The following is a 111,953-nucleotide window of genomic DNA, read 5'->3' as shown; positions in this document are numbered from 1 at the left end:
GAAGCCCATCTCGTGGGTGACGACCATCATCGTCATGCCCTCCTGGGCAAGGCTGATCATGACGTCGAGCACCTCCTGGACCATCTCGGGGTCCAGCGCCGAGGTCGGCTCGTCGAACAGGATCATCTTGGGGTCCATGGCCAGGGCGCGGGCGATGGCCACGCGCTGCTGCTGGCCTCCGGAGAGCTGCGCGGGGTATTTCGACGCCTGCGCGCCGATGCCCACCCGCTCCAGCAGTTCCATGCCCCGCCGCTCGGCGTCGGCCTTGGCGATGCCGCGGACCTTGATCGGCCCGAGCGTGACGTTCTCCAGGATCGTCTTGTGGGCGAACAGGTTGAAGGACTGGAACACCATCCCGACCTCGGACCTGAGCTTGGCCAGAGCCTTGCCCTCGACGGCGAGCGGCTGGGAGTCGAAGGTGATCGTCCCCTGGTCGATCGCCTCCAGCCGGTTGATCGTCCGGCAGAGGGTCGACTTGCCGCCCCCCGAGGGGCCGATGACGACGAGGACCTCGCCACGGGAGATCGTCAGGTTGATGTCCCGAAGGACGTGCAGGCTGCCGAAGTGCTTGTTGACGCCTTCGAGCACCACCAGAGGAGTCTTGTCCCCGTTCTCCGTCATGGTGGATAACGTAATTCTGTAAAGGGCACCCCGTGCTAACCCTGCGGTACCGATCAGATCACGGCCTACCTACCTCCCGGCCATCAACACGGAGTGACCCGACCGTCACCCCGGGTCCGACGGGTTCCGGGCCGTACTCGAAGGTCCGGCGGAGCGCCTACCCTTGTCTTGAGATGACTGCCACCGTGGAGAGCGCCCGCACGTACGAGGTCCGTACCTATGGGTGCCAGATGAACGTGCACGACTCCGAGCGCCTGTCAGGCCTGCTGGAAGACGCCGGATACGTTCCGGCCGCCCAGGGGGAGACGGCCGACGTGGTCGTGTTCAACACCTGTGCCGTACGGGAGAACGCCGACAACAAGCTTTACGGCAATCTCGGGCACCTGCGCCCCTCGAAGATCGGCAATCCCGGCATGCAGATCGCCGTGGGCGGCTGCCTTGCGCAGAAGGACCAGGGAGAGATCGTCCGCAGGGCGCCCTGGGTGGACGTGGTGTTCGGCACCCACAACATCGGCTCGCTGCCGGTGCTGCTCGAGCGTGCCCGCGTCCAGCAGGAGGCCCAGGTCGAGATCAAGGAATCCCTGGAGACCTTCCCGAGCACGTTGCCGACCAAGCGTGAGTCCGCCTACGCCGCCTGGGTGTCGGTCTCCGTGGGCTGCAACAACACCTGCACGTTCTGTATCGTGCCCGCCCTGCGCGGCAAGGAGAAGGACCGTCGCCCCGGCGACGTGCTCAACGAGGTCCGCACCCTGGTCGACCAGGGCGTGCTGGAGATCACCCTCCTCGGCCAGAACGTCAACACCTACGGTGTGGAGTTCGGAGACAGGTTCGCCTTCGGCAAGCTGCTGCGGGCCTGCGGTGAGATCGAGGGGCTGGAGCGGGTCCGCTTCACCAGCCCGCACCCGGCGGCGTTCACCGACGACGTCATCGCGGCCATGGCCGAGACGCCCAATGTGATGCACCAGCTCCACATGCCGCTGCAGTCGGGCTCCGACCGGATCCTCAAGGCGATGCGCCGCTCCTACCGGGCCGAGCGCTACCTCGGCATCATCGAGCGGGTCCGCGCCGCCATGCCCGACGCGGCCATCTCCACGGACATCATCGTGGGCTTCCCCGGCGAGACCGAGGAGGACTTCCAGGGCACCCTCGACGTGGTGCGCGAGTCGCGGTTCGCCAACGCCTTCACCTTCCAGTACTCCATCAGGCCGGGCACCCCTGCCGCCACCATGGACCAGCAGATCCCCAAGGAGATCGTGCAGGAGCGCTACGAGCGACTCGTCGCCCTGCAGACCGAGATCTCCTGGGCGGAGAACAAGGAGCAGGTCGGCCGGACCCTCGACGTGCTGGTGGCCGAGGGCGAGGGCCGCAAGGACGAGGCGACCAGGCGCATGTCGGGGCGGGCCCCCGACAACCGCCTGGTGCACTTCACCCCGGGGGCGGAGGTCCCGCGCCCCGGCGACGTGGTGAGCGCCGAGGTCACCTACGCGGCGCCGCACCACCTGGTGGCCGACGGCCCCGCCCTGAGGCTCCGCCGTACCCGCGCGGGCGATGCCTGGGAGGCCCGCCAGGGCGCCCCGGCGGGCTCCGGCTCCGGTGTCATGCTCGGCATGCCCTCGATCGGCCGCCCGGCTCCGCTCCCGGACACCTCGGGCTGCTCCGTCTCCTGAGGTCCCGTCTCCTGAGGTCCCGCGCGAGGCTTCGGGTACGCCTCCGCTGAGATTTTTCCGGGTGGTTCCTCCCCGGGACGCCCCTTTCGAGGTGGCGGTCCCGGGGGTCGTACGCTCATGATCGAATAGTTGGAATCCCCTGCGGGAGCGGGGATTGCGGCGCCGTCACCTTCCCTGCCAGGACATATGCCGACGACGACGCCACGTGTCCTTTAAGAGACGATATTTCGTGATTCATTTGTGATTGGTGTGCGAGCATTTCCCCGCTGTGGCTACTGTGGTTCGGCACCCTTCGGAAACCGAGGAGGTTTCCCCCCCGAGAACCGCAGGGAGTTTTCCCCATGCCTGTCCCTCACTCTCCGGGCAATCCCGGAGAAACAGAGATCCTCGCCGGTCCCACCGGTGAGCCCGGCAAGCCACGCAGGTCACAGCGGAGGAGCGGCCCGGCCATAGCCGTCTTCTCCGTCCTCGCCGCCGCCATCCTGGGCGGAGGCGCCGTCTTCGCCTTCGTGAACGGCGACCAGAACGACCCTGGAGCGCCGCCGCCAAAGGCGCCGGAGAGTGCCCAGGAGGCCGCTCAGAACCCCGAGCCTGACCAGAACGCGCCGCAGGAGGAGAAGCAGAAGCCAGAGAAGGAGTCGGGCACCGCCTCCGGCGGCGATGACACCTCCACCGGAGACGCGGATACCGACGCGGGCGCGGGCGCGGGCACGGGCGCCGACCGGCCGAGCCGGAGCGAGTCGGGAGCCGATCCGGCCGCGGGGAAACCCGCGGCGGACAAGCCGTCCCCGCAACAGAGCGGTCCCCGGAAACCACAGGAGGTTCCGGACGACCCCCGCGCCGACGGCGCCACCGGCTACGTACACCCCCAGGGGCCGAGCGGCGGCTGACAGCCTTACCTCCTGCTCCTGAACGGCTTTCAGTCATGAGCGGGACGCCGGGGCGCGCCGAGAGAGTCACCGTGCCCCGGCGCTCTTTCCCGGGGGCGGCTCCCCGGGAGGACTCGGTTAGTCTGGCCGGGTGCTTGTCGCCGCGGCCGTGTGCCCGCATCCTCCGCTGCTGCTCCCCGAACTGGCCGGAGCGGCGGCTGTGGAACTCGACGATCTCCGGGCGGCCTGCGCGGCCGCGCTCGGCGCGTTGCGCGATGCCGACGCTGACGCGATCGTGGTGGTCGGTGGCGCGGACCGGACCGCCACGTACGGCGCGGACGCCGCGGGAGGCCTCGCTCCCTGGGGCGTCGACGTGCGAAGCGGCGAGGGGGAGCCCGTCCTGCCGCTGTCGCTGTCGGTCGGCCGCTGGCTCCTCGACCGGGAGCACCTGACCGCCTCGGCATTCCACGCGATCTCCTTCGACGCGCCCCCGGCGGAGTGCGCGGCCCTGGGCGAGCGGCTGGCGGCCACGGCCGATCGCGTGGCGATGCTCGTCATGGCCGACGGCTCGGCCTGCCTCACCGAGAAGTCCCCCGGTTATCTGGACTCGCGCGCCGAGCCGTACAACAGGGCGATCGCCCTGGCGCTGGCCCGCGCCGAGATCCCGCCGCTCGACCCCGGGGAGGCCGCCGAACTGTGGGTCGCCGGCCGTGCGGCCCTGCAGGTCCTGGGCGGCTGCGGCGGCACCCTGCGCGGAGAACTCCTCTATGACGACGCGCCCTACGGCGTCGGCTACTTCGCCGCCCGCTGGACGGAACGGACGGCCCCGCCGAGGGACTGACGCGTGAGATGGCAACGAACAGGTAGGCCGCAGTGGTCACGGCGACGGATGGGCGCCGTGCCCGAGGTGACGGGAGTACGAGGTCGATGGCGGGAACCGTGGCGTTCGGAAGTGTCGCGACGCAGCTGGGGGACATGGCCGTCGCGGTGACCGAGGAGGGTGTGGCGAGCGTGGGCTGGGGCGACCCGGTGGCGTTCAGGGCCCGTGCGCTTGAGCGGCTGAGGCTGGACGAGGTGGACGATCCCGGCAGGACGGCCGGGGTGGTCGCCGAGTTGGGCGACTACTACGCGGGCAGGCTGAAGGTCTTCGGCGTGCCGGTGGACTGGCGGTTGACCTCGCCGGTGCAGCGCAGGGTGCTCGGCACGCTGTACGAAACGGTGCCGTATGGCAAGGCGGTGACCTACGGAGAGCTGGCGGCCCGGAGCGGGACCGGCGTTCCGGCGCGGGCCATCGGGTCGATCATGGGAGCCAACCCGATCCCTGTCATCGTGCCGTGCCACCGGGTGGTCGCCGGAAACGGCCTCGGCGGGTTCAGCGGGGGCGAAGGCGTGGAGTCGAAGCGATGGCTGCTGACCCTGGAGGGCTATCTGCAGCCGACGCTCGATTGGGACTGACCGGGATCGGGATCCGCTCCGTCGTGCGGCCGGTGTCTAAGGGCCGTAGCGCGGAGGTGTGTCGGGCCGGCCGGTCTGACCGGGGTCGGGCGCGGCACCGCTCTGGTCGGCGCCCGGTGTGGTGCCCGGCTGATTGTCGATCTTGTCGGCCATCTCCCTGGCCTTCTGCGCGGCGCTGCTGATCTGCTGGTCGTGCTTCCCTCCGGTCTTCTCCCTGGCGATCTGCTCCGCCTTGTCGATGCCCTTCTTGACGAGCTCCTCGGTCTTGGCATCGCCGCCCAGCATGTTCTTGACCTTGTCGAAGATGGACATGATGTGTCCCCCAATCCCGATGCGCCGGATGCATCGCCTCTCCCCCATACCCAGCGAGTTGGCAGAATTACCTCCGTGCCTCAACTACCCGTCATAGCCGTCGTCGGCCCGACCGCCGCCGGAAAGTCCGATCTGGCCGTGGATCTCGCCCTCGAACTGGGGGGCGAGGTGATAAACACCGACTCGATGCAGCTTTACCAAGGTATGGACATCGGGACGGCGAAACTCTCCATGGGGGAGCGGCGGGGGGTTCCCCACCACCTGCTGGACGTCTGGGACGTGACCAGAACCGCCAGCGTGGCCGAGTACCAGTCGCTGGTCCGGCCGCTGATCGACAACCTGCGTGCCAAGGAGGTGGTGCCGATCCTGGTGGGCGGGTCCGGGCTGTACGTGCGGGCCGCCCTGGACGACCTGGAGTTCCCCGGTACCGACCCGCGGGTCCGTGCCCTGCTGGAGGCCGAGCTCGACCTGCACGGCCCCGCCCCGCTGTACGAGCGGCTCCGCGAGCGCGACCCCAAGGCGGCCGAGACGATCCTGCCGAGCAACGGCCGCAGGATCGTCCGCGCACTGGAGGTCATCGAGATCTCCGGGCGGCCGTTCTCGGCCACGATGCCGTCGTACGACGCCGTCTACGACAGCGTTCAGCTGGGGGTGGAGGTGCCGAGGGCGGTGCTGGACGCCCGGGTCGAGGCGCGGGTCGAGCGCATGTGGCGGGCCGGGCTGGTGGACGAGGTCAGGGAACTCGCCGCGCATGGGCTCGCCGGAGGCCGCACGGCCAGTCGCGCCCTCGGGTACGCGCAGGTGCTGCGCTTCCTCGGCGGTGAGTGCACCGAGGAGGAGGCGAAGGAGGAGACGGTACGGGCGACGCGCAGGTTCGTCCGCCGCCAGGAGTCGTGGTTCCGCCGCGACCCCCGGGTGATCTGGCTCCCCCAGCAGGAACCCGATCTGCTGGGACGGGCGCTCGCCGCGATCCGCGGCTGACCGCGCCGAACCGGCCTGACCCGCCGGCCGGCGATCCGGTGGTTCCCGGGCCGACGCGCCGCGGGATGGGCCGTTCCCCGAGGCGATGGGGCGGACGCGGGCCTGGATAGAGTTGGGGCATGCGATTCGCGAAGGGGCACGGCACCGAGAACGACTTCGTCATCCTTCCAGACCCGGACGGTGAGCTGGAGTTGCCCGCGACACTCGTGGCGGCGGTGTGCGACCGGCGCGCCGGGATCGGCGCGGACGGCGTGCTGCGGGTGACGCGGACGAAGCTCAGCCCGGAGGTGTCCGGCCAGGCCGGCGAGGCCGAGTGGTTCATGGACTACCGCAATGCCGACGGCGGCATCGCCGAGATGTGCGGCAACGGGGTGCGGGTCTTCGCCCGTTACCTGGTCGACGAGGGGCTCGCCGCGCCCGGGGAGTTCGGCGTCGCGACACGCGGGGGGGTCAGGCGCGTACGGCTGGCGGAGACGGGTGACGTGACCGTCGACATGGGCCCGCCCCGGGTGCTGGGGTCGAGCCGCGCGATCGTCGCGGGCCACGAGTACGAAGGCGTCCACGTCGACATGGGAAACCCCCACCTGGCCTGCGTCATCGGCGACCCGGTGGCCCAGCTCGACCTGAGCCACCAGCCCGCGTTCGACCCCGAGGTGTTCCCCTCCGGAGTCAACATCGAGTTGCTCAATCCGGTGGGTCCGCGCCGGGTCGTCATGCGGGTCTTCGAGCGCGGGTCCGGTGAGACGCGCTCCTGCGGCACCGGCGCGGTCGCCTCGGCCGTGGCAGCCGCGCGACTGGCCGGGGAGACCACTGGCACCTGGGCGGTCGAGGTGCTCGGCGGCACCGTCACCGTCACCCTGGACGAGCGGACCAGCTATCTGGCGGGGCCCGCCGTCCTGGTCGCGTCCGGTGAGATCACGCTCTGACCCGCGCGGCACCGTCGCGGATGCGCCGGACCCGGCGAGGTCACCCCGAACGGGACGAGCGGGTCTTTCGCCACCCGTGCGGCACCGTCGCGGGTACGCCGGGGCCGGTGCGGTCACGCGCCAAGCCGTGCGGGTGGGAGCCGTGACGCCGTCCCTCCGGACCCTGCGGGATCGCCAAGTCGTTTGGGGCATGCTTCCCGACCTGGCAGACTGACGTCTCATGGACGTGGACATCTGGGCCTGGGTGGGCGACACCCAGCGGCAACTGCACGAAGCAGGTAACACCGGTCTGGCTATGGCGATCGGAGATGTGCCCGCGCAGGCGCTGGAAGGCCGATACGCGCAGCTCGACGTGCTCGCGCCCGCGATCGCGCAGCAGGCGGAGAACCTGCAGATGCCCTGGCTGGAGTTCTACGCCCGCTACTGGCATCTGATCGGCCGTATCGGCGACCGCGCGCAGGGGGCGGTCGCGATCGCCGACGCCGAGGCGCTGGTCGAGTTCACCAGGCGCGAGGACGTCCGCGAATGCCCGGCCGCACCCGGTGCGGTCGTGGCGCTGGCCCTCGCCCAGGCGAACGCCGACGGCCCCGGTTACGCCGCCGAGCGGCTGGCCGCGCTCTCGGCACTGGAGGTCGAGCCCGACTCGCTGGCCTTCGCCTCCGTCGCCGAGCACTATGTCGCGGCGCTCCTCGACGCGGGGCGCGTGGAGGAGGCCGTCTCCCACGCCGAGACCGCGGTGGCGGCGCTGGGCGGCGCGGGCCGCGAGGCGAGCTGGGAGCTGGGGGCGGCCTCGGCCCGCGCGCTGTTCGCCGCGGGCCGCACCGAGGACGCGCTCACCGCGCTCGACGCCGCGGCCGATTTCAAGCCGGACGACCCGGTGGCCAAGGAATATCGCGAGGGAGTGCTCCGTGCGCTCGTGCTCGCGACCCTCGACCGCGTGCAGGAGTCCGTCGACGCCCTGCCCGATCTCGACGTGGTCGGCGAGCACCCCCGAGCCTGGGTCGAGTGGTCGTACGCCATTCGCGCGCTCGCCGGATCGGCGCAGATCACCAACACCTGGCAGCTGGGCCGGGTGCTCAAGCAGTGGATCGACTACTTCGCGATGATGGGCGGCTACCGCGCCCGGGTCGAGCTGGCGCTCGTCGCCGGGCAACTGGCGGTCGCCCGTCAGGGAATCTGGCAGGCGCGTCTCCTGGCCGACCTGGCGGAGTCGGCGGCGGGAGAGCTCAGGAACTCAGGTGACGTCGCCGAGCGGATCGCCGCACTGCGCGCCGCCATCGACGAGGCCACCGCGCTTCCTGCCCCGGTCACCGAGGACGAGCTGGTCGGCTCCTTCGACGCCGCCGACGGCTTCAACGCCGACCCGGAGCGCTGGGTGGGCTGGCTGGCCCCGCTGTCCGGCCGCGACGTGGAGGCCACCCGGCGCCACACCACCACGCTGGGCTTCCTCGGCTACCCGGCGAAGGGCGCCGACATCTACTGGACCCTGCTGGTCGAGTCCGGCGACATCGAGAACGCCGACCCGCAGGACTCCGCCTACCTCAGCAGCCTGCTGATCGAGGCCCGTCAGGACGAGCGTCTGGAGCAGATGGCCGAGCGGCTGCCCGCCGCGCAGCGCCACATGGCCCTGGGGCGCCTGCACACCGCGCGGGAGCGCTGGGAGCAGGCGGCGGCCGAGGGAGAGGCGGCGGTCGCCGCCGGCGGCGGTATCGACGCGGCCAGGCTGTGGTCGGCCGCGGTGCAGCAGCTCGGCGACAACGCCAAGGGGGCGGGCATCCTGCGCGATCTCCTCGACTCCGAGGAGATCGAGCATCAGGACCTGTGGAGGATGGTCGTCATGGCGACGGCCGCCGAGGACTGGGAGACCGTCCGTCTGGGCGCCGCCAGGATCGGGATTCCGCTGCAGTCGAGCGAGGGACCGATCGAGGAGGAGATGGGCCTGGTGCGCATCATCCTCCCCGCCCCCGACGGCAGCCAGCGTCAGGTCCTGAGCGTGCGCACGGGCCCCGCGACGGCGCGCCTGGCCATTCCCCAGCCTCCCGGCATGGAGTACAACGCCGGTGACCTGGTCGTCTTCGAGCCGCAGTTGCTGGAGCCGATTCCGGAGGACGCCGAGGAGCAGGAGAAGTTCGTCCCGCCCTTCGCCGCGGTGAGCATGCTCCGCCCCGGTGGTTACACCAGCTGGTTCTTCGACGGTGCCGCGCCCAGCCAGGCCGACTGGACGGAGTTCAACGAGGTCATGGCCGAGCGCGGCTGGCCGATGTGGGTCTACAGCGACGACAACTACACCGTGACCCACCCGACCACGGGTGAGCCGCTGCCCGGCGTGTTCGGCTGGATCGCGGTCCCGCCGGACATCAGCCCGGTCGAGGTCGACGCGCTCCTGGACGACGCCACCGAGCGCTGGGTGCACCCGCTAGCCTGGCTCGATCTGGCCAAGGCCGTCGATGTCGAGGTGGAGCGGCACGAGCGGATCACCAAGGAGTACGGCCTGTAGGGCGGGTCGCCACGGGCCGCGCCCGAAGCCCGCGGCGCCGCTCGGAGCCCTTGAGCCCGGAACACCGCACCGCCCGTGAGGAAGCCCCTCACGGGCGGTGCTTTTCTTGGTCATTAGAATCTAGTTCGGCATGCGGGTTGGAGTGGGGAGGATCAGATGCTGGACCGATTCCGGCTGGACGGCAAGGTCGCGATCGTCACCGGGGCGTCCTCGGGGCTCGGCGTCGCGTTCGCCAGGGGCCTGGCCGAGGCGGGTGCGGACATCGTGATCGGCGCTCGCAGGAAGGACCGTCTTGAGGAGACCCGCGCCCTGGTCGAGGAGACCGGCAGGCGATGCGTGGCCCTCGTCACCGACGTGGCCAAGCCCGAGGACTGCCAGGCCCTGGCCGAAGCCGCGGTCGGCGAACTGGGTGCGGTGGACATCCTGATCAACAATGCGGGGACGGGCACCGCGGTCCCGGCGCTGAGGGAGACGCCCGAGCAGTTCCGGCAGGTGGTGGAGGTCAACCTGTACGGCACCTACTGGATGGCGCAGGCCTGCGCCAGGGTCATGAAGCCCGGCTCCTCGATCGTCAATATCGGCAGCATCCTGGGCGAGACGACCGCCGGGCTGCCGCAGGCCGCTTACAGTGCTTCCAAGGCGGGGGTCGTCGGTCTCACCCGTGACCTCGCCCAGCAGTGGACGGGACGTCGCGGCATCCGGGTCAACTGCGTCGAGCCGGGTTTCTTCGCCTCGGAGATGACCGATCAGTACGCGGAGGGCTACCTGGCCTGGCAGCTTGAGCACCGGGTGCTGATGAAGCGCTCCGGAGATCCGGCCGAACTCGTCGCGGCGGCGATCTTTCTCGCCTCGGACGCCGCCTCGTACGTCACCGGTGCGGTGATCCCGGTCGACGGCGGGATCCTGATCACCTGACCTGGGCGGTCGCGGAGACCTTCTCCCCGAGGCCCGGACGGGCGGGCACGCGGGGAGAAGAAAGGGGTGGCGGGGTCAGTAGCGCCAGTCGACGGCGTCGACGCTGTCGTTGGTCTCGGGTGGCTCTTCGAAGGAGTGGCCGGGATACAGCGTGCGCTCCTCGCCCTCGTAGTCGATCAGCAGGACGTAGTAGCCGGTGTTGTTGATCCATGACGAGACGTTGTTCGCGGCGGTGGAGGAGCCGCCCACGCCGCCCGGCATCGGCACGTTGTTCAGATCGGTCGGGTAACCCGCGGGGATGCTGTATCCCGGTCCGTTGAAGCCGTAGTCGCGGTAGAGACAGAGGCTGTTGAAGGGGCAGCTCGCGTTCTCCGCGAGCTGGACCACCCTCGGCGGCAGGTCGGCGGCCTGCTGAGCGGCTGCCGCGGTGGAGCCGTTGGAGGCCAGGAGCAGGGCGGCCGCGGTGGTGAACAGTCCTGTCGCGGTCCGTGCGAGGTGGGGATGACGCGATGAGATCTTACCCATGCGAATCCTCTTCGTGGTTGTTTGCTCACCCATTGTGAGCGCTCTTGGCCATTAGAGCATCGTTACTTTAGGTAGTCGATAGTCGCGTTGAGTAAAAATCCCGAGGCGTGCTTCCGGGAGGACGGTGTTCGCAATGCATTTGTGCAGGTCAGATGTGAGACATGATTAAGGTGCGGATTGACACACCGAAAAGCCTCCCGACCTCCCACAGACTGCTTGAGGCTTTTAGGATTGAAGGAGGTATCTGGAATAATTTGCCGCTTCAGAGGTAGTGAACGCGCGGGAGAGGTGGCATAGTGCGGGCTGCGCTGGCACGAGGGATGGTCATCGCGACGATCGCGTTCACGGTGGTGGGCTGCGGTCCGATTCCGGGCGATCTGGGCGACGGTACGAAGTCCTCCGGCGGCGGGCAGTCCGCGTCCGAGGCACTTCAGGATTTGAAGAAGCTTGAGGTCAAGGGCCGCGCCCCGATGACCGGCTTTGACCGTGACGAATTCGGACCCGCGTGGTCGGACGTCGACAAGAACGGCTGCGACACCCGCAACGACATTCTCATCCGCGACCTGAAGGATGAGACTTTCAAGGCGGGCGGCAAGGACTGCATTGTGCAGTCCGGCGTTCTCGACGACCCCTACAGCGGTAAGACCATCAAGTTCGAGCGTGGGACACGGACCAGTTCGGCGGTGCAGATCGACCACGTGGTCGCGCTCGCCGATGCCTGGCAGAAGGGTGCCCAGGGGTGGACCAAGACCAAGCGCAAGGAGCTGGCCAACGACCCGCTGAACCTGCTGGCCGTCGACGGGCCGTTGAACAGTCAGAAGGGCGCCGGTGACGCGGCGACCTGGCTGCCGCCGCGTCAGGCCTACCGGTGCCCCTACGTCGAGCGCCAGATCAAGGTGAAGGTCAAGTACGGCCTGTGGGTGACGCCCGCGGAGAAGGACGCCATGCAGGCCGTACTCAAGGCCTGCTGATCAGTCGTCGTACTCGCGCTTCAACTTGATGATCTTTCCTGTCCTCGCCGACACGTAGACGTCGTACTCCCAGGCGCCCTTGCGCAGCTCGATCTTCCAGGCGCGCTGTCCGTGCTCCCACTCGCGCTCGACCTTGGTCACCCGCGCGCCGGGGACGCGCTTCTTGGCGATCTGTACGGCCTTGCGGGAGGAGATGTCCGCCGCGGTCGTGTCGGCGGCGGCGGTGGCGGTGATCGCCGTGCTGTCCGTCTGGTGCGCGGCGAGGGCGACGCCGCCCCCAGCGGTCAGCAGGGCGGCGGTCGCGAGGGTTCCGACGGTGATTCTGGTGATTCGCTTCATGGGTCAAGATTCGCGGAGATTCTGATAGGGGCATGCTAAGAGATCGTTAAGCGAGGGAAGCCGGTTTTGGATCTCACCTCTGGGCGGGCCGGACCGGACTTCCCGGCTGTCAGGGCAGTGTCACCCGAACTGTCACCCGAACACGGCCCGTCATCCGGCCGGACGCCCGTGCAGGACCCGGCGCTCGTTCACGACGAGCCCCGGGAAAGGAGGAACGCCGCCGCGGCAACCCGCTGAGCCGCTCCGGCGGAGGCCGAGGACCCTCAGGACGTGACGGCGGGCAGGAACAGGACCACGCCCGCCCCACCCGCGGCAGAGGTCCGCAGGGACAGCGAGCCGCCCGCCGACTCGGCGGTGCGGCGGGCGATGTCGAGGCCGAGGCCGGTCGATCCGGCTCCGCTCTCACCGCGCTGCAGCGGGTCGGAGGTGGCGAAGCCGGAGCCGGCGTCGGCGATGGTCAGCAGCGCGCCGCCCTCGGCCGGCTCCAACCGTACGGAGAACGAGACCCCCTCGGGCGTGTGCGCGAACACGTTGCCGAGCAGCGCGTCCACGCAGGCGGCCAGCTCGTCCGCGGGGATGGCGACCGGCAACGGGCCGGGAGCCAGATCGAGGGTGAAGTGCCGTGCCTGATCCTCGGCGAGCACCGACCAGAACGCGACCCGGGCCGCGGTCACCGCCGCCGCGTCGCACTCGGCCCGGTCCCGCACCCGCCGTCTGGCCTCGTTGATCACCGAGGTGACGGCGCGTTCCAGGGCGTCCACCCGGGCCTCGACCCTGGCCGACTCCTCCGGGTCGGTCAGGGACTCGGCCTCCAGCCTCAGCCCGGTCAGCGGGGTGCGCAGCCGGTGTGACAGGTCGGCGGCGCTCTCCCGCTCCTCCGCCAGCAGGCCGGTGATGCGCTCGGCCAGGTGGTTGAGGGCGAGGCCGACCGCGTGCACCTCGACGGGGCCGTCGGGCACGGTTCTGGCGGACAGGTCGCCCGCGGCGAGCCGGTGCGAGACCCCCGCCAGCGCGGTGATCGGCCTGATCACCGCTCTGGCCAGCCGGTCGCCGACCAGTACGCCCAGCCCGACCAGGGCCAGGCCGAGCGCCGCCAGCCCGGCCCAGACCTGGGGCACCCCCCTGGTCAGCCGGTCGTCGTCCAGGAACACCCGGACCACCGCGGTGCCCCCGGGCGCCCCCTGGACCGAGACGAGGATCTCCCTTCCGCCGGGGACGGCGGCGGTGACACTGCGACCGAGGAAGGCCAGTTCCACGGCGGTGGAGCGTGGGGCCGGGGCACCGATCAGCCGGCCGTCGGAGAGGAAGACGGTGACCGGGTGCGATGTCTGTTCCGTGGTGAGCCGCAGGGTCTCGGCGTCCACGGCGCCGACCGCGACGGCCACCGACTCGGCCTCGCTCTCGGCCTCGCTGACCGCCCCGCTCACCGCCACCGTGCGGACCAGGAGCGCCAGCGGAACCATCAGTGCGATCAGTACCAGGGAGGTGGTCGCCGCGACCAGCAGGGTCAGCCAGCGCCTCATGCCGGGGCGGCCAGTCGCACGCCGACGCCCCGGACGGTCTGCAGGTAGCGGGGCTCCTGGGAGGTCTCGCCCAGCTTGCGGCGGAGCCACGACAGGTGGACGTCCACGGTCTTGTCGGCGCCGCCGTAGGGGATCTGCCAGACGTGGGTGAGCAGCTCCCGCTTGGTGACCACCTCGCCGGGGCGGGCGGCCAGGTAGTGGAGCAGGTCGAACTCCCTGGGACTCAGATCCAGCGGCGTCCCGTCCAGGGTCGCCTCCCGGGTACGCGGGTCGATCCGCAGGCCCCCGACGGTGACCGAGCTGTCGGCGCGGTTCTCGCCGGCCACCCGCCGGAGCACCGCCCGGATCCGGGCGTCGAGCTGGGTCGCGCTGAACGGCTTGACCACGTAGTCGTCGGCGCCCGCGTCCAGCAACCTGACCATCTCCGCGTCCCCGTCCCGCGCGGTCGCCACGATCACCGGGACCCGGCTCACCGCCCGGAGCATCCGAAGGAGGTCCAGCCCGTCCATGTCGGGCAGGCCGAGATCGAGTACCACCAGGTCGGGGCGTTCCTCAACGGCCAGCCGGAGGCCGTCGAGAGCGGTGGGAGCGGACGACACGGCGTGACCGCGGTCGCGCAGGCCCCGGGTGAGGGAGGTGCGGATCGCGGCGTCGTCCTCGATGAGCAGTACGTTCGACATTTGCCGCCACGTTAGCCTCCTTCCGCACCAGGTCAAAAGCGGGTTATCGGCCCCTTAACCTTGCCTTATCGTTTCAGGTGGCACAGTGAACGCATGCGCAAGCGTCTTCCCCTGGTCGTAGCCGGATGGCTGGTCACCGGACTCCTCGCGACCGGAGTGGGGGTGGCGGTGATCGACCGCGTCAGCGAGCCGCTGACGACCGCCGGGCTGCGGCCTCTCTCCGCGGCCGAGGTCGACGAGGCTCTCGTCCTCGCCTCGTCGCTCCCCGGCGCTCCCTCCACCACTCCGACGGCGGTCGGCGGGGCCGGGAACACCCCGAGCCCCGCCCCGACGGCTCCCGCCACACCCGTCGCGGACACCGGCAAGAGCCGGGTGATCGCCACGACGGGCGGGAGGGTCATCGCCCGATGTGAGAACGGCCTGGTCACGCTCCGATCCTGGAGCCCGGCCCAGGGTTTCCAGGTCGACGACGTCGAGCGCGGACCCGACGGCCGGGCCCGTGTCGAGTTCGAGTCGGAGGAGACCGAGGTCAAGGTCGAGGTCCACTGCTCGGCCGACGGACTGCCCGTCCACCGCGTCCACACCTGATCGACCGAGTCGCAGAGCCTCCCGCCTCGCGAAGAGTCCTGCCTCCACCGGGTGTCGAGTCGCCGGTGGATCCGGCAGCGGTCGCCTCCCGCCATACCCGCTCGTGGGGACGAGCGGCTCACACCGTGCCGTCCGCCCGGGTGGGCGTGGCCGGGCCCAGTTCGGCGCCGAAGTCGCGCGCGATCCTGCGCATCCCCTCGGTGAGGTCCCGCCGATCGAGCGCGGAGATCCGCTCGGCGGGCCCGGAGACCGACAGCGCGGCGACGGTCCGCGCCCCGTCGTGTACGCCCACCGCCAGGCAGTGCACGCCGATCTCCTCCTCGCCCAGGTCCATCGCGTACCCGTGCTCGCGTACCCGCTCAAGCTCGGTGAGCATCCCCTGCAGGTCGGTGATCGTGTTGGCGGTCCGCCGGGGCATGCCGGTGCGCTTGACCAGCGACGCCACCTCGGTGTCCGGACGGTCGGCCATCAGCACCTTTCCCACCGCCGTGCTGTGCGGCAGCACCCGCTTGCCGACCTCGGCGAACATCCGCAGCCGCCGCGGCGAGAGCGCCTGGGCGACGTAGACCACGAAGTCCCCCTCCAGCACCGCCAGATTGGCCGTCTCGCCCCACAACTCGACCATCTTCGTCAGGTGGGGCTGCGCCCATACGCCGACCATGCGCTCGGCCACCCCGCCGAGCCGTACCAGCGCGCCGCCCAGGGCGTAGCGGCGGTCGGACTCCTGGCGCACGTAGCCCCGCGCGAGCAGGGTGCGCAGCAGCCGGTGGATCGTCCCGTAGGGCAGGCCGGTGCTGGCCGCGATCTCGGAGAGCCCCGCCTCCCCGCCCTGCTCGGCCAGCGCCTCCAGCACGTCCAGTGCCCGGTCGACCGACTGCACAGCGCTCATGTGACCTCCTCGCCGGGCGACCCCGGATTTCTCCCTGCCCGGTGGCCGCCGGACGGCTCGTTCACGGCACCTCCGTGAGCCCGCGCAGCGAGGCGTCGAGGACCTGGGCGGTGTGCGCCACGGGGATGGGCGCCTCCCCCCGGCGGCGGATCGCCGAGGCGATCTGCATGGTGCAGCCGGGGTTGGCCGAGACCAGCAGGTCGGCGCCGGTGGCCAGCACCCGCTCCGCCTTACGGTCACCGAGATCCCTGGCGGCCTGGGGCTGGAACAGGTTATAGGTTCCTGCGGAGCCGCAGCAGATCGCCGACTCGGCGATCTCCCTCAGCACCAGGCCGGGCACGCCTTCCAGGAGCCTGCGAGGCTCGGACCTTATCCCCTGCGCGTGGGCCAGGTGGCAGGCGTCGTGGTAGGCCACGGTGAGCGGCAACGGGTGCCGTTCGGCCACAGGTCCGAGCGCGACGAGATACTCGGCCAGGTCGACGACTCTGATCGCCCGTGCCCTGTCGGCCCACTCGCCTCCCTCGGCTTCGAGGATCTCGGCGTAGTCCTTCATCGTCGATCCGCAGCCGGCGGCGTTGACCACGATCGTGTCGACGCCCGCCCGCTCGAAGGTGGAGATCGTCCGTTTCGCGAACCGCAGGGCCTGCCTCTCCTGGCCCGAGTGCAGTGACAACGCCCCGCAGCAGCCCTGCGACGGCGGGATCACCACGTCGCAGCCCTCCATCGCGAGCACCCGGGCCGTGGCCGCGTTCACCTGCGGGAAGAACTCGCCCTGCACGCAACCGGTGAGCATCCCGACCGTCGCCCTGCGCGGCCCCCGCGCCGGGAGCATGCGCGGCAACCCCTCCCTGGCGGTGGCCGGGGGAGCGAGATCGGCCATCGCGGCCAGGGACGGGTTGATCCGCTCCAGCCTCGGGGCGATAGCGCGGCGCAATCCGGCACTGAGCCGCAGCGGCAGCCGCATCGCCCGTAGTCGCCGGGGGTAGGGGAACAGCTGGAAGACCAGCGCCCGCAGCGCCCGGTCGTCAGGCTTGCGTACGTGCACCTGCTCCACCTCGGCGCGGGTCTGCTCGATCAGGCGGTCGTATCTCACCCCGGACGGGCAGGCGGACACGCACGCCATGCAGCCCAGGCACGCGTCGAAGTGCCCGGCCATCTCAGGGGTCAGCGGTGTGCCCTCGACGTGCTGTTTCATCAGGTGGATCCGGCCGCGCGGGGAGTCCATCTCCTCGCCCCACAGCACGTATGTGGGGCATGAGGGCAGGCAGAAGCCGCAGTGCACACAGTCATCGATCAGCTTCGGGTCCATGTCAGATCCCTCCTGCGAACCGGCCGGGAGACATCCTCCGGTCGGGGTCGAACCGTTCCTTGATCCGCCGCATCAGCGGCAGCGCGCCCGACGGGCCCCAGCGATCCACCCGGCGGGCGATCTCGGGAGGCGCGGTGAGCACGGTCAGTCCGCCGCCGAGCTCGCGGAGGTCGTCGCGCAGGCCCGTCACGAAGCCGGCGAAGGCCGCCTCGCCGACGTCCGCGGGCAGGGCGACCCGCAGGACCGCCGAGGCCACCGAGCCGCGTACCCGCGCGGGCAGCCCGCGCGCGGCGACCGCCCGCAGTGCCAGGTGCGCGGCGGCGGGCGGTACCCGCAACTCCAGCAGTACGTCCGCACCGGGCGGTACCGCCCACCAGGCGGGCGCCTCCGCGGTGATCAGCGCGCTCCCGTACCCGTCCATGAGCCGGCGCAGGGTCTCCGCCCGAGAGCCGGCCGCCACCCCCTCGACGAGCGCGGACAGGGTGGGCGCGCCCAGCGGATCCGGCCGGTCCAGCTCGATCGCGCTCGGCTCGGCCAGAGCGGCCGCGAGTTCGGTGACCAGCGCGGCCGTTCCGTGGCCGGCTCCGGCCTGGGAGACCCGCTCCACGGTGATCCAGCGGCGGTCGGCCGGGATCGGGTGGAGGCGGAAGACGGCCTCGGTGATGACGCCGAGCGTGCCGTACGAACCGGTGAAGAGCTTGCCCAGGTCGTAGCCCGCGACGTTCTTGACGACGTTGCCGCCCGAGGAGGCGATCGTGCCGTCGGCCAGTACGACCGTGATGCCGATCAGCAGGTCGCGGGCGGTACCGTAGCGGAACCTGCGGGGGCCGGCGACCGCGGTGGCGAGCATGCCGCCGACCGTGCCGGTGCGCGGGACGCCGTCCAGGGCCAGTTCCTGCCCGAACCGCGAGAGCGTGGAGTCGAGGACGTCGAGGGCAAGCCCGGCACTGACCCGCGCCACGAGGTCGCCGGCGGAGTGCTCGACCGTCGATCCGTTGCCGAGGAGCAGGCGGCGGGTGTCGATCAGCAGGTCACACCGCTCGGGGGGATCTCCCCAGCCGAGCTTCGTGCCGCCTCCCGCCGGGACCACGGCCAGGTCGTGCGCGGCCGAGACACGCATCAGTGCGGCGACCTCGTCGGTGCTCTCGGGCAGGGCCACCCAGCGGGGGAGGACCCCACCCACTGTCCTGTCGGGGGTCGCCGGGTGGACCGTCACACCCGTCTCGTGCAGTGCCTCCATCAGAAGTGCTCCGCCTGTCCGGACTCGACCAGCGGGTGTACACCCTTGCGGACCCCGGGGACCTCGCCGCACAGCCGCGGGGTCGGGAAGATCTTGCCCGGGTTCGACAGGCCGCGGGGGTCGAAGGCGCAGCGCACCAACTGCATGGTGTCGAGGTCGTCGTCGGAAAACATTTTTGGCATATATCGGGATTTGTCCACTCCGACGCCGTGCTCACCGGTGATGGAACCGCCGTGCTCGATGCACAGGTCGAGGATCCTTCCCGAGACGATCTCCGCCCGCTCGCCCGCGCCCGGCTCCGCGTCGTCGAACAGCACCAGCGGGTGCAGGTTGCCGTCACCGGCGTGGAAGACGTTCGCGACCCTGATCCCGTACTCGCGGGAGAGCCCGTCGATCCTCGCCAGTACCTCGGGCAGCGCGGTCCGCGGCACGACGCCGTCCTGGACGATGTAGGCGGGGCTGATCCGGCCCACCGCGGCGAACGCCGACTTGCGGCCCCGCCAGATGGCCGCCCGCTCCACCGGGTCGTCGGCGACCCGTATCTCGAACGCGCCGTTCTCCCGGCAGATCCGCGTCACCTCACCGAACTGGTGCGCGACCTCCTCGGCCGGGCCGTCCAACTCCACGATGAGCACCGCGCCGGCTCCCTCGGGGTAGGCGCACGCCACGGCCGCCTCGGCCGCCTCGACGGCCAGGGCGTCCATCATCTCGATCGCGGCCGGTACGATGCCGCCGCCGATGATCGCCGAGACCGCCCGCCCGCCCCGTTCGATGTCCTCGAACGCCGCCAGCAGCGTCGTCACGGTCTCCGGAAGCCGGCTCAGCCGTACGACGACCTTGGTCGCGATGCCGAGCGTGCCCTCCGAGCCGACGAACGTGCCCAGCAGGTCGTAGCCGGAATCGACGTCGGCGAGTTCGACGATGTCACCGTCGGGGGTGACGATCTCCAGGCCGACCACGTGGTTGACCGTGAAGCCGTACTTCAGGCAGTGCGCGCCGCCCGAGTTCTCCGCCACGTTGCCGCCGATCGTGCAGACCTGCTGGCTGGAGGGGTCGGGGGCGTAGTAGTAGCCCAGGTCGCGGACGGCCTCGGTGATCGCCAGATTGGTGACCCCCGGCTCCACGGTCGCCCGCCGGTTCGGCACGTCGACGGAGAGGATTCGCCGCATCTTCGAGGTCACCACCAGCACCCCGTCGGTCCTCGGCAGAGCCCCGCCGGACAGGCCCGTCCCGGCGCCCCTGGCCACGAACGGCAGGCCGTACTCGTTGCAGATCCGTACCACGGCCGCGATCTGCTCGGCGCTCTCCGGAAGCACCACGACGCCGGGAGTGGCTCGGTGGTGGGTCAGCCCGTCACACTCGTAGGTGCGCAGCCGCACGGGGTCGGTGATCACCGACCCGGGGCCGAGGAGTTCCTCGAACCTGCGGGCCGGCTCGTCCAGCGTCTTCGCCGACATCGTTCCTCCTGCGATGTGACCGAGGGCCCGGCGACGACAGGGACGCCGTCGCTGCCGCCCACCGGCCCACATCGGCCGATTAACGACATAACCCTCATCTTGCATTCTCGCTCAGTGCGGGGGCACCGGCGTTCCTACCGTGTCTGGGGCCCTCGTCCAGCAGGCCGGCGAACTCCCGATGGGCGGACCGGCAGTCGGGGACCGGCGAGATTCGGGCGGGGCCTGGCGGGGAGCGGCGGATGCGGAGATGGAGCCGGCCTTTGATCATCGTGATCAGGACGCCCCTGGCCCACCCCTCGTCCGCGGTCTTGCGCGCGTAGAACTCCCTCGTCGCCCGGCTGTCCAGCATGTCCAGCAGGACGATGTGGTGGCCCCACGGGATCGGCCGCCCGGTCTGCGGGACGGAGTCCGGCCAGGCCGCCGCGAATGCCCTCATGTAGAGGAGGTTGGTCCGCGAGTAGCCCATGGCCTCGGGGAACGCGCCGCGCAGGTCGACCGAGAGCCGGGGCACCGCCTTCCTGCCCCAGTCGTCGTCCGTCTGCCGTTCGAGGATGTGGCGGCCGATCCGCCAGTACTGCCGGATCAGCTCGGCGTCGGTGGTGAGCAGGGCCACCCGCCCCCGGCTGCCGGTGATCTCGCGCTTGACGGCGTCGAGCAGCGACCCGTAGTCGCCCCGACCGGCCTCCCCGCCGTTCCTGTCATCACTCATGCACGCAAAGTATCCACTCGGCTCGGCCTCCGCATCCGCCGCCGGTGACCGCCTGGAGTGAGGAATCCTCGTCAAGGGATGAGGATTCCTCACCGTCGGGCCGGTCATGTCATGGCATACGCGCATAGGCAGGGAGAGTAAGGAACTCCGCGAAGTCGTCGTCCAGGGCGACCTCCTTGAACAGCGCGGTCGCCTGGTCGTAAAGGGCCTCGTCGTATCCGGGCTCTTCCCTGATCTTGGCGAGCTCCTCGTCGATGATCTGCTCGACCAGTTCCCTGGTCACCACGGCGCCGGTGTCGGCGAGCTTGATGTCGTTGTGGATCCACTGCCAGATCTGGGAGCGGGAGATCTCGGCGGTCGCCGCGTCCTCCATCAGGTTGTGGATCGCGACCGCGCCCAGCCCGCCCATCCAGGCGGCCAGGTAGCGCAGTGCCACGTCCACGTTGTTGCGCAGCCCCGCCTCGGTGATGTCGCCGGGAGTCCTGGCGACCGCGAGCAGGTCGGCGGCGGAGACGGAGACGTCCTCGCGCAGGCGGTCGAGCTGGTTCGGCCGCGACCCGAGGACGGAGTCGAAGACGTCGCGGCAGATCGGCACCAGGTCGGGGTGGGCGACCCACGAACCGTCGAAGCCGTCGCCGGACTCGCGGGTCTTGTCGGCGGTGACCTTCTCCAGAGCGATCTTGTTGACCTCGGGATCGCGGCGGGAGGGGATGAACGCGGCCATCCCGCCGATGGCGTGGGCCCCGCGCCGGTGGCAGGTGCTGACCAGGAGTTCGGTGTAGGCGCGCATGAACGGGGCGGTCATCGTCACCGCGTTCCGCTCCGGCAGCAGGAACTCGCGGCCGCGGGTGCGGAACTTCTTGATCACGCTGAAGAGGTAGTCCCAGCGGCCCGCGTTGAGGCCGGCGGAGTGGTCGCGGAGCTCGTAGAGGATCTCCTCCATCTCGAACGCGGCCGGGTAGGTCTCGATGAGCACCGTCGCCCGGATCGTGCCCTGGGCGATGTCGAGCAGTTCCTGGGCCCTGACGAAGACGTCGTTCCAGAGGCGGGCCTCCAGATGTGACTCCATCTTCGGCAGGTAGAAGTACGGGCCCTTGCCCTTGGCGATCTGCCGCTGAGCCGAGTGGAAGAAGTAGAGCCCGAAGTCGACGAGGGAGGCGGAGAACGGCGCCCCGTCGAGGGTGAGGTGCTTCTCGTCCAGGTGCCATCCTCGGGGGCGGACCACGATGGTGGCCAGCTCGGAGTCGGGCTTGAGGGCGTAGCTCTTCTCCCCGGCGGAGAAGTCGATGGTCCGGTCCAGCGCGTCGCGGAGGTTGAGCTGGCCGTTGACGGTGTTTTCCCAGGTGGGGGCGTTGGCGTCTTCGAAGTCGGCCAGCCAGACCTTGGCGCCGGAGTTCAGTGCGTTGATCGTCATCTTCCGGTCGACCGGACCGGTGATCTCCACGCGGCGGTCCTCCAGGCCGGGCGCGGGCGGGGCGACGTGCCACTCGGACTCGCGCACGTGCCTGGTCTCGGGCAGGAAGTCGAGGGTGCCGCCCGCCGACAGCTCCGCCTGCCGGTCCTGGCGGGCCTGGAGCAGCTCCAGACGCCGGTCGTTGAACTCGCGCTGGAGGGTGGCCACGAAGGCCAGTGCCTCCGGCGTGAGGATCTCGTCAAAGCGGTCCTGGCTGGGGCCGCTGATCTCAACACCGTCCATGAGCCCTCTTTCCGTATCGTGGAAAACTGTTTCTGAATTGTGGAATAGACGCTACTTGACGGCCGGTTCTCGGTCAAAGGCAGGGTCCCCCTCAGGGCTCGCTCGGGGAATTCCCCGATGATCTGGGGGATGTACTGGGGGACAGTTGCATCAGCGCCTCCCGGTAGAGGGAGAGGACGGACACGTCGCGAATGGGAAGCGGAGACTTCTCGGAAAGTCGAGGATTGAGCGCATGAAGAGGAACGCGATCGTCGCCGGCGGGTTGTTGGGGGCGGTTTTCATGCTCTCGGGATGCGAGTTCGCTCTGGACTTCCGTGACCGGCAGCAGGATGTCGTCTCCTACGACGTCACCGGCAGGGTGACGGCCCTGGACGTCGCCACGGGCTCGGGCGACATCGTGGTCACCGAGTCGGACCGGCAGGCCGTCCACGTGACCGAGACCATCCACTGGCGTGGCGGCGACAGGCCCGTCACCGAGCACCCGGTGGACGGCGGCACGCTCGCTCTGCGGCACCGCTGCGACGGGATGAGCTGCTCGGTCGACTACAAGGTCGAGATCCCGCCCGGTCTGACGGCCAAGCTCGACACCGGTTCCGGCACCGTCACGCTGCGTGGGCTGACCGGGGGAGTGCACGCCGAGAGCGGCTCCGGCGACATCGAGGCGGGAAACCTGGGTTCCAAGCAGTTCACCGCGGACACCGGCTCCGGCGAGGTCGAGGCGAGGTTCACGGTCATGCCGGACAAGGTGGAGATCAAGGCCGGTTCCGGCGACGTGGCCGCCTACCTTCCCAAGGGCGGCTACGACGTGACCACCGAGACCGGCTCCGGTGACGAGACCGTGGAGGTGGTCAGGGACCCCTCGGCGCCGCACAAGATCACGCTGAGGACCGGATCCGGCGACGCCCGGGTCCTGCTCTCCTGAACCCGGCATCGACCGGCACCGCGCCGGTCGGCGGACGGAGCGGTGATAACCAGGTGATGACGGAGCGGTTCCCATGGCACCATCGAGGGGAAGAGACCCGGGGTGTTCGGGCGTTCACTCATATGAGAAGAACGTATACGGACCCACCATCTGAATGGAGCGACGACATAGACACTCGTGAGCCGCTGGACATCGATCGATTCGACGACATGCTCGACACCGGCGAGATGGACCTGGCCGAGCGCCAGGCACTGCGCCGGGTGGCGGGCCTCTCCACGGAGCTGGAAGACGTCACCGAGGTCGAATACCGCCAGCTGCGACTTGAGCGGGTCGTCCTGGTCGGTGTTTGGACCTCCGGTACGGCGATCGACGCCGAAAACTCCCTCCTGGAGCTCAAGCTCCTCGCCGAGACCGCGGGTTCACAGGTGCTGGAGGGGCTGATCCAGCGCCGTCAGAAGCCCGACACGGCGACCTACATCGGTTCGGGCAAGGCGCAGGAGCTTGCCGACATCGTCTCCGCCACCGGTGCCGACACCGTGGTGTGCGACGGTGAGCTGAGCCCCGGCCAGCTTCGCCAGCTTGAGGAGACGGTCAAGGTCAAGGTCATCGACCGGACCATGCTGATCCTCGACATCTTCGCCCAGCACGCCAAGAGCCGCGAGGGCAAGGCTCAGGTCGAGCTCGCGCAGCTCAACTACCTCCTGCCGCGCCTGCGTGGCTGGGGTGGCAACCTGTCCCGCCAGGTCGGCGGGCGCGCCGCGGGCGGCGTCGGCATGGGCGGTCGCGGTCCCGGTGAGACCAAGATCGAGCTGGACCGCCGCCGGATCCGCGAGCGGATGGCCAAGCTGCGCCGCCAGATCGGCGGGATGACCACCGCCCGCGAGACCAAGCGGGCCCGACGCCTGCAGCGCGAGGTCCCCGCCGTGGCCATCGCCGGATACACCAACGCGGGCAAGTCCTCGCTGCTGAACCGGCTGACCGGCGCCGGAGTGCTGGTGGAGGACGCCCTGTTCGCCACGCTCGACCCGACGGTCCGCAGGGCGCACACGCCCGACGGCCGCCTGTTCACGCTGGCCGACACGGTCGGGTTCGTCCGGCACCTGCCGCACCAGCTCGTCGAGGCGTTCCGCTCCACGCTTGAGGAGGTCGGCGATGCCGATCTGATCCTGCACGTGGTCGACGGCTCGCACCCTGACCCCGAGTCGCAACTGGCCGCGGTACGTGAGGTGTTCGCCGATATCGAGGGCGTCCGCGACATCCCGGAGATCGTGGTCATCAACAAGGCCGACGCCGCCGACCCGGTGGTGCTGGCCCAGCTGACCGCGCGGGAGAAGCACACGGTCGTGGTCTCGGCCCGCACGGGCGCCGGGATCGACGAGCTGAAGGCCGTGATCGAACGGGAACTGCCCCGGTTCGACCAGGAGGTCAGGCTTCTCGTGCCGTACGAGCGCGGGGACCTGATCTCCAGGGCGCACGGAGAGGGTGAGGTTCTCGGCATCGAGCACACCGAGGACGGCACGGTGCTGCACGCCAGGGTTCTACCCGGCCTCTTCGCCGAGCTGGAGAAGACCGCCAAGCCGGTCGAGACCGTCTGATCGATTCCTTCGCCGTACCGTCCTCCTGAGGGCGGTACGGCGGCGCCTTCCCTCAGCGCTCGCGGCGGAACATGACCAGCGCCACGTCGTCCTCTCTGGCGCCGAACCTCTCGATCAGCCGGTCGCAGAAGGCCTCCAGCTCCTCCTCCACGTCCTCGGCCAGGTGCCGTACGACCTCCAGGCTCTCGTCGAGCAGCTTGTCGCGGTCCTCGATGAGTCCGTCGGTGAACATCAGCACCGAGCTTCCCTCCGGCACGTTCACCCGGTCGACCCGGTAGCTCTCCTCGGCCACGCCCAGCAGGAGATTGCCCAGCTGGTGGTAGCGGGCCTGGCCGTCGGAGATGAGAAGGGGCGGGATGTGTCCCGCGTTGGCGACCTCCATCTCCCCGGTCGCCGGGTCGAGCAGGAGCAGGCAGACGGTGGCGGTCATACCGGGGTGGTAACGCCGCAGCACATCGTTGAGCAGGGCCATCGACGTGCTGAGGTCCGAGGTGCCGATGACGGAGGCGCGCAGTGCGTGGCGCAGCTCCGCCATGACGGTGGCGGCCAGCAGCGAGTGTCCCTGGACGTCGCCGATGGCGATGAGCACCCGGTGGCCCAGCCGCAGGACCTCGTAGAAGTCGCCGCCGACCTCGATGTTGTCGACCGCCGGCTGGTATCGCCAGCTGATCGTGAGCTCGGGGACCTCGGGGATCCGCGTCGGCAGCAGGCTGCGCTGCAGGGTGAGGGCGATCGCGTGCTCCTCGGCGTACGCCCGGAGTGCGTCCAGGGCGAGGGCGAGGGCCTGGCCGAGCTGGCGCAGCACGTTGGACTCGTCGGCGTCGAGCGGCGGGACCCCGTCCACCCCGAGGTAGACGGGGGGCCTGCCCAGCTTGGTGCGGCAGACCACGGCTGAGACATCGCCACTGATCTTCGTGTCGGGCACCAGGGCCGTCCACTCGGCGAGGGGGATCGTGAAAGCCTGAGTCCCCGCGGCATTGCCCAGGGACATCGCACTCAGCCTGGTCAGCGTTTCCTGAGTCGCGGCCTTGGCGACGGCGGCATTCTCCGGAGGTATGGCGGTGAATCTGCGGACCCGGCCGTCGGGAGGCAGCGCGAGCGTGCCCGCCTGCCGTTCCAGAATTCGGGAGGCCCCCTCGACGGCCGTGCTGAGGAGCTCGTCGAAGGTCTCGGCGGAGTTCATCGAGAGCGTGACCTTGGTGAGAGCGGCCAGCCGCCGGGCCATCAGTTCGGCGCGCTGCCGGGCGCGGTAGTAGCGCAGCGTGGCCTCGACCGTCGCGGCGAACTCGTCGGGCTCGACCGGTTCGGCCAGGTAGGCATCGGCTCCGCGTTCGAGCCCATGGGCACGGTCGGCCGGGGTGATCGCCGCTCCGGAGATCTGGATGACCGGTATCGAGGATGTCGCCGCGTCGGCCTTGATCTGCTCGCAGACCTCGTAGCCGCTGATGTCGGGCAGTCGTACGTCGAGGACGACCAGGTCCGGCTGCAGCTCCCTGACCTTGGTGAGCGCCTCCAGGCCGCCGGTGGCCTGCACGACCTGGTGTCCCGAGCGGCGCAGCCAGCTCGACAGGATGTACAGCTTGGTCGGGGTGTCGTCCACGACCAGTACCGTCGCTCCGCTGCTACCCATGGGCGTGTCCCAGAGCGCTTTCGATCGCCTCCAGCAGGAGGTCACGGCGGAGCCCCTGCTTGGAGATCACCATGTGTGCTCCCTCCGGGGCCTGCCGCGACGTGGCGACGGTCACGATGATCACCGGTATCCCACGCAGCCGCTCGTCGTCGGACATCCGCAACATCAGCGCGGTGCCGTCGAGACGGGGCATCAGCAGGTCCACCAGTGCGAGGTCGGGCGGGTTCTTCGCCATCATCTCCAGCGCACCCAGCCCGTCGGAGGCCTCGTCGATGTGCGCGGCGAAACCGGTGAGCATCCGCCGTACCATGGCGCGGAACTCCACGTCGTCGTCCACGACGAGCAACCGGCCGACCATCGGGGCCTCGTCGTTCCGGTAGGGCAGCCTCAGGGTGGCCGTGGTTCCGGATCCCACCGTGCTGGCCAGCTGCAGTCCGCCCCCCAGGGCCTCGGCCAGCCTGCGGGCGTACGGCAGGCCGAGCCCGGTGCCCTTGGTCCGTGCCTGGATCCTCCCCGGCACCTGGAAGAACTCCTCGAAGACGCGTTCCAGGTGCTCCTCGGGCACGCCTATCCCCGTGTCGGTCACGGTGAAGACCAGGTCGTGGGTGGCGGCGTCGATGCTCACCTCCAGCCTGACCTCGCCCCGCTCGGTGAACTTCAGCCCGTTGGAGAGCAGGTTTCGCAGGATCCTGGTGAGCATCACCTCGTCCACCATCATCTCCAGCGGTGTCTGCGGGATATCCACCGTGAGCGTCACCTCGTCGTTGCCGCTGGTGGGGTGGAGCGTCAGGCGCAGCCGTTCCGCCAGCGCCACCAGGTCGACCATGGAGGGCTGGGGGTCGAGCCGACCGGCCTCGGCCTTCGCCATGTCGAGTAGCTCGCTCACCAGCGCCAGAAGCGTCTTCGCCGAGGAGCCGATGAGGTTCACCTGGTGGAGCTGCTCGGCGGCCAGGGGTTCCCCGCCGGGACCCACCAGGAGACGGACCAGGCCGATGATCGAGTTGAGCGGGGTGCGCAGCTCGTGGCTGACCGTGGCCCAGAACCTGTTCTTCGCGTCGCTCGCCGCCCGGAGCTGCGCGGACTTCTCGTCCAGCTCGGCGTAGAGCGCCACGACGCCGCGGTTGGTCTCCTCCAGTTCCTCGGAGAGCTGGTTGTAGAGCGCCAGCACTCCCTGGTTGGTCTCCTGCAACTCGGTGTTGAGCTGCAGGACCTCCTCCAGGGTCTCGGCGAGCTCGCGGTTCTGCAGGCGCAGCTCGTCGAGGGCGGTGGTGGGCGTCGAGGTGGCGAGTACGGCGCGTATCGCCTCTGCCGAGCGTCTCGGCTTGTGGCCCTGCGGGAGCCGTTTGACCATGCTTATTCTTCCCTCGGCGGGATCGACCTCGATAAGGTCGACGAGACGCCCCGCCAGCGTCACGCCGTCCGACGGGCTGAAACCGGTCTTCGCCGAGAAGTCAACGGTGATGAGCAGGGCGTCTCGCTCCAGCCGGAAGGTGACAAAGGTCTCGATCTCGGCCTCGATGAGCTCCCTGCCGATCTCGCTCAGCGCGGTGGCCACCCGGATCTGGTCCTGGGTTTCCAGCCCGACGCTCTCCGCCACCTCGCGGCCGATCCTGCGCATGGCGAAGACGTCCTGGTCACCCTGGACGCCGACCCTGATCAGCTCGTTCCCGGTCATACGCCCGGCCTGATGGCGACCACGCAGGCGTCGTCCCTGCGGGTACCGGCCTCACGCAGCAACGTGCCGGCGACGACGGAGGGGAGGCGCGTGACGAGCCCGGGGTAGGAGGTGATGTCCCAGCGCTCGGACAGCCCGTCGGAGTGGAGCAGGACGACACTGTGCCGGGGCACGGTGTACTCGTACTGGCGCAGGGTCCTGGCCTTGTGGCCGGCGATGCCCGGCACCGAGATCATCCCCTGACGGCTGTCGCTGTGGGCGATCCACGCGGAGATGTTACCGAGGCCGGCGAAGCTCACCGTGCCCGCGGCACCGTCGACACGGGCCACGGCGACAGCGCCGCCCCTGGTGTGGCTCAGGCCGGCGTGGATGCGCTCCAGGACGGTGACCGGTGCGAGGTCCGCGTGCCGCAGGAACAGGCGTACCGCCTCCTGGGAGGCATGGGCGGCGGCGGGGCCGTGGCCGAGGCCGTCGCAGAGCATCACGGTCCTCGCGGTACCGGTCTCGGTGACCACGAAGGCGTCGCCGCAGACGGTTTCCTCGCCGATCGGGCGCGTCAGGCCGCTCACCTGGGACGGAGGCAGCGGGGCGTCCTGGGCGACGAAGTACATGCCGAGCACCGTTCCCCGGCCGGGCATGGAGTGAACCTCGTATCCGCTGGCCATCCGGGCGATGCCCCCCAGCCCGATGCCGAGCGTGCCCGCCGTGGAGTAGCCGTCGCGCAGGGCGCGGGAGACGTCGTGCATCCCTGGCCCCCGGTCGATCGCGAGAATCTCGATCGCCGAGTCCAGTTCGGGATGCGGCCGGATCAGCATGACCCCCTCGATCGCATGCTTCACCAGGTTCGACGCGGCCTCGCTCACCGCCACGGCGACCCGTCCGGTGTCCTCCTCGCTGAATCCCCGGATCTCGGCGAGTGCCACGGCGGTACGGCGGAGCGCACCGATCGCGCTGGCGTCCTCGGCGCGAACCCAGACGTCGTGCTGCGAGCGGATCAGCGCGCCCATTTCGTCACCGTGATCAGTGTGCCCTCACCGGGAGTCGACTCCAGGGCGAATTCGTCGACCAGACGGCGGGAGCCGCTGAGGCCGAGGCCGAGGCCGTTGCCGGTGGTCCACCCGTCGGTCAGCGCCTGCTCGATGTCCGGGATGCCGGGCCCGTTGTCGCTGAAGGTCATTCGTAGCCCCTGCCGTACCCCGTTGTGCACGACCTCGACCCGCACCTGTCCTCCTCCCGCGTAGACCAGGGCGTTGCGGGCTAGCTCGCTGGCCGCGGTCACCACCTTGGTCTGGTCGACCAGGGACAGGCCCACGTTCACGGCCACGGTCCTGACGCGCTGGCGGACCAGCACGACGTCGCCGTTGACGTTGATGGGCAACTCCTCTGCGGTCGTCACCAGGTGGCCGTAGGGGTCTGGTTTTCGATCTGGTTCAGCAGGGCGACACCCTTCTCGAGATTGAGCGCTGTGCGCACGCCACCGAGGGAGAGGCCGAGTTCGACGAGGGTGATCGCCACCGCCGGGCGCATGCCGACGACGATCGTCTCGGCGTCGAGCATGCGGGAGATCGCCGCGATGGTGGCCAGCATCCGGCCGATGAAGGAGTCGACGATCTCCACGGCGGTGATGTCGATGATCACCCCTCGTGCGCCGGTCGCGACCACCCTCTCGGAGAGGTCCTCCTGGAGGGCGAGCACGCTCATGTCCTGCAGGTCGATCTGGATGGAGACGATCAGGATGTCGCCGAGTTTGAGGATTGGCACGCGTTCCATCAGGCCTCCACCGTCCGTACGGCGATGCGGGACTCCCCGCCCTTGACGACCCTGACGCCGCTCGCCCGCAACGTGTGGGCCAGCGCGTCGGCGAGCGTGGCCTTGGTCACGATGTCGCCGAACTCGATGCCGAGGGTGACGATGGTGTGGGCGATCTGCGGGCGGATGCCGGAGATCACGCACTCGGCGCCCATCAGCCGGGCCGCCACCACGGTCTTGAGCAGGTGCTGCGCGACCTCGGTGTCCACGGCCGGCACCCCGGTGATGTCGATGACCGCGTGCTCGGAGCCGGTGTCGACGAGCGTCTGCAGTAGCTTCTCCATGACGACCTGGGTCCTGGCCGAGTCGAGCGTGCCGACCAGCGGCACCGCGACGATGCCGTCCCAGAGCTTGACCACCGGGGTGGACAGCTCCAGCAACTGCTCCGCCTGGTCGATAATGATCTTCTCCCTGGCCGTCGCGTAGCTCTCCACGGTGAAGAGCCCGAGGTCGTCGATTACCCGGGAGAACCAGATGAAACCTCGCAGGGCATCGGGGGAGCCGTCCTCCTCGACGGTCTCGTAGAGCGCCTCCTTCAGGCCGAACACCACGACCGCGGTCTCGGTCGGGGTGAACCCCTGGCGGGCGCGGTCGCGGGAGAGTTCAGCGAGGAGGCCGCGCAGGTCGCTGAGGTCGCCGGAGCTGCCGAACGACTGACGCAGCGACTGGTAGAGCTCGCGCAGCTGGTCGGCCAGCCCTCCGCGATCCACCTGGTTGCTGGTGGAGGAGACGGCGATCTCAAGCCAGCGCTTGAGGACACGGCCTTCGTGCTCCTGAAGAAGTTCTTCGATGCGACGCCGGCCGGCGTCCGTGTGGACGGACAAGACAACTCCTACATGTGTGACCTGGGGACAACTCGCAGGAAAGGCTACCCGGAGTGTCTTGCCCATGGCCTTTTCCGGACTTGGTGGGTGGCTTGCGGCCAGGAGCCGGGATGTCGAGCCGTCGCCCCCGGGCGCCCCCCTCAGAGGGACGCGACGGCCTGCCGTCAGGGTGGAGGCGGTCAAGGACCATGACCCGATCCTCCCGATTACCAGCCTAGGTTGATCGCGAATCGCGTTTCAATGATGGGGCTTGCGCTGGACGGCTCTCTGAGGTGCACTGTGGCCGGGAAAACGTACAAAAGCCGCGAAAGCCGCAGTGGTCGGCCGGGGTTTAGATTGCTACCATAAGGCAAATCTAGCGAGATGTTATGACGCAAGTTGCTCTGGTGACTACTGTTACGGACGATGAAGAAGTAGTCTGAGCTGTGGAAAGGTGTTCAACGTCACGCGTGACCGCCGAGTCGGCGGGCGAGGTGCGGTCGCGGCGAGGCGGCGTTCTTCCCAATTAGCCTGTACAGCGGGCCGACTTGTGAAATAACGTAACTGAACTGAAATCGCCCGATCATGATCTTGGCGATACTGTCGCCGCACAACAGATACGCGGATGAGAGCAGGAGACCCCCGATGCCGTCCGGAGTCACAGCGGGCTTGAAGGGCACGGTGCCCGGCAGTGTCAGGGGCGACTCGTCCCGTCCGGGTGTGGTCCTCCTCCAAGCGTCTTCCCCTGAACACAAGGCGGTGATGCGATGACGGTCCGCCTTCTGACCAACATCGGCCGGCTCTGGACCGGAAACGATGTGTTCAGCAACGCGGCGATCCTTGTTCACAACGACAGGATCGCCTGGGTCGGCCGAGCCGCGGATCTGCCGCAGAGCGTGCCCGGCGTCGTCGACGACATCGTCGACGTCGACCACGTGGAGAACCTGGGCGGCGCGCTGGTCACCCCAGGTCTGATCGACGCGCACACCCATCCGGTCTACGCGGGCAACCGCTACGCCGAGATGGCGATGCGCTCCGGTGGTTCCACCCCCTCCGCGATCACCGCGGCGGGCGGCGGCATCGGTTCCACCGTGACGGTCACCCGGGGCACCGATCCCTGGACGCTCTGCAACGGTGTCCGTGAGCGACTCCGAGAGTGGCTGCTCAGCGGCACCACCACCATCGAGGCCAAAACCGGCTACCACCTCACCCGCGACGGCGAACTCGCCGACGTGCGGCTCCTGCGCGAGCTGGAGAAGGAGCCGATGATGCCGCGGGTGCACGTGACCTTCATGGCCGCGCACGTCGTCCCGCCCGAATACTTCGGCCGCCAGCGCGACTACGTCGAGGCCGTGGGCTCCTGGTGCGCCGACGCGGCGGCGGCGGGGGCAGACAGCGTCGACGTCTACTGCGACGAGGGGCACTTCACCGCGGAGGAGGCCCGCTGGGTCCTGGCCTCCGGGCGCAACGTCGGTCTGCAGCCCCGCGTGCACGCCGGCGCGTACACCCGCCGGGGCGCCGTCCAGCTCGCCGCCGAACTCGGCTGCGCCTCCGCCGACCTGCTCCACCACACCACCGACGAGGACATCGCGATCCTGGCCCGTTACGGAGTCCCCGCCGTGGTCTGCCCGGGAACCGCCCTTCAGCGTGGCAGCCTGCCTCCCGTCCGCCGGATGCTCGCCCAGGGGGTCACCGTGGCCCTCGGCAGCGATCACAACCCGGGCCACTGCGGCATCACCTCGATGTCACTGGTCATCAGCCTCGCGGTGGCGGCCTTCGGCATGAGCGTCGGCGACGCCCTTCGCGCCGCCACCCTCGGCGGTGCCACGGTCCTCGGGGCTTCCGACCGTGGTGTTCTCGCCCCGGGCCGCCTGGCCGACATCGTCCAGTGGGACGCCGACCACGAGGGCGCCTTCGCCTGGGCCTTCGGCCTCAAGCCTCGCCGGGTCTGGCGTGGAGGCACCCCCGTCCAGTAGGTCCGATGTCCGTGCCTTTGGCCTTCTTCGTCTGATCTTCTCCGAGTAACCTCTGGACATGTCGCCATCGGTCGCCGTCGTCACCGACTCCACCGCCTACCTTCCGCGAGAGCAGGTCTCCCGCCTGGGGATCATCGTGGTACCGCTCCAGGTGGTCCTGGGAGGCAGGTCGCTCGACGACATGGCTCGACTCGACGACGCGGGCATGGACGACGTGTTCGGGGGGCGGGCTCCGGTGACGACCTCCAGGCCCGCCCCGCGGCGTTTCGCGGACGCCTACGACCAGGCGGCGGCCCGGGGCGCGACCGGCATCGTCTCCATCCATCTGTCGGCGGAGATGTCCGGCACGGTCGAGGCCGCCCGCGCGGGAGCCGAGGATTCACCGGTTCCGGTCGACGTCATCGACAGCAGGTCCATCGCCATGGGCCTGGGATTCCCCGTCCTCACCGCCGCGGGTGCCGCCGCGGCGGGCGCGACCCGGACGGAGGTGGCGGATGCCGCCCGCAGCCGCGCGGAGTCGACCCGCAGCTTCTTCTATGTCGACACGCTGGAGTACCTGCGCAAGGGAGGCCGGATCGGTGCGGCGGCGACCCTCCTCGGCTCGGCATTGATGATCAAACCGATCCTGCACATCCGTGACGGCGCGATCGTCCCCCTGGAGAAGGTCCGTACGGCGAGCCGGGCCATCGCCCGTCTTGAGGATCTCGCGGTCGAGGCCGCGGGCACCGCCCCGGTGGAGGTCGCCGTCCAGCATCTCGGCGCCGGGGCCCGTGCCGAGGCACTGGCGGCGCGCCTGCCCCGGCGCATCCCCGCACTCGTCGAGGTCACAGTCGTCGAGGTCGGTTCGGTCATCGGCGCCCACGTCGGCCCCGGGATGCTCGGTATCACCGTCTCCTTCCCGTCCTCCTGACCCCTGCGGGCGGGGCGCCGTCCACAACCCGGCCGTACGGTCGGCCGGATATCCACAGAACGGTGTTCGGTGAGGATGTTCCCGGTGTCGCCCCCGTAGCGTCCTGCGGGTGCGGACCACAGGCCAGAACATCGAGCGGCTCCGAGCCGAGTCGCGGCTGCGGATCCTGACAGGGCGCGGATCACCGACCGCCGTGCCCCTCCCCCGCAGGTCGGCCGACCTGCTTGCCCTGCCGCTGCCCTACGGTCGGTTCTCGCCGTTCCGGCCGGTAGGCCCTGCCGATTCGGGAGATCCGCTCTCTCACGGGGAGGCCGAGGCCGGTCTGCCCTGTTCGGTGGGGGATGCGTGGTCCGGTGGGCAGGGCCGGCCGCAGGATGTCGCCTCCCTCGACGGTCCCGCCGCGCGTATGCGTTCCATGCCGCCTCCCCCGGCCTTCGAGGCACTGCGCAGGGTCGTGGCCGCACAGGGACAGACTCTCGGTCCGGGCAGGCCGGGGCTGCGCCTCCTGCTGCTCGTCGCCCTGACGGCCGCCGTCGCCGGCGGCGTGTATGCCTGGAGGTCCCAGCCCGAGCCCGAGCCGCTGGCCCCACCGGCACCGATCTCCGGGGCTCCGCTGTCGGAGCCTGTCAATGCCGCACGGGCCCGGCCCGGGCCGGCCACCGAGCTGACAGTTCACGTGACCGGCAAGGTCCGTCGCCCCGGGGTGATCACGTTGCCCGGAGGTTCCCGGGTCGCCGACGCGGTCCAGGCGGCCGGGGGCGTTCGCGGGGCGGCCGCCACGGGTTCTCTCAACCTCGCGCGCAAGCTCGTCGACGGCGAGCAGATCGTCGTCGGCTCGACCGGCACCGCCGTCGCGACGGCACCCGCCCCGGTGGATCCGGCGGACCCGGCCACCGCCGTCGTCGACCTCAACACGGCCACGGCCGAGCAGCTTGAGCGGCTACCGGGCGTGGGCGAGGTGCTCGCCCGGCGCATCATCGAGTACCGCGCCGCCCATGGCGGCTTCCGCGCCGTTGAGCAGCTCCGAGACGTGAGCGGCATAGGTGACCGTAAGTACGCCGAGATGCGCGACAGGGTCCGGGTGTGATCCGCCGGTCGGGGAGGGCGGTCGCGATGCGAGCCGGCCCGGTCGTCGGGGTCGAGTGCGCCGGGGACACCGAGGGCCCTGATGGTTCCGGTGCTCCCGGGAAGGCCGGTGGTTTCGGGAGTCCCGGAAAGGGGTGGGGCGCGCATGCCGCGCATCTGCTCCTGCCCGCGGCGGCATCGTGGGTGACCGCTCTCGTCCTGCTGGGCTGTCCGGCGGCGACGGGTGCCGTGGTGGCCGCTCTCACGGCCGCCGCTGCCCTGGCCGTGGCTGTTCTGGTCCGGGCGGGGAGGACGGCGGGCTGGCGTAACGCGGTGATCGCGGTTCTGGGGTGCGCGGCCGCGGTGGCCGGGTCGGTGGCCTTCCGGGTGCACGCGGCCGGTACGGGACCGGTCGCCGAGCTGGCCGGAAGGCACGCCTCGGCGGTGGCGGAAGCGGTGGTGACCGACGACCCCCGGGAGGTGGCCCGGCGTGGCGGGCTGTTCCGACGGGAGAGCTTCGTGGTGCCCGCCCGGGTCGAGGCGGTCGGGACGGGAGCGGACAGGGTGACGCTGCGGGCTCCGGTGCTGCTTTTCGTCTCCGGCGCGGAGTGGCGCTCGCTGCTGCCCAGCCAGCGGGTCGAGGTCAGCGGGCGCTTCGGCCCGGCGGACCCCGGTGAGCTGCTCGCGGCGGTGGTGCTGGTCAGAGGGGCGCCGCGAGTCCTGAGCGGACCCTCCTGGGAGCAACGCGCGGCCGGAGTGCTCAGATCGGGGCTGAGGAAGGCGGCCGAGGTGTTGCCGCCGGCGCAGCGCGGGCTGCTGCCCGGCCTGGTGGTCGGTGACGTGACCCGGATGGACGACCAGGTCAGAGCCGACTTCAAGGCGGCCGGCCTCAGCCACCTGCTCGCCGTCTCCGGTGCGAACCTCGCCGTCGTGGCCGGTGCGGCGGTCGCGATGGCCAGGATGGCCGGTTTGCCGCTCGCAGCGCGGGCGGTGCTGGCGATCTCGGCCATGGTCGCCTTCTCGGTCGTCGCCCGGCCCTCGCCCAGCGTGCTCAGGGCTCTCCTGATGGGCGGGGTCGCCGCCGTGGCACTCGGTACGGGCCGCTCGCGCGACGGCGTCGCTGCTCTGTCGGCGACGGTTCTGGGGCTGATCTTCTTTGTCCCCGACCTCGCCCGCTCCTACGGCTTCGCCCTGTCGGTCTTCGCCACCGCGGGCATCCTGGTCCTCGCACCGCGCTGGCGCGATCGGCTCTCGACCCGAATGCCCCGATGGGCGGCGGAGGCGATCGCCGTGGCCGCCGCGGCCCAGGCCGCCGTCACCCCGGTCCTGGTCCTGATGTCCGGGCAGCTCGCACCGGTGGCGATCCCGGCCAACCTGCTCGCGGGCCCGGCTGTGGCTCCGGCCACCCTGCTCGGCTTCGTGGTGGCGCTGGTCGCCCCCCTGCACATGGGGCTCGCTCAGCTGCTGGTCCGGCCGGCGGGTCTGGCCACCGGATGGATCATCGAGGTGGCCGGGCACACCGCTGGGCTCCCGTTGGGCGTGCTCCCGTGGCCGGGCGGTGTCACCGGGCTGCTCCTGCTGGCCGCTGCCGTCCCGCTCGCCGTGCTGGTGCTGCGGCACCGGGGAATGCGCCTGATCGCCCTGGCGGCCGTCGCCGGCCTGGTTCTCGCCGTGACGGTGGCCGCGCCGATCGTGACTCGCCGGCCGCCTCGCGGATGGTTGCTGGTGGCCTGCGATGTCGGCCAGGGAGACGCGTTGCTGGTCGCGGCAGGGCCCGGGCGAGCCGTGGTGGTGGACACGGGGCCCGATCCCGTCCGGGTGGACCGCTGCCTGCGTTCCATGGGAATCGGGGAGGTGCCGCTGGTCATCCTCACCCATCCGCACCTCGACCATGTGGGAGGGCTCGACGGCGTCTTCCGCGGGCGTGTGGTGGGAGCGGTGCTGGTGACCCCGCGCGGCACCGGAGACGATGCCGCGGAGCACGAGGGGGCGAGGCTGAGCGAGGATCTCGCCCGCCGCCATGTGGTCGAGTGGGCGGCGAGTCCGGGGGCGAGCTGGCGGTTCGGGCCCTCCGAGCTGACGGTCGTCGGCCCGGTGGCCGAGGTGTCCCTGGCCGGCGCGGGGAAGGGAGCGGCCGTCAACAACGCCAGCGTCGTGGTGCATGTTCGCTGGGCCGCGGGGTCGGCTCTGCTCAGCGGTGACATCGAGACCGAGGCCCAGGCGGAGCTGCTCCGCAGGGGCCTGCCGCCCGCCGAGATCCTCAAGGTTCCGCATCACGGATCCGGCAGGTACGACCCGGCCTTCTTCGCCGCCGTCGGTGCTCGTGCCGCCCTCATCAGTGTGGGGGCGGACAACGACTACGGTCATCCCGCCCCGTCGACCCTGGCCACGCTGTACCGGCTCGGTGTGCGCGTCCACCGGACGGACCTGTCGGGGGACCTCGCCGTGGTGGACAGTGGGGGAGCCCTGTCCGTCATCCCCCAGAGGAGCGCTCCGGCCGGAGGGGCTCCGGTACGGGACTAGGACGTGACCTTGGCCGGGCGGCGGAACTCGGTGTCCACGTCGGCGGCGTAGACCGACCGGCTGCAGCGCGCGCAGCGGTACATGATCGGGCCCTCGTCGAGGGATGTTCCGCAGCGCGGGCAGGCGTGGCGGCGAATGATGGAGTTCGTCATGGTTTTCACCTCCTGTGATGTTCCCAGGGTGCTTCAGCGCACCTGCATTCCAATTGCGAACGACTTGCCGATGCCCCTCCCGCCGCTGGGACGTGGCATGCTGCTCGGCATGGCGGCAACCGATCCGGCACCCGTGATCCTGATACTCGGCGACGAGGAACTGCTGGCCGACCGCGCGGTGAGCGAGGTGACCTCGGCGGCCAGGGCAGCCGATCCGACCGTCGAGGTGCACGATCTCCCCGGCGCGAAGATGGAGCTCGGGGAGCTCACCCGTATGACGTCGCCCTCGCTGTTCGGCGACAGGTCCGTGGTGGTCGTCCGCTCGGCCCAGGACCTCGGCAAGGACGTCATCGCCGAAGTCGTCTCCTACGCGGCTCACCCGGCCGAGGAGACCGTGCTGATCCTCGTCCATCCGGGGGGCGTCAAGGGGAAGGCACTGGTCGACGGGGTCAAGAAAGCCGGGGCACAGGTGGTATCGGTCACCAAGGTGACCAAACCGGCCGAGCGGCTGGCGTTCGTCAAGACGGAGCTGAAACGGGCCGGGCGCACCATCGGGGCGGACGCCGCCGCCGCGCTCCTCGACGCCGTGGGTAACGACCTGCGCGAGCTCGCCGCCGCCTGCAGCCAGCTCGCCTTCGACACCCCCGGCAAGGCGATCGACGAGGCCGCCGTGGCGCGCTACCACCGGGGCAGGGCCGAGGTCAGCGGGTTCACCGTGGCCGACTCGGCAGTCGAGGGGCGCCTGGGCGAAGCCCTGGAACAACTGCGCTGGGCCCTGGCGACCGGTACGGCACCGGTCCTGCTGGTGAGCGCGCTCGCCGGGGGCCTGCGCTCGCTGGCGAAGGTGGGCGGTGCTCCCCGAAACCTGAGGGGCGGTCAACTCGCCGGCCAGCTCGGCATGCCGCCCTGGAAGATCGAACGGGTCCAGCGGCAGCTGAACGGCTGGGGACCTGAAGGGCTCGCCCGCGCGATCCAGGCCGTCGCCACCGCCGACGCTCAGGTGAAGGGTGGCGGCGCCGACCCCGCGTACGCGCTGGAGCACATGGTCCAGACCGTGGTCGCCAGCCGCACCGGGCGCTAGCCCGTACTCCGCTGACCTGCAATGATGCGGCAGGTTCGGAAAACGGGGCCGGTCGGTGTCACACCGCCCCGGCCCCGCGGTCGCCCGCAGAGGTGCGCGGCCGGCGAAAACCTCGGTGCGCCAGGCAGCACGGGCGGGTGAAACGCAAGAACGCCGCACCCCGTGAGGGGGCGGCGTCCGCGAAACCTGAAACTACTTGGTGGCCGTCGACAGGGCGGCGGCGCGCTGGGCGATCGCCGACTTGCGGTTGGCGGCCTGGTTCTTGTGGATGACGCCCTTGCTGGCAGCCTTGTCCAGCTGACGGGCGGCGGCGCGCTGGAGCACAGCGGCCTGCGCGACGTCACCCTGGTCGGCGGCCTCACGGAACTTGCGGATGGCCGTCTTCAGGGAAGACTTGACAGCCTTGTTGCGCAGCCGGGCCTTCTCGTTCTGCCGGTTGCGCTTGATCTGGGACTTGATGTTCGCCACGAAGAAGCCTCGGTGAATGTCGTTGGATGGGGCGCGCGGGCAGAGAGGGCGCGCCACACGCAGTTGACTAGGCTACCAACTGCCGAGGTCGTCACTCAAATCGACAGGCCGGGCAGAGGGATGCCTGATCAGTTTAGCGTGTGATTTTGATCGCTCGGACCGTGATCCTCACGGCTTGAACCAGAACCTGTCGTACTCGGCCCAGTCCTCCTTGGTGGCGGCGAAGTCGACGTAGATCGCCAGCCCGAACCGCTCACGGGGTTTGCCGTACGAGGTCAGCGCCAGCCGGGCGCCCCTGGCCGCCTTCTCGACGCTCTCGGCCTCGTCGGCCCAGGAGACGTTGTGGTCGTGATAGGCCGGGGCGCCGATCAGCACCGTCTTCTCCTCGGGGACGAGTTCCAGCGCCAGCGTGCTCTGCCGCACGACGTAGCCGCCGTATACGGAGGGGAAGGGGAGATACGAGTCGTAGGTCATGATCGCTACCTGGTCGGTAAGGTTCGCCACCTGGCGGAAGTAGTCGGGCGACCAGTACTTGTCGTGGCCGAGGACGGCGCGTACGGCCGGGCGGGTGAGCGGGAACGGTTCGATCTGCGGGGTCGAGGTGGAGAGCAGACCGTCGCCCACGATCACGCGGGTCCGGGTCAGCAGGTCGAGGAACTCGGTGTCGCCGTCGCCGATCGGCTCGAAGTTGTAGTGCACGCCGTCGAAGCCGAGCGCCATGATCGCGCGCACGCCGTCCAGCACACGCCGCCTGGAGGCCGCGTCGTCGAGGTCCAGGGTGCCGTCGACCTTCTGGCCGAGCCAGGCCGAGATCCTGACCTTCGGCAACTCCTCGCGCCACCACTTCAGAAGATCGACGGCCTTGGGATATCTCTCGATGGGCAATGTCCCGTCGCGGTCGAACGGTCCCGAGTGGAGATAGACGTCCTTGATACCGGTCTTGCGGAGCCTGGCGGCGAGCGCCCGCACGTCGTCGTGGGTCTTCCTGCCGTCCACCCATGCGTGGCCGAGCCACAGGGCGTCGTGGCCGGTCGTCTTCGCCCACGGGGCGGGTGTCCCGGTAAACTGCAGGGTGAGGGTGGCCACGGCCAACCCTGGAAGGGCAAGGAGCAGGGCCGCCACCACAGCGAGAAAACGCAGGCCGAGTCGTGCTCTGGTCCGGGCAATCACCCGGACATGTCACCATGGAAGGCGGCTGGCATGCCAGTCGTGTGATCGTCATCAATCTGTTGAAACGGACCCCGGTGCGCATTCAGCCTGGCCAGACCGACCCCGCGGTGCTTCGCAACTTCTGCATCATCGCGCATATCGACCATGGCAAGTCGACGCTAGCCGACCGCATGCTGCAGATCACCGGAGTGGTCGACGACCGTTCCATGCGCGCTCAGTATCTCGATCGGATGGACATCGAGCGCGAGCGCGGTATCACGATCAAGTCGCAGGCGGTCAGGCTGCCGTGGCAGGTCGGCGAGACCGACTACGTCCTCAACATGATCGACACTCCCGGGCACGTCGACTTCACCTATGAGGTCTCCCGGTCGCTCCAGGCGTGTGAGGGTGCGATCCTGCTGGTCGACGCCGCACAGGGTATCGAGGCGCAGACTTTGGCCAACCTCTACCTGGCCATGAACAACGACATGACGATCATCCCGGTGCTCAACAAGATCGACCTGCCCGCCGCCCAGCCGGAGAAGTACGCCGCGGAGATCGCCCACCTCATCGGCTGTGACCCGGAGGACGTGCTGAGGGTCTCCGGCAAGACCGGTGTGGGCGTTCGCGAGCTCCTGGACCACGTGGTCGAGAACATCCCGGCCCCGGTCGGCAACGCCGACGCGCCCGCCCGCGCGCTGATCTTCGACTCGGTCTACGACACCTACCGGGGCGTGATCACGTACGTCCGGGTCATGGACGGGCACCTGGGCAAGCGTGAGCGCATCCTGATGATGTCCACCGGCGCGGCCCACGAGACGCTGGAGATCGGCGTCATCTCGCCCGAGCCGAAGATCGCCGACCAGGGGCTGGGCGTCGGTGAGGTGGGCTATCTGATCACCGGTGTGAAGGACGTCCGCCAGTCGCGGGTCGGTGACACGGTGACCTCCGTGTCGAGGTCGGCCACCGAGGCGCTCAGCGGATACCAGCACCCCAAGCCCATGGTCTTCTCGGGCCTGTACCCCATCGATGGTGACGACTACCCCGAGCTCCGTGAGGCGCTGGACAAGCTCCAGCTCAACGACGCGGCCCTGGCCTACGAGCCGGAGACCTCCGCCGCCCTGGGCTTCGGCTTCCGCTGCGGCTTCCTCGGCCTGCTCCACATGGAGATCGTCCGCGAGCGGCTGGAGCGCGAGTTCAACCTCTCGCTCATCTCCACCGCCCCCAACGTGGTCTATCGAGTGATCATGGAGGACGGTAAGGAGGTCGTCGTCACCAACCCCTCGGAGTTCCCCACCGGCAAGGTGGACAAGGTCTTCGAGCCGATGGTGAAGTCGACGGTGCTCGTCCCGTCTGAGTTCATCGGCGCCATCATGGAGCTCTGCCAGAACCGCCGGGGCAACCTGCAGGGCATGGACTACCTGTCCGAGGACCGCGTCGAGATCCGCTACACGATGCCGCTCGGCGAGATCATCTTCGACTTCTTCGACCAGCTCAAGTCCCGTACGCGCGGCTACGCCTCGCTGGACTACGAGCCCTCGGGCGAGCAGGAGTCCGACCTGGTCAAGGTCGACATCCTGCTCCAGGGTGAGGCCGTGGACGCCTTCAGCGCCATCGTTCACCGGGAGAAGTCCTACGCCTACGGCGTCGAGATGGCCAAGAAACTGCGCGAGCTCATCCCCAGGCAGCAGTTCGAGGTGCCGATCCAGGCGGCCATCGGCGCCCGGGTCATCGCCCGGGAGAACATCCGTGCCATCCGCAAGGACGTCCTCGCCAAGTGCTACGGCGGTGACATCTCCCGTAAGCGCAAGCTGCTGGAGAAGCAGAAGGAGGGCAAGAAGCGGATGAAGATGGTCGGCCGCGTCGAGGTGCCCCAGGAGGCGTTCGTCGCCGCGCTGTCCACCGAGTCCGCCGCGGACAAGTCCAAGAAGTAAAGGGCGTCGAGGGCCCGGCCGGGCTTGGCGGCGGGAAGGAAGAATCGGTGGATATCGGTTCGCCTTCCGATTGAGGGCTCCGATACCGTCCGGTCATGCACATTGCCTCGGTGAACGTGGGTCGCGCCGTCGATGCGGAGTGGGCAGGTCGTCTCAAGCGCACCGCGATATACAAGACCCCCGTGGACGGCCGGGTCACGGCCTCGGAGCGCGGCCTGGCCGGAGACGAGAGGGCCGACCTGGAGCACCACGGCTCTTCCGATCAGGCGATCTACGCCTACGCGCGGGAGGACTACGACTGGTGGCAGGCCGAGCTGGGCCGGGAGCTGCGCGACGGCGTGTTCGGGGAGAACCTCACGACGGCGGAACTCGACGTCAACGGGGCCAAGATCGGGGAGCGCTGGCGGATGGGCACGGTGCTGGCCGAGGTGACCGGCCCGAGGGTGCCGTGCTCGGTGTTCCGCGGCTGGATCGGGGAGCGGGGCTGGCTCAAGAGCTTCACCCGGGTCGGGCGGGTCGGCGCCTACCTGCGGGTGGTCGAGCCGGGCGAGCTGGGCCGGGGCGACGCCGTCGAGATCGTCTCGCGCCCCGAAGGCAGCGTCACGGTCACCGAGTCCTTCCGTGCCTACCACGGCGACAGAGACCTGCTGCGCCGCCTGCTCGCCCACCCGGGTCACCCTGAGAAATGGGACAGGGTCGCTGAGCGGGTGCTGGGCCGCGAGCGCGGTCAGGCGTCCGGGGACGAACGTGCGGGCGGGGCCGCCGGTGAACCAGGTCCTGCGGCCCCGCCGGTATGAGAGGGTCGCTCAGCGCAGGACCCGGTAGAGCGCCGAGGTGAGCGCCGCCGAGGTGTCGTCCTGGTCGATGGACCACATCATCGAGCCGCCGAGGCCCTTCAGGCGAATGTAGGCCGCCTTCTGGGCCAGCGAGGCCGGGTCGTCGTAGGACCAGAACTCGTTGCCGTCGTAGAGCCACACGGTTCCGGTCAGCAGGTCGCGGTAGCGCTTGCCCGGCTTGTTCACCAGGATCTTGTAGTCCTCGCTTCCGGCGGCGAAGGTGCCCGGCGCGGGGCCGGTGGCGGTGCCGTACAGGCCGTTCCTGCCGCCGGTGACGCCGGTCCAGCCCTGACCGTACGCGGGCACGCCCACCACGATCTTCTTGGCCGGGGCGCCACGCGTCAGGTAGTCGCGGACCGTCTGGTCCACGCTGTACTTCACCGGGTTGGGGTCGCGCCGGTCGTTGAACAGGTTGCCGTTGTGGCCGGTGACGTTCTCCCAGGGGCCGTGCAGGTCATAGCCCTGGATCGTGGCGAAGGTGAGCTGCTTGAAGACGTCGCGGACCTCGAAGCCCGCGTCGATCTTCGCGGCGGCGGCGGGCAGGAAGGCGGTCAGCTCGGTGCGCCGGTCGAACTCGTTCATCTGGCGGCGCAGTTCGGTGACGAACAGGGTGAAGTTCCGCTTGTCCTCGGGGCGGATGACGTTGCCCTCGTTGCCGGAGGAGCCCGGCCACTCCCAGTCGAGGTCGATGCCGTCGAACACGCCCGCTCCGGTGCCGGGAGCGGTGCCGGGCAGGTTGCCCCTGAGCCACAGGTCGATGCAGGAGGAGGCCAGCCTGGCGCGTCCGGAGGGGGTCAGCACCGCGTCGGAGAAGTACTTCGAGCCGGTCCAGCCGCCGAGGGAGATCAGCGTCTTGAGGCCGGGGTGCTTGGCCTTGAGCTTCTTCAGCTGGTTCAGGTTGCCGTTCAGCGCCTGGCCCTCGGCGTCGCCGGCGCCGTCCACGCTCTGCTCGGCGGCCACCGGGCGTTGCCAGTCGGCCCAGGGGTCGGCGGAGTAGCAGTCGCCCTCGGCGTTGACGAAGCCGAAGGCGTAGTTGATGTGGGTCAGCTTGGCGGCGGCGCCGCTGCTCTCCATGTCCTTGACGTGGTAGTCGCGGCCGTAGACGCCCCACTGGATGAAGTAGGCGACCCGCTTGAAGCGGTCATCGTTCCCTGAGGGGGTCTGGGCCTGGGCCGGGGCCGGTAAGGCCACCGCCGCGAGACCTGCGGCGAGGGCTGCCGCGATCATGTTCCGGAGGAGTCTCTGCACGGGCTTCTCCACTGCTCGGAATAGTAACTTATAGGAAACTTTCCTTTAAGTTTTCCCGGATCGTAGACCTGTGCGATCTGTCCGTCAACGGCCCGCGGTGGACGGGCGGCGTTCCACGGCCGGGGCGACGTCCCGGGCATCGCGCGGGGAGCGGCAGACTTGGGGCGTGCCATCCACACTTCCCGACGGGGATCCCGTACCCGCCTCGGGCGAACTCCCCGAGAGCGCGCTCGCCGGACTCGGCGAGCGGCCCTTCGGCTTCTACGTTCACGTGCCCTTCTGCGTGACCCGGTGCGGTTACTGCGACTTCAACACCTACACGGCCTCGGAACTCGGTCCCGGCGCCGCGCAGCGGGACTACGCGGACACCGCCGTCGACGAGGTGCGGCGGGCACGGGTCAATCTCGGCGCCGCACGTCTCCCGGTCGAGACCGTGTTCTTCGGCGGGGGCACCCCGACCCTGCTGCCGGCCGGAGACCTGGTACGGATCCTGGGGGCGATCGAGGAGGAGTTCGGGCTCGCTCCCGGCGCCGAGGTGACCACCGAGGCCAACCCCGAGTCGGTGGACCCCGCCTACCTGGCGGAGCTTCGCGAGGGTGGGTTCAACCGGATGAGCTTCGGGATGCAGAGCGCCCGCGAGCACGTGCTCGCGGTGCTGGACCGTCGCCACACCCCCGGACGTCCGGCGCGGGCCGTACGGGAGGCGAGGCAGGCGGGGTTCGAGCATGTCAACCTTGACCTGATCTACAGCACGCCAGGGGAGAGCGACGACGACTGGCGTGCTTCGCTGGCCGCGGCGATCGAGGCGGGGCCCGACCATGTCTCCGCGTACTCGCTGATCGTCGAGGACGGGACGAAGCTGGCCGCCAGGATCAGGCGGGGCGAGCTCCCGATGCCCGACGACGACGTGGCCGCCGACCGTTACCTGATCGCCGACGCCATGCTGGCCGAGGCGGGGTTCGAGTGGTACGAGGTGTCCAACTGGGCGACCTCCGAGGCCGGGCGATGCCGGCACAACCTGCTCTACTGGACCGGCGGAGACTGGTGGGGCGTCGGTCCCGGGGCGCACAGCCACGTCGGTGGCACCCGCTGGTGGAACGTCAAGCACCCCGCCGCCTACGCCCGGCGACTGGCCGAGGGCACCTCGCCGGCCCAGGCGCGAGAGGTGCTGGGGGCCGAGGACAGGGCGGTGGAGCGGTTGATGCTGGAGCTGCGGCTCGCCCAGGGTTTCCCGCTCGGGGAGCTCGACCGCCCCCGGGTGGTCGCCCGCGCGCTGGCCGACGGCCTGCTGGAGACGGAACCGTTCAAGGCGGGCCGGGTGGTGCTCACCCTGCGCGGCCGCCTGCTGGCCGACGCCCTGGTCCGCGACCTCACCTGAGTTCCGGCCCGGGTCAGCTGACGAAGCGGATGCTCATCGGATAGCGGTGGTTCTCCCCCCGGTTGGCCGCCACCGCGGCGATGACCATCATGATCATCGACCCGATCCAGAGGATGAACATCAGTACGAAGCCGATGAGCACGAACGCCAGGACCATGCAGACGAAATAGGCGATCATCACCGTGAGCTGGAAGTTGAGGGCCTCGGCGGCCTGGTCCCGCACGTAGGGTGACTCGTCCTTCTTGGCGAGGTAGAGCACCAGCGGGCCGACGAAGCTGGTCAGCAGGCCCAGCAGGTGGGCGAGCATCGCCATGGTGGTGTCGTCACTGCCGGGCCGCGGGCCGTAGGTCCCCGGCGGCGCCTGGTAGCCGTAACCCGCCGGCCGGCCGTACCCGCCGTACTGGGCGTATCCATTCTGGTAGCCGTAACCGCTCGGGTCGTACGGGGGAGAGGGGTAGCCCTGGCCCGGTTGTCCGTAGCCATGGCCCGGCGGCGGAGCGCTCTGGCCGGGCATGGTGGGTCCGGGCGTGGTGTGTCCGGGCACCATGTGGCCCGGCGTCGTGTGGCTGGGCGGAGGATCGCCGATGCGCTCCGTCCGGTCCTCGCGCGGTGAATCCCCAAGGTTCTCGCTCATGGCCCCTCCTGATGGGTTGACGGCCTAGTCATCCTCGCCGGGAACCGTGACGAAGTCGATCAGCTCTTCGACCGGACCGAGCAGTTCGGGCTCCAGATCGGCATATGTCGTAACCGATCCGAGGATGCGGCGCCACGCGTCGCCGGGTTCCGTCTTCCAGCCCAGCGCGGCGATGACGCCCTCCTTCCAGGGCACGCCGCGCGGCACCGACGGCCAGGAGGAGATCTTGAGCGTGTGCGGCTTGACCGCCTGCCAGACGTCCACGAACGGGTGCCCGGCGATCAGCACGTACTGAGAGGAGATCCGCGCGGCGATCCGACTCTCCTTGGAACCGGGGACCAGGTGGTCGACGAGCACACCCAGGCGGCGGCCGGGGCCCGGGCCGAACTCCTCGACGATGGCGGGCAGGTGATCGACCCCCTCCAGATACTCCACGACCACACCCTCGACCCTCAGATCGTGGCCCCAGACCTTCTCCACGAGCGCGGCGTCGTGCACGCCCTCCACGTATATCCGGCTCTCCCTGGCCACCTGGGCCCGCAGGCCCTCCACCGCGATGGAGCCCGACGCGCTCCGCCTGGGGCCACGTGGCGCGGCGGCCGGGCGCACAAGCGTCACCGTCCTGCCCTCCAGGAGGAACGCGGCAGGCTCCAGCGGGAAGACCCGCCGGCGGCCGAAGCGGTCCTCCAGGGTGACGGCCTCCTTGTCGCAGGCCACCACGGCACCGCAGAAGCCGCCGTCGGCGTCCTCGACGACCAGGTCGAGCTCGGCGGGAACCTGGGGAATCCCCCCTCTACGGGGGCGCCGCCAGTCTCCCGCCAGCACGTCACGCTCGTACATCACCGACCGCCCACCGTCTCTCGCAAGGGATCACGTGGGACGCTAGCAAACGCCACGGTCACCTGCCGTAGGGGCCCGGCGCTCCCCACTGCCCCGCCGAGGCGGCGGCCCTGCGCTTGCGGGCGTTGCCCCGCTTCACCAACACGACGATCGTCACGATGATGGCCAGCAGGATCCCGATGCCGGGCACCGCGAACAGTGCGATCACCCCGCCGACCAGTGATCCGGCGGCGAGTTCCCGGCCCACGCCGAACGTGGTGCCCTCCACCGGGTCGGCGGTGCAGGTGACCTGGTAGTCGCCTGCCTGCTCCACGCCGATCTGCAGGCCCATCTCCCAGACGACGCCGTCGGAGCCCGACACGGTCTGCTGGACGAGCGGCTTCTGCAGGCTGGGCGTGCCGGTGCCGCCGGTCAGCGTGCACTCGAAATTGGTGGGTCCACTGGTTGAGACATAGATGGCCGGCTTGTCGGCCGGGTCGAGCGTGACCGTCGTGTTTTCGCCGGGGGCGAACGTCTTCGTCGGTGCCGCGCTGGTGACCGCGCCCAGCACGCCACCGGCGAAGCCGCCGATACCGACGATGATGCTGACCAGGGCGAGCAGCCATACCCCGACGATCCATCCGATACCGGGCTTGATCTTCCCGGCGGGGGGCGGGCCCTGCGGGGCGCCGTAGCCGGGAGGTGCGTAACCGTAGGAGGGGCCGTTCTGCTGGGGCTGCTGACCATACGGCTGCTGGGGGGAGCCGTAACCGGGGCCGCGGGAGGCGTCGCCCGGAAAAGAACCAAAATCGTTGGACATGTACGAATTGTGGCGTGAACCGGTTGAAACGCGATAGCAGTTGACTTGCCAATGGCTTGGCGTCATCATCCGCACCTCTTGCTTATCGCGCCTTCCGCACGGGGGCCGTACACTTGGCACTCGGGAACACAGAGTGCCAGACCTCGTGTTTCCCATCTGAACGCAGGCAGGGAGGTGACCACGTTGGTCGACGACCGGAAGCTCGCCGTGCTTCGCGCCATCGTCGAGGACTACGTGTCCACCAACGAGCCGGTGGGTTCGAAGGCTCTCGCGGATCGGCACAGTCTGGGGGTGTCCCCGGCGACGATCCGTAACGACATGGCGGTGCTGGAGGAGCAGGGCTACATCGCCCAGCCCCACACCAGCGCCGGCCGGGTGCCCACTGACAAGGGCTACCGGCTCTTCGTCGACCGGCTCTCGCAGGTGAAACCCCTGTCGAGCGCGGAGCGCAAGGCCATCGAGAGCTTTCTCGCGGGTGCGGTGGACATCGACGACGTCGTCATGAGGACGGTGCGACTGCTTGCCCAACTCACCCGGCAGGTCGCCGTGGTGCAGTACCCGACACTGACCAACTCGACGGTCCGGCACGTCGAGCTGGTGCCGCTGAGCGAGCGCCGGCTGATGTTCGTGCTCATCACCAACACCGGCCGGGTGGAGCAGCGCGTGGTCGAGTTGCCCGACGTCGTGGACGAGCAGCGGGTGGCCCATCTGCGAGCGATGCTCAACACCTCCCTCGACGGGTGCGGGCTCACCAGCGTTCCCGACAAGGTCGCCGACCTGCCGGAGCGGCTGCCCGCCGAGGATCGGCCGCTCGCGGCCACGATCCTGTCTGTGCTGCTGGAGTCTCTGGTGGACAGGCACGATGAAAAGATCGTTTTTGCCGGGGCCGCCAACCTCGCGGGAGCCGACTTCACAGTCGGGCTCCGCGATGTGCTGGAGGCGCTGGAAGAGCAGGTCGTGCTCATGCGACTGCTCGGTGAGACCTCCGACCTGTCGGCGCTGACCGTGCGGATCGGCTCGGAGAACCCCTACACCGGACTCCAGGGCACGTCGATCGTCGCCGCCGGATACGGTTCTGGGGACAAGCAACTGGCCCGGCTAGGTGTGCTGGGCCCAACGCGGATGGACTATCCGGTCACGATGGGCGCGGTGCGCGCGGTGGCACGCTACGTCAGCCAGATCCTGGCTGCATCATAAGAGGTCAACGAAAAGTGGCTAAGAGCGACTACTACGGCACCCTCGGGGTGCGCCGTGACGCCAGTGCGGAAGAGATCAAGAAGGCGTACCGACGTCTGGCGCGCGAACTGCATCCTGACGTCAACCCCGACCCCGAGACTCAGGAGCGCTTCAAGGAGATCACACAGGCCTACGAGGTCCTGTCCGACTCCAGCAAGCGGCAGATGTACGACATGGGGGCCGATCCGTTCGCCTCGGGCGGTGCGGGGGCCGGTGGCTTCGGTGCCGGCTTCCCGTTCAGCGACATCATGGACGCCTTCTTCGGCGCGGCCGGTGGCGGCGGCGGCCGTGGCCCCCGCTCGCGTGCCCGTCGCGGACGCAACGCCACCATCCGGGTCGAGCTCGACCTGCGCGAGTCGGGCTTCGGCACGACCCGCGAGCTGGTCGTCGACACCGCGGTGGTCTGCGAGGTCTGCACGGGGTCGGGCGCCGCCGCAGGCACCCACCCCGACACCTGTGACATGTGTCATGGTCGAGGCGAGGTCTCCCAGGTCACCCGCTCCTTCCTCGGTCAGGTCATGACCTCACGGCCCTGTCCGCAGTGCGGCGGCTTCGGGTCGATCATCCGCAACCCCTGCCAGGAGTGCTCCGGCGACGGCCGGGTCCGCACCCGGCGGACCATCAAGGTCCGCATTCCGGCCGGGGTGGAGGACGGTACCCACATCCAGCTCGCCGGAGAGGGCGAGATCGGCCCAGGCGGCGGCCCGCCCGGTGACCTGTTCCTGGAGATCGTCGAGCGTCCCCACGAGATCTTCGAGCGGCGCGGCGACGACCTGCACTGCACGGTGCAGATCCCGATGACCGCGGCCGCGCTCGGCACCATCCTGACCATGGAGACGCTCGACGGAGCCGAGGAGCTGGACATCCGTCCCGGTACGCAGTCGGGGCAGACGATCCCGCTCTACGGCCGCGGTGTGCAGCGCCTGAACGAGACCGGCCGTGGCGACCTGCTGATCCACGTGAACGTGGAGACCCCCTCCCGTCTCGATGCGACACAGGAGGAACTGCTGAAGGAGCTCGCCAAGCTCCGCGGCGAGGAGCGCCCGCCGGGCAAGTTCGCCCCCGGGCAGCAGAGTTTCTTCTCCCGGCTGCGGGACGCCTTCAATGGCCGCTGACCCGGACCGCCTTCGCGCACCTCGCGGCGGCAAGGTCCGTTCCGGGGTGGGTCGCCCCGATGCGGCCCGCCCCGACGGCTCATGACCGTTCCGGTCTTCCTGGCCGAACCCGCCGATCTGGCCAGGCCGGAGTTCGTCTTCGGCGGCCCCGAAGGGCGCCACGCGGCGGCCGTACGGCGACTGCGGGCCGGGGAGCGGCTTGACCTGACGGACGGGGCGGGCTCCGTCGCCGAGTGCGTGGTGATCGAGGCGGGCAGGGATTCGCTCCGGATCCAGGTACTGCGCCGTCACGAGATACCCGTGCCGTCCCCGCGTCTGGTCGTGGTCCAGGGGTTGCCCAAGGGCGACCGGGGCGAGCTGGCCGTGGAGATGATGACCGAGGCGGGGGTGGACGTGATCGTCCCCTGGGCCGCGGCCAGGTGTGTCACCCAGTGGAAGGGCGAGCGCGCGGCCAAGGCGCTGGCCCGCTGGCGCTCCACGGCGCGTGAGGCGAGCAAGCAGTCACGCCGCTTTCGCCTGCCCGAGGTGACCGAGCTCGCGTCCACCGCCGCGGTCGCCGCCCTGCTGTCGGCGGCGGCGCTCGGCGTCGTGCTGCACGAGGAGGCCGCCTCCCCGCTGTCCGGCCTGCCGCTCCCCGCGGGCGGCGACATCGTGGTGGTGGTCGGCCCGGAGGGCGGGGTGTCGCAGGAGGAGATCGCCGTCTTCCGCGAGGCCAAGGCGGTGCCGGCGCTGCTCGGGCCGACGGTGCTGCGCACCTCGACGGCCGGGGTCGTCGCGGCGGCGGTGCTCCAGACACGCAGCGGTCGCTGGTGATCCCCGGCCGGCGGCCCTGAGCCCGACGCCCTTCCCAGCGGGATCCGGGCTCCCTCCTCCGCCCAGGGAGAGGCCGTCCGGCCGATCCTCGGCACGCCGGGATCCGCCGGACAGGAGGGCCTAGCTGCTGACCGGAGTCGGCGCGGGGATGCTCGCCTCCGTCGGCATCGGGGGCGACGCGTCATCCGACGGTCCGCACTCATCGGCCGAGCACGGGCTCTCCGAGGGAGCCGACGGTCTCGTCTTCGTCGGTGTGGGGGTCGCCTCGGCCTCCTCGCACTGCTTGGAGATCCCGCTGGGGTCGACCGGTGGGTCGTCGAGGGGGGTGGGGCAGGTGGGCGTCGGCGTCGGCTTGGGCGTCGTCGTCGGGGTCGCCCTGGAGGTCGGCCGCGTGCTGGGCGTGGTGCTCCTGGACGGCGTGGGCGTCGGCGGGAGCGTGGGGTTGCCCGCCTCCGACCTGCCGACGGTGGGGAGCTGGGCGGGGCCGGACGACGGCTGGGGCGGAGCCGGGGGCCTTGAGGTGGCTGATCCGTCCGGAGGGGGAGTGGACTCGGTGAAGTTGACCGTGCCGGTGCTCACCTGGGGGATCACCCGTTCGCGGAACTGGGGGACCACCATGACGATGGTCGCCGCGACGAGGAGCGCACCGGCGACGGAGGCCCCGGTCCGCCACCACGTCAGCCAGCGGAACCCACGTCGTTCGATGCGGGCGCGAATTATCTCCAGGCCGTCAGGGGAGGGAACGACCGAGTTCGCCTCCGCGCTGAGCGCACGGCGGAGCAGCTCGCCGTACTCATCCGGGGAGTCGGTCATGACAGTTGCTCCAGTGAGGTTCGTAGGGCGGCCATGCCGCGAGCGGTGTGGCTCTTGACCGCGCCTTTGCTGATGCCCATCGCGTGGGCGATCTGCGCCTCGGACAGGTCTCCGTAGTAGCGCAGGACCAGGGCCTCCCGCTGGCGCGTGGGCAGCCGGCGGAGCGCCTCGATGACGGCGGAGCGCTCGAACTCGCCGATCGCCCCGTTCTCGGCGCTCGGCGCGTCGGGCATGCCCTTGGGCGCGTACTTCTCGACGACCGCCCGATGCCGGAGCACCGAGCGTGATCGGTTCACGACCGACTGTCGCAGGTAGGCCAGTGCCTTGTCGGTGTCGCGCAGGCGGCGCCAGGCGCCATGGATGGCGACGAACGCGTCCTGCACGACCTCCTCCGCGGTCGCCATGTCGCGAACGAGCAGTACGGCGAGACGGACAAGAGACCGATAGTGCGCGCTGTAGAGCGCGGTAACGGCCACGTCGGCATCCCAGCCGACAGGCGCCGCCCCGAGCGATCTGTCTGCCACGAGGGTCTCGGTGGTCACATCAGTGGGACGCTCGGCCTTCCCAGAGGGTTTACGCTCTTCCGGTTCATTAAGGGGCATGACCCAGTCGTGTCCTCGCCAGGCGGCCATATGGTGCTGTGCGCAAAGGCTGTCTTGGTTGAAGTTTTGCACAACCACCATATCCGGGCGGATCTTTGTTTGCTGGCGGGAACCATCACCGATTCACAACGTCCTCGGCGGTAAGGTGCCTGCATGGTGAGCGAAGCCGACTGCCTGTTCTGCAAGATCGTGGCCGGGGAGATTCCCGCGGAGATCGTCTATGAGACCGATCGCACGCTGGCCTTCCGCGACGTCAACCCCCAGGCGCCGACCCATGTGCTGGTGGTCCCCAGGGAGCACCATCGGGACGCCGCGGCGCTGGCGGCCGCCGACCAGGGGCTGGCCGACGACGTGCTCAAGACCGCGCACGCGGTCGCCAGCCAGGAGGGAGTCGCGGAATCGGGCTACCGGCTGGTGTTCAACACCGGACCCGAGGCCGGTCAGACCGTCTTCCACGTGCACGGACACGTGATCGGGGGGCGCGGTCTGAAGTGGCCGCCCGGCTGAAAACCGGCAAGCGCGATCGTGGCGATCACGGATACCATGGCGTTGAAGTTCCGCGCCTATATCTGGAGGCGAACAGGCCGTAAGGCCAGCTCATGTCCGAGACAAACGATTCCAGCAGAACATCGCCGAGGTCCAGGGGTTCCAGCCGGACTCAGGCGAAGGTAGTGATTCCGGACGATCAGTCGATGGTCAGCCTGCTGGGCTCGCGCGATGAGCTGCTGCGCGTCATCGAGGGCGCCTTTCGCGCCGACATCCACGTCCGGGGCAACGAGATCACCGTCACCGGCAGCCCGGAGGAGAGCAGCACCGTGGTGCGGCTCTTCGAGGAGATGTCCGAACTCGCCCGCGGAGGCGCACAGCTCACGGTCGACGCGGTCGAGCGCAGTATCGCCATGTTGCGGATGACCTCCGATCGTCCCGCCGAGGTGCTCTCGCTGGACATCATCTCCTCGCGGGGCCGGACCATCCGCCCGAAGACCGTGAACCAGAAGCGGTACGTCGACGCGATCGACAAGTTCACCGTCGTCTTCGGCATCGGCCCGGCCGGCACGGGCAAGACCTACCTCGCGATGGCGAAGGCAGTGAAGGCCCTCCAGGAGAAGAAGGTCAACCGGATCATCCTCACCCGTCCCGCGGTCGAGGCGGGTGAGCGGCTGGGCTTCCTGCCGGGAACGCTTTACGAGAAGATCGATCCTTACCTGCGCCCGCTCTACGACGCGCTGCACGACATGCTCGATCCCGAGTCGATCCCCCGGCTGATGGCCGCGGGCACGATCGAGGTGGCCCCCCTCGCCTACATGCGGGGCCGTACGCTCAACGACGCCTACATCATCCTGGACGAGGCGCAGAACACCTCGCCGGAGCAGATGAAGATGTTCCTGACGCGGCTGGGGTTCAACTCGAAGATCGTCGTCACCGGCGATGTCACCCAGGTCGACCTGCCGAACGGCACGCAGAGCGGTCTACGGGTCGTCCAGGACATCCTCGAAGGCATCTCTGACATCCACTTCAGCCGTCTGACCAGCGCCGACGTGGTGCGTCACAAGCTGGTGGGCGACATCGTGGACGCGTACGGGCGCTATGACGAGACGCAGCGCCAGAGCGCGCCGCAGCAGATCAAGGGCATGGTCAAGCAGCGTCCCCGGGAGAGGACATGAGCGCGGGACGATTCCGGCGCGGGGGTCGGAGCGGGTCGCGTGGCACGTGGCAGACAGGGGGGGACCTGTGAGCGTCGAGGTCAACAACGAGTCCGGTGTCGAGATCGACGAGGGGCTCATCGTCTCGCTGGCCGGGCATGTGCTGGAGCGGATGGGCATCAACCCGCTCGCCGAGCTGTCGATCCTGGTCGTCGACGAGGAGACCATGTCGGCTCTGCACGAACGGTGGATGGGGGAGCCGGGCCCCACGGACGTGCTCGCCTTCCCGATGGACGAGCTGCGGCCTGGGCCGGGTGCGGGGGCGCGGCAGGAGGGTGACTCGCCCACCGATCCGGCGCTCCTCGGTGACGTGGTGCTCTGCCCGCAGGTGGCCGCCAAGCAGGGGGCCGAGGCAGGGCACGGCACCGAGGCCGAGCTGGAGTTGCTGTGCACGCACGGCATCCTCCACCTGCTCGGCTACGACCACGCCGAGCCCGAGGAGCACAAGGAGATGTTCGGCCTTCAGGGCGAGCTTCTGGAGTCGTGGCAGGAGGTGCGCCCCCAGCGGTGAACCTCGCCAACGGGTGGTTGTTCTCCGCTGTCGTCCTCGTCGTGGTCGGCGGGTTGATCGCCAGCGCGGAGACGGCTCTGACTCGCATCTCAAGGGTTCGCGCGGAGGAGTTCGTCCGTGACGGCCGCCGGGGCGCGGTGCGTCTGCAGGCCATCGTCGCCGACCCGCCGCGTTACCTGAACCTCCTGCTCCTGCTCCGGCTGAGCTGCGAGCTGATCGCCACGGTGATCGGCACGCTGCTCTTCATCGACTGGCTCGGTGACCAGGGCTGGGCCTACGCGGCGGCGGCGGCGGTCATGATCGTCATCAGCTACGTGATCGTCGGGGTCTCCCCGCGCACGCTGGGCCGTCAGCACGCCGAGCCGATCGCGCTCGCCAGCGCTCCCGTGGTGTACGGCCTGACCCGGATCTTCGGCCCCCTGCCCAAGCTGCTCATCCTGCTTGGCAACGCGGTGACGCCGGGCAAGGGTTTTCGCGAGGGGCCCTTCACCTCCGAGGCCGAGCTGCGGGATCTGGTCGATCTGGCCGAGGAGCGCCGGGTCATCGAGCCCGACGAGCGGGAGATGATCCATTCGGTCTTCGAGCTCGGCGACACCCTGGTCCGAGAGGTCATGGTGCCCCGCACCGACATGGTGTTCATCGAGCGCGGCAAGACGCTGAGCCAGGCCATGTCCCTCGCGCTGCGCAGCGGTTTCTCCCGGATTCCCGTGGTCGGCGAGAACGAGGACGACGTCATCGGCATCGCCTACCTCAAGGACATCGCGCGCCGGGTGCAGGACACCGGTGACGACGGGCGCGCCGAGCCGGTGGAGTCCATCATGCGCCCGGCCACCTACGTGCCGGAGAGCAAGCCGATCGACCAGCTGCTGCGCGAGATGCAGGCCCGCCAGATCCACCAGGCCATCGTCATCGACGAGTACGGTGGCACGGCCGGTCTGGTCACCATCGAGGACATCCTGGAGGAGATCGTCGGTGAGATCACCGACGAGTACGACCAGGAGGTCCCCAGGGTGGAGCCGCTTGAGGGCGGTGCGGTGCGAGTGACCGCCAGGCTCCCGGTGGACGATCTGGAAGATCTGTTCGGCATCGAGCTGGAGGTCGACGACGTCGAGACCGTCGGAGGGCTGCTGGCGCACGCGCTTGGCCGGGTGCCGATCGCCGGTTCCCAGGCGGTGGTGGAGGGTCTTAGCCTGACGGCCGAGAGCCTGGCCGGGCGTCGCAACCGGATCGGCACGGTCCTCGTCACCAGGATCGCCCCCGCGGAGCCCGACTCGGTCTCGGCCTCCCCCGACCAGTGACGGGCCGGGGCGGTGGATTCGCCCCAAGTCGTCCGCAAGTGCTCTGCAAGCGGCACGGGTGATGCTTCTCGTACGGCACCTGGTCGCGCGGGAGCCGGTGGGAGATCTTCGCGCCCGGAGGGGTTCGCGGCGCGAGGGGCGGCCCACGGGGGAGAAGAGTTCACGCGGGGCTTCGTGGCTGTCCTGCGTCACTCGCTTAGGGGTGTTCTCGACCATGAAATACGGTTGAGGGCACCCTTAGGCGTTTCTTAATGATTGCCGCTTTTGCCGACGGGGAAGAAAGCGAGTCGGCGAGGAAGAGACGCCTCGCACATGACATCGGGGGGATGCTCATGACGCGGGGGATGAATATTGTCGTTTTTGCGGTGTTATGTGGATTTATCGCGGGCGGCGTAGCCGGATGCGGCGGTGGAGCGGGAGCCGGCGACGCAATGGACGGCGCCGCGGAGCTGCACCGGCTGCGGGGAGTGCTCGACGAGGCGCGAGCGCTGCCCGACGGGTTCTCGGCTCGTCCGCGTGACGGCTGGCGCGCCCCGTTCCAGCCGGTGAACGAGGACTGCCGGCTCGTTCTCGACACCGCTGGGGGCAGGCCGCCGCAGCGGGCACTGGGGGCGCGGGCGGCCGTGACCTACCAGGGTGACGGGGTCGGGGAGCTGGCCGGGTTCGGGCTGGCCTCCTACCGCGGTGACGACGCCGAGCTTCACTTCAACGAGCTCACGGAGGCGCTGAGCGGTTGTCCGGTCGCACGTGCCCAGGTGGCGGGCCGTGGCACCGCTCTTCGGGTCTCCCCCCTGAACCTGGCAGGGGTCGGTGACGAGGTGCAGGCCAGGCGGCTGAACGGCAGGCTGAACGGATATCCGTACGAGATGCACCTGGTGTTCGCCCTCAGTGGCCACACCCTGATCTCACTGGTACACGCCGGTGTCAGGGATGTCGACGTCGAGCGCACCCGGGAGCTCGCCCGTCTGCTGGTCCACGAGGTCGCCGCCTGAGCGAGGCGGCGCCCGGGTCGTTTTGGTGCCGGAGCCGCACCGGTGTCGTCCTTGGCACCGGAAGCTGAATACCCTTGTGCTGTGAGTGACGCGACCCTCGATCCCGAGGACAAGAAGATCATCGTGCTGGCCCGTTCCGCCCGTGCACGCAACGGAGCCGCCGAGGGCGCGGCCGTACGGGACGAGACGGGCCGGACCTACTCGGCGACCAATGTGGCGTTGCCGTCGCTGACCCTGTCGGCGATCCAGGTCGCCGTGGCGATGGCGGTGTCCGGTGGAGCGGAGTCGCTGGAGGCGGCCGCGCTGGTCACCGCGGGTGCCGGGCCCTCCGACGACGACCGGCGGACGGTCCGCGATCTGGGGGCCGAGACCCTGCTGGTGGCCGGTCCTGACGGGACACCGCGTCAGAGCTGAGTCCGGCATCGGCGACAATGGTTGACGTGAGTTCCTCAGCTGCTGATTTCCATGCCGGTTTCGCCTGCTTCGTCGGCCGGCCCAACGTCGGCAAGTCCACGCTGATGAACGCGTTGGTCGGCACGAAGGTGGCGATCACCTCGTCCAAGCCCCAGACGACCCGCCGGGCCATCCGTGGCATCGTGCACCGCCCCGATTCCCAGCTCATCATCGTCGACACGCCGGGCCTGCACCGGCCCCGCACGCTCCTGGGTGAGCGGCTGGACAGCCTGGTGCTCTCCACCCTCACCGAGGTCGACGTGATCGGTTTCTGCGTGCCCGCCAACGAGCCCATCGGCAAGGGTGACCGGTTCATCGCCGAGAAGCTCGCGGGCGTCAAGAAGACCCCGGTGGTCGCCGTGGTGACCAAGTGCGACCTGGCGACCCGCGAGCAGATCGCCGCGCAGCTGCTCGCGGTCTCCCAGCTCACCGAGTTCGATGACATCGTGCCGGTCTCCGCGCAGTCGGGTGAGCAGCTCGACGTGCTGGCCGACGTGCTGGTCCAGCGCCTGCCCCAGAGTCCGCCGCTGTACGAGGGCGGACAGCTCACCGACGAGCCCGAGCAGGTGCTGGTCGGCGAGCTGATCCGGGAGGCGGCCCTTGAGGGGGTACGCGACGAGCTGCCGCACTCGATCGCGGTGGTCGTCGACGAGATGCTGCCCAGACAGGGGCGTGACGACCTTCTCGACATCTACGCGCACATGTTCGTCGAGCGTCCGTCCCAGAAGGCCATCGTGATCGGGCATAAGGGCTCCCGGCTGAAGGACGTCGGCAGCCGCGCCCGCCAGCAGATCGAGGCGCTTCTCGGCACCCGGGTCTATCTCGACCTGCGCATCAGCGTCGCCAAGGACTGGCAGCGCGACCCCAAGCAGCTCCGCCGTCTGGGTTTCTACGACTGAGGGGTCCCGGCGGGGGCGCGGCCGGTCTCCAGGGACCGTGGCCGCGCTTCTCAGCGGCGGCCGGTGCCGGCCTCCTCTCCGTGCCCGAGCCGTCGTCGCAGCTCGACGGCGTCCCGGCCGAGCGCGGAGACCAGGGTGGCCGGCCCGGCCAGGGGCAGGACGGCCCAGCCCTGGCCGACCACCGCCTCCGGTGCCCGGCCGGTGACCAGGACGCTGCCCACGCAACGGGCGTCGCCGTAGACGGCGGGACTGCCGTCGATCTCCGCGTCACCCACCACGAACTCCTGCCGGAGCAGCGGGACCCCGCCGAGAACGGCGTCGAAGCGTGAGTGGCAGCGTCCGGGGCGTTCGCCGTACCGACCGAAGACGATCTCCTCGCGCCAGTGCACCCGCGCGTCCTCGGCCAGGTCGAGCCGGACGACCATGCGGTGCAGGCAGCCCGCCGCGAGCACCGTCGGTTCCGGCGCGAAGCTGAGCGAGGCGCCCGCGCCGACCCGGGCCGTGATCGTCATCAGTGATTCGGCCCCGGCTGGGCCGGGCAGCACCAGAGTGCTCGCGACCGACCGCACCTCCAGCTCGGTTCCCGGCGCCACCTCGATGTCGAGGGCCAGATCGTCACCGCCCAGCGGACCCGCCGCGGTGGACACCAGGTGCACCCGGCCGGGCGCGGTCGCCCGCAGCGTGAGCGGTGGGCCGGAACGCATCGTGGCGAGGACGGTCCGGCCGGCCGCGTCCCGCCGGGTGGCGATCGCCGCCCGCGCCCTCATGGCCCGCCGTCCTGCCCGCTCCGGCCGTGGTGCGGACTCCGCCGGCGCCGGAGTGGGCAGGACGGGGGCGGGGACCGGGTCGGTGAGGGGCATGGTCAGGTGTGGGAGTGCTCGTGGGCCCAGGACTCGACGAGGCCGGTGACCCATTCGGAGACCGCGTACGCTCGTGGATCCTCTCTGATCGAGGTGAAAAGCACGGGTTTGCCGTCTCGTACGGCCGCCGCATCATGTGACATGACCGTGAGGTCCGCGCCGACCATCGGGGCCAGATCGGTCTTGTTGATCACGAGCAGGTCGGCCGTCGTCACGCCGGGTCCGCCCTTGCGGGGGACCTTGTCGCCGCCGGACACGTCCAGCACGAAGATCTGCCGATCGGCCAGGCCCCTGCTGAAGGTGGCGGTGAGGTTGTCCCCGCCGCTCTCCACGATCACCAGGTCGAGCGGGCCGAACCGCTCCTCCAGGGTCTCCACCGCATCGAGGTTGGCCGCGATGTCGTCCCGGATGGCGGTGTGCGGGCAGCACCCGGTCTGCACGGCGACGATCCGCTCCGGGTCGAGCACGCCCGCCCTGCGCAGGAAGTCGGCGTCCTCGGTGGTGTAGATGTCGTTGGTGACCACGCCCAGGTGCATGAACGGACCGAGCGTCCGGCACAGCGCCGCGGTCAGCGCGGTCTTGCCGCTGCCGACGGGGCCCCCGATGCCCAGGCGTAATGCCCGGCCGCCAGGGTCGGCCGGGTGGTGGTGGTCGTCGTGGTTGGCGCCCATGTGGGTCACCGTCCTTCCAGGTGGTCGTCAGGACACAAAAAGCCGCATGTCTGCACGAATATGGTGTTCGGCGAGCAGATCGAGCGCGGGGGAGGCGTGCGCGGGCAGCGCCTCCCAGCCGGTGGGGACGGTGGCTGCGACCTTCTCCATGGCCGGGGCGAGATCGGCGAGCACTCGGTGGACGGCGACGGGGTCGAGGCCGAGCAGCCGTACCGCCGCCGTGGCGGGTCCGGTGACGGAGGTGTAGGCCGCCGCGAGGGCGGCCTCGGCGGGGGAGCATCCCGCCACGGCCGCCACCGCGCCGAGCGCGAGGGGGTGGTGGGCGCCCTGGGACAGGGCCCCGGCCAGCGTGTCGAGCACCGGGGAGGGCCAGATCCTCCGCGAGGTCCGCAGCAACAGCCTGCCCTGGGTGCGGCTCGCCTCCCGCTGGGCGGGCGAGGAGATCCTGGCGTCCGCCTCCGCGTCCAGTCGCGTCCACTCCGAGACGTCGGCCGCGGCGGGGGGAGACACGCCGAGACGGCAGGCCGCGGCGGCGAGGGCGGCCGTCACCAGGCCCGCGGTGGCCAGCCGGCCCCGCAGGAAGGCGGCGAGGCCGGCGAGGTCGCGGATCGCGCCGATCCTGACCGCCTCCTCGGCGCCACCGGAGTGACCGTGCCCCCCCGCGGGCAGCCGGGAATCGGCCAGTAACAGCAGCGCGGCGTTCATCCGGGGCACCCTTCGGCCGGTCAGGAGATCAGAACAGGAAGTAGCGCTGGGTCATGGGCAGGGTCTCGGCGGGGGCGGGTTCGATCAGGTCGCCGTCGACGCTGACCGCGAAGGTGTCGGGGTCGACGTCGATCCTGGGCATGGCGTCGTTCAGCGGCATGCTCTCCTTGCCCCTGCGGCGGACGTCGGCCACCGGCAGCAGGCGCCTGCGGACGGCCAGCCGGTCGGCGAGACCGTCCTCGATCGCCAGCGGGGCGACGAAGTGGACGGACGTGGCGGCGGCGGTGACCGGGGCGGCGCCGAACATCGGGCGTGGCATGACCGGCTGCGGGGTCGGGATGGAGGCGTTCGCGTCGCCCATCTGGGCGTATGCGATGACACCGCCCTTGACGACCAGGTTCGGTTTGACCCCGAAGAAGGCCGGGTCCCACAGGACCAGGTCGGCCAGCTTGCCGGTCTCCACCGAGCCGACCTCGCCGTCCAGGCCGTGGGCCACGGCCGGGCAGATCGTGTACTTGGCGACGTAGCGCCGGGCCCGGAGGTTGTCGGCGGGGCCGTCACCCGGCAGAGCCCCCCGACGGCGCTTCATCACGTGCGCGGTCTGCCAGGTCCGGATGATCGTCTCGCCCACCCGGCCCATCGCCTGCGAGTCCGAGCCGATCATCGAGATCGCGCCCATGTCGTGCAGGATGTCCTCGGCCGCCATGGTGGACGGCCGGATCCGGGACTCGGCGAACGCCAGGTCCTCGGGGATGGACGGGTTGAGGTGGTGGCAGACCATCAGCATGTCGAGGTGCTCGTCGAGCGTGTTGACGGTGTGCGGGCGGGTCGGGTTGGTCGAGGACGGCAGGATGTTGCCGTAGGAGGCGACCCGGATGATGTCGGGTGCGTGCCCGCCGCCGGCTCCCTCGGTGTGGTAGGCGTGGATCATCCGGTCGCCGATCGCGGCCAGCGTCGACTCCACGAACCCGGCCTCGTTGAGGGTGTCGGTGTGGATCGTGACCTGGGTGCCGGTGGCATCGGCCACCGACAGGCAGGCGTCGATGGCGGCCGGGGTGGTGCCCCAGTCCTCGTGCAGCTTGAAGCCGGAGGCCCCGGCGCGGAGTTGTTCCAGCAGCCCCTCGCGGCTGACCGTGTTTCCCTTGCCGAGCAGCGCGACGTTGATCGGGTAGGAGTCGAGAGACTCCAGCATCCGGGCGAGGTACCAGGTGCCGGTGACGGTGGTGGCCTTGGTGCCCTCGGCGGGGCCGGTGCCGCCGCCCACGATGGTCGTCACCCCGGCGGCGAGGGCCTCGTCGAGGATCTGCGGGCAGATCAGGTGGACATGGGAGTCGATCGCCCCGGCGGTCAGGATCTTCCCGTTGCCCGCGAGGATCTCGGTCGAGGGGCCGATCACCAGGTCCGGATGGACACCGTCCATGGTGTCGGGGTTTCCGGCCTTGCCGATCGCCACGATGCGGCCGTCCCTGACCCCGATGTCCGCCTTGACCACGCCCCAGTGGTCGAGGATCACCGCGCCGGTGATCACCAGGTCGGGTGCCCCCTCGGCCCTGGTGGTCCTGGCCTGGCCCATCGACTCCCTGATGACCTTGCCGCCGCCGAAGACCGCCTCGTCGCCCGCTCCGGCGGGGCCCGTCGACAGGTCCTCGGTGACCTCGATGAGCAGGTCGGTGTCCGCCAGCCTGATCCGATCACCGACGGTGGGGCCGTAGAGCGCGGCGTAGCGGGATCGTTCAATGAACACCGGGACTCCCATCGAGAGGTCCGGCCCATTCGGGACGGAGACCGGGTACGATCCGCAGCCCGCCGATCGGCACGAGGGTCACGTCGCGCTCCACACCGGGCTCGAACCGCACCGCGGTACCCGCGGGGACGTCGAGCCGGGTGCCCCAGGCCGCCTGGCGGTCGAACTCCAGGCCGGGGTTGCACGCGGAGAAGTGGTAGTGCGAGCCGACTTGGATCGGCCGGTCCGCGGTGTTGACGACGCGGACGGTGACGCGCTCGCGGCCCGGGTTGAGCGGGATGGGCGTGTCGCCGTACAGGATCTCGCCGGGTGTCATCGGCGCTCACCGCTCCTTGGGGTCACGGGATCGGCTGGTGGACGGTGACGAGCTTGGTGCCGTCGGGGAAGGTGGCCTCGATCTGTACGGACGTCAGCATCTCGGGCACCCCCTCCATGACGTCGTCGCGGGAGAGCACCTTGCGCCCCGCCTCCATCAGTTCGGCGACGGTCCGCCCGTCCCTGGCCCCCTCCATCAGGAAGGACGCGATGATCGCGGTGGCCTCGGGGTGGTTGAGCCGGAGGCCACGTGATCTGCGGTCGCGGGCGAGACCGGCGGCGACGTGGATGAGCAGGCGTTCCTGCTCGTGTGGTGTGAGCCGCATTCCCGGACCATAGGAACCGGCGGTTTCGGTGACGTTGCACGTCGATGTCATGCCGGTTTCCAGAGGACGCGAGCTGCGCGAAAGAGGAAGAACCATCCATCGGCGCCGCCTTCCTCGCGAGGCTGCCGAGGCGTCCTGAAGTTAATGTCACGAAATTTGTTGATTTATAGGGACAAATGTCCGGGGGTTATTCGCGGCGCCGCATCCTGTCACGGCGGTGATATGCCGGTAAGCCGCAATTAACAACCGCGAACTAGGCGGGAAACCTCACTCAGTCACCTTGGCGGCAGATAGATCGGTGCGGGGGCCGTACCGGCAAGGAGGAAAGTCATTGAGGAAGACAGCATGGTGCTCAGTGGTGGCCGTCGCGGCGCTGGCCGCGACGCTGACCGCCTGCGGCGGTGAAGCCCCTGCGAACAAGGACGCGGCCGCCGCGAGCGGCGGTGACGGAGACATCAAGGTCGGCATCCTGCATTCGCTGAGCGGCACCATGGCCATCAGTGAGGTGACCGTCAGGGACGCCGAACTGCTTGCCATCGAGGAGATCAACGCCGCCGGGGGAGTGCTCGGCAAGAAGCTGGTCCCGGTGGTGGAGGACGGCGCGTCCGACTGGCCCACCTTCGCGGAGAAGGCCACCAAGCTCATCCGCCAGGACAAGGTCGCCACCACCTTCGGCGGGTGGACCTCCGCCAGCCGCAAGGCGATGCTGCCGGTCTTCGAGCGGAGCAAGGCCCTGCTGTGGTATCCGGTGCAGTACGAGGGCCTGGAGAGCTCGCCGTACATCTTCTACACCGGCGCCACCACCAACCAGCAGATCATCCCCGGCCTTGACTACCTGAAGGAACAGGGCAAGAAGAAGATCTTCCTGGTCGGCAGCGACTATGTCTTCCCCCGGACCGCCAACAAGATCATCAAGGCGTACGCGGCGGCGAACGACATGGAGATCCTCGGTGAGGAGTACACCCCGCTCGGCCACACCGAGTACAGCACGCTGACCAACAAGGTCCTCCAGGCCAAGCCGGACGCCGTCTTCAACACCCTCAACGGAGACAGCAACGTCGCCTTCTTCAAGCAGCTCAACAGCGCCGGGGTCACCGCGGAGAAGATGCCCGTGCTGTCGGTGAGCGTCGCCGAGGAGGAGGTCAAGGGCATCGGCGTCGACAACATCGCCGGCCACCCCGTCGCCTGGAACTACTACCAGACCACCGAGAACGCGGCCAACGAGAAGTTCGTCGCCGCGTTCAAGGCCAAGTACGGCGCGGACAAGGTGACCTCCGACCCGATGGAGGCCGGATACAACGCCGTCTACCTCTGGGCCGAGGCGGTCAAGAAGGCCGGCAGCGTCGAGGTCGAGGCGGTCAGGAAGGCGGCGGGCGGCATCGCGCTGGACCGTCCCGAGGGCCTCGTCACCATCGACGGTGAGAGCCAGCACATGTACAAGACGGCCAGGATCGGGGTGATCCAGCCCGACGGTCTCATCAAGGAGGTCTGGAACTCCGGTGAGCCGATCAAGCCCGACCCCTACCTCAAGGGCTACCCCTGGGCGAGTGGCCTGGCCACCGGCTGACCCCTCTCAAGACCGGCTCCGGGCCGGGCCGTGACCAGATCACGGAAAGTACCGTGGCGCGCCCACGACGCGGCGCGGCCCTGCTCCGGAGCCACACACTCGTAGGAAGGGGACCTTCGGTGGAGGCCTTTCTCAACCAGCTCCCGATCGGCCTGTCCATCGGCGCCGTGCTGCTCCTCATCGCCCTCGGGCTGACGTTCACGTTCGGTCAGATGGGCGTGATCAACATGGCCCACGGCGAGTTCATCATGGCCGGGGCGTACACCGCCTACCTGCTCCAGGACCTCACCGGCCGGATGGCGGTGATCGTGGCCCTGCCCGTCGCCTTCCTGGTCGCCGGGCTGATGGGGCTCATCCTGGAACGGGCCGCGATCCGGCACTTCTACGGCCGTCCGCTCGACACCCTGCTGCTCACCTGGGGCGTCAGCCTCGTGCTCCAGCAACTCGCCCGGGACCTGTTCGGGGCGCCCAACGTGCAGGTCCAGGCACCCACCTGGCTACAGGGCGGCATCGCGTCCCTGCCGTACAACCGGCTGTTCATCTTCGGCCTGGCCGTCGCCACGGTCATCGGCATCTGGGCCTACATGAACCGCACCGGCGCCGGCCGCCGGATGCAGGCCGTGATGCAGAACCGGCAGCTGGCCGCGGTCAGCGGCATCAACACCGCCCGGGTGGACCAGCGGACCTTCTTCATCGGCTCGGGGCTGGCCGGGGTCGCCGGGGTGGCGCTCACCCTCATCGGCCCCGTCGGCCCGGCGCTGGGCACCTACTACATCGTCGACGCCTTCCTGGTGGTCGTCGCCGGAGGGCTCGGCCAGCTGCGCGGCGCCGTCATCGCCGCCGCCGGCCTCGGCCTGCTCAACTCCTACGCCGAGTTCTGGAGCGACGCCAGCCTGGCGAAGGTCATCGTGTTCGCCGCGATCATCGCCTTCCTCCAGTTCCGTCCGCAGGGCCTGTTCGTACTCCGATCGAGGGCGCTCACTTGAATCTCACCCGCCTCAAGGGGCCGGGGCTCTTCGCGGCGGTGGCCGTGCTCGCCCTGGTCGTCGCACCGCTGGTGCTGGAACCGTTCCGCCTCGGCCTGCTGGCCAAGTACCTCTGCTTCGCCATCGTCGCCCTGGGCATCGGCCTGGCCTGGGGGCAGGGCGGCATGCTCGTCCTCGGCCAGGGCGTGTTCTTCGGGCTCGGCGGCTATGCGATGGGCATGCACCTGAAGCTGGTGGACGCCCAGGGAGACCTGCCCGACTTCATGATCTGGAGCGGGGTCGAGCAGCTGCCCGCGCTCTGGAAACCGTTCGCCAACCCGGTGTTCGCACTGGCCATGGTGGTACTCGGGCCGATGCTGATCGCCGCCGTGCTGGGCCTGCTGGTGTTCCGCCAGCGGGTGCGCGGCGCGTACTTCGCGATTCTCACCCAGGCGCTCGCCGCCGCGTTCGTCATCCTGCTCGTCGGCCGGCAGGGCCTGACCGGCGGCACCAACGGTCTGACCAACTTCTTCGACCTGTTCGGCCAGGACCTGGCCGCGGACTCCACCCAGCGCGGGCTCTACTTCGTGGTCGCGATCGTCACCGGGCTGCTCTACCTCGGTGCCCGCCAGCTGGTGGGCAGCCGCTTCGGGCGGCTGCTCGTCGCGATCAGGGACGGCGAGGACCGCGTCAGGTTCCTCGGCTACGACCCGGCCAGGGTGAAGACCGTCGTCTTCGCGATCTCAGCGGGCATGGCCGGGCTGGCGGGCGCCCTGTTCGTGCCGGTGGTCGGCATCATCTCGCCCGCGCTGCTGGGGGTGGTCCCCTCGCTCGAACTCGTCGTCGCGGTCGCGGTGGGCGGCAGGTTCGCCCTCGCCGGGGCCATCCTCGGCGCGGTCGTCATGGGGTACGCCAAGACCTCCTTCAGCGAGCAGTTCGCCGACGGCTGGCTCTACCTGCAGGGCGAGCTGTTCATCCTGGTGATGACCCTGGCCCCCAAGGGGATCCTCGGCCTGGCGGCGTCGGCCCGCGACGCCCTGGCCCGGCGGCCGAGACGCCCCACGGCCCCAAAACCCCCGCCCACGGACGACGCCTCCGGCAGGAGAGTCATGGAGGAGGTCGGATGAGCCCGATCATCGAGATACGCGGGCTGTCGGTGGTCTTCGACGGCTTCCGCGCCATCGACGGCATCGACCTGACCGTCGAGGAGGGGGAACTGCGCTTTCTGATCGGCCCCAACGGTGCGGGAAAGACCACGCTCGTCGACGTCATCACCGGCCTCACCCGTCCCACCACCGGCGAGGTCGTCTTCGACGGCCGCAGCCTGGCCGGCCTGCGCGAGCACAGCATCGTCAGGCTCGGCGTCGGGCGCACCTTCCAGACCTCGGTGGTCTTCGAGGAGCTCACGGTGCTGGAGAACCTCGACCTGGCGGCCTCCTTCCGGCGCCCGCTCTGGTCGCTGACCCGGCGCAGGCGCGGGATCTCCGAGGCCGTCGCCGACGCACTGGAGACCACGGGTCTGCGGGAGCTGGCCGACCGGCCCGCGGGGGTGCTCTCCCATGGGCAGCGGCAGTGGCTGGAGATCGGCATGCTGCTCACCCAGAGCCCCAAGCTGCTCCTGCTGGACGAGCCGGTGGCCGGGATGTCGAAGGACGAGCGGGAACGGACCGGCGAGCTGCTGACATCCGTGGCCGACGACCACACGGTGATCGTGATCGAACATGACATGGAGTTCCTGCGCAGGTACGCCTCGCAGGTCACCGTCCTGCACGAGGGCAAGGTGCTGATCGAGGGCTCGGTGGACCAGGTCCGCGACGACCCGCGCGTGCAGGAGGTCTATCTCGGAAGGAAACGCGGCGATGCTGTCAGTACAGGATCTTGACGCCGGGTACGGCAGGGCCCGGGTGCTGTTCGGGGTCTCCCTGCGGGTGGAGCCAGGGCAACTGGTGTGCGTGATGGGCCGCAACGGGGTGGGCAAGACCACCCTGCTCAACACCGTGATGGGCATGCTGCCCGCCACCGCGGGTTCGGTCACCTTCGAGGGCAGGGACGTGACGCGCCTGCCGCCGCACGAGCGGGTACGGCTCGGCATGGCGTACGTCCCCCAGGGGCACGAGACCTTCCCTCAGCTCAGCGTGCTGGGCAACCTTCAGGTCACACTGGAGGCCTCCGGCGGCCCGGCCGAGGCGCTGGAGGAGGCGCTGGAGACCTTCCCCCGCCTGAAGCCGCTGCTCAAGCGGCGTGCCGGATTCCTGTCCGGCGGACAGCAGCAGCAGCTCGCGATCGCCCGCGCGCTCGTCACCCGGCCCAGGCTGCTCATCCTGGACGAGCCCACCGAGGGCATCCAGCCCTCGATCATCATCGAGATCGAGGAGGCGATCGAGCGGCTGCACGCCTCCGGCCTGTCGCTCCTGCTGGTCGAACAGTATCTGGACCTGGCGCTCCGCCTCGCCGACCGTTTTCTCATCCTCGACGCCGGGCACGTCGCTCATTCGGGGGCGGTGGAGGAATTGCGCGGGGAGGAAATTCACCGCCTTCTTGCCGTGTGAACCGCACTATTTCATATCAAGAAGATCATATTTGATCTCTTCTTGATGAAGAACCTCCCGCTGCGGGCGATGGCGACATAACCTACCCAGCAAAAAGGGAGTCCGGGGGTGTCATGGCGGAGGAACCTGCGGACGGGGGGACGCGAGCGGAGGGGACACCGGACCCTTCCGGGAATCACGGTCACTCCGACCGCCAGCCCGGCCGCGAGGTCGGCAGGCCGGCCGACGACGGGCGCGAGGGGCGACCCGGTGGCGAGACCGGCGGATCGCCCGGTGACGATCGTGACCGGTGGTCCGACGACCGGCATGACCGTGAGCGGCGCTTCGACGGCCGACACGAGCGTGGCCGGTGGGACGACGACAGATACGGTCATGAGCGCCGGTTCGACGAGCGGTACGAGCATGACCGGTGGGACGACGACAGGTACGGCCGTGACCCGCGGCCCGAGGATGTGCGGTCCTTCGAGGACGCGTACCCCGGGGCGCGGATCGATCTGCCGGGGACGCCCGCCAGGCGTGGGTTCCGCCGCTTCCGGCTGACGGCCTGGATCGCGCTGGTCGTCGCCGCGGTCGTGGTCGGGGTGTCCATCGCATGGGTGAACGGGCCGCTCACCGAGGCCGAGCTGCGGGAGAAGGCGGGACTCCTCAGCAAGGACAGGCTCCGGATCGGCGTGAAGGACGACACCCCGGGTATCGCCCTGAGGTCAAAGGACGGGAGCGGCTTCGAGGGCTTCGACATCGACATCGCCTACATGATCGCGGCGGATCTGGGCTTCCGGCGCGACCAGGTCGAGTTCATGTCCATCGAGACCGAGGACAGGGCGCGCATGCAGGCCCGGAACGGGAACGGGGAATTCGTCAGGGTCGACCTCGTGGTGGCGACCTTCAGCGTGACGTCCGACCGCAAGGCGGACCCCTCCGTCGGCTTCTCCACGCCCTACCTCTTCACCGAGCAGTCGGTGGTGACCAGATCCGACTACCAGGACGAACACGTCGCCTCCCTGGGGCAGCTTGAGGGCAGGAAGGTCTGCTCGCTCGGGACCTCGACCTCCCTGGTCGAGTTGAGCAAGGCGATAAAGGGCAACCCCATCGCCGAGGGCCTGATCAGCAAATGCGTGGAGCGTCTCCGGAGGGGCGACATCGACGCGGTGACCACCGACGCGGCACTCCTGGCCGGGTTCGTCGCGCAGGACAGGAACCTGCGCCACCACGACATCGCGCTGGAGAAGACGGAGATGTGGGCTGTCAACGCGGGGCCCAACGCCGCGCTGCGCACCCTGGTCGACCTCGCGCTCTACCGTTCCTACGCCGACCCGCAGAACCAGCGCTGGGAGGAGGCGTACAAGACCCACATCGAGCCGCTGCTGAAGGCCAACCCCGGAGTGAACGTGGCCCAGGCGGAGCAGCCGTGCGCGCTTCCCCCGCCGGTGCGCCGCTGGCCGTGGGAGCGGACCCTCCCTCTCCAGGATTGTCCCTCCGCGCCTTGAAGACCGACAGGCGGGTCAGGGACGCGCCGAGGAACCAGGAGTGGTTCCTCACACTGCTGCCGGTGTTCCCGATCGTCCTGCTGGTGATGCGGCTGTGGTACGCCAGCCGGCAGGACACCCAGACGCTGCTCCTGCTCGTGCAGACCATCAGCCCGCTGGGCATGCTGAGCGCGATCCTGCTGACCACGGTGTGGGTGCTGCCCGTCGTCGTCGTCGGTGGCCGGCTCCTCGGCACCCTCTACTGGATCAGCACGGGCCGTTCCTCATGGCTGGTGCGCGCGGCCCGGCGGCTACCCGGCTGGGTCGCGGCCCTGGCCGTCATGGTGGGCGTGGGCACCTGGCAACTGCGCTTCCTGCCCACGCTGATGATGCTGTCGCTCGCGCTGGCGGGCCTGACCGTGCGCGAGCGGTTCCCGGCCCACGAGGAGTTGCGGACCACGTTCTGCTACGCGCTGCCGCTGATCGCCGCGGTGCTGTCGTACGTGCTGCTGTGGCCTGCCATCGTCACCGCGTTCGCCGAGCGGGACGTGGCGACCGCGATCCTGCTGACGCTTCCCCCGGTGTGCGTGCCGCTATTGACCGGCCCGGTGCCCGCGGCGTCGGCCAGGGTGCTGACCCACGGCATCGCGATCGCGATGGCGGTGTTCACCCCGTTCCTGGTCGGCGCGGTCGTGATGAGGGCGCCGATCCTCCCGCTGATCGCCCTGGAGATCACCGGGGAGAAGTCCTCCGAGGTGCTCGTGGGCTACATGGTCGCCAGTGACGACCTGATGACCACGGTCCTGCACCGCGACGGTGCGGTGAGCTTCATCTCCAACGAGCGGCTTCGGTCGAAGGTGCTCTGCCCCGACCCCGGCGAGGTGCCCAGGACATGGGCGAACCTGCACGGCTGGTACGTCGAACAGAGCGTGATCTCCTGGCTCGCCCCGGTCTCGCGGCAGACCCCGGCCGATTCACGCTGCGAGGGCCGCCCGGCCGCCGAACCCGCTCCCGTCTCACCGCCCCCTACTCCGACCCCGACCCCTACCCCGACCCCGGCAGGGGCCTTCGGGGCGGGCGGTCACTGACGGTAGTCCTCGACCTCGTCGATCGGGCGGGGCGCGGCGGAGTTGGGATCCTCACCGAACTCGCGGCGTGCCCGGCGCTGCCTGAGCAGGTCCCACGCCTGGTCCAGAGCCTCCTCCAGTTGCTGGATCCGGTTGTTCTCCTCATGTGAGGAGATCGAGTGCGAGGTCAGTCTCTTCCGGAGTTCGCGCTCCTCGGCGATGAGCTCGTTGATGTGGGCGAGGATGTCGATGTCCCGCATGGCAGTTCCCCCTGTCAGAGTTCTCCTCTGGTGACCGTACCGTCGGAAGCCGAGCCGGTGGCGGTGGTGTGGTTCGCGTCGCGTGCCCTTCCTCGGACGGAATTCCGGAGATCTTCGAGTTCCGCCATGTGAGACCTGGGCTCGGGCATTCGAAGCCGTCTGGTAGCGTGCTGTGCATGCTGCGCGGGCTGCTTCTTAGCTGCCGCGACGAGGGCCTGTAGAGGCCGGCTCCCTCGTCGCGGAGCGAGCCATGCGTGTCGGCCACGATTGTTTTCCCAGTCGAGGAGCCTTTGCATGTATCCGCAGCAGCGACCCAGCCCCATGCCGTTCAAGCGCTACGAGTCCTTCGCGCCGATCCGGCTGACCGATCGGACCTGGCCCGACAAGGTCATCGAGCGGGCACCCCGGTGGTGTGCCGTCGACCTGCGTGACGGCAACCAGGCGCTGATCGACCCCATGGACGCCCACCGCAAGCTCAAGATGTTCGAGCTGCTGGTGAAGATGGGCTACAAGGAGATCGAGGTGGGTTTCCCCGCCGCCTCCCAGACCGACTTCGACTTCGTACGGCAGATCATCGAAGAGGGCCTGGTCCCCGACGACGTGGTGATCCAGGTCCTGACCCAGGCCAGACCCGAGCTGATCGAGCGGACCTTCGAATCGGTGCGTGGGGCCAAGCAGGCGATCATCCACCTGTACAACTCCACCTCCACCCTCCAGCGCAGGGTCGTCTTCGGCCAGGACCGCGAGGGCATCACCGCGATCGCGGTCGAGGGCGCCAAGCTCTGCAAGAAGCTGGCCGCCGAGATGGACGACACGGAGATCTACTTCCAGTACTCCCCGGAGTCCTTCACCGGCACCGAGCTGGAGTACGCGGTGGAGGTCTGCGACGCCGTCAACGACGTGTGGCAGCCCACCCCCGACCGCAAGGTCATCGTCAACCTGCCCGCCACCGTCGAGATGTCCACGCCCAACATCTACGCCGACCAGATCGAGTGGATGCACCGCAATCTGGCCTACCGCGACTCGATCGTGCTCTCCCTGCACCCCCACAACGACCGGGGCACCGCCGTCGCCGCCGCCGAGCTGGGCTACCTGGCCGGGGCGGACCGGATCGAAGGCTGCCTGTTCGGCAACGGCGAGCGCACCGGCAACGTCTGCCTGGTCACGCTGGGCATGAACCTGTTCTCGCAGGGCGTCGACCCGGAGGTCGACATCTCCGACATCGATGAGATCCGTCGGATCACCGAGTACTGCACCCAGCTGCCCGTCCACCCGCGCCATCCGTGGGGCGGCGAGCTGGTCTACACCGCCTTCTCCGGATCTCACCAGGACGCCATCAAGAAGGGCTTCGAGCACCTGGAGCGCGACGCGGCCGCCGCGGGCGTCCCGGTCGGGGAGTTCACCTGGGCGGTCCCCTACCTGCCGGTCGACCCCAAGGACATCGGCCGTACGTACGAGGCGGTCATCAGGGTCAACAGCCAGTCGGGCAAGGGTGGGGTCGCCTACATCATGAAGGCCGACCACCAGCTGGACCTGCCGCGCCGCCTGCAGATCGAGTTCTCCCGCGTCGTCCAGAGCCGCACTGACGCTCTCGGCGGCGAGGTGAGCCCGGCCCAGATGTTCGAGATCTTCACCGACGAGTACCTGCCGAACGAGGCCGGTCCGTGGGGCCGGCTGGGCCTGCTGGCCCACCGCACCGTCTCCCAGGGCGACGAGAAGGACGCGATCAGCGCCGATCTGCGGATCGACGGGGAGATCCGGGAGATCGAGGGTGTCGGCAACGGCCCCATCTCCGCCTTCTGCGAGGCCCTGGCCAGGGTCGGCGTCGAGGTTCGCGTCCTTGACTACGCCGAGCACGCCATGAGCGCCGGCACCGACGCCAAGGCCGCCTCCTACATCGAGTGCGAGATCGCCGGCCAGGCCCTGTGGGGTGTCGGCATCGACGCCAACACCACCGCCGCCGCGCTCAAGGCCGTCATCTCCGCGGTCAACCGCGCCAGCCGCTAGCCCTCGGCACGACCCGCCGGGGCAACGCCCGACAAGAACCCACAAGGTCACCTGTCGCCTACTCGACCGCGCCTCCCGCGTAACCCGCGGACGCGCGGTCGAGTCGTCTCAGCAGGTGGCCGGGCGGTGGGGAAACCGGTCGTCCTGACGTCATATACTTTACAAGTAAAACACTTGCTAATCATATGAACGGGGATCATGAGGGAACAGCCGGGCGGACGGACGCGGCGACTGCCGCTGAGGGGGGTGTTCCGGCTCGGCCGGTTCGGCGACATCTGGCACAAGCACGCGCTCAGCGCGGTCATCGCGCTGGCGATCCCCGACCTGATCCTTCTGGCCACGGGCCGGCTGGATCTGGCGGTCTACACCTCCGCCGGGGCGATGTGCGCCCTGTACGGGCACGGCCTGCCGTACGCGGCGCGGGCGCGCAGCCTGATCTGGGTGGCGCTGGGCATGATCGGCGGGGTGGGGGTGGCGCTCGTCGCATCCGGTCTCACCCGGTCCACCGCGATCCTGATCATCGTGTCCGCGGTGCTGGCCGCCCTGCACAAGGTGGTCTGCGACGCCACCCGGATCGGCCCGCCCGGGAATCTGATCTTCACCTTCATGGCCGCGACCTGTGCCTTCATCCCCCAGCGGCTCAGTGAGGTGCCCTTCCACCTGGTGCTCGCCGTGCTGGGCGCCCTCCTTGCCTGGCTGGTCTGTATGACTCCGGCGCTCGTCCGGCCCGAGGGTCCCCAGCGGATCGCCGTCGCCCGTGCGCTGGAGGCGGTCGCGCGGCTCCCGCACGCGACGCCCACCGGCGACACCCCGGCGCGGATCACTCCGATACCCGGGGCCCGCCACGACGCCGCCGCGGCGGTGAACGCCGCCTGGCGCGCTCTCCTGCCGGTGCCCGCGAGCCCGAACCGCGGCGCGCTGGAGCGCCTGCTGGTACACGCCGAGGAGACCCTCGCGACAGGTTTCACCACCGAGGCCGCCCGGCTGACGGGCTGGGCCACCGACCTGCGCCGGAACCGGCCGCTGCCCCGCATGAGCCTCACCGAGGACGAGGCCGCCGAGCTGACCGGCATCGCGATGGAACGGGCCGTCCGGAGCCGCGGGCCGAGCGTGCTGCGGGCGTTCCACCCGGCCTCCGCGCTGTTCCCGATCGGGATCAGGGTCGCCGTCGGCTCCGCGCTGGCCGGGTTGACCTCGATGGCGCTGGGGGTCGGTCACCCCTACTGGGCTGTCGTGATGGCCGCCTCCGTCTTCCAGGCCAACGCCATGCTGTCCTGGCAACGGGCGCTGCAGCGTGCCCTCGGCAGCGTGTTCGGACTACTCGCCTTCACCCTGCTGCTGCCGATCAGCCGCATCGGGCAGCTCGCGCTGGTGTTGCTGGTGCTCTTCCTCCAGTTCTGCGCCGAGGCGTTGATCACCCGTAACTACTGGCTCGGCACGGTGTGCGTGACCCCGATGGCCCTTCTGCTGACCGAGTTCTCCGGATACCAGCCCGCCGGGCAGCTGATCGCCGACCGCTGGCTGGACACCTGCGTGGGCGTCGCGGCAGGACTGTTCGGCTGCCTGCTGGTGACCAACCGCCGTACCGCAGGCCGGATCGACGCCGCCCTGCGCCGGGTGGCCGTCACCCGGGCCGGGGCAGGACACCTGCTGGAGAGCGGCTCCGCAGGCCCCGGCGACATCTCCCGGGCATGTGGCCTGCTCGTTGCCGCCCTGGTGGAACTCCGGGAGGCCGCCGAGGTCGCCGCCGGCGAGTGGTGGCAGCGCGTGCTGCCGGCGGAACAGATCGCCCATGCCGAGCAGGAGGGCCACCGTACGCTCGCGCGCCTGAGGGGACCCGTCCGGGATAGAGTCGCCTCGAAGTCGATCAACGAGTGAGGGAAGCGGGGGCGTGGAGGACATCGTCGCGCAGGTGATGCGCCAGTGGCAGCGCGTCCACCCGGGGCTGGACACCGCGCCGATGGCCGTGATCGGCCGCCTCAACCGCTGTTTCCTGCTGATCCAGCAGGCCGCCGACGCGCCGCTGCGCGAGCACGGTCTGACCCGGTCCGAGTTCGACATCCTCGGCGCGCTGCGGCGGCTGGATCGAGAGCTCACCCCCAGCCAGATCGCCAGGGAGACCTTCGCCTCCGGCGCCGCCGTCACCAAGCGGCTACGGTTCCTGGAGGAGCGCGGACTGGTGGCCCGCCGCCCCGACGACCGGGACGGGCGGGTGTCCCACCTCTCACTCACCGGACAGGGCCGTACGCTCATCGACCGGATGCTCCCCGAGCAGGTCGACTACGACGCGTCGCTGCTGGCCGGCCTGGCCGTGGAGCGGCAACGGGAGCTGGCGGAACTCCTCGGCGAGCTGCTCCTCCTGCTGGAGGGACGGCCGGGCGTCCGTGCGCTCTGAACGTGCGCCGATGCGGGCGCCGTCACCTGGCATTCCGCTTCCGCAGCGGTGACCGGCGGTACGGACCAGGTTCGATCGACGACCGTGGCCTCTCCAAACTGGTGAATTCATGGCATTCCACGGCGAGTCATTCCGAGGTGCCCCATCGTTAGCGACATAGCATTTTTGCAGCTCAGGGTGTAATTCGCTCCCCCCGAACAAACCGAAAGCGACATTTTCGGCTATGTACGAAATTCGTATTCATCGGGGGAATTCATGCGATGTATCTTCGGCCTGGCCACCGCCGGGCTCGTCCTTCTCAGCGGCGCGACGGCTGCCGCGGACGCGCTGCCGCAACCACCGGGCCGCGGACCCGACCCGGCCGTGGGCCGGCCGATCGCCGATCCGCCTCCGTGGCCGCCGCGGCCGCTGCCTCCGGGGCCCGGATCGATCACGCTGCCCCCCCGACCGCCGATGCCTCCGGGACCGATGCCTCCGGGGCCTGGGCCGCTGCCTCCGGGGCCCGGGTCGATCATTTCACCTCCGCGACCTCCGCTCCCGTGGCCGCCCGGCACGTGGGGCCAGCCGTTCCCGCCTCGCCCGACCCCGCTTCCACCATGGCCGACCCCGTGGCCGCCGCGCCCGTTCCCGCCAAGGCCGACCGGATGGCCGCTTCCGCCGTGGCCGACTCCGTGGCCGCCGCGCCCGGTTCCGCAGTGGCCCGTGACGGTGGGCGTACCGCTGGGCAGAGATCTCTCGCTGACCATCGTGGGCAGGGAGGACACCCGTAGCGTCCAGCTCAGCTGCTCGCCGGTCTACGGCACGCACCCGCGCGCAGCGGACGCGTGTGCGGCGCTCTACCCGGCGCAGGGCGACCCGGCCCGGGTCAGGCCGTCGTGGATGGGGTGCCCGCGGATCTACGACCCCGTGACGGCGAGCGCGACCGGTATGTGGGACGGCCAGTACATCCAGTACCGGCGGACCTTCAGTAACGAGTGCGACATGCACGCCGCGACGGGTCCGGTCTTCGACTTCTAGGGAGGGGCAGGGAGAGGAGAGTCCCTACCCGCCGGCGCCCGAAGAGGATCGTGCCGCCTGCCATGAAACGGTGGCCCGATCTCTGGAACATCGGCTCGTACGGTGGTGGGGCGTTCCGCCGCCGTACGAACCTGAAATACCCTTGGGGCGGCGATGCCGTTGTCGCGCCCCCGCATGGCCACCCGTGTGCGGCGCGCATCCGCCGTGCACGGCCTGGCGCGAGGCGTGGAGAGGGTACGACGTGACCGGACGGCTGCTGAACTGGGCGGGCAACATCACCTACGGCGCCGCGCGGTTCCACCGCCCCGGCAGTGTGGAGCAGCTCCAGGAACTGGTCGCCGGTAGCGACGCCGTCCGGGCACTCGGCACCCGGCACTCCTTCAACGAGATCGCCGACCGCCCCGGCGGTGACCTCGTCTCGCTGGAGGATCTGCCAGGTGAGCCCGAACTCGACCCGGCACGCGGCACGGTCACGGTCGGCGCCGGCGTGCGATACGGCGAGCTGAGCCGCCATCTGCACGGTGCGGGCTACGCGCTGCACAATCTCGGCTCGCTGCCGCACATCTCGGTCGCCGGTGCCTGCGCCACGGCCACGCACGGCTCGGGCGACACCAACGGCAACCTGGCGACCGCGGTCTCCGGCCTCGAACTGGTCACCGCCGACGGTGAGGTCACCTTCCTCAGCCGGGAGCGGGACGGCGACCGCTTCGCGGGAGCGGTTGTCGGGCTCGGCGCGCTGGGGGTCGTCACCAGGGTCGTCCTCGACGTCGTCCCGGCCTTCGAGGTGCGGCAGCACGTCTACGAGAACCTGCCCTGGGCGCGTCTTGAGGAGCACTTCGAGGAGATCACCTCGGCCGGATACAGCGTGAGCATGTTCACCGGATGGAACGGCCCGGTGATCGACCAGGTGTGGGTGAAGCGGCACACCGGCGAGCCCGTCCCGTGGGAGCCGGTGTCGCGCTGGCTGGACGCCACAGCCGCCCCGGCCGACCGGCACCCGCTGCCGGGACTGTCCGCCGTCAACTGCACCGCGCAACTGGGGGTGCCCGGCCCCTGGTACGACCGGCTGCCGCACTTTCGCCTGGACTTCACCCCGAGCAGCGGGGAGGAGCTCCAGTCGGAGTATCTGCTCCCGCGCCGTCACGCCTTGGCCGCGCTCCGCGCGCTGGACGGGGTCAGGGACGTCGTGTCCCCGGTCCTGCAGGTGTCGGAGATCCGCACCGTCGCGGCGGACGAGTTGTGGCTGAGTCCCTCCTACCGCCAGGACGTCGTCGCGGTCCACTTCACCTGGAAGAAGGACTGGCCCGCGGTGCGTCGGGTGCTGGGCGTGATCGAGGATCTGCTGGAGCCCTTCGAGGCCCGCCCCCACTGGGGCAAGCTCTTCCTGATGGGCCCCGAGCGCCTGGCGTCCCGCTATGACCGGCTACCGGACTTTCGGCGGCTGGCCGCCGACCTCGACCCCACGGGCAAGTTCCGCAACCCATTTGTGAACGATCGCCTCTTCGCGGGTAATTCTCCATGCTGAGTGCTCTTACCGTTCCGGCTCCCGGTACCGGCGATTCGCCGAGGGCCGAGCGTGGGGAGGCGGAGGCGCTGCCGGGCAACGTCGAGGTCGGACTGCGTCCGGCCTGATCCCGGTTCCTGACCGGTCGCTTCCTCAACCTTGATCTGGACATCAGCCTACAAGCGGGTCGTATAACAAGATCCGGGTAGTTAACTCCCATCACAGTGGTAGCAGTGCGATATCCACCATAGAGATCACTTGTGGCGAGGGGGAAACGCATGAAACGCAACACGGTTGTGCGCGCCATGCACGATGTCGGGCTGGCCGCCTGGTTCGGGGGCTCACTGATGGGCGCGGTCGGCCTCAACGGCGCCGCCTCCGTGGTCAGTGACAGGAACGAGCGGCTACGGGTGGCCAACGCCGGCTGGGCGCGATGGGCGCCGATCAGCGCGGCGGGCATCGGCACCTATCTCATCGGCTCGGTCGGCCTGCTGGTGGCCAACAGGAAACGTCTGGCGCACCAGAAGGGGGTGGTGGCGAGCACCGTGGCCAAGGGTGCGCTGACCGCCGCGGCAGTGGCCGCGGCCGCCTACACCGGGGTGCTCGGCGCCAAGCTCGCGGACGCCGGTGACGTATCGGTGGAGGGCGCGGTGAAGCCCGGCAAGGAGACTCCCGACGACGTCGCCGACGCGCAGCGGCAGTTGCGCGTCCTGCAGTGGGTCCTTCCCGCCGTCACCGGCTCACTCATCGTCCTCACCTCCCTGCACGGGGAGCAGCAACGCCCGGGCGAGGTCATCCGAGGTGCCGTGCAGAAGGTGTTCTCCCGGTAGAGGTCGTCGACGGTCCCGCGATGATCGTCACCGCGGGGCCGTAGCACGTCTCAGGGATCGTGGGCCGCCCCGTCGGGGAGAGAGGCAGGATCCGATGCTCGTGCCGAGTGCACGCCGGCGAAACCTCGGAAACAGGGGGAGCGGTCAGTCGAATTCGCAGCTCTTCACGCCCTTGACGAACGCGTCCCATTCGCCGGTGGTGAAGACCGGCGCGGGACCGGTTGGATTCTTGCTGTCTCGGACGCCTTTACGACCGCCGGACAATTCGGCAACTTCAACGCAGTTGCCGCCGTCGGGTCCTGATAGGGAGGACTTGCGCCAGACGGCAGTGTTGAGTTCCTGGGTCAACTCGTCCATCGCTGCGTCGTCTCCTTGATCAATTCTAGGGACTCGCGCTGGGACAGTGCTTCGGAACGAATCCCCTCGTATCTGAGCGACGACTCCGGAGCCGAGGGTTCTCGGCGGCGTCGATCTGCCCAGCGTTCGTGAATCCATCTCACGAGCCCGCTCTGAAGTGCGCGAATGGCTCGGTCCTGATCATCCGGTGATCGACGACATCGTACTGGCGACTTCCGGGCTGGTAACAGACTCGATCAAGCATTCCGATTCCAAGGTCGGTGACTTCATCGGTCTCACCCTCAGTGCGACGATGGAAATCGTCTATGTGGAGGTTAATGACCCTGGTTCAATATTTTCAGGACCTCATGTCCGAAAAGAAGCAGATGCTGAAGACGGCCGAGGACTGCTGATCGTCGGTGAGATCTCCCTTGAATGGGGAACCCGCGAGCACGGTCGCAGCCTGGGCCGTACGGTCTGGTGCACCAGCGATTCCACCCGCGCCGGTGCGACGAACGCCCACCCGGCCAACTCCTCGTCCGGTAACCGGATCGCGGCGAGCTCATTCGGGGTAAGTGCCCCGCCGTCGTACATGATGATCACCCAAAGGCGTTACCACTCGCCGCTAAGTCGTGACATGTCAGGCGGGTAGGCCGAGGGTGCGGGCGTGGCAACGCATGGTGTGGTCGAAGGCCGCGGCGCGGTCCAGGATCGCGTTGTTGAACTGGCCGAACAACTCGAAACTGATCCAGCCGAACAGGCCGGTCCAGGCGATCAGGCCGCGGACGATCACGTCGTCGGGGACGCCGGGCATCAGCTCGCGCACGCGTGCGGCGTCCTCGCGGAAGGACGGCGGGACGGGCGGGTGGTCGCCGGGCGGGTTCAGGGCTCCGGCTCGGTGGGCGTCGGAGACGATCCGGCCGTAGACGACGGTGTCGCGGATCGCGGCGGGGACGGTGTCCTGCGGGGCCTGGTAACCGGGGACGGGGGAGCCGTACAGCAGGGCGTACTCGTGCGGGTGGGCCAGTGCCCAGTCCCGTACGGCGTGGCAGACCGCCAACCACCTGCCCGTGTGATCGGTGCGCGGGACGGCCGCGTCGGCGTTCTCCACGGCCTCGCCGAGGGCGTTGTAGCCGTCGATGATCAGGGCCGTGAGCAGGTCGTCCTTGGAGGGGAAGTAGCGGTAGATCGCGGAGGAGGCCATACCCAGCTCGCGGGCGACCGCGCGCAGGGACAGGCCGCTCGCGCCGTCGACGACCAGCTGCTCGCGGGCGACGTCGGTGATCTCGCGGGTCAGCTCGGCCCTGACCCTCTCGCGTGCGGTGCGGCTCGAACTCATGTCGTGACCATATCAGAGCACTGGAAAGAAACGAGAGCACCGCTCTTGACGAGCGGTGCTCTTTAGCGAGAGCATTGCTCTCAGAACGGAACGGCAATCTCTGAGGAGCCTCCATGATCCCCCTGGCCAAGAACGCCAACCTGCTCGTCATGTTCCTGCTGGAACTGGGCGTGCTGGCCTCGGTCGGCTACTGGGGTTTCGTCACCGGCTCGAACTGGCCGGTGAAGCTGCTCCTCGGTCTCGGCGGACCGGCGCTGTTCATCGCGGTCTGGGCGATCTTCGGTGCGGCCAACGGCGCGACGATCCCGCTCACCGGTCTCGCCCGCGCCGTCCTGGAGGTGCTCTGGTTCGGCGGCGGCGCCGCGGCGCTGGTCATGGCCGGCCGCGTCGTCCCCGGGATCGCCTTCGCCGCCGTCTTCGTCGTCAACGCCGCGCTGCGGCTTCTCTGGAACCAGTGAAAGGAAGAACCATCATGGCCAAGCACGTCATCGCGGGAGCCGGTCAGGTCGGCTCCGAGGTCGCCCGGTTGCTGGCCGGACAGGGACACGAGGTGGTCCTGGTCAGCCGCTCGGGCTCGGGACCCGAACTGCCGGGCATCCGCAGGGTCTCCGCCGACGCGAGCGACCGCGCGGGACTGACCGCCCTGACCAGGGGCGCCGCGGTCCTCTACAACTGCGTCAATCCGCCCTACCACCGGTGGGCGCGTGACTGGCCGCCGCTCGCCGCGTCGCTGCTGGGCGCCGCCGAGGCCACCGGCGCCGGATACGTCATCCTCGGCAACCTCTACGTCTACGCCGCGCCCACCGGGCCGATGCGGGAGAGCGACCCGCTGACCCCGCCCAGTGCCAAGGGCGAGGTGCGGGTCCGGATGTGGCAGGAGGCCCTGGCCGCGCACCAGGCGGGCCGGGTCAGGGTGACCGAGGTGCGCGGGTCCGACTACTTCGGCCCCGGCTGCCTGGACCAGTCGCACCTGGGGGAGAGGCTCGTCCCCAAGCTGCTGGCGGGCCGGACCGTCCGCGTCATCGGCGACCCCGCGCAGCCGCACAGCTGGACGTACGTGCCCGATGTCGCGCGGGCCCTGGTCGCGGCGGGCGAGGGCGACCGGGCCTGGGGCCGTGCGTGGCACGTTCCGACGAACGAGCCGATGACGGTGCGCGAGGTCGCCGGGCGGCTGTGCGCGCTCGCCGGAATCCCCGATCCTGGGGTCAGGGCGATGCCCCACTGGCTGCTGCGCGCCGCCGGGACCTTCTCCCCGATGCTCGGTGAGCTGGAGGAGTTGCGCTACCAGTTCGTCCGGCCCTTCGTCCTGGACTCGGCCGACTTCCAGGAGACCTTCGGCATCGCGCCGACCCCGATGGACGAGGCGCTGACCGCGACGATCGCGTGGTGGCGCGACCGCCTGGCCGCGGCGGCATAGGGGTACGGCGTGTGCGTCGGCACGGGGGGCGCGACATACGCTCTCAGCATGAAGATCGCTGTCATCGGCCTCGGGGACATCGCACAGAAGGCCTACCTGCCGGTCCTCGGCGCGACCCCCGGCCTCGACCTGCACCTGTGCACCCGCGACCGTGCCACGCTCGACCGCCTCGGTGACGCCTACCGGGTCGAACGCCGGTTCTCCTCGCTGGACGAGGTGCTCGGCGCGGGGGTCGAGGCGGCCTTCGTGCATGTCGCGACGGAGGCGCACGGAGGGGTCGTCGAGCCGCTGCTGCGGGCCGGCGTCCACGTCTACCTGGACAAGCCGATCGCCTACACCTTCGCCGAGGCCGAGCGCCTGGTGCGGCTCGCGCGGGAGAGCGAGCGGTCGCTGCTCGTCGGTTTCAACCGTCGCAGGGCGCCGTCCTATACCGCTCTGCGCGATCTTCCCCGCGACCTGGTGGTGATACAGAAGCACCGTGCGGGCCTTCCGGACAACCCGCGGACCGTCGTCTACGACGATTTCATTCACGTCGTGGACACGCTCAGGTTCCTGGTGCCGGGCGAGGTCGAGCACACCGTCGTCCGCACCCGGGTCAGGGAGGGATTGCTGGAGCACGTGACGCTGGAGCTCTCCGGGGACGGCTTCACCGCCTTCGGGATCATGAACAGGGTGAGCGGCCTGTCGGAGGAGAGTGTGGAGGTCATGGGCGGCGGCGCCAAGCGCCGGGTGGTCAACCTGGCCGACGTGACCGACCACGCCGGTGCCGAGACCCTGACCAGGCGGGGCGACTGGACCCCGGTCTCCAGGCAGCGGGGCATCGAGCAGGTCTGCCTGGAGTTCCTTGACGCGGTCCGCTCCGGCACCGTCGTCGACGCCGCCGACGCCCTGGCCACCCACGCGATCTGCGAGGAAATCGTCACCGCCGCGGCGCGGTAGCGCGTGACGGGGCGCGGCTCCGGGGTCAGCGTCCGCGCGAGCGGTGCGCCTCGGCGACCCGGCCGACGCCGATCACGTGGGCGGCCTGGCGCAGGGTGATCCCGCATTCGGCCGAGACCGCCGCGACTGTGTCGAACGCGTTCTCCACGAGGCCGCGGAGCCTCGCGTCCACCTCGCGCGCGCTCCAGGAGCGAGCCTGCGCCTCCTGCAGCCACTCCAGGTAGGAGACGATCACACCGCCCGCGTTGGCCAGGATGTCGGGGACCACCGTGACACCCGCGTCGGCGAGGACCCGGTCCGCCCCGGGCGTGGTGGGGCAGCTGGCGCCCTCCACGATCAGGCCGGCCCTGATCCGGGGGGCGTTCTCCTCGGTGATCGCCCCCTCCAGAGCCGCGGGAACGAGCACGTCCACGTCGAGTTCCATCAGGTCGTCGTGGGACAGCGGGTCCGCCTCCGGGTAGCCGCGCACTCCACCGGTCTCCTTCGACCACGCCCGCAGACCGTCGACGTCCAGGCCCGAACGGTTGACCACGGCCCCGGTGCTGTCGGAGACCGCGACCACCAGAGCGCCCGCGTCGGCGAGGTGGCGCGCGGCGGGGGCGCCGACCTTGCCGAAGCCCTGGACCGCGACGGTACGGCCTCCGGGAGAGCCGCGCAGGGCTCTGAGGGTGGCGAACCACACGCCGCGTGAGGTGGCCTCCGCCCGCTCCGCCGCGCCGCCGCAGGTCGCCGATCCGCCGGTCATCACGCCGGGCACCGGGTAGCCCGCGTTAACCGAGTAGGTGTCCATGATCCAGGCCATGGTCCGCCCGTCGGTGCCGACCTCGGGGGCCGGGACGTCCCGCTCGGGGCCGACGATCGGCAGCACCTCGTTGACGTAGCGGCGGGTGACCCGCTCCAGCTCCCGGGTACTCAGCGAGGCGGGGTCCACCGAGAGGCCGCCCTGGGCGCCCCCGTACGGGATGCCGGCCAGTGCGCACTTCCACGTCATCCCCATGGCCAGCGCGGTGACCTCGTGGACGTCGGTGCGGGGGTGGAAACGGATACCGCCCTTCGCCGGGCCACGGGTGATGTTGTGCTGTACTCGGAAACCCTGCACTATGTCCATCCGGCCGTCCTCGCGGCGGACCGGGACCGACACGGTGAGTGAGCGGCGTGGAGTGGCGAGCATGGCGCGCAGGCTGTCGTCCAGATCCAGCCGGTCGGCCGCCTGGTCGAGCTGGAAGAGCGCGGAGTCGAGAGCCTGCCGGCCAGGGCTGACGGGAGCGGTGGTGGCCGGCGTCGTCGACGGCACCGTGAGCGTCCTCAAGGGAAACCTCCGTACGGTGAGCGGAGCGCCTTTGCTCCGCCCGGGGCAGATGGTCACGATCAGAGTAGGTGTGCTTTTTTGCCTGCGGGGACGGGCAGTGTTTCGTTCTCGTGACCGCTCCGAGGCCTGGTCGCGCCACCGCGGCCGGATGGTGCGTTGTTATCTGTCCGCGTCTCTGGGCAATCTCAGGGGAAAGTATGGATCTGGTGGGCTCCGGTAAAGGATTCCCGCCGTCGTGCGGTGACTGAGGGGATGAACGTGCCGGAACTTGTGGTCGGACCGATGCTGCGTTACGTCGATGAGACGAGCGCTTCGGTATGGCTGGAGACGAGCGAGCCGTGCGAGGTGACGGTCGAGGTCGGTGGCGTGAGCTCGCAGGCCCGGACGTTCACGGTCCACGGTCACCACTACGCGATCGTGGACGTGGTGGGCGGCGGGACCTACCAGGTGCGTCTGGGCGCCGAGACCGTGTGGCCGCTGCCCGACCAGCCGCCCAGCCGCATCCGCCTGCTCGGCCCCGACGGGCCGGACCGGGTGATGTTCGGCTCCTGCCGAACCAGCGTGCCGCACGACCCCCTGCACACGATCTCCCACGGGGTGGACGTGCTGCGCGCGTACGGCTGCACCCTGATGGAGGCGCCCGAGGACCGCTGGCCCGACCTGCTGCTGCTCCTGGGCGACCAGGTCTATGCCGACGAGCCCTCCGCCCAGATGCTGGAGTTCATCGGGAACCGCAGGGACAGCGAGCCGAAGAAGGAGATCGCCGACTTCGAGGAGTACGCCGAGCTGTACCGCCTGGCGTGGACCGACCCGGAGATCCGCTGGATCCTCTCCACGGTGCCCAGCGCGATGATCTTCGATGACCACGACCTGCGCGACGACTTCAACACCTCCAGCACCTGGCGCGAGCAGATGGAGCACGTCCCGTGGTGGCGGCAGCGGGTGATCTCCGGGATCGGCGCGTACTGGGTCTACCAGCACCTGGGTAACATGTCGCCGGCGGAGCGCGCCGCCGACGAGCTGCTCAGCAAGGTGTGCGCGGCCGAGGGGGACGGCGGGGAGGTCCTCGACGCGTTCGCCGAGCACGCCTACGACGTACCCGCCGACAGCCGGTGGAGCTACGCCCGCGACCTCGGCGACACCCGCCTGATCATGCTCGACTCCCGCTGCTCCCGCCGGCTCACCCCAGAGGACCGGCGCATGGTCGACCCGGTGGAGTGGGAGTGGCTCACCGAGCAACTCCACAGGGACGGCGCGAAGCGCTACGTGATCGGCTCCTCGGTGCCGTTCCTGCTTCCCGCGGGCATCCATCACATCCAGAACTGGAACGAGGCGCTGGCGCAGGGGGCCTGGGGCGCCAGGGTGGCCCGCTGGTCGGAGGCGCTGCGCCAGGGGCTGGACCTGGAGCACTGGGCCGCCTTCCGGCGCTCCTTCGAGGACCTGTCCAGGCTGCTGGCCGGGCTGGGCAGGCCGGTGATCATACTCTCCGGAGACGTGCACTACTCCTACGTCTCGAAGGCACGCGGGCTCCCCATCTACCAGCTGGTCTGCTCGCCGATCCGCAACCCGCTGAGTCGCACGCTCCGCCTGGCCAACATCGTCGCCCAGTTCGGCGTCGCCAGCCTGATCGGACGCTCGCTCTCCCGCCTGGCCAAGATTCCCAAGGCGCCCTTCGGGTGGCGGATCACCAACGGCCCGTGGTTCTCCAACGCGGTGGCCATGCTGTCCCTGGAGACCACCCCCACGTCGGTTCGCTGGGAAACCGCCACCGGGACCGACGTCTCGGAGATCACCACGGTGGAGCTGGAGGGGATCTAGGAGGCCGGTGTTGAACGGCCGCTTAACGATCATGATGGAGTGTCACGCCCACAGAGCGTCCATTTCGGAGGCGGATTCGGTCTCCACGTGGAGAGTGTGCTCCCGATCCTCGCCGCTCTTGACGGCTTGGTGGAGGGGGCAAGGTTACTTCCGCGAAAAACACCAGCCGCTGGGAGCCGTCCCCTGGTCCCCGGCCGGGGACCAGGGGACGGGCCCGTCAGGGCCGGTGGTTCACTCCGCCAGCTCGGCGAGGACGGCGCCGAGCTGATCGATCGCCCAGACGAGGTCCTCCTCGGAGATCACGATCGGCGGGGCGAGACGGACGGTCGAGCCGTGGGTGTCCTTGGCCAGGACGCCGTGGGCCATCAACGCCTTGGAGACCTCACGCCCGCTGGCCAGAGACGGGTCGATGTCGATGCCCGCCCACAGGCCGCGACCGCGGACGGTGACCACGCCCTGGCCGATCAGGCCGCGCAGCCTCTCGTGCATGACCTCGCCGAGCTCCCTGGCCCGCGCCTGGTACTCGCCGGTGCCGAGCATCTCGATGACCGCGTTCGCGACCGCGCAGGCGAGAGGGTTGCCGCCGAAGGTGGAGCCGTGCTGCCCCGGCCTGATCACACCGAGCACGTCCTCGTTCGCGGTGATCGCCGAGACCGGGACGACGCCGCCGCCCAGGGCCTTGCCCAGCACGTAGATGTCGGGGACGACGCCCTCGTGGTCACAGGCGAAGGTGTCGCCGGTGCGGCCCAGACCCGACTGGATCTCGTCGGCGATCATCAGGATGTTCTCCGCGGTGCACAGCTCGCGGACCTGGGTGAGGTACCCGTCCGGCGGGACCAGCACGCCGGCCTCGCCCTGGATGGGCTCCAGCAGCACCGCGACGGTGTTGGCGTCGATGACCTCGTGGATCGCCTCGACGGAGCCGTACTTCACGACCTTGAAGCCGGGGGTGTACGGGCCGAAGCCGTCGTGGGCGTCGGGGTCGGTGGAGAAGCTGACGATCGTGGTGGTGCGGCCGTGGAAGTTGTCCTCCATCACGATGATGTTGGCCTGCCCGGCGGCCACCCCCTTGACCTCGTAGCCCCACTTGCGGGCCACCTTGATCGCGGTCTCCACGGCCTCGGCGCCGGTGTTCATCGGCAGGACCATGTCCTTGCCGGTGAGGTCGCCCAGCCCGGCGGCGAAGGTGGCGAACTGGTCGTGGAAGAAGGCCCGGCTGGTCAGGGTGAGCCTGGACAGCTGCTCCTGGGCCGCTGAGATGATCTTCGGATTGCCGTGCCCGAAGTTCAGCGAGGAGTAACCGGACAGGCAGTCCAGGAACCGCCTGCCCTCCACGTCGACCACCCAGGCACCCTGTGCCTCGGATATCACGACGGGCAGGGGATGGTAGTTGTGAGCGCTGCGGCGCTCGCTCAGTTCGATGAAGTCGTCCGTGCTGGTCATTCGGTATCCGCCCCTCCTAGGTCCGTGGCCGTTTCGCCCGGCACTATCCCCTGATCTCCAGCGTGCAGCACTTCGGGCCGCCCCCGGCCTTGCGGAGCTCCGACAGGTCCACGGGGATGACCTCGAAGCCCCGGCGCTTGAGCTCCAGCTGGAGGTCGGCGGCCTCGGCATTGATCACCACGTTGGTGCCGTCGCTGACCGCGTTGAGACCCAGCACGGAGGCGTCGTCCTCACTCGCGATGATGGCGTCGGGGAAGAGGCCGCGGAGCACCTCCTGGCTTCCAGGAGAGAAGGCCCCTGGGAAGTATGCCACGTTGTGTCCGTTTAGCGGGAAGAGAGCGGTGTCCAGGTGGTAGAACCGCGGATCCACCAGCTGCAGGGTGACCACCGGCCGGCCGAGGAACTCCTGGGCTTCGGCGTGGGCGGTGATGGCGGTGCGGAAGCCGGTGCCGGCCAGCACCAGGTGGTCGAGGGTCAGGAAGTCCCCCTCGCCCTCGTTGGTGAAGGTCGCCTGGTGGACCCGCTGGTAGCCGTTGTCGACGAACCACCCCAGGTAGGCGGGTCCCTCGGCCGCCCGCTGCGGGTGGGTGAACCGCGCGCCGTACACGCGGCCGCCGACCACCAGCGCCCCGTTGGCGGCGAAGACCATGTCCGGCAGGCCCTCCACCGGGTCGATGAGGCTGACCCGGTGACCCAGGCCCAGGTAGGCACTCCTGAGCGCCTCCCACTGCCTGATCGCCACCTCGCGGTCGGCACCGGCCTCGGGATGCATCCACGGGTTGATCGCGTACTCAACCGCGAAGTGGTCGGGCCGACACATGAGGTAGTGCCTCGTCATGAATAACCCCGTATCGAAGGTCGTGGTGAAATGCCGGCCCAGTGGCGGCGACATCAGCCTAGGAAACGGTGTTCTCGCAGGCCAAGAGCTTGCTCTTGCGTTCTGACGCGGGTTTCTTGCGCGCTTCAGGCAATGAACGGTGATTCGTTGTGTGGGGCGATGAACGGTTCGCCGCGCGAGGTCATCAGCGGTGCCTCGATCAGCCGGGAGAGCACGATGGAACTCTTGGTCCGCACCACGAACGGCTCCGAGGCGATGCGCTCGATCACCCTCTCCACGTGCCGCACATCGGTCGCCCTGATGTGCAATAGCGCGTCGGCCTCGCCGGTGATGGTGCACGCCGAGACCACCTCGGGATGGCGACCGATGGCCACCCCGATCTCCGACGGCGAGGTCTTTCCCGCGCAGAACAGCTCCACGTAGGCCTCGGTGGTCCAGCCGAGCGCCGCGGGCTCCACCCTGGCGGTGAACCCGGTGATGGCGCCGGTCTCGCGCAGCCGGTCCACCCGGCGTTTCACCGCCGACGCCGACAGGCCCACCCGCTGTCCGATCTCCGCGTATGTGGCTCGGGCGTCCTCGACGAGCGCCCCGATGATGTCGCGATCCAGCCTGTCCAGTTCCACGCTGACCTGTATATCGCTTCGGGTCCGTCCAGGCTCACGGCGAGCGGTCCGTCCGCGCTCGCGGGCGGCGGTCCGCCCGTGTTCGGCGGCGGCCGGGGGCGCCCCGTGGTGAATCCGTGTCGCCGTGCGCCTGACCGTCCAGTCAGGTGATGAACGGAAAAGCCGCCGGACAGCTGACCTGTCCGGCGGCATCCGCGATGGGGGAGATCTCAGGTCAGGTCTGCTCGGCCTCGCCGGTGGCCTGCTCCTGGGCCTCCTCGGGAGAGGCCTCCAGGTCGTCGCCCGCCTGGGCGAGCGCCGTCTGCTTGTCCAGGCCGACCCAGCTCGTCACGCTCTCGACGGCGAACAGCACACCGAGGTAGACGGTGAGGGCGGCCAGCACCCAGGTCAGCACGCCCAGCGCGGCACCGGCGCCGATCAGCAGCAGCCTGAGCTCCCAGCCCAGGCCGGCGCGGAAGACCCAGGGGGCCGGCCAGATGCTCTGCCGCGTCCGGTACACCGTGTCGTAGGTGTGGTAGCCGATCACGTAGATCAGCACGTACAGCAGCCACTTGGGCGCGTCGGCCGCCAGGCCGATCAGGATGATCGTGAGGAACTCGGCCCCGCGGATCAGCGGCGGCGCCAGCCAGTCGAGCTTGCCGAGATGGTCACGGGCCGCGGTGGGCAGCACCAGGACGATCATGATCAGCACCGGGACGAGCAGGATCGGCCCGTCCACCAGCATCCCGGTCACCGCCATCGCGATGATCGCCAGCAGTGCGGCGAGCGTGGCGGGCACCGGGGGCAGCCCGGGGCCGACCTTGTCACGCAGCAGCGTCACCAGCGGGCCGTCGTCGCGGTAGGCGAGCAACCGTGCGGTCTGGACGCGCAGCCGCTCCTCGTACGGGTCCGGAGCGGGGACGGTCTGTGGCTGGGTGATCATGCGAGAGACCTCATCAGGCGTCCGGTGAGCGAGTAGGCGGCGCCGATGCCACCCCAGATGATCAGTGTCAGGAAGGTGATCCTGGCGTCGAACAGGGCGCTGACGATCGCGATGGCGGCGAAGCGCTCACCGATGGGGAACACGATCATCTTGCGGGCCCAGTGCACGGCCCGGAACCTGCCGGCCCTGCCCCACATCTTCAGCAGGTTGCGGATCCCGCCGGCCTGGGCGACCCTGCGCTGCTCCAGCGCCTGGCGAAGACCGGTGTCCGCGCTGACCGACAGCGGGACCGAGGGCAGCGGCGACGGGGGCTTGCGCCGGTTCGCCGCGCCGTAGGAGAAGTCGAGCAGGTGCTTGATGGACTGCACACCGAGCGCGATCAGCGCCAGCGTCCACACGTCGCCCACACCTGAGACCGCCGCGCCGACCGCCAGACCGGCGAAGACCACGTACTCCTTGAACCGGTCGAAGGTCGCGTCCAGCCACGCCCCGAGCACGCCGAACTTGCGGGCGTACCGCGCCACCTGGCCGTCCACGCAGTCGAACACGAACGCGAAGTAGATCAGCACACCGCCCGCGACCATCCCGGCCCGCTCGCCGGTGGCGAAGCAGAGCGCCGCGGCCACACCCAGCGCGATCGAGATCAGCGTGACCTGGTTGGGGGTCAGCCCCCGCCTGGCCGCCCAGCGGGCGATGAACCGGGAGTAGGTGCTGACGAAGTAGGTGGTGAAGAAACCGTCGGCGCCCTTCACCGCGTTGTTCAGCCTGGCCCGGTCCTCGTTGAACGTGGACATCTCGGCCACGGCCTCGGTGGCCTGCTCGGCAGTGGACACCCGGCGGAAGAACAGGTCCCGACGGCCGCGGACGCCGACCGAGACGCCCTTGCGGACCAGGCACAGGACCAGCAACTGGACCAGGTCGTCGTCGGGGCCCAGCAGGTGGGCCAGGTCGGCCAGCTCGCGGGCGGCCTCGGCGAGGACGGGAGCGTGCTTGTGGTGCAGGTGCAGCGGGCCGAGCAGGACCGCGTTGGGCCTGGTCACCGCGTGGAAGGCCGAGCCCACCGAGATCACGCGGGACTTGCGGGCCCGCACCCGGACGGGCAGGCCCTCCAGCGTCCGGTCGCCGATCTCCGGCGACGCCTCCTCGATCGGGACGTCGGGGACGATGGCGTCGCCGTTCTCGTCCTCCTCCCGCGGCTCCCTGACGATCAGCGCGAGCGCTCCGCGCTTCGACTTGGTGATCTGGTAGATCAGCTCGTCGTGGATCAGCGAGTTGGCGGGCAGGATGAGCAGGTTCTCGGTGGAGTCCTCGACCGCGTCGGCCAGGGCGCGCAGATCGCCGGCCAGGTCGGAGGTCTCGACGAGCCTGCCGGGGAAACCGCGGTAGGCGGCGGCCTCGCTCGATCGGGCGATCGTCACCGGCTCGGAGTCGAGCGAGGCGAGCTGGCCGTGCAGCTTGCCGATCACCGTGGGGCAGCCGGCGAGCGCGGGCAGGGTCAACGCGGCGGGCGGCGTCGCCTGGCCGGTAGCGGCATCGGGGCCGGGCGATGAGCCCAGCAGGACCACGCGGGGCATGGCACCCTTTCGTGCGGAGACGGGTGTGAGGCGGTGTAGCGGAGGATACGTTGCGTCGGAGGCCAAAGTTTAGTGAGTTTTGGGCGAACAACACGCACCAGTGATCTATCCGTGTCGTTTGATCATGGTTGCACCTCTGCCAAGTGAACCGTCCCACGCCCCCAGCACACTGTCACTACACTGTGCGGGTGAGTCTGTACCGTGATGACGGCATCGTGCTGCGCACCCACAAGCTGGGCGAGGCCGATCGCATCGTCACGGTCCTGACCCGGCGGATGGGCAAGATCCGGGGGGTCGCCAAGGGCGTCCGGCGCACCACATCACGATTTGGCAGCCGGCTGGAACCGTTCACCCATGTCGATCTCCAGCTGCACACCGGACGCACCCTCGACGTGATCACCCAGGCCGAGACCATCCAGTCGTACGGCCGGCCGCTCGTCGCGGACTACCCGCGCTACACGGCGGGAACCGCGATGCTGGAGACCGCCGACCGTCTGATCATGGGAGAGAAGGAGCCGGCCCTCCGCCAGTTCCTGCTACTGGTCGGCGGCCTGCGCACGCTCGGTTCCGGCGCCCACGAGGCCAGGCTGGTCCTGGACGCCTACTTCCTGCGCTCTCTCGCGGTCGCCGGTTACGCCCCCGCCCTGGAGGCCTGCGCCCGCTGCAAGGCGGTCTCGGTGCGGGCCTTCGCCATCGTGGCCGGCGGCGTGGTGTGCGGGGCCTGCCGCCCCGCGGGCGCGGCGGTCCCCGAGGGGGAGACCCTGGCCCTGATGGTCGCGCTCCTCAAGGGGGACTGGCCCACCGCCGACGCCTCGGGGGCCAGGCACCGGGCCGAGTGCAGCGGCCTGGTCGCCGCGTACCTCCAATGGCACCTCGAACACGGCATACGCTCTCTTCGACACGTAGAAAGGGAGCCCGCCACGTGAACGTCCGCCCGCCCGTCCCGCACCCCTCCGGCGCGACCCCGCCCGCGATCCCGCGCGGCCTCGTGCCACGGCATGTGGCGATCGTGATGGACGGCAACGGCCGGTGGGCCAAGCAGCGTGGCCTGCCCCGTACCGAGGGGCACAAGGCGGGCGAGGCGTCGCTCTTCGACGTGATCGAGGGGGCGATCGAGCTCGGCATCCCCTACCTGTCGGCCTACGCCTTCTCCACGGAGAACTGGAAGCGCTCCCCTGACGAGGTCCGTTTCCTGATGGGTTTCAACCGCGACGTCATCCGCCGCCGCAGGGACCAGCTCCACGCGATGGGCGTGCGGGTCCGCTGGGCGGGCCGCCCCGGACGGCTGTGGCGGAGCGTCATCCAGGAACTGCGCGACGCCGAGCGGATGACCGAGGGCAACTCCACGCTGACCCTGCAGTTCTGCGTCAACTACGGCGGCCGTGCCGAGATCGTGGACGCAGCCCTGCGCCTGGCGCAGGACATCGCCGAGGGGAAGGTCAAGCCGGGCAGGGTGAAGGAGGAGACCTTCGCCCGCTACCTGGACGAGCCGCAGATCCCCGACGTCGACCTGTTCGTGCGCTCCTCCGGCGAGCAGCGCATCTCCAACTTCCTGATCTGGCAGACGGCGTACGCCGAGATGGTCTTCCTCAACCGCCTCTGGCCCGACTTCGACCGCCGTGATCTGTGGGAGGCCTGCGAGACGTACGCCAAGCGCGACAGGAGGTACGGCGGAGCCGTGCCGAACACGGTCGCGGAATAACGGCGTGTCCCGGGCGCCCTCGACGTGCCGAGAGGTGCGCCCGGCCGAACGCGGAGGGTGACGTCAGGCCCGGCGTCGCGCGCGGTAGGCGGCCACATGCATCCGGTTCCCGCAGGTGCGGCTGTCACAGTAGACCCGCGAGCGGTTGCGGGACTCGTCCACGAAGACATGGTCGCAGTCCGGCGCCGAGCAGGTACGCAGGCGCTCCCACTCGTCCTCGACGAGCAGGTGGGCCAGGGCGACCCCGATGTCGGCCGCCAGGTGCTCGTGGAGTGAGGCGTCCGGCGCGAAGTAGTGGACGTGCAGGGGGTGGCCATCGTGCTCCGCCAGGCGCGGGGTGATGCGGGTCCCGCTCAGCAAGGTGTTCAGCCGGATGACCGCGGTGGGCTGGTCCGGGGCGGTGAAGACCTTGTGGAAGGCCTCGCGCAGGGCGCGCACCTGGGCCAGGTCGGTGGCGTCCAGTTCACCGATCCCGCTGACCTCCCAGCGTGCCACGAAGTCGCCGAGTTCCCGCAGGTCGGTAAGGGTGTCCTCGCCTCCGGTGGAGGGGGAGGTGTTGACCAGGTCGACCGCGGTGGCGAGTGAGTGCACCATGTCATGTCCGAATGGCATGTTGACTCCTGTAGAGAGCGGTTACAGCGTGGGCTCGCGGTGGCTTGCCGTGTCGGAAGCGTATCTCTCCGGTGGACCTTCGTGTCTTCTCTCTCGCACTCACATCGCGATGGCATGCCATGTGAGCGCCCGGCGGGCGTGATCTTCAGCGGCGCCGCGTCGGTGCGCCCCGCCGCGTTCGCGATGTCGCCCGGATCGGCTGCCCGGGACCCGGCCCGCCAGGGATCCCGGCGGGCTCAGGCGCGACTCGGCGTACGGGCCGGTCTGGCGGCCGTGGAGCAGACGGCGCAGGTCCCGAAGACCTCCACGGTATGGGTGATCTCGGTGAACCCGTGCTCGGAGCCGATGGCCTCGGCCCAGCGTTCCACCGCGGGTCCGGCCACCTCCACCGTACGGCCGCAGGTGCGGCAGACCAGGTGGTGGTGGTGGTCGCCGCTGGCGCACGCCCGGTAGACCGACTCGCCGTCGTCGGTTCTCAGCACGTCGACGTGACCGGTGTCGGCGAGCGCCTGGAGCGCCCGGTAGACGGTGGTCAGTCCGATCTTGGCGCCTTCCGCGCGCATCTCCGCGTAGACGTCCTGCGCGCTGCGGAAACCCTCGCTCTGACGGAGGACCGCGTGGACGGCATCACGCCTGTTGCTCATGGGGTGGACTCCTGAGGTCGACTTCGGCGTATGAATCTACCGAGCCCGAGGGCGAGGACGAACCCCGTGAGAGCAACGATCACGATGACCGCGCCCGGCGGGACCTCGACGTAGAAGGATGAGGTCAGGCCGCCGACCGTGGAAATCATCCCGAAAAGCATGGAGAGCAGCATCGTGCTCGTGAAACCCCGGGTGAGCTGCTGGCTGGTCGCCACCGGCACCACCATCAGCGCGCTGACCAGCAGCAGTCCCACCACGCGCATGGCGATGACCACGGTCAGCGCGGCGGTCACGGCGATCAGCAGGCTGAGGAAGCGGACCGGCAGGCCGCTGGCCCTGGCGACCTCCTCGTCCTGGGAGAGCACGTAGAGCTCCCGCCCGAAGACGACCAGCACGCCGAGGACCGCCGCCGCCAGCAGACCGATCACCCACACGTCCTCGACGGGAACGCTGCTGATCGAGCCGAACAGGTAGGACGTCAAGGTGGCGTTGCTACCGCCAGGGGCCAGCGAGATGAGCAGTACGCCTCCGGCGATGCCACCGTAGAACAGCAGCGCGAGTGCCACGTCACCGCTGGTCCTGCCGCGCGCGCGGACCAGTTCGATGGCCACGGCGCCGAGCACGGAGACCAGCACGGCGGTCAGCACCGGGGCGGTCCCGGTCAGGAAGCCCAGGGCCACGCCGGTCAGCGCGACGTGCCCGATGCCGTCGCCCAGCAGGGCCAGGCGGCGCTGGACCATGAACGTGCCGATGGCGGGCGCGACCAGGCCGACGAGGAGGGCGGCGATCAGCGCCCGCCGCATGAAGTCGAACTGCAGAAGCTCGATCACGAGATGGGTCTCCAGTCGAGCGGGCTCACCGGCTCCTCCTCGGCGTGCGGGTGTACGTGGTCGTGGCCGGGCAGCGCGTGGGTGCCGACGGCGTGGGGCGGCGGGCCGTCGTGGCAGACGTACCCGTCCCGCAGGACCACCGCGCGGGTGATCAGAGGTTCCAGCGGGCCGAGCTCGTGCGCGACCAGCAGGACCGTCTTGCCCTGCTCCACGAGTACGGACAGGGTCTCGGCGAGGAGCTTCTGGCTCTCGGAGTCGACGCCGGCGGTGGGTTCGTCCATGACGAAGGTGTCCGGTTCTCCGGCGAGGGCGCGGGCGATCAGCACCCGCTGCTGCTGGCCGCCGGACAGGGCCTGCACCGGGTCGGAGGCGCGATGGGCCAGGCCGACGGCGGCCAGCGCCCGGCCTGTCGCCTCCCGGTCGGCCGCGCTGGTCGGCCGCAGGCGCCGCTGCCTGGCGATCCGTCCAGAGGCGACGATCTCGCGGATCGTGGTCGGCACGCCGCCGCCCACCGAGAGCCGCTGGGGCACGTAGCCGATCCGCCACCACTCGCGGAACCGGGCGGGGGGCCTGTCGTACAGGAGGGTCTCGCCGCCGGACAGGGGGATGAGGCCGAGCAGGGCGCGGATGAGGGTGGACTTCCCCGACCCGTTCGCGCCGAGCACGGCCACCGCCTCACCGGGTTCGACGGACAGGTCGATCCCGCGGAGCACCGGGCGGCGGTCCAGGTTGACCCGGCCGCCGCTCATGGTGAAAACCGTTTTGCTGGATGTCACGTGTGGCCCTTACGAGCAGCTGAGCGCAGATTGGAGGACTTCAAGGTTCCGGCGCATGGCAGACGGGTAGTCGCCGTTCGCCGGCTGGCTTTCGACCGGGTCGAGGACCGCGGTCTTCGCACCGACCTCCTGGGCGAGAACTTCGGCGACCTTGGGGCTGACGAGGGTCTCGGTGAAAATCGTAGTCACTTTCTCCTGCTTGGCCACTTTTGCCACTTCAGCGAGGCGGGCGGGAGAGGGCTCGGCCTCGGGATCGATTCCGCTGATGCCGATCTGGTGGAGCCGGTAGCGGTTGGCGAGATAACCGAACGCGGCGTGGCTGGTGACGATCGCGCGTGAGGAGCAGGTGGCCAGGCCCTTGGCCAGCTCGCCGTCCAGGGCGGTGAGGCCGGCCGCGGCTTCGGCGGCCCGCTCCCGGTAACCCTGCGCGTGCGCGGGGTCGGCGGCGGCGAGTCTTTCGCCGAGCCGGGTGGCGACCGTCGCGAAGCGGGCCGGGTCGAGCCAGAGATGGGGGTCGTAGCCGATCTCGTCGTGGCCGTGTCCCTCCTCGCCTTCGTGGCCCTCCTCCCCGGCCGGGGGCAGGGTCGGGACCGAGGTGGCCACCTCGAAGCTCCGGTCGGCGGCGTGCTGTTCGACCGCCTCGTCCACGGCGGGCTGGATGCCCTTGATGTAGACGACCAGTCTCGTCTCCTGCAACCCGGCGACCTGGAGCGGAGAGAGCTCCAGGTCGTGTGGCTCGACGCCGGGCTTGGTCAGGCCGGTGACCGTCACGTCGGGGCCGCCGACCTGCTCGGCGAGCCACTGCAGGGGATACATCGCCGCGGTGACGACGGGCTTCCCCGCTGCGGAGACGCCTGACGCCCCCCCGGGCGCTTCACCGGCCGAGCCGATTTCGGCACCGCAGGCGGCGGTGGCGGCGGTGGCGACAAGGGCGGTAGCCGCGACCAGGCTCGCGTTACGTATACGGATACGTCGGGAGGACTCGGACATCATGTCATCCAGTATGCGCGCAAATGAAAATGGTTGTCAAAATCATCTGCGGGCTCGATGATCGTCGGCCCCGCGGACGGGGGCCTCCGCGTCAGCCCGGCCGCCCCCGGCGCGACGGCGTACGGTCACCGCGAGGCCCGGGGGCGCGATGCGGGTGGCGAGGGCCGGGCGACGTCAGAAGGCGCCGAAGCGGTCGGCGGCGAGCAGGATCAGGAAGGTGAGCAGCACGACGCGGAGCAGGCGGCCCCCGGCCCCCAGGGACGGCCACGACATGTAGGCGAGCCAGCCGACGAACCCGATCACCGGAAGCACGGCGACGCCACCCCAGAAGGAGGCCACCGCGAAGCCGATCAACAGGAGGATCACCAGCAGCACCGGGGCGATCCAGCGGGGGAGCTGGAACAGGAAGACGAGCGGGGCCGCGCTGCGCCGCTCGGCCTCGCGCCGCAGCCCGGTCGCCCCCGGCGTGAAGAACTGCTCGCCCGCGGGCAGCGGACGCCCGCCTCGCGGGCGTCGGGGCTGTGCCAGCGGATGTGCGGGGCGTTTCCCGTGCTTGTCGGCCACAGGCCGAGCCTAACGCCACGGCCCCCGCCGTGACACGCCCCGATGCCCGCTACGACACCGCGGCTCGTGCCCCGCCGGTACGGGGCCGGAGGCGGGCTCTGGCATGCTGGGCGGATGCTCGCTCTCATCCGTTATTCGGTGCCGCCCGGCCAGACCGAGGAGTTCCTGGCCCGGGCCCACGAGATCGTCGACACGCTGGCCGGGCAGCCGGGTTACCTGCGCGGCAGGGTGTCCAGATCGGTGGACGAGCCGGAGCTGTGGGCGCTGGTCAGCGAGTGGGAGGGCGCCGGGTTCTACCGCAGGGCGCTGGGCGCGGCGCGGATGGCGATGTATCCGCTGATGACACTCATGATCAACGAGCCGAGCGCGTTCGAGGACGTCGACCGTCCCTGAGATTCCGCGGAAGCTTTGCCGGAGTGAGGCGGGCGTCATGGTTTATCCGCACGTCCCGCGGGTCCGTCTCCCCTAAGCTGGATGTTCAATCAATTCCTCGCCGACCTCCAGCCGGATGGAGATTTTCCCTTATGGCACGCCGTACGGACATCATGGACACCATCGTCAGCCTCGCCAAGCGGCGCGGTCTTGTGTACCCCTCCAGCGAGATCTACGGCGGCCTGCGCGCGTCGTGGGACTACGGTCCACTGGGCGTGGAGCTCAAGAACAACGTGAAGCGGCAGTGGTGGAAGACCGTGGTGCAGGGCCGTGACGACGTGGTCGGTCTCGACTCCTGTGTGATTCTGGCCCGTGAGGTGTGGCAGGCCAGCGGCCACGTGGACACCTTCACCGACCCGCTGACCGAGTGCCAGGCGTGTCACAAGCGCTACCGCGCCGACCACCTCGAAGAGGCGTACCAGGAGAAACACGGGAAGGAGCCCGTCAACGGCCTGGCCGACATCACCTGCCCCAACTGCGGCAACAAGGGCTCCTTCACCCAGCCCAAGCAGTTCAGCGGCCTGCTGAAGACCTACCTCGGCGCGGTCGAGGACGAGTCGGGCCTCGCCTACCTGCGGCCGGAGACCGCCCAGGGCATCTTCATCAACTACCTCAACGTGCAGCAGTCGGCGCGCAGGAAGATCCCGTTCGGTATCGGCCAGATCGGCAAGTCGTTCCGCAACGAGATCACCCCGGGCAACTTCATCTTCCGCACCCGTGAGTTCGAGCAGATGGAGATGGAGTTCTTCGTCAAGCCGGGCAGTGACGAGGAGTGGCACCAGTACTGGATCGACGAGCGCTTCCGCTGGTACACCGACCTGGGCATCAACCCCGAGAACCTGCGTATCTACGAGCACCCGCAGGAGAAGCTGTCGCACTACTCCAAGCGGACCGTCGACATCGAGTACCGCTTCAACTTCACCGGCAGTGAGTGGGGCGAGCTGGAGGGCATCGCCAACCGCACGGACTTCGACCTGACCGCGCACGGCAAGGCCTCCGGCACCGACCTCAGCTTCTTCGAGCAGGACACCGGCGAGCGCTACGTCCCGTACGTGATCGAGCCGGCCGCCGGTGTCGACCGCGCCACGCTCACCTTCCTGATCGACGCCTACACCGAGGACGAGGCGCCCAACGCCAAGGGCGTCATGGAGAAGCGCACGGTCATGCGGCTCGACCACCGGCTCGCGCCGGTCAAGGTCGCGGTGCTCCCGCTGTCGCGCAACGCCGATCTGTCGCCCAAGGCCAAGGACCTGGCCGCCCAGCTCCGTCGCCGGTGGAACGTCGAGTTCGACGACGCGGGCGCGATCGGCCGCCGCTACCGCCGTCAGGACGAGATCGGCACGCCGTTCTGCATCACCGTCGACTTCGACACCCTCGACGACCAGGCGGTGACCATCCGCGAGCGTGACTCGATGGCCCAGAAGCGGGTGGCCCTCGACCAGGTCGAGTCCTACCTCCGCCAGCACCTCAACGACTGAGGAAAGGCCCGCCCCGCGACGACAGGGGAGCGACGGGGGGCGGGGACGGCGGGGGCAGCCGGGTTTCGGGCCGTGCACGATCTAGGTTCGTACCATGCGACTGCTCGTTGTCGAGGATGAGAGAGACCTGGTCGAAGCCCTGCGGGTGGGGTTCGTCCGGGCTGGTTACGCGGTCTGCGTCGCCCGGGACACGGCGCAGGCCGCGGAGAGGTTGCAGGCCGACCCGTACGACGTGGTCCTGCTCGACCTCGACCTGTCCGGCCGTGACGGCTTCGAGCTGTGCCGCGCGCTGCGGAGGACCGCCCACGGCCGGACCGCGCGGATCATCATGGTGACCGCGCGGGACCGGCTGGACGACCGGCTTCTGGGGCTGGCCGAGGGGCCCGACGACTACCTGGTCAAACCGTTCGCCTTTCCCGAACTGCTGGCCAGGGTGCGCGCGCTGCCGCACCGGGAGCAGGGCGACGACACCGCGATCCTGCAGGTGGGGGACCTGCGGCTGGACGTCTCCAGGGCCGAGGCCCGGGCGCGGGGACGGGAGCTGGGGCTCACCCCGAAGGAGTTCGGCGTGCTGCGCCACCTGATGGTCCACCGCGGGCAGGTGGTCTCGGCTGAGGAACTGCTCGAACACGTCTGGGGCGAGCGCGCCGTCCCCTTCACCAACACCGTGCGGGTGACGGTGGGCAACCTACGGCGCAAGCTCGGCGCCGAGGGCGTGATCGAGACCGTGATCAGTAGGGGGTACCGGCTGCGGGAGGGTTCCTGAGGCCGTTCCCCGCACCCGATGAAAAGCCCGATCCGTATCGCGCCGTGCGATGCCTGGCCGGTCGCCGGGCCCGCTGTGAACGGCGTTGAATGCCGGGAAGATTGATTACCCCAATTGGTATAAACCAATTCCCAAAGTGATCAATAACCGCGTGTATTTGATCCAGATTTGAATTGGATTAGACCGGTTCACCTGTCTTGAACTGGGAAAATGCAGTGTTGCCTGATGGGTGCCGTTTCATCGCCTTGTTCGTCGGTAGAGTCCGCAGAGAGGCGGAACCAGACGCCGGTTTTGAAGTCGAAGAAGGAGCAACCGTGCCCAAGTACGTTTACGACTTCACCGAGGGCAACAAAGATCTCAAGGGTCTGCTCGGAGGTAAGGGGGCAAACCTCGCCGAGATGACCAATCTCGGGCTGCCGGTTCCCCCCGGCTTCACCATCACCACCGAGGCATGCCAGAACTTCCTGCGGGACGGGGTCATTCCCGAGGGAATGCAGGAGGAGGTCTCCGCGCACCTGGCAGCGCTGGAGGCCAAGATGGGACGCCGGCTGGGCCAGGCCGATGACCCGCTCCTGGTGAGCGTGCGCTCGGGGGCCGCGTTCTCCATGCCCGGCATGATGGAGACCGTTCTCAACATCGGTCTGAACGACGAATCGGTCCACGGACTGGTCAAGCAGGCGAGCGGCAACGAGCGTTTCGCCTGGGACTCCTACCGGCGCCTCATCCAGATGTTCGGCAAGACCGTCCAGGGCATCGACGGCGAGCTTTTCGACGAGGCGCTGGAGGAGCTCAAGGCCGGCCGCCCCGACCTGGAACTGGAGGCGGCCGACTTCCGGCGCCTGGTCGCGACCTACAAGGACATCGTCCGTGCCCAGACCGGCGAGGACTTCCCCGCGGACCCCCACCGGCAGATGAGCATGGCGGTGGAGGCCGTGTTCAAGTCGTGGAACGCCCCGCGAGCCGTCCTCTACCGTCGTCAGGAACGTATCCCCGCCGACCTGGGCACGGCGGTCAGCGTCTGTTCGATGGTCTTCGGCAACTGCGGCATGGACTCCGGAACCGGTGTGGCCTTCACCCGCGACCCCGGCTCGGGACAGCAGGGCGTCTACGGCGACTACCTGCAGAACGCCCAGGGCGAGGACGTGGTCGCGGGCATCCGCAACACCATGCCGCTGCAGGAACTGGAGAGCCTCGACAAGGCCGTCTACGACGAGCTCATGCGGATCATGGAGACGTTGGAGAACCACTACCGGGATCTGTGCGACATCGAGTTCACCGTCGAGCGCGGCAAGCTCTGGATGCTCCAGACCCGGGTGGGCAAGCGGACCGCGGGCGCGGCCTTCCGCATCGCCGTGCAGCTCGCCGACCAGGGTTTGATCAACCTCGACGAGGCCGTGACCCGGGTGACCGGTGACCAGCTCGCCCAGCTCATGTTCCCCCGCTTCGCCGCCGACTCCGGTGGCGAGGTGATCGCCAAGGGGATGAACGCCTCGCCGGGCGCGGCCGTCGGCAAGGCCGTCTTCTCCACCGAGCGGGCCGTCGAGCTCGCCGCGCGGGGAGAGGCGGTCATCCTGGTCCGCAGGGAGACCACCCCCGACGACCTGGCCGGGATGATCGCCGCCCAGGGCGTCCTGACAAGCCGCGGCGGCAAGACCTCGCACGCCGCCGTGGTCGCCAGGGGCATGGGCAAGACCTGCGTCTGCGGGGCCGAGGAACTGGAGGTCTCGGTCAAGGACCGCAGGTTCACCACGCCTTCCGGTGTCGTGGTCTCCGAGGGAGACGTCATCTCCATCGACGGCACCAGCGGGACCGTCTACCTCGGCGAGGTGCCCGTGGTCCCCTCCCCGGTCGTGGAGTACTTCGAGGGTGTGGGCGACCAGGACGACGAGCTCGTCGGCGCCGTGCGCCGGATCATGTCCCACGCCGACCAGGTACGCCGGATGGCCGTGCGCGCCAACGCCGACAACGCCGAGGACTCCGCCAGGGCGCGTCGGTTCGGTGCCCAGGGCATCGGGCTCTGCCGTACCGAGCACATGTTCCTCGGCGAGCGCCGCTGCCTGGTCGAGGACCTGGTGCTGGCCACCTCCGACGAGGAGCGTGAGCGGGCACTGGCCGCGCTGGAGCCGCTGCAGAGGGCGGACTTCACCGGGATCTTCCAGGAGATGGAGGGGCTGCCCGTCACGATCCGCCTGATCGACCCGCCGCTCCACGAGTTCCTGCCCGACTTCACCGAGCTGTCGGTGAAGGTCGCCCTCGCGGGCGACGGGGCGGAGCAGAAGGACCGAGAGCTGCTGGCCGCGCTCAAGCGGCTCCACGAGCAGAACCCGATGCTGGGCCTGCGCGGTGTCCGGCTCGGCCTGGTCATCCCCGGCGTGTTCGCCATGCAGGTCCGGGCGATCGCGGCGGCGGCCAAGGCAGTGCCCGGCAGCCGCGCGGAGATCATGATTCCGCTCGTGGCCGCGGTCCAGGAGTTGGAGCATGTCAAGGACGAGGCACGGCAGATCCTTGCCGAGGCCGGGGTCGAGGCGCTGATCGGTACGATGATCGAGGTGCCGCGCGCGGCGCTGACCGCCGGCCAGATCGCCGAGGCCGCCCAGTTCTTCTCCTTCGGTACCAACGACCTGACCCAGATGACCTGGGGTTTCTCTCGCGACGACGTCGAGGCGGCGTTCTTCTCCAAATACCTTGAGCTCGGCGTCTTCGGCGTCTCCCCGTTCGAGACCCTGGACCGTGACGGCGTCGGCAGGCTCGTCACCATCGCCGTGGAGGAGGGCCGCAAGGTCCGGCCCGACCTGAAGCTGGGCATCTGCGGCGAGCACGGCGGAGACCCTGACTCGATCCACTTCTGCCACCAGGTGGGGCTGGACTATGTGTCCTGCTCGCCGTTCCGTGTCCCGGTCGCCCGGTTGGAGGCCGCTCGCGCCACCCTGGCCGGCGCCGGATCCGACACTCGCTGACCTTCGGATCTCACCCGGACTTCGCGGGTGTGCCGTCTCCGGTACCGCGGGAGGCGACACCCGCGGAGCCGGGCCCCGTGGTCGCCCCACCTCACCGGGGCGGCCTCGGGGTCCGGTACGAGCCGGGGCGAAGGTCACAGGTCCCGGTAACCAGGTGTTTTCTCGTCGTTCCGCATAGTGCTCTCCTTTCGCGGATAAAATCACTGCACTTATGCATGGCTATGACGAACACGACCAGGCCAGATGGGTGCCGGAACCTCCCGGCAACCCTGGCAGAAACCCGTTCGGGCGTGATCGGGCGCGCGTGCTGCACAGCGCCGGACTGCGGCGGCTCGCCGCCAAGACCCAGGTCGTCGGCCCGGGAGAGACCTTCGGCAGCGGCCAGCACATCCCCCGCACCCGCCTGACCCACTCCCTGGAGTGCGCGCAGATCGGCCGGGAGATGGGTGAGACGCTGGGCCGGAACCCCGACCTGGTGGAGACCGCCTGCCTGGCCCATGACCTCGGCCACCCGCCGTTCGGCCATAACGGGGAGACGGCGCTCAACGAACTCGCCGCCGGGTGCGGTGGCTTCGAGGGCAACGCGCAGAGTCTGCGCCTGCTGACCAGGCTGGAGGCCAAGGTGGTCACCGAGGACGGCCGTAGCGCCGGCCTCAACCTCACCCGCGCCGCGCTGGACGCGGCGGTCAAGTACCCGTGGACCAGGGAAAGAAGCGCCAAGTACTGCGTCTACGACGATGACCTGCCGGTCTTCGAGTGGATCAGGGAGGGCGCACCCGAGGGACAGGTCAGCTTCGAAGCCCAGATCATGGACTGGGCCGACGACGTCGCCTACTCCGTGCACGACCTGGAGGACGCCCTTCACTCGGGCAACGTGGTGCTGGAGGCGATGCGCGACCCGGCGGAGCGCCGCGAGGTCTGCGCGACCACCCGCGAGTGGTACGCCCCCGACGCGGAGCCCGGCGAACTGGAGGATCTCTTCGGGCGCCTGATCACCCAGCCGCTCTGGCCCCGCCACTTCGACCGCTCGCTCACCGACCTCGCCGCGATCAAGGGGCTCACCAGCTCGCTGATCGGCCACTTCTGCAGGTCCGCCGAGGTGGCCACCCGTGAGGCGTACGGCCCGGCCGCCGGGCGCTACAGCGCCGACCTGATCGTGCCCAGGGCCACTCGGCTGGAGTGTGCGTTGCTGAAGGGGGTCACCGCCCACTATGTGATGGCCAGCGACGCGCACAACGCCAACCAGGCCAGGCAGCGCGAGCTGATCCACGACCTGGCCCACCAGATCATGCTGGGTGCCCCCGGCACCCTGGAACCGGCTTTCAGGCCCGCCTTCACCAGGGCGGCGGGGAACGCCGATCGGCTCCGCGTGGTCATCGACCAGATCGCCTCGCTCACCGACACCTCCGCGGTCGCCTGGCACCGCCACCTGGCGGGCCGCTGACCCGCTGTCGCGCTCAGCCGCCGCCCAGCGTGATCTGCTCCTGCTCCTCGGGCTTTTCCGGCTTCTTGGTGGGCTTCTTCGTCGGCACCGGCTTCGACGCGCAGAGGGTGACGCAGCGGGGAGCCGCCCCGGTCCGGTTCATCACGGCCCGCATCTCGTCGGCCGGAGAGAACGTGGGGTTGCCCTTCAGCCAGGCGTTCAGATAGTCCCACGGCTTGACCATGCCCCGGCGGACCCACCACAGTGAGGGATCGGTCTTCCAGGAGATCGCGAAATAGAGGTTGCTGGCCGTGGAGCGGGCATTGCCCGAGTTGCCGATCTGGCCCAGGGCCTGGCCGGCGCTGACGCGCACCCCCGGCCTGACCTCCGGGGCGACCTTGTCCAGATGGCCGCCCAGGTAGCGCACGCCGTCGTCGCCGATGATCGTGACGAAGCGCCCCTCCCGGTCGGCGCCGCGATCGGTGGACGGCTTCCAGCGGTTCTTGACGTTGACCTCGTCGACCACGCCGTTCACCGGCGCGACGAAGGAGCAGCCCTTGGCCGCCCAGATCGTGGTCTTGGGCAGCACCAGAAGCCTGCTCTGGTAGTTGACCGGGCAGTCCTTCACCGGGAAGACATAGGTGTGTTTGGACACCTTCGGCGGCGGAACCCGCACCGGGGGGTCGGCCTTGGGACGGTCGACCGCCGTCTGTGGGGCGGGGGTCGGCGTGGCCTCGGGCATGGTCGCGGTGACCGAGGCCGGTGCCCCGGCGACGGCCTCGGACTCGAAGCTCGGGGCCGCCGTGCCGATGCCCGCCACCCCACCCGGCGACGCGCAGGCTCCGGTGACGAGCACCGCACCTGTCACGGCGGCCAATCGTGCTATATGCCCCGATCGCATGATCTCCACCCGCGTACATTATCGAGAATCCGCCTTTACCTTTGTAACCGACGTCATGGTTGGTCACGACCGCTTCGGGAAAGTCATCGTTCCTGCTGTCCCTCCCGTCCCGGCGGCACCGCTGCCACCTGTCCGGGGGCGGACCGGGCCGACTGCTCCGACCTGTCGGGGGGCCGGACTAGACTCGCGGCGTGGCAGGCCGGATCAGTGACGAGGACATCGCGCTCGTACGGGAGCGCTCACCGATCGCCGACATCGTGGGCGAGCACATCCAGCTCCGCAACGCGGGCGGCGGCAACCTGAAAGGGCTCTGCCCCTTTCATGAGGAGAAGAGCCCGTCGTTCAACGTGACCCCCACCCGGGGTTACTGGTACTGCTTCGGCTGCGCCGAGGGCGGTGACGTCATCACCTTCGTCCGGCGCCTGGAGCACCTGTCGTTCGGCGAGGCGGTCGAGCGGCTGGCCGGTCGGGCGGGCATCCAGCTCCGCTACGAGCAGGGCGGATATGTCCCGGGACGCGAGCAGGGCGAGCGCACCCGCCTGATCGAGGCCCATCGGGCGGCGGCCGAGTTCTACGCCTCGAAGCTGTCCGCGCCCGACGCCGCGATCGGGCGCAGGTTCCTGTCGGAGCGCGGGTTCGAGCGGGTCGACGCCGAGCGTTTCGGCGTCGGGTACGCCCCGGCCGAGTGGGAGGCGCTCTCGCGGCACCTGATGGCCAGAGGGTTCACCAGCGCGGAGCTGATCAAGGGAGGGCTGGCCAAGGAGGGACGGCGCGGCCCGATCGACCGCTTCCGGGGACGGCTGGTCTGGCCCATTCGCGACATAACCGGGGACGTCATTGGTTTCGGCGCGCGGAAGTTGAACGACGCCGAAGACGGACCGAAGTATTTGAACACCCCAGAAAGCCCGCTCTATAAGAAGAGTGAGGTTCTCTATGGTGTCGACCTGGCCAAGCGCGAGATCTCCAAGCGCTCCCAGGCCGTGATCGTCGAGGGCTACACCGACGTGATGGCCTGCCACCTGTCGGGCGTGCCGACGGCGGTGGCCACCTGCGGCACCGCGTTCGGCGAGGAGCACATCAAGGTGCTCCGGCGGCTGCTGCTCGACCACACGGGCTCCCAGGGCGAGGTGGTCTTCACCTTCGACGGCGATTCCGCCGGGCAGAAGGCGGCGCTGCGCGCCTTCGCCGACGAGCAGAAGTTCGCCACCCAGACCTTCGTGGCGGTGCAGGCGGACGGGCTCGACCCGTGCGACCTGCGCATCAGGCAGGGCGAGGCGGCCGTGCGCGACCTGATCGCCGGTAGGGAACCGCTGTTCGCCTTCGCCATTCGCAGCGTGATCTCCCGCTACGACGCGAGCACCAACGAGGGGCGGCTCGCCGGACTCGACGCCGCGGCACCCATCGTGGCCCGGATCAAGGACCAGGGGCTGCGCAAGCTGTACGCGGTGAGCCTGGACCGCTGGCTCGGTTTCAACGACGAGAGCTTCGTGCTGGACCGGATCATGGAGGTGTCCCTGCGGGCACAGCCTGGCCCCCGCCAGAAGGCCAGGCCGAGGAAGGTCGCGGACCTGACCGATCCCACACTCAGGACCGAGGCCGAGGTTCTCAAACTGGCGGTGCAGCGTCCCGCGCTGCTCGGCCCGGAGTTCGACGTGATGGGCAAAGAGGCGTTCACCCTTCCCGAGCATCTCGCCCTCTACAAGCTCATCGCCGACGCGGGCGGCACGGCGGCGGCCGGAGCCGGCGGGCGGGAGTGGGTGGACCGGTTGCTGAACGGCGTGAGCGACTCGCTGAGAGGGCTCCTGACCCGTTTCGCGGTCGAGGAGATCCGCGCCGACCTGACGAGCGAGGAGCGGTACGCGGCGGGGCTGCTGGTGGCACTCGAACTGATCACCGTCACCCGCGTGCTCGATCAGCTCAAATCACGCATGGAGCGGACCAATCCCGTCGAGGAGCCGGAGGAGTACAAGCGGCTCTACGCGGAACTGGTCGCGCTTGAGCAGCAGCGGCGCGTGCTGAGGGAACGCGCCGCCGCGAGCTGACCGCGTAATTGGCTTTAATATCCGCGAGGCGATTCCACCAAACCCGAATAAGGTCTCAGTTCGATAATGATCGCGGCCTTACCTTCGGTGACAAAAATAGGTCTGCCATTTAGGGGACCCAATACAGCAGACTGTCTCCCGTGGGTGCATCGGTGCTGCCAAGTGGGCCGCCATCGGTAGACCAGGTGGCCGACCTCGTCACGAAGGGAAGAGAGCGCGGAAGCGTCACGGTCGATGACGTGGCCGCCGCTCTCGACAAGTCCGAGCTGCCGTCCGACGCGCTTGAACGCGTCGTCCGCATGCTCGCCGAGCACGGAGTGGAGGTTCTCGAGCCTCAGAGCGACGAGGAACCCACCCGGTCCGATGAGGAGGATATCGGGAAAAGGGCTCCTACCAGCGATCTCGTCCGGATCTACCTGCGGGAGATCGGCCGGGTGCCCCTGCTCACCGCCGAGGAGGAGGTGGAGCTCGCCAAGTCCATCGAGGCGGGCCTGTTCGCCGAGGACAAGCTGACCAGCGTCGTCTCACGTCTGGTCTTCCCGGAGTTCAAGGAGCTCGCCTGGCAGGGCACACGGGCCAAGCAGCGGCTGATCGAGGCCAATCTGCGACTGGTCGTGTCAATCGCCAAAAGATATGTGGGACGCGGCATGCTGTTCCTGGATCTCATCCAGGAGGGCAACCTCGGGCTCATCCGGGCGGTCGAGAAATTCGACTACACCAAGGGCTACAAGTTCTCCACATATGCCACCTGGTGGATTCGCCAGGCGATCACCAGGGCCATCGCGGACCAGGCGCGCACCATTCGGATTCCGGTGCACATGGTCGAGACGATCAACAAGCTGGTGCGTGTCCAGCGCCAGCTCCACCAGGACCTCGGCCGCGAGCCCGCGCCGGAGGAGATCGCCCTGGAGATGGACCTGCCGATCGACAGGGTGATCGAGATCCAGCGGATCGCTCAGGAGCCGGTCTCGCTCCAGTCACCCATCGGTGAGGAGGACTCCGACCTCGGTGACTTCATCGAGGACGCGGACGCGGTGGTCCCGATGGAGGCGGCGGCCTTCATCATGCTGCAGGACCAGCTCGACGACATCCTCGCGACGCTCTCAGATCGTGAACAGCGCATCATCCAGCTGCGCTTCGGGCTCGCGGACGGCCACCCCCGGACGCTGGAGGAGGTCGGCAGGGAGTTCGGCGTGACGCGCGAGCGCATCCGTCAGATCGAGTCGAAGACCCTCGCCAAGCTACGCCACCCGACGAGGGCGCAGATGCTCCGCGACTACCTCGACTGAGGAGCCATACGGCGCGGGCCCCGGGAACCTGGGTTCCCGGGGCCCGCGCCGTTTCGCGGCCCTTTTTTCCGCGTCCGGAAAGGCGGGCTGTTCTCCCGGCCGATACAGGCGCAGACTGGGCGGATGGAGTCGCGAGCGGCGGTCGACGATGCCGCGCTCGGGCGCGAGGCCTGGTCCGTGCTCGACGCGAACTCGACGGGTGCCGCCACCGTGCCCGCGCCGGGCCTCTATCCGCACCAGTGGAACTGGGACTCCACCTTCGTCGCGATCGGCCTGGCCCGCTGGGACACCCGCAGGGCCGGGACCGAACTGCTCAGCCTGCTGGCGGGGCAGTGGCACACCGGGATGGTGCCGCACATCGTCTTCCAGCCCGCCCACGAGGAGGTCTACTTCCCCGGTCCGGCCATCTGGCGCTCGACGGAGCACCGGGCCGCTCCCCACGGTGTGTGCACCTCCGGGCTGACCCAGCCGCCACTGCAGGCACTGGCCCTGTGGTGGGTGTGGCGGCACGCGGCCGACCGCGACACGGCCGTGGCCCTGGTACGGCGGATCTACCCGATGCTGGTCGCCCAGCATGACTATCTCGCCATCTCCAGGGATCTGGGCGGGGGAGGGCTGGCCGCGATCGTGCATCCATGGGAGTCGGGGATGGACGACAGCCCCGTCTGGGACGCCCCGCTGGAGGCGCTGCCCCCGGTCCGCCGCGCCTACCGGCGTGAGGAGCCCTCCCAGTGGCAACCCGACAGCCACCACGACCGCTACATGGCGCTGGTCCTGGGCTACCGGGACTCCGGCTACGACCCGGCCTACCTGAGAGACGAACACCCGTTCGCGGTCGAGGACCCAATGTTCAACGGGATCTGGCTCGCCTCCTGCCAGGCACTCGTCGAACTGGCGCCGGTGGCGGGCGCGGACGCGGGTCCGTACCGGGAGGCGGCGGAGCGGATCCGCGCCGCGCTGCTGGACCGGCTCTGGGCCGACGGTGCCTTCCGCGCCCGTGACCTGCGCGCGGGGCGGCTCAGTTCCATCCGCACGGTCGGCTCCTTCGGCCCGATGCTCGATGCGGGGCTGCCGGCCGACCGGGTCGCGGAGCTGGTGGGGACGTTGGAGTCGGCGAGCTTCATGGGAGCCGCGGGGTACCCGGTGCCGAGTTGTGAGATCCGCGCTCCGCAGTTCGACCGATCCTGCTACTGGCGCGGGCCGTCCTGGGTGAACACCAACTGGCTGCTGCGGCGGGCGGCGGCGGTGCACGGCCTGACGGGGTTGGTGCGGGTGCTGGGCTCGCAGACCCTGCGCCTCGTACGGCAGGCGGGTTTCCGCGAGTGCTTCGATCCCTTCGACGGCAGCGGACGAGGCAGCCGGGACTTCTCCTGGTCGGCCGCGCTCACCCTCGACCTGCTCGCGGATACCGTGGAGTGTTGAGGTGCGGCCATCGCCGGACACGACACCGAACCATGCGCTGCCGCGCCGCGCCTGTCCACGCCGTGAGGATTTCAGATGAAGCTCTTCCGTCGCCTGCCCGCCGAGATCCGCGGGGCCGTCGATCCCGGTGACCGGGTGCTCACCTATGCCGAGGGCCCGGGCGGTTACGTGATCGCCGCGGACAGGGCACTTTACCTGGGCGGCGAGCGCCTGCCCTGGTTCTGTGTGGACCGTGGCGCCTGGGACGAGGAGGGACTGACCGTCGTCACCACCGACGGGCGGTCGTACCGGGCACTACTGCCCGAGCCCGGCAGGATCCCCGAGGCCGTACGGGAGCGGGTGACCGCCTCGATCGTGGTCAACCACTACGTCCCGCTGGACGCGCGAGGGGGAGTGCGGCTGGTGGCGAGGAGGGCCGACGCCGACCGGTTGGTCTGGGAGTTCGTCTTCGACGCGGGTCTTGACCCGGACGACGCCGGGCTGCGCGCTCTCGCGGAGCAGGCGCTTGAGGAGACCCGCAGGAGCTTCGGCGTCTGAGCCGGGGCTGAGGGGGCCGGGACACGCGAAAGGCCCCCGAAGGGGCCTTTCACGGGGTCCTCCGGTGCCGACAGGGCGGCACCGGCAAGATCAGTGAGGCGTGTCGGTCCGCTGTCTCTCCGGCCAGCCGGTGCCCGTGTCGTCGTGCTCGTCGTGCCAGCCGTTCGCCGCCTGCAGGAAGGGCAGCCGGTTCCTGGCCGCGTCGCTCACCTTGATCCTCGCCACGCCGGTGGCCTTGGAGACCTTGGCACCCATCAGGCCGGCTGTCTCCTGCACGGTGGGGTTGTCGATGACCCGCTGGGTCATCCTCTTGATCTGCTCGTAACGTTCCCGCCCGGCGCGGCTCCCCAGGATGTAGCCGGCCGCGAAGCCGATCCCGAACATCAACCGATAACGCATGTCCACCTCCACAAGCATGTTCCGCCGGTCCCTGTCCTGTGATCACCTGCGGATAGCCATTCGTCTCGCACCTACCCCGGACTATCGATGCGACACACACCCATGGAGTGCGCTAATCTATTCCTGCGCCGCAAGGAACGGGAACACCCGATCCGACCAGCGCAAAGCGCAATCCCGTGTAGCTCAATCGGCAGAGCAGCCGGCTGTTAACCGGCAGGTTATAGGTTCGAGTCCTATCGCGGGAGCCAGCGTCAGAGCCCCGGAAGCCCAGCTTCCGGGGCTTTTGGCATCTCATGCCCCGGTTTGGCGGCCTGCTCATGCCCCGATTCAGCGGACAAACCACGGTGAATCACAGAAAATGAGTGAGGCCATGCCCGGTGTCGCCGCGATCGTGACGAGTGAGCCGGTGCGTGGTCGCCGCGGACCAACAGTGATCGCAGCGGGGAAGGGCCGCCGCGTTCAGGGCACCACGCCGCCCGGAACGGCAGTCGTGCTCGTGAGCCACAATGGGTGGTTTTTCTGTGCTGACCTGGCGAAGGTCCCGGCGGCGTGCGCCGGATCCGTTCCACGAGGCCCTCAAGGTCCCCGAGGTGCCTCCAGCCGACGTGATGGCGGCGGCCGAGGACTACCTGCGGCTGTTTTACGCGGAGAATCCCGGTGCGGGGGTCCTGCGGGAGCGCCTGCGCGAGATCCGGCAGGAGATCGCCGACACGGGAACGTACACGCACACCAGCGGTGAGCTGGTCTTCGGTGCCAGGGTGGCCTGGCGCAACAGCGGCAGATGCATCGGGCGGCTGTACTGGCGCTCGCTGCGGGTGCGCGACCGGCGGCATGTCACCACGGCCGAGGGCGTCGCCGTCGAGTGTGTGAACCACCTGCGGGACGCGGCGCCCGGCCGCCGGATCCGCCCGACCATCACCGTGTTCCCCCAGGACCGGCCGGGGGCGCCGGGACCGCGGATCTGGAACGAGCAGCTCATTCGGTACGCCGGGTACGCGATGGCGGACGGTTCGGTCGTCGGGGATCCCCGCTACGTCGGCTTCACCGCGATGCTGCGCGAGCTGGGCTGGTCCGGCGGCCCCGGAAGTCCCTTCGACGTCCTCCCGCTGGCGATCTCGGTTGGGGACGGGTCGCCGCTGCTGTCCACGATTCCCGGCGACGCGGTGCTGGAGGTCGCGCTTTCGCACCCCCGTCACCGGTGGTTCGAGCAACTGGGGCTGCGTTGGCACGCGGTACCGGCCATCTCGAACATGTGCCTGGAGATCGGCGGTGTCTGCTACCGGGCGGCGCCGTTCAACGGCTGGTACATGGGCACCGAGATCGGCGCCCGCAACCTGGCCGACGCCGACCGC

The 111,953-nt window shown here is 69.6% G+C and carries 110 protein-coding genes and 1 tRNA gene (2 of these 111 cut by a window edge); 61 read left to right on the top strand and 50 right to left on the bottom strand.

The features are described 5' to 3' along the window. Nucleotides 1–621 carry the 5' portion of an amino acid ABC transporter ATP-binding protein gene (locus IG98_RS0100805; protein ID WP_030904079.1) on the bottom strand. The gene continues 135 nt to the left of window position 1, outside the view, so the window shows 621 of its 756 coding nt (coding positions 1–621); it begins with the start codon at nt 619–621; its stop codon lies off the left edge, out of view. Nucleotides 622–794: 173 nt separating this feature from the next. Here IG98_RS0100805 and miaB point away from each other — a divergent pair, with 173 nt between their 5' ends. From miaB to IG98_RS0100785, 4 genes are all read left to right on the top strand, one after another. Continuing rightward, nucleotides 795–2,288, top strand: coding sequence for a tRNA (N6-isopentenyl adenosine(37)-C2)-methylthiotransferase MiaB (miaB, locus tag IG98_RS0100800; RefSeq protein ID WP_030904077.1), 1,494 nt, complete (start codon nt 795–797; stop codon nt 2,286–2,288). 341 nt (nt 2,289–2,629) lie between these two features. Then, entirely contained in the window at nt 2,630–3,178 is a 549-nt protein-coding gene (locus IG98_RS0100795) for a hypothetical protein (protein ID WP_030904075.1), read from the top strand. Between the two features lie 130 nt (nt 3,179–3,308). After that, entirely contained in the window at nt 3,309–3,998 is a 690-nt protein-coding gene (locus tag IG98_RS0100790; RefSeq protein ID WP_030904073.1) for a class III extradiol ring-cleavage dioxygenase family protein, read from the top strand. Between the two features lie 98 nt (nt 3,999–4,096). Continuing rightward, nucleotides 4,097–4,612 (top strand): methylated-DNA--[protein]-cysteine S-methyltransferase, encoded by a 516-nt coding sequence (locus tag IG98_RS0100785; RefSeq protein WP_245651352.1) that lies wholly within the window; start codon nt 4,097–4,099, stop codon nt 4,610–4,612. Nucleotides 4,613–4,648: 36 nt separating this feature from the next. Here the strand turns inward: IG98_RS0100785 and IG98_RS44380 are convergent, their stop codons facing one another. Next, a complete protein-coding gene (locus tag IG98_RS44380; RefSeq protein WP_037969092.1) occupies nt 4,649–4,924 on the bottom strand; it encodes an antitoxin in 276 nt (91 codons plus the stop codon). A 75-nt stretch (nt 4,925–4,999) separates the two neighbouring features. Between IG98_RS44380 and miaA the strand changes: the two genes are divergently transcribed. The 4 genes from miaA to IG98_RS0100760 all read left to right on the top strand — a co-directional run bounded on the left by miaA (nt 5,000) and on the right by IG98_RS0100760 (nt 10,243). Further along, nucleotides 5,000–5,905, top strand: a complete 906-nt coding sequence (miaA, locus tag IG98_RS0100775) for a tRNA (adenosine(37)-N6)-dimethylallyltransferase MiaA (protein ID WP_030904069.1) — start codon at nt 5,000–5,002, stop codon at nt 5,903–5,905. 119 nt (nt 5,906–6,024) lie between these two features. Continuing rightward, entirely contained in the window at nt 6,025–6,831 is an 807-nt protein-coding gene (gene dapF, locus IG98_RS0100770) for a diaminopimelate epimerase (protein ID WP_030904067.1), read from the top strand. A 220-nt stretch (nt 6,832–7,051) separates the two neighbouring features. Beyond that, the gene (locus IG98_RS0100765) at nt 7,052–9,328 is read left to right on the top strand and encodes a tetratricopeptide repeat protein (RefSeq protein WP_030904065.1); all 2,277 of its coding nucleotides are present in this window, start codon (nt 7,052–7,054) and stop codon (nt 9,326–9,328) included. Between the two features lie 156 nt (nt 9,329–9,484). Beyond that, nucleotides 9,485–10,243: an SDR family NAD(P)-dependent oxidoreductase gene (locus IG98_RS0100760; protein WP_030904063.1), complete on the top strand. Its 759-nt coding sequence runs from the start codon at nt 9,485–9,487 to the stop codon at nt 10,241–10,243. 75 nt (nt 10,244–10,318) lie between these two features. Here the strand turns inward: IG98_RS0100760 and IG98_RS44375 are convergent, their stop codons facing one another. Continuing rightward, on the bottom strand, nt 10,319–10,768 hold the full coding sequence (locus IG98_RS44375) for a peptidase inhibitor family I36 protein (protein WP_037969091.1): 450 nt from the start codon (nt 10,766–10,768) through the stop codon (nt 10,319–10,321). Between the two features lie 296 nt (nt 10,769–11,064). On the opposite strand from IG98_RS44375, the gene IG98_RS0100750 reads away from it, so the two are divergent. After that, on the top strand, nt 11,065–11,739 hold the full coding sequence (locus IG98_RS0100750) for an HNH endonuclease family protein (protein WP_245651351.1): 675 nt from the start codon (nt 11,065–11,067) through the stop codon (nt 11,737–11,739). On the opposite strand, the gene IG98_RS0100745 is transcribed toward IG98_RS0100750, so the two are convergent. The 3 genes from IG98_RS0100745 to IG98_RS0100735 all read right to left on the bottom strand — a co-directional run bounded on the left by IG98_RS0100745 (nt 11,740) and on the right by IG98_RS0100735 (nt 14,281). Further along, complete coding sequence (locus IG98_RS0100745) at nt 11,740–12,078, bottom strand: PepSY domain-containing protein (protein WP_051751307.1); 339 nt, start codon at nt 12,076–12,078, stop codon at nt 11,740–11,742. It lies immediately after the preceding gene. A 263-nt stretch (nt 12,079–12,341) separates the two neighbouring features. After that, nucleotides 12,342–13,601, bottom strand: a complete 1,260-nt coding sequence (locus tag IG98_RS0100740; protein ID WP_030904057.1) for a sensor histidine kinase — start codon at nt 13,599–13,601, stop codon at nt 12,342–12,344. Continuing rightward, nucleotides 13,598–14,281, bottom strand: a complete 684-nt coding sequence (locus tag IG98_RS0100735; RefSeq protein WP_030904055.1) for a response regulator transcription factor — start codon at nt 14,279–14,281, stop codon at nt 13,598–13,600. Before IG98_RS0100735 ends, IG98_RS0100740 begins: the two co-directional genes overlap by 4 nt. A 93-nt stretch (nt 14,282–14,374) precedes the next feature. Here IG98_RS0100735 and IG98_RS44370 point away from each other — a divergent pair, with 93 nt between their 5' ends. Next, nucleotides 14,375–14,869 carry a hypothetical protein gene (locus IG98_RS44370; protein ID WP_051751305.1) on the top strand — a complete coding sequence of 165 codons (495 nt, stop codon included), beginning with the start codon at nt 14,375–14,377 and terminating at the stop codon, nt 14,867–14,869. Nucleotides 14,870–14,987: 118 nt separating this feature from the next. On the opposite strand, the gene IG98_RS0100725 is transcribed toward IG98_RS44370, so the two are convergent. From IG98_RS0100725 to aceB, 6 genes are all read right to left on the bottom strand, one after another. Then, a complete protein-coding gene (locus IG98_RS0100725; RefSeq protein ID WP_037969090.1) occupies nt 14,988–15,758 on the bottom strand; it encodes an IclR family transcriptional regulator in 771 nt (256 codons plus the stop codon). A 61-nt stretch (nt 15,759–15,819) separates the two neighbouring features. Next, nucleotides 15,820–17,067, bottom strand: a complete 1,248-nt coding sequence (locus IG98_RS0100720) for a (Fe-S)-binding protein (protein WP_030904049.1) — start codon at nt 17,065–17,067, stop codon at nt 15,820–15,822. 1 nt (nt 17,068) lies between these two features. Next, a complete protein-coding gene (locus tag IG98_RS0100715; protein WP_030904047.1) occupies nt 17,069–18,307 on the bottom strand; it encodes an FAD-binding oxidoreductase in 1,239 nt (412 codons plus the stop codon). Beyond that, a complete protein-coding gene (locus IG98_RS0100710; RefSeq protein ID WP_030904045.1) occupies nt 18,307–19,764 on the bottom strand; it encodes an FAD-binding oxidoreductase in 1,458 nt (485 codons plus the stop codon). Before IG98_RS0100710 ends, IG98_RS0100715 begins: the two co-directional genes overlap by 1 nt. Nucleotides 19,765–19,858: 94 nt before the next feature. Next, nucleotides 19,859–20,473 carry a DUF1016 N-terminal domain-containing protein gene (locus tag IG98_RS0100705; RefSeq protein ID WP_051751303.1) on the bottom strand — a complete coding sequence of 205 codons (615 nt, stop codon included), beginning with the start codon at nt 20,471–20,473 and terminating at the stop codon, nt 19,859–19,861. 109 nt (nt 20,474–20,582) lie between these two features. Then, on the bottom strand, nt 20,583–22,169 hold the full coding sequence (gene aceB / locus IG98_RS0100700; RefSeq protein ID WP_030904040.1) for a malate synthase A: 1,587 nt from the start codon (nt 22,167–22,169) through the stop codon (nt 20,583–20,585). Nucleotides 22,170–22,401: 232 nt separating this feature from the next. Here aceB and IG98_RS0100695 point away from each other — a divergent pair, with 232 nt between their 5' ends. Then, nucleotides 22,402–23,091, top strand: coding sequence for a DUF4097 family beta strand repeat-containing protein (locus IG98_RS0100695; RefSeq protein WP_030904038.1), 690 nt, complete (start codon nt 22,402–22,404; stop codon nt 23,089–23,091). A 209-nt stretch (nt 23,092–23,300) separates the two neighbouring features. Continuing rightward, the gene (hflX, locus tag IG98_RS0100690; protein ID WP_051751301.1) at nt 23,301–24,686 is read left to right on the top strand and encodes a GTPase HflX; all 1,386 of its coding nucleotides are present in this window, start codon (nt 23,301–23,303) and stop codon (nt 24,684–24,686) included. A gap of 52 nt (nt 24,687–24,738) precedes the next feature. Here hflX and IG98_RS0100685 read toward each other — a convergent pair whose 3' ends face one another. Genes IG98_RS0100685 through IG98_RS0100660 form a run of 6 tightly spaced genes read right to left on the bottom strand, consistent with a single transcriptional unit; the run spans nt 24,739 to nt 30,624 of the window. After that, complete coding sequence (locus tag IG98_RS0100685; RefSeq protein WP_030904034.1) at nt 24,739–26,316, bottom strand: fused response regulator/phosphatase; 1,578 nt, start codon at nt 26,314–26,316, stop codon at nt 24,739–24,741. Next, nucleotides 26,309–27,991: an ATP-binding response regulator gene (locus tag IG98_RS0100680; RefSeq protein ID WP_030904032.1), complete on the bottom strand. Its 1,683-nt coding sequence runs from the start codon at nt 27,989–27,991 to the stop codon at nt 26,309–26,311. The genes IG98_RS0100685 and IG98_RS0100680 overlap by 8 nt, the downstream gene beginning before the upstream one ends. After that, complete coding sequence (locus IG98_RS0100675) at nt 27,988–28,998, bottom strand: ATP-binding protein (RefSeq protein WP_030904029.1); 1,011 nt, start codon at nt 28,996–28,998, stop codon at nt 27,988–27,990. Before IG98_RS0100675 ends, IG98_RS0100680 begins: the two co-directional genes overlap by 4 nt. After that, entirely contained in the window at nt 28,986–29,387 is a 402-nt protein-coding gene (locus tag IG98_RS0100670; RefSeq protein WP_030904027.1) for an anti-sigma regulatory factor, read from the bottom strand. The genes IG98_RS0100675 and IG98_RS0100670 overlap by 13 nt, the downstream gene beginning before the upstream one ends. Continuing rightward, a complete protein-coding gene (locus IG98_RS0100665; protein ID WP_211263853.1) occupies nt 29,384–29,761 on the bottom strand; it encodes an STAS domain-containing protein in 378 nt (125 codons plus the stop codon). Before IG98_RS0100665 ends, IG98_RS0100670 begins: the two co-directional genes overlap by 4 nt. After that, nucleotides 29,761–30,624 carry an STAS domain-containing protein gene (locus IG98_RS0100660; RefSeq protein WP_030904024.1) on the bottom strand — a complete coding sequence of 288 codons (864 nt, stop codon included), beginning with the start codon at nt 30,622–30,624 and terminating at the stop codon, nt 29,761–29,763. Before IG98_RS0100660 ends, IG98_RS0100665 begins: the two co-directional genes overlap by 1 nt. A 746-nt stretch (nt 30,625–31,370) precedes the next feature. On the opposite strand from IG98_RS0100660, the gene hutI reads away from it, so the two are divergent. From hutI to IG98_RS0100640, 4 genes are all read left to right on the top strand, one after another. Next, nucleotides 31,371–32,579 carry an imidazolonepropionase gene (gene hutI / locus IG98_RS0100655; RefSeq protein ID WP_030904022.1) on the top strand — a complete coding sequence of 403 codons (1,209 nt, stop codon included), beginning with the start codon at nt 31,371–31,373 and terminating at the stop codon, nt 32,577–32,579. 58 nt (nt 32,580–32,637) lie between these two features. After that, nucleotides 32,638–33,489: a DegV family protein gene (locus IG98_RS0100650; protein WP_030904020.1), complete on the top strand. Its 852-nt coding sequence runs from the start codon at nt 32,638–32,640 to the stop codon at nt 33,487–33,489. 109 nt (nt 33,490–33,598) lie between these two features. Beyond that, a complete protein-coding gene (locus IG98_RS46470) occupies nt 33,599–34,576 on the top strand; it encodes a ComEA family DNA-binding protein (RefSeq protein WP_051751298.1) in 978 nt (325 codons plus the stop codon). 26 nt (nt 34,577–34,602) lie between these two features. Then, nucleotides 34,603–37,077, top strand: a complete 2,475-nt coding sequence (locus IG98_RS0100640; protein ID WP_084195052.1) for a ComEC/Rec2 family competence protein — start codon at nt 34,603–34,605, stop codon at nt 37,075–37,077. Here IG98_RS0100640 and IG98_RS51795 read toward each other — a convergent pair. Further along, complete coding sequence (locus IG98_RS51795; RefSeq protein WP_169750046.1) at nt 37,074–37,229, bottom strand: hypothetical protein; 156 nt, start codon at nt 37,227–37,229, stop codon at nt 37,074–37,076. The genes IG98_RS0100640 and IG98_RS51795 overlap by 4 nt on opposite strands. 109 nt (nt 37,230–37,338) lie before the next feature. Here IG98_RS51795 and holA point away from each other — a divergent pair, with 109 nt between their 5' ends. Further along, a complete protein-coding gene (gene holA / locus IG98_RS0100630) occupies nt 37,339–38,310 on the top strand; it encodes a DNA polymerase III subunit delta (RefSeq protein ID WP_037969139.1) in 972 nt (323 codons plus the stop codon). Between the two features lie 192 nt (nt 38,311–38,502). Here the strand turns inward: holA and rpsT are convergent, their stop codons facing one another. Both rpsT and IG98_RS0100620 read right to left on the bottom strand, forming a co-directional pair. Then, on the bottom strand, nt 38,503–38,778 hold the full coding sequence (gene rpsT, locus IG98_RS0100625; protein WP_030904013.1) for a 30S ribosomal protein S20: 276 nt from the start codon (nt 38,776–38,778) through the stop codon (nt 38,503–38,505). A gap of 168 nt (nt 38,779–38,946) precedes the next feature. Beyond that, a complete protein-coding gene (locus IG98_RS0100620) occupies nt 38,947–39,948 on the bottom strand; it encodes a glycoside hydrolase family 18 protein (RefSeq protein ID WP_030904011.1) in 1,002 nt (333 codons plus the stop codon). Between the two features lie 74 nt (nt 39,949–40,022). Between IG98_RS0100620 and lepA the strand changes: the two genes are divergently transcribed. Both lepA and IG98_RS0100610 read left to right on the top strand, forming a co-directional pair. Then, on the top strand, nt 40,023–41,861 hold the full coding sequence (gene lepA / locus IG98_RS0100615; protein ID WP_030904009.1) for a translation elongation factor 4: 1,839 nt from the start codon (nt 40,023–40,025) through the stop codon (nt 41,859–41,861). 95 nt (nt 41,862–41,956) lie between these two features. Continuing rightward, complete coding sequence (locus IG98_RS0100610) at nt 41,957–42,658, top strand: MOSC domain-containing protein (protein ID WP_030904008.1); 702 nt, start codon at nt 41,957–41,959, stop codon at nt 42,656–42,658. A 9-nt stretch (nt 42,659–42,667) separates the two neighbouring features. Here IG98_RS0100610 and IG98_RS0100605 read toward each other — a convergent pair whose 3' ends face one another. Further along, the gene (locus tag IG98_RS0100605) at nt 42,668–43,945 is read right to left on the bottom strand and encodes a glycoside hydrolase family 18 protein (protein WP_030904006.1); all 1,278 of its coding nucleotides are present in this window, start codon (nt 43,943–43,945) and stop codon (nt 42,668–42,670) included. A gap of 166 nt (nt 43,946–44,111) precedes the next feature. Between IG98_RS0100605 and hemW the strand changes: the two genes are divergently transcribed. After that, the gene (hemW, locus tag IG98_RS0100600; RefSeq protein WP_030904004.1) at nt 44,112–45,323 is read left to right on the top strand and encodes a radical SAM family heme chaperone HemW; all 1,212 of its coding nucleotides are present in this window, start codon (nt 44,112–44,114) and stop codon (nt 45,321–45,323) included. Between the two features lie 13 nt (nt 45,324–45,336). Here hemW and IG98_RS54150 read toward each other — a convergent pair whose 3' ends face one another. From IG98_RS54150 to IG98_RS0100585, 3 genes are read right to left on the bottom strand one after another with little or no spacing between them, the layout of a single operon-like run. Then, nucleotides 45,337–45,957, bottom strand: coding sequence for a magnetosome magnetite crystal formation protein family (locus tag IG98_RS54150; protein ID WP_030904001.1), 621 nt, complete (start codon nt 45,955–45,957; stop codon nt 45,337–45,339). Nucleotides 45,958–45,981: 24 nt separating this feature from the next. Further along, entirely contained in the window at nt 45,982–46,797 is an 816-nt protein-coding gene (locus tag IG98_RS0100590) for a DUF3097 domain-containing protein (protein WP_030903999.1), read from the bottom strand. Between the two features lie 58 nt (nt 46,798–46,855). After that, nucleotides 46,856–47,596, bottom strand: a complete 741-nt coding sequence (locus IG98_RS0100585) for a hypothetical protein (protein WP_030903997.1) — start codon at nt 47,594–47,596, stop codon at nt 46,856–46,858. Nucleotides 47,597–47,779: 183 nt separating this feature from the next. On the opposite strand from IG98_RS0100585, the gene hrcA reads away from it, so the two are divergent. The 3 genes from hrcA to IG98_RS0100570 all read left to right on the top strand — a co-directional run bounded on the left by hrcA (nt 47,780) and on the right by IG98_RS0100570 (nt 50,760). Beyond that, nucleotides 47,780–48,793 (top strand): heat-inducible transcriptional repressor HrcA, encoded by a 1,014-nt coding sequence (hrcA, locus tag IG98_RS0100580; RefSeq protein ID WP_030903995.1) that lies wholly within the window; start codon nt 47,780–47,782, stop codon nt 48,791–48,793. Nucleotides 48,794–48,807: 14 nt separating this feature from the next. After that, nucleotides 48,808–49,947, top strand: coding sequence for a molecular chaperone DnaJ (gene dnaJ / locus IG98_RS0100575; RefSeq protein ID WP_030903993.1), 1,140 nt, complete (start codon nt 48,808–48,810; stop codon nt 49,945–49,947). An 81-nt stretch (nt 49,948–50,028) separates the two neighbouring features. Continuing rightward, a complete protein-coding gene (locus tag IG98_RS0100570) occupies nt 50,029–50,760 on the top strand; it encodes a 16S rRNA (uracil(1498)-N(3))-methyltransferase (RefSeq protein ID WP_030903990.1) in 732 nt (243 codons plus the stop codon). 120 nt (nt 50,761–50,880) lie between these two features. Here the strand turns inward: IG98_RS0100570 and IG98_RS0100565 are convergent, their stop codons facing one another. Next, nucleotides 50,881–51,573: a hypothetical protein gene (locus tag IG98_RS0100565; RefSeq protein WP_030903988.1), complete on the bottom strand. Its 693-nt coding sequence runs from the start codon at nt 51,571–51,573 to the stop codon at nt 50,881–50,883. Then, nucleotides 51,570–52,175: a SigE family RNA polymerase sigma factor gene (locus tag IG98_RS0100560; protein WP_245651350.1), complete on the bottom strand. Its 606-nt coding sequence runs from the start codon at nt 52,173–52,175 to the stop codon at nt 51,570–51,572. Before IG98_RS0100560 ends, IG98_RS0100565 begins: the two co-directional genes overlap by 4 nt. A gap of 156 nt (nt 52,176–52,331) precedes the next feature. Between IG98_RS0100560 and IG98_RS0100555 the strand changes: the two genes are divergently transcribed. From IG98_RS0100555 to era, 7 genes are all read left to right on the top strand, one after another. Further along, nucleotides 52,332–52,682, top strand: a complete 351-nt coding sequence (locus IG98_RS0100555; protein ID WP_030903982.1) for a histidine triad nucleotide-binding protein — start codon at nt 52,332–52,334, stop codon at nt 52,680–52,682. A gap of 92 nt (nt 52,683–52,774) precedes the next feature. Further along, complete coding sequence (locus tag IG98_RS0100550) at nt 52,775–53,839, top strand: PhoH family protein (RefSeq protein WP_030903980.1); 1,065 nt, start codon at nt 52,775–52,777, stop codon at nt 53,837–53,839. Nucleotides 53,840–53,906: 67 nt separating this feature from the next. Further along, a complete protein-coding gene (ybeY, locus tag IG98_RS0100545) occupies nt 53,907–54,389 on the top strand; it encodes an rRNA maturation RNase YbeY (protein WP_030903978.1) in 483 nt (160 codons plus the stop codon). Next, nucleotides 54,386–55,687 (top strand): hemolysin family protein, encoded by a 1,302-nt coding sequence (locus IG98_RS0100540; RefSeq protein WP_037969086.1) that lies wholly within the window; start codon nt 54,386–54,388, stop codon nt 55,685–55,687. The genes ybeY and IG98_RS0100540 overlap by 4 nt, the downstream gene beginning before the upstream one ends. A 431-nt stretch (nt 55,688–56,118) precedes the next feature. Beyond that, nucleotides 56,119–56,679 carry a hypothetical protein gene (locus IG98_RS0100535; RefSeq protein ID WP_030903974.1) on the top strand — a complete coding sequence of 187 codons (561 nt, stop codon included), beginning with the start codon at nt 56,119–56,121 and terminating at the stop codon, nt 56,677–56,679. 81 nt (nt 56,680–56,760) lie between these two features. Continuing rightward, a complete protein-coding gene (locus IG98_RS0100530; RefSeq protein ID WP_030903972.1) occupies nt 56,761–57,093 on the top strand; it encodes a cytidine/deoxycytidylate deaminase family protein in 333 nt (110 codons plus the stop codon). A gap of 17 nt (nt 57,094–57,110) precedes the next feature. Further along, the gene (gene era / locus IG98_RS0100525; protein ID WP_030903970.1) at nt 57,111–58,031 is read left to right on the top strand and encodes a GTPase Era; all 921 of its coding nucleotides are present in this window, start codon (nt 57,111–57,113) and stop codon (nt 58,029–58,031) included. A 50-nt stretch (nt 58,032–58,081) separates the two neighbouring features. On the opposite strand, the gene IG98_RS0100520 is transcribed toward era, so the two are convergent. Genes IG98_RS0100520 through IG98_RS0100495 form a run of 6 tightly spaced genes read right to left on the bottom strand, consistent with a single transcriptional unit; the run spans nt 58,082 to nt 62,652 of the window. After that, complete coding sequence (locus IG98_RS0100520; RefSeq protein ID WP_245651349.1) at nt 58,082–58,891, bottom strand: urease accessory protein UreD; 810 nt, start codon at nt 58,889–58,891, stop codon at nt 58,082–58,084. A 2-nt stretch (nt 58,892–58,893) separates the two neighbouring features. After that, nucleotides 58,894–59,562: an urease accessory protein UreG gene (ureG, locus tag IG98_RS0100515; protein WP_037969083.1), complete on the bottom strand. Its 669-nt coding sequence runs from the start codon at nt 59,560–59,562 to the stop codon at nt 58,894–58,896. Nucleotides 59,563–59,589: 27 nt separating this feature from the next. Continuing rightward, the gene (locus IG98_RS0100510; RefSeq protein ID WP_030903962.1) at nt 59,590–60,267 is read right to left on the bottom strand and encodes an urease accessory protein UreF; all 678 of its coding nucleotides are present in this window, start codon (nt 60,265–60,267) and stop codon (nt 59,590–59,592) included. A 28-nt stretch (nt 60,268–60,295) separates the two neighbouring features. Beyond that, on the bottom strand, nt 60,296–62,023 hold the full coding sequence (locus IG98_RS0100505; RefSeq protein WP_030903961.1) for an urease subunit alpha: 1,728 nt from the start codon (nt 62,021–62,023) through the stop codon (nt 60,296–60,298). Then, nucleotides 62,001–62,327 (bottom strand): urease subunit beta, encoded by a 327-nt coding sequence (locus IG98_RS0100500; RefSeq protein ID WP_030903960.1) that lies wholly within the window; start codon nt 62,325–62,327, stop codon nt 62,001–62,003. The genes IG98_RS0100505 and IG98_RS0100500 overlap by 23 nt, the downstream gene beginning before the upstream one ends. A gap of 22 nt (nt 62,328–62,349) precedes the next feature. After that, nucleotides 62,350–62,652: an urease subunit gamma gene (locus IG98_RS0100495; protein WP_030903958.1), complete on the bottom strand. Its 303-nt coding sequence runs from the start codon at nt 62,650–62,652 to the stop codon at nt 62,350–62,352. A gap of 331 nt (nt 62,653–62,983) precedes the next feature. On the opposite strand from IG98_RS0100495, the gene urtA reads away from it, so the two are divergent. The 7 genes from urtA to IG98_RS52280 all read left to right on the top strand — a co-directional run bounded on the left by urtA (nt 62,984) and on the right by IG98_RS52280 (nt 70,287). Beyond that, on the top strand, nt 62,984–64,219 hold the full coding sequence (gene urtA, locus IG98_RS0100490) for an urea ABC transporter substrate-binding protein (RefSeq protein WP_030903956.1): 1,236 nt from the start codon (nt 62,984–62,986) through the stop codon (nt 64,217–64,219). A 119-nt stretch (nt 64,220–64,338) separates the two neighbouring features. Beyond that, nucleotides 64,339–65,205 carry an urea ABC transporter permease subunit UrtB gene (gene urtB, locus IG98_RS0100485; protein WP_030903954.1) on the top strand — a complete coding sequence of 289 codons (867 nt, stop codon included), beginning with the start codon at nt 64,339–64,341 and terminating at the stop codon, nt 65,203–65,205. Continuing rightward, on the top strand, nt 65,202–66,311 hold the full coding sequence (urtC, locus tag IG98_RS0100480; protein WP_030903953.1) for an urea ABC transporter permease subunit UrtC: 1,110 nt from the start codon (nt 65,202–65,204) through the stop codon (nt 66,309–66,311). The genes urtB and urtC overlap by 4 nt, the downstream gene beginning before the upstream one ends. Then, nucleotides 66,308–67,066 carry an urea ABC transporter ATP-binding protein UrtD gene (gene urtD, locus IG98_RS0100475; RefSeq protein ID WP_030903950.1) on the top strand — a complete coding sequence of 253 codons (759 nt, stop codon included), beginning with the start codon at nt 66,308–66,310 and terminating at the stop codon, nt 67,064–67,066. Before urtC ends, urtD begins: the two co-directional genes overlap by 4 nt. Then, nucleotides 67,044–67,733 (top strand): urea ABC transporter ATP-binding subunit UrtE, encoded by a 690-nt coding sequence (gene urtE, locus IG98_RS0100470; RefSeq protein WP_030903948.1) that lies wholly within the window; start codon nt 67,044–67,046, stop codon nt 67,731–67,733. The genes urtD and urtE overlap by 23 nt, the downstream gene beginning before the upstream one ends. Before the next feature lie 113 nt (nt 67,734–67,846). Further along, nucleotides 67,847–69,220, top strand: coding sequence for a transporter substrate-binding domain-containing protein (locus tag IG98_RS0100465; protein ID WP_051751296.1), 1,374 nt, complete (start codon nt 67,847–67,849; stop codon nt 69,218–69,220). Continuing rightward, nucleotides 69,217–70,287, top strand: a complete 1,071-nt coding sequence (locus IG98_RS52280; RefSeq protein WP_051751294.1) for a hypothetical protein — start codon at nt 69,217–69,219, stop codon at nt 70,285–70,287. Before IG98_RS0100465 ends, IG98_RS52280 begins: the two co-directional genes overlap by 4 nt. Here IG98_RS52280 and IG98_RS0100455 read toward each other — a convergent pair. Continuing rightward, a complete protein-coding gene (locus IG98_RS0100455; RefSeq protein WP_030903940.1) occupies nt 70,281–70,526 on the bottom strand; it encodes a DUF2630 family protein in 246 nt (81 codons plus the stop codon). The two genes, IG98_RS52280 and IG98_RS0100455, sit on opposite strands and share 7 nt — an antisense overlap. A 294-nt stretch (nt 70,527–70,820) precedes the next feature. Here IG98_RS0100455 and leuA point away from each other — a divergent pair, with 294 nt between their 5' ends. The 6 genes from leuA to IG98_RS0100425 all read left to right on the top strand — a co-directional run bounded on the left by leuA (nt 70,821) and on the right by IG98_RS0100425 (nt 78,279). Next, nucleotides 70,821–72,533 carry a 2-isopropylmalate synthase gene (leuA, locus tag IG98_RS0100450; protein WP_030903938.1) on the top strand — a complete coding sequence of 571 codons (1,713 nt, stop codon included), beginning with the start codon at nt 70,821–70,823 and terminating at the stop codon, nt 72,531–72,533. A gap of 198 nt (nt 72,534–72,731) precedes the next feature. Continuing rightward, nucleotides 72,732–74,411 carry an FUSC family protein gene (locus IG98_RS0100445; protein WP_030903935.1) on the top strand — a complete coding sequence of 560 codons (1,680 nt, stop codon included), beginning with the start codon at nt 72,732–72,734 and terminating at the stop codon, nt 74,409–74,411. A 13-nt stretch (nt 74,412–74,424) separates the two neighbouring features. Then, a complete protein-coding gene (locus IG98_RS0100440; protein ID WP_211263852.1) occupies nt 74,425–74,928 on the top strand; it encodes a MarR family winged helix-turn-helix transcriptional regulator in 504 nt (167 codons plus the stop codon). Between the two features lie 702 nt (nt 74,929–75,630). Further along, nucleotides 75,631–75,945 carry an SSI family serine proteinase inhibitor gene (locus IG98_RS0100435; protein WP_084195048.1) on the top strand — a complete coding sequence of 105 codons (315 nt, stop codon included), beginning with the start codon at nt 75,631–75,633 and terminating at the stop codon, nt 75,943–75,945. Nucleotides 75,946–76,186: 241 nt separating this feature from the next. Beyond that, nucleotides 76,187–77,470: an FAD-binding protein gene (locus tag IG98_RS0100430; RefSeq protein WP_030903929.1), complete on the top strand. Its 1,284-nt coding sequence runs from the start codon at nt 76,187–76,189 to the stop codon at nt 77,468–77,470. Between the two features lie 257 nt (nt 77,471–77,727). Then, on the top strand, nt 77,728–78,279 hold the full coding sequence (locus IG98_RS0100425) for a hypothetical protein (protein ID WP_030903926.1): 552 nt from the start codon (nt 77,728–77,730) through the stop codon (nt 78,277–78,279). Nucleotides 78,280–78,423: 144 nt separating this feature from the next. Here the strand turns inward: IG98_RS0100425 and IG98_RS48275 are convergent, their stop codons facing one another. Next, nucleotides 78,424–78,636, bottom strand: coding sequence for a DUF397 domain-containing protein (locus IG98_RS48275; protein WP_084195047.1), 213 nt, complete (start codon nt 78,634–78,636; stop codon nt 78,424–78,426). A 187-nt stretch (nt 78,637–78,823) separates the two neighbouring features. On the opposite strand from IG98_RS48275, the gene IG98_RS50025 reads away from it, so the two are divergent. After that, nucleotides 78,824–79,267 (top strand): ATP-binding protein, encoded by a 444-nt coding sequence (locus tag IG98_RS50025; protein ID WP_157594090.1) that lies wholly within the window; start codon nt 78,824–78,826, stop codon nt 79,265–79,267. On the opposite strand, the gene IG98_RS0100415 is transcribed toward IG98_RS50025, so the two are convergent. Beyond that, nucleotides 79,256–79,954, bottom strand: a complete 699-nt coding sequence (locus tag IG98_RS0100415; protein ID WP_030903923.1) for a TetR/AcrR family transcriptional regulator — start codon at nt 79,952–79,954, stop codon at nt 79,256–79,258. The two genes, IG98_RS50025 and IG98_RS0100415, sit on opposite strands and share 12 nt — an antisense overlap. A gap of 113 nt (nt 79,955–80,067) precedes the next feature. Between IG98_RS0100415 and IG98_RS0100410 the strand changes: the two genes are divergently transcribed. The 3 genes from IG98_RS0100410 to IG98_RS0100400 are packed head-to-tail and all read left to right on the top strand — an operon-like array spanning nt 80,068 to nt 82,310. After that, nucleotides 80,068–80,412: a YrdB family protein gene (locus IG98_RS0100410; protein WP_030903921.1), complete on the top strand. Its 345-nt coding sequence runs from the start codon at nt 80,068–80,070 to the stop codon at nt 80,410–80,412. Nucleotides 80,413–80,426: 14 nt separating this feature from the next. Further along, nucleotides 80,427–81,371 carry an NAD-dependent epimerase/dehydratase family protein gene (locus tag IG98_RS0100405; RefSeq protein WP_030903919.1) on the top strand — a complete coding sequence of 315 codons (945 nt, stop codon included), beginning with the start codon at nt 80,427–80,429 and terminating at the stop codon, nt 81,369–81,371. Between the two features lie 48 nt (nt 81,372–81,419). Continuing rightward, nucleotides 81,420–82,310, top strand: a complete 891-nt coding sequence (locus IG98_RS0100400; RefSeq protein ID WP_030903916.1) for a Gfo/Idh/MocA family protein — start codon at nt 81,420–81,422, stop codon at nt 82,308–82,310. A gap of 25 nt (nt 82,311–82,335) precedes the next feature. On the opposite strand, the gene IG98_RS0100395 is transcribed toward IG98_RS0100400, so the two are convergent. After that, nucleotides 82,336–83,619, bottom strand: a complete 1,284-nt coding sequence (locus IG98_RS0100395; protein WP_030903914.1) for a Glu/Leu/Phe/Val family dehydrogenase — start codon at nt 83,617–83,619, stop codon at nt 82,336–82,338. 258 nt (nt 83,620–83,877) lie between these two features. On the opposite strand from IG98_RS0100395, the gene IG98_RS0100390 reads away from it, so the two are divergent. Continuing rightward, nucleotides 83,878–85,437 (top strand): alkaline phosphatase D family protein, encoded by a 1,560-nt coding sequence (locus IG98_RS0100390; protein WP_063766148.1) that lies wholly within the window; start codon nt 83,878–83,880, stop codon nt 85,435–85,437. A 231-nt stretch (nt 85,438–85,668) separates the two neighbouring features. Here the strand turns inward: IG98_RS0100390 and rocD are convergent, their stop codons facing one another. From rocD to IG98_RS54140, 5 genes are all read right to left on the bottom strand, one after another. Then, a complete protein-coding gene (gene rocD / locus IG98_RS0100385; protein ID WP_030903909.1) occupies nt 85,669–86,880 on the bottom strand; it encodes an ornithine--oxo-acid transaminase in 1,212 nt (403 codons plus the stop codon). A 43-nt stretch (nt 86,881–86,923) separates the two neighbouring features. After that, on the bottom strand, nt 86,924–87,718 hold the full coding sequence (gene ddaH / locus IG98_RS0100380; RefSeq protein WP_030903907.1) for a dimethylargininase: 795 nt from the start codon (nt 87,716–87,718) through the stop codon (nt 86,924–86,926). A 125-nt stretch (nt 87,719–87,843) separates the two neighbouring features. Continuing rightward, nucleotides 87,844–88,341, bottom strand: a complete 498-nt coding sequence (locus tag IG98_RS0100375; protein WP_030903905.1) for an Lrp/AsnC family transcriptional regulator — start codon at nt 88,339–88,341, stop codon at nt 87,844–87,846. Between the two features lie 214 nt (nt 88,342–88,555). After that, entirely contained in the window at nt 88,556–89,263 is a 708-nt protein-coding gene (locus IG98_RS54145) for a DUF5941 domain-containing protein (RefSeq protein ID WP_030903903.1), read from the bottom strand. Further along, nucleotides 89,260–90,837 carry a CDP-alcohol phosphatidyltransferase family protein gene (locus tag IG98_RS54140; RefSeq protein WP_030903901.1) on the bottom strand — a complete coding sequence of 526 codons (1,578 nt, stop codon included), beginning with the start codon at nt 90,835–90,837 and terminating at the stop codon, nt 89,260–89,262. Before IG98_RS54140 ends, IG98_RS54145 begins: the two co-directional genes overlap by 4 nt. A 188-nt stretch (nt 90,838–91,025) precedes the next feature. Between IG98_RS54140 and recO the strand changes: the two genes are divergently transcribed. Then, on the top strand, nt 91,026–91,763 hold the full coding sequence (gene recO, locus IG98_RS0100360) for a DNA repair protein RecO (RefSeq protein WP_030903898.1): 738 nt from the start codon (nt 91,026–91,028) through the stop codon (nt 91,761–91,763). After that, nucleotides 91,760–92,539, top strand: a complete 780-nt coding sequence (locus IG98_RS0100355; RefSeq protein ID WP_030903895.1) for an isoprenyl transferase — start codon at nt 91,760–91,762, stop codon at nt 92,537–92,539. Before recO ends, IG98_RS0100355 begins: the two co-directional genes overlap by 4 nt. Before the next feature lie 63 nt (nt 92,540–92,602). On the opposite strand, the gene IG98_RS0100350 is transcribed toward IG98_RS0100355, so the two are convergent. The 6 genes from IG98_RS0100350 to IG98_RS0100325 form a co-directional block, all read right to left on the bottom strand. Beyond that, on the bottom strand, nt 92,603–93,151 hold the full coding sequence (locus IG98_RS0100350) for a CGNR zinc finger domain-containing protein (protein ID WP_030903893.1): 549 nt from the start codon (nt 93,149–93,151) through the stop codon (nt 92,603–92,605). A gap of 236 nt (nt 93,152–93,387) precedes the next feature. Further along, nucleotides 93,388–93,795, bottom strand: coding sequence for a Fur family transcriptional regulator (locus IG98_RS0100345; RefSeq protein WP_030903889.1), 408 nt, complete (start codon nt 93,793–93,795; stop codon nt 93,388–93,390). Then, the gene (locus IG98_RS0100340; RefSeq protein WP_030903887.1) at nt 93,792–94,625 is read right to left on the bottom strand and encodes a metal ABC transporter permease; all 834 of its coding nucleotides are present in this window, start codon (nt 94,623–94,625) and stop codon (nt 93,792–93,794) included. Before IG98_RS0100340 ends, IG98_RS0100345 begins: the two co-directional genes overlap by 4 nt. Next, a complete protein-coding gene (locus IG98_RS0100335; protein ID WP_051751290.1) occupies nt 94,622–95,374 on the bottom strand; it encodes a metal ABC transporter ATP-binding protein in 753 nt (250 codons plus the stop codon). Before IG98_RS0100335 ends, IG98_RS0100340 begins: the two co-directional genes overlap by 4 nt. A 36-nt stretch (nt 95,375–95,410) precedes the next feature. Further along, a complete protein-coding gene (locus tag IG98_RS0100330) occupies nt 95,411–96,394 on the bottom strand; it encodes a metal ABC transporter substrate-binding protein (RefSeq protein ID WP_030903883.1) in 984 nt (327 codons plus the stop codon). Nucleotides 96,395–96,565: 171 nt separating this feature from the next. Then, nucleotides 96,566–96,955: a DUF6703 family protein gene (locus IG98_RS0100325; RefSeq protein WP_030903880.1), complete on the bottom strand. Its 390-nt coding sequence runs from the start codon at nt 96,953–96,955 to the stop codon at nt 96,566–96,568. 114 nt (nt 96,956–97,069) lie between these two features. On the opposite strand from IG98_RS0100325, the gene IG98_RS0100320 reads away from it, so the two are divergent. The 5 genes from IG98_RS0100320 (at nt 97,070) to IG98_RS0100300 (ending at nt 104,032) form a co-directional block, all read left to right on the top strand. Next, a complete protein-coding gene (locus tag IG98_RS0100320) occupies nt 97,070–97,348 on the top strand; it encodes an antibiotic biosynthesis monooxygenase family protein (RefSeq protein ID WP_030903876.1) in 279 nt (92 codons plus the stop codon). 131 nt (nt 97,349–97,479) lie between these two features. Beyond that, a complete protein-coding gene (locus IG98_RS0100315) occupies nt 97,480–98,865 on the top strand; it encodes a glycine--tRNA ligase (RefSeq protein WP_030903874.1) in 1,386 nt (461 codons plus the stop codon). Between the two features lie 94 nt (nt 98,866–98,959). After that, on the top strand, nt 98,960–99,631 hold the full coding sequence (locus IG98_RS0100310) for a response regulator transcription factor (RefSeq protein ID WP_030903872.1): 672 nt from the start codon (nt 98,960–98,962) through the stop codon (nt 99,629–99,631). 314 nt (nt 99,632–99,945) lie between these two features. Beyond that, on the top strand, nt 99,946–102,588 hold the full coding sequence (ppdK, locus tag IG98_RS0100305; RefSeq protein ID WP_030903870.1) for a pyruvate, phosphate dikinase: 2,643 nt from the start codon (nt 99,946–99,948) through the stop codon (nt 102,586–102,588). Nucleotides 102,589–102,799: 211 nt separating this feature from the next. Beyond that, a complete protein-coding gene (locus IG98_RS0100300) occupies nt 102,800–104,032 on the top strand; it encodes a deoxyguanosinetriphosphate triphosphohydrolase (RefSeq protein ID WP_030903868.1) in 1,233 nt (410 codons plus the stop codon). 13 nt (nt 104,033–104,045) lie between these two features. Here the strand turns inward: IG98_RS0100300 and IG98_RS0100295 are convergent, their stop codons facing one another. After that, nucleotides 104,046–104,879 (bottom strand): M23 family metallopeptidase, encoded by an 834-nt coding sequence (locus IG98_RS0100295; RefSeq protein ID WP_245651347.1) that lies wholly within the window; start codon nt 104,877–104,879, stop codon nt 104,046–104,048. A 224-nt stretch (nt 104,880–105,103) separates the two neighbouring features. Between IG98_RS0100295 and dnaG the strand changes: the two genes are divergently transcribed. From dnaG to IG98_RS0100275, 4 genes are all read left to right on the top strand, one after another. Next, nucleotides 105,104–106,954, top strand: coding sequence for a DNA primase (dnaG, locus tag IG98_RS0100290; RefSeq protein ID WP_030903866.1), 1,851 nt, complete (start codon nt 105,104–105,106; stop codon nt 106,952–106,954). A 152-nt stretch (nt 106,955–107,106) separates the two neighbouring features. After that, nucleotides 107,107–108,243 (top strand): RNA polymerase sigma factor RpoD, encoded by a 1,137-nt coding sequence (gene rpoD, locus IG98_RS0100285; RefSeq protein WP_030903864.1) that lies wholly within the window; start codon nt 107,107–107,109, stop codon nt 108,241–108,243. 123 nt (nt 108,244–108,366) lie between these two features. Further along, the gene (locus IG98_RS0100280; RefSeq protein ID WP_030903862.1) at nt 108,367–109,665 is read left to right on the top strand and encodes an MGH1-like glycoside hydrolase domain-containing protein; all 1,299 of its coding nucleotides are present in this window, start codon (nt 108,367–108,369) and stop codon (nt 109,663–109,665) included. Nucleotides 109,666–109,740: 75 nt separating this feature from the next. Then, entirely contained in the window at nt 109,741–110,202 is a 462-nt protein-coding gene (locus IG98_RS0100275) for a hypothetical protein (RefSeq protein ID WP_030903858.1), read from the top strand. Nucleotides 110,203–110,292: 90 nt separating this feature from the next. Here IG98_RS0100275 and IG98_RS0100270 read toward each other — a convergent pair whose 3' ends face one another. Beyond that, nucleotides 110,293–110,601 carry a hypothetical protein gene (locus tag IG98_RS0100270; protein ID WP_030903855.1) on the bottom strand — a complete coding sequence of 103 codons (309 nt, stop codon included), beginning with the start codon at nt 110,599–110,601 and terminating at the stop codon, nt 110,293–110,295. 172 nt (nt 110,602–110,773) lie between these two features. Between IG98_RS0100270 and IG98_RS0100265 the strand changes: the two genes are divergently transcribed. Both IG98_RS0100265 and IG98_RS0100260 read left to right on the top strand, forming a co-directional pair. Then, nucleotides 110,774–110,849: transfer RNA gene (locus IG98_RS0100265), tRNA-Asn, on the top strand. Nucleotides 110,850–111,122: 273 nt separating this feature from the next. After that, a protein-coding gene (locus IG98_RS0100260) for a nitric oxide synthase oxygenase (protein WP_245651346.1) crosses the window boundary here: on the top strand, nt 111,123–111,953 show its 5' portion. 363 nt of this gene lie beyond the right edge of the window; 831 of the gene's 1,194 nt are visible here — the first part of the coding sequence; the start codon lies at nt 111,123–111,125; its stop codon lies beyond the right edge, outside the window.

The organism is Streptosporangium amethystogenes (assembly GCF_000721075.1).
In the GTDB taxonomy this organism is placed as follows: Bacteria; Actinomycetota; Actinomycetes; order Streptosporangiales; family Streptosporangiaceae; genus Streptosporangium; species Streptosporangium amethystogenes.
This window is presented reverse-complemented; position numbering and strand designations above follow the sequence as displayed.

Excerpts from the sequence above, each read along its gene's own strand:
- IG98_RS0100410 (WP_030903921.1), top strand. The coding sequence starts at position 80,068 with ATGATCCCCCTGGCCAAGAACGCCAACCTGCTCGTCATGTTCCTGCTG.
- IG98_RS0100650 (WP_030904020.1), top strand. The coding sequence starts at position 32,638 with ATGTCGCCATCGGTCGCCGTCGTCACCGACTCCACCGCCTACCTTCCG.
- IG98_RS44380 (WP_037969092.1), bottom strand. The coding sequence starts at position 4,924 with ATGTCCATCTTCGACAAGGTCAAGAACATGCTGGGCGGCGATGCCAAG.
- ddaH (WP_030903907.1), bottom strand. The coding sequence starts at position 87,718 with ATGACGAGGCACTACCTCATGTGTCGGCCCGACCACTTCGCGGTTGAG.
- IG98_RS0100415 (WP_030903923.1), bottom strand. The coding sequence starts at position 79,954 with ATGAGTTCGAGCCGCACCGCACGCGAGAGGGTCAGGGCCGAGCTGACC.
- IG98_RS0100310 (WP_030903872.1), top strand. The coding sequence starts at position 98,960 with ATGCGACTGCTCGTTGTCGAGGATGAGAGAGACCTGGTCGAAGCCCTG.
- urtD (WP_030903950.1), top strand. The coding sequence starts at position 66,308 with ATGAGCCCGATCATCGAGATACGCGGGCTGTCGGTGGTCTTCGACGGC.
- IG98_RS0100270 (WP_030903855.1), bottom strand. The coding sequence starts at position 110,601 with ATGCGTTATCGGTTGATGTTCGGGATCGGCTTCGCGGCCGGCTACATC.
- IG98_RS0100350 (WP_030903893.1), bottom strand. The coding sequence starts at position 93,151 with ATGCCATTCGGACATGACATGGTGCACTCACTCGCCACCGCGGTCGAC.
- IG98_RS54140 (WP_030903901.1), bottom strand. The coding sequence starts at position 90,837 with ATGCCCCGCGTGGTCCTGCTGGGCTCATCGCCCGGCCCCGATGCCGCT.
- era (WP_030903970.1), top strand. The coding sequence starts at position 57,111 with ATGGTTGACGTGAGTTCCTCAGCTGCTGATTTCCATGCCGGTTTCGCC.
- IG98_RS54150 (WP_030904001.1), bottom strand. The coding sequence starts at position 45,957 with ATGAGCGAGAACCTTGGGGATTCACCGCGCGAGGACCGGACGGAGCGC.
- IG98_RS44370 (WP_051751305.1), top strand. The coding sequence starts at position 14,375 with ATGCGCAAGCGTCTTCCCCTGGTCGTAGCCGGATGGCTGGTCACCGGA.
- IG98_RS0100740 (WP_030904057.1), bottom strand. The coding sequence starts at position 13,601 with ATGAGGCGCTGGCTGACCCTGCTGGTCGCGGCGACCACCTCCCTGGTA.
- IG98_RS0100275 (WP_030903858.1), top strand. The coding sequence starts at position 109,741 with ATGAAGCTCTTCCGTCGCCTGCCCGCCGAGATCCGCGGGGCCGTCGAT.
- IG98_RS0100405 (WP_030903919.1), top strand. The coding sequence starts at position 80,427 with ATGGCCAAGCACGTCATCGCGGGAGCCGGTCAGGTCGGCTCCGAGGTC.
- IG98_RS0100685 (WP_030904034.1), bottom strand. The coding sequence starts at position 26,316 with ATGGGTAGCAGCGGAGCGACGGTACTGGTCGTGGACGACACCCCGACC.
- IG98_RS0100335 (WP_051751290.1), bottom strand. The coding sequence starts at position 95,374 with ATGAGCGGCGGCCGGGTCAACCTGGACCGCCGCCCGGTGCTCCGCGGG.
- IG98_RS0100280 (WP_030903862.1), top strand. The coding sequence starts at position 108,367 with ATGGAGTCGCGAGCGGCGGTCGACGATGCCGCGCTCGGGCGCGAGGCC.
- holA (WP_037969139.1), top strand. The coding sequence starts at position 37,339 with ATGGCGGCAACCGATCCGGCACCCGTGATCCTGATACTCGGCGACGAG.
- IG98_RS0100590 (WP_030903999.1), bottom strand. The coding sequence starts at position 46,797 with ATGTACGAGCGTGACGTGCTGGCGGGAGACTGGCGGCGCCCCCGTAGA.
- IG98_RS0100760 (WP_030904063.1), top strand. The coding sequence starts at position 9,485 with ATGCTGGACCGATTCCGGCTGGACGGCAAGGTCGCGATCGTCACCGGG.
- ureG (WP_037969083.1), bottom strand. The coding sequence starts at position 59,562 with ATGGGCGCCAACCACGACGACCACCACCACCCGGCCGACCCTGGCGGC.
- urtE (WP_030903948.1), top strand. The coding sequence starts at position 67,044 with ATGCTGTCAGTACAGGATCTTGACGCCGGGTACGGCAGGGCCCGGGTG.
- IG98_RS0100500 (WP_030903960.1), bottom strand. The coding sequence starts at position 62,327 with ATGACACCCGGCGAGATCCTGTACGGCGACACGCCCATCCCGCTCAAC.
- IG98_RS0100455 (WP_030903940.1), bottom strand. The coding sequence starts at position 70,526 with ATGCGGGACATCGACATCCTCGCCCACATCAACGAGCTCATCGCCGAG.
- IG98_RS0100680 (WP_030904032.1), bottom strand. The coding sequence starts at position 27,991 with ATGACCGGGAACGAGCTGATCAGGGTCGGCGTCCAGGGTGACCAGGAC.
- rocD (WP_030903909.1), bottom strand. The coding sequence starts at position 86,880 with ATGACCAGCACGGACGACTTCATCGAACTGAGCGAGCGCCGCAGCGCT.
- IG98_RS0100300 (WP_030903868.1), top strand. The coding sequence starts at position 102,800 with ATGCATGGCTATGACGAACACGACCAGGCCAGATGGGTGCCGGAACCT.
- dapF (WP_030904067.1), top strand. The coding sequence starts at position 6,025 with ATGCGATTCGCGAAGGGGCACGGCACCGAGAACGACTTCGTCATCCTT.
- IG98_RS0100505 (WP_030903961.1), bottom strand. The coding sequence starts at position 62,023 with ATGGGAGTCCCGGTGTTCATTGAACGATCCCGCTACGCCGCGCTCTAC.
- hflX (WP_051751301.1), top strand. The coding sequence starts at position 23,301 with ATGCTCGACACCGGCGAGATGGACCTGGCCGAGCGCCAGGCACTGCGC.
- IG98_RS0100400 (WP_030903916.1), top strand. The coding sequence starts at position 81,420 with ATGAAGATCGCTGTCATCGGCCTCGGGGACATCGCACAGAAGGCCTAC.
- IG98_RS0100425 (WP_030903926.1), top strand. The coding sequence starts at position 77,728 with ATGAAACGCAACACGGTTGTGCGCGCCATGCACGATGTCGGGCTGGCC.
- leuA (WP_030903938.1), top strand. The coding sequence starts at position 70,821 with ATGTATCCGCAGCAGCGACCCAGCCCCATGCCGTTCAAGCGCTACGAG.
- IG98_RS0100795 (WP_030904075.1), top strand. The coding sequence starts at position 2,630 with ATGCCTGTCCCTCACTCTCCGGGCAATCCCGGAGAAACAGAGATCCTC.
- IG98_RS0100520 (WP_245651349.1), bottom strand. The coding sequence starts at position 58,891 with ATGCCCCTCACCGACCCGGTCCCCGCCCCCGTCCTGCCCACTCCGGCG.
- IG98_RS48275 (WP_084195047.1), bottom strand. The coding sequence starts at position 78,636 with ATGGACGAGTTGACCCAGGAACTCAACACTGCCGTCTGGCGCAAGTCC.
- IG98_RS0100330 (WP_030903883.1), bottom strand. The coding sequence starts at position 96,394 with ATGATGTCCGAGTCCTCCCGACGTATCCGTATACGTAACGCGAGCCTG.
- IG98_RS44375 (WP_037969091.1), bottom strand. The coding sequence starts at position 10,768 with ATGGGTAAGATCTCATCGCGTCATCCCCACCTCGCACGGACCGCGACA.
- IG98_RS0100715 (WP_030904047.1), bottom strand. The coding sequence starts at position 18,307 with ATGGAGGCACTGCACGAGACGGGTGTGACGGTCCACCCGGCGACCCCC.
- aceB (WP_030904040.1), bottom strand. The coding sequence starts at position 22,169 with ATGGACGGTGTTGAGATCAGCGGCCCCAGCCAGGACCGCTTTGACGAG.
- IG98_RS54145 (WP_030903903.1), bottom strand. The coding sequence starts at position 89,263 with ATGATCACCCAGCCACAGACCGTCCCCGCTCCGGACCCGTACGAGGAG.
- IG98_RS51795 (WP_169750046.1), bottom strand. The coding sequence starts at position 37,229 with ATGACGAACTCCATCATTCGCCGCCACGCCTGCCCGCGCTGCGGAACA.
- IG98_RS0100675 (WP_030904029.1), bottom strand. The coding sequence starts at position 28,998 with ATGGGCGCGCTGATCCGCTCGCAGCACGACGTCTGGGTTCGCGCCGAG.
- IG98_RS0100665 (WP_211263853.1), bottom strand. The coding sequence starts at position 29,761 with ATGGAACGCGTGCCAATCCTCAAACTCGGCGACATCCTGATCGTCTCC.
- IG98_RS0100610 (WP_030904008.1), top strand. The coding sequence starts at position 41,957 with ATGCACATTGCCTCGGTGAACGTGGGTCGCGCCGTCGATGCGGAGTGG.
- IG98_RS0100320 (WP_030903876.1), top strand. The coding sequence starts at position 97,070 with ATGCTCGCTCTCATCCGTTATTCGGTGCCGCCCGGCCAGACCGAGGAG.
- IG98_RS0100735 (WP_030904055.1), bottom strand. The coding sequence starts at position 14,281 with ATGTCGAACGTACTGCTCATCGAGGACGACGCCGCGATCCGCACCTCC.
- IG98_RS0100585 (WP_030903997.1), bottom strand. The coding sequence starts at position 47,596 with ATGTCCAACGATTTTGGTTCTTTTCCGGGCGACGCCTCCCGCGGCCCC.
- IG98_RS0100345 (WP_030903889.1), bottom strand. The coding sequence starts at position 93,795 with ATGAGCAACAGGCGTGATGCCGTCCACGCGGTCCTCCGTCAGAGCGAG.
- IG98_RS0100570 (WP_030903990.1), top strand. The coding sequence starts at position 50,029 with ATGACCGTTCCGGTCTTCCTGGCCGAACCCGCCGATCTGGCCAGGCCG.
- IG98_RS0100725 (WP_037969090.1), bottom strand. The coding sequence starts at position 15,758 with ATGAGCGCTGTGCAGTCGGTCGACCGGGCACTGGACGTGCTGGAGGCG.
- IG98_RS0100510 (WP_030903962.1), bottom strand. The coding sequence starts at position 60,267 with ATGAACGCCGCGCTGCTGTTACTGGCCGATTCCCGGCTGCCCGCGGGG.
- IG98_RS0100550 (WP_030903980.1), top strand. The coding sequence starts at position 52,775 with ATGTCCGAGACAAACGATTCCAGCAGAACATCGCCGAGGTCCAGGGGT.
- IG98_RS0100745 (WP_051751307.1), bottom strand. The coding sequence starts at position 12,078 with ATGAAGCGAATCACCAGAATCACCGTCGGAACCCTCGCGACCGCCGCC.
- IG98_RS0100495 (WP_030903958.1), bottom strand. The coding sequence starts at position 62,652 with ATGCGGCTCACACCACACGAGCAGGAACGCCTGCTCATCCACGTCGCC.
- IG98_RS0100565 (WP_030903988.1), bottom strand. The coding sequence starts at position 51,573 with ATGACCGACTCCCCGGATGAGTACGGCGAGCTGCTCCGCCGTGCGCTC.
- IG98_RS0100445 (WP_030903935.1), top strand. The coding sequence starts at position 72,732 with ATGAGGGAACAGCCGGGCGGACGGACGCGGCGACTGCCGCTGAGGGGG.
- IG98_RS0100315 (WP_030903874.1), top strand. The coding sequence starts at position 97,480 with ATGGCACGCCGTACGGACATCATGGACACCATCGTCAGCCTCGCCAAG.
- IG98_RS0100695 (WP_030904038.1), top strand. The coding sequence starts at position 22,402 with ATGAAGAGGAACGCGATCGTCGCCGGCGGGTTGTTGGGGGCGGTTTTC.
- IG98_RS0100465 (WP_051751296.1), top strand. The coding sequence starts at position 67,847 with ATGGCGGAGGAACCTGCGGACGGGGGGACGCGAGCGGAGGGGACACCG.
- miaB (WP_030904077.1), top strand. The coding sequence starts at position 795 with ATGACTGCCACCGTGGAGAGCGCCCGCACGTACGAGGTCCGTACCTAT.
- IG98_RS0100640 (WP_084195052.1), top strand. The coding sequence starts at position 34,603 with ATGCGAGCCGGCCCGGTCGTCGGGGTCGAGTGCGCCGGGGACACCGAG.
- IG98_RS0100720 (WP_030904049.1), bottom strand. The coding sequence starts at position 17,067 with ATGGACCCGAAGCTGATCGATGACTGTGTGCACTGCGGCTTCTGCCTG.
- hutI (WP_030904022.1), top strand. The coding sequence starts at position 31,371 with ATGACGGTCCGCCTTCTGACCAACATCGGCCGGCTCTGGACCGGAAAC.
- IG98_RS0100710 (WP_030904045.1), bottom strand. The coding sequence starts at position 19,764 with ATGTCGGCGAAGACGCTGGACGAGCCGGCCCGCAGGTTCGAGGAACTC.
- IG98_RS0100560 (WP_245651350.1), bottom strand. The coding sequence starts at position 52,175 with ATGCCCCTTAATGAACCGGAAGAGCGTAAACCCTCTGGGAAGGCCGAG.
- IG98_RS0100765 (WP_030904065.1), top strand. The coding sequence starts at position 7,052 with ATGGACGTGGACATCTGGGCCTGGGTGGGCGACACCCAGCGGCAACTG.
- IG98_RS0100705 (WP_051751303.1), bottom strand. The coding sequence starts at position 20,473 with ATGAGTGATGACAGGAACGGCGGGGAGGCCGGTCGGGGCGACTACGGG.
- IG98_RS0100535 (WP_030903974.1), top strand. The coding sequence starts at position 56,119 with ATGGACGGCGCCGCGGAGCTGCACCGGCTGCGGGGAGTGCTCGACGAG.